This window comes from Deinococcus cellulosilyticus NBRC 106333 = KACC 11606 (assembly GCF_007990775.1).
GTDB lineage: Bacteria > Deinococcota > Deinococci > Deinococcales > Deinococcaceae > Deinococcus_C > Deinococcus_C cellulosilyticus.
The window spans coordinates 1-101,700 of the sequence record NZ_BJXB01000021.1 but is presented as its reverse complement, the minus strand read 5'-3'; the positions used below and the strand labels follow the sequence as shown (position 1 = coordinate 101,700).

The window sequence follows — 101,700 nt, the reverse complement described above, 5'->3', positions numbered from 1 at the left end:
TCGCAATTTCACCTGATCTGCACGGTCTTGTTCTTGCGAATCACACCCAGTGCGTACTGCCTGAGCAACCAGTAGGCCAGTCCGGTGAGCAGGAGCAGCCAGAGCAAGCTCCAGAGGCCTGATCCTCCGAGTGTTCTGAGGGCAGCGAGGATCAGGCTGACTGCGCCGCACAGGGCAAGCATGATCACGATGCTGACCCACATCCAGGCTCCGCCTTTTTGCAGGCCACCGAACAGGTTGCTGACATCGGCCTCGGTGGGGGCAGGAAGCTGGCTGGTGCCCTGCTGTTTGAGGTTCTCAAAGGCCTGGGAGCCCGTGGTGGCGGCGTCGGACAGGTAGATCATCATCTGGCCGGGGTTTTTGAACATTTCCGGGATGTTTTCGCTGGCAAAGAAGGCTGTGGCGGTGGTCCAGTACTGCTGGGCAATTTCTTTGCCTTCTCCGATGAGTCTGGGAAGCTGGGAAACGCCTGTGAGGGGAATGTCGAGCTGGCTCATGGCGTTGATGATGGTGAACCGTTTGTGGTCGAGGTCGGCCTCCTCACGCATCAGGTCGAGGATGGCGTCACCGGAGTAATCGAAGCTGCGCATCAGGATGGAGATGGCGTTGTCGGTGGCGCGGGGGTCAGGCAGGCGGTAGCCCAGGTTGGTCAGGGAGATCCCGAGCACATCCTGGCAGTTCCCGAGGGCCTGGTGGATCGCGACACTGACTGCGAAGTTGCTGGTGACCCCACCATCCACAAAAGGATCAAGGGCGGTCTGGCCTTTTTCGAGGGTTTTCTGAATCCACTGGGGTTCAAACACCCCGGGGATGCTCATGCTGGCCCGGATGGCCACCGAGAGGGGCAACTGCTCCCCGTACAGGCTGCGGTCAAATTCCCAGTACACCCGGTGCTCGAAGCGGCGCAGGTGCAGGTGCTCGGGTTCGTCTGGCTGGGCAGAGACCTTCATGGCCTGCAGGTTCACGGCGGTCTGGATGCTGCTGCTGGGATTGATGTAGTCGGTGGGAAAGCACAGGCGGTTTTCCCTTTTCAATTCCTCTTCGCGGGTGCCCACTTTTGTGAACACCACATTCTGTCCGGTGTAGGCGTTGGTGCTGACCACATAGAGGTCTTTTGGGATCTCTCCAAAGTTCAGCTGCTGGGCGTAATACGCTGCATTGCGCTCAGCTTTGAGGTTCAGCTCGTAGCGCTCCACCAGCAGGGATTTTGCAGGAGCAAAGTCTGAGTCAGATTGCAGGGTCTGCTGGAGTTTCTGGGCGGTTTCGCGGTGCAGGAAAGCTTCAAACAGGGACAGCAGGTTCCAGCCCCGCACTGCTCCTTTGACATAATTCAGATCGTATTTGAGGAAAGCGGCTGCGAAACTTCCTGGATCTGCATCGAAGAGGGTATCTCCGAAAGGGGGCTGGGAGAGGATGGTGCTGAGCAGACTGACCTGCTTTGGAGTGTAGCCTGCCGCAAGCAGTCCTCCATAAATCGAGCCAGCGGAAGTTCCCACAATGACCTGAAAGGAGGACAGACCTGCGGGGTCCTTGCTGTACAGTTCTTCCATCACGCCTGCGTGTGTGGCGAAGTGGATTCCGCCTCCGCTGAAAACCAGACCGTTCATGAGTGCCTCCAAAAGGGTTGTTTAATTTCTCTCTCATATTCTAGGACAAAAGCAGCAGAGGAGAAATCAGGGATTTCATCCTCTGGTATAACTCAGAGGTGGATTTCAGCGCTGTGCCCCTTTTTCAGGCCATCCCCCAGTTGACAGACCAGCTTTCCCGGAGCTCCAGCGTGACTTTCCGTGTGCTGGACCCAGACCCTTATCTGGGACACTACGCTGGAGAGGAATTGGAGATCGGAGGGCAGACTTTTCTCTTCCATCCCCTCAGGGTCTGGATGGACCTCGCAGACCGGCTGGACTGTCACATGCGTGTGCCAGAGCGGGACGGACCTTTCCTGAAGATCACCTTCCAGAAGAAAGAGACACGCCAGAGGGACCGCACCCTTTCCAGCAACACCGAAAAATATGGCGCTCAGAGCGAGTTTCAGCGCATCCACAAACTGGAGGAACCGTATTTTCTGCTGGATGCAATTCAGGCCCTGCGAAGCCTGGATCTTCCTGCAGAGGCCCGCATTCTGGACCTCGGGGTGAACAGTGGGGAAGAGCTCAGGTTGCTGGATCTTGCTTATCCCGGAAACCATTTTGAAGTGCTGGGCCTCGACCACAGCGAGAGTGCCCTGAACATCGCCAGAGGGCGTTTCCCACAGCACCGGTTTCAGGTTGCAGACATCAACGCACTTCCAGAGGACCTTGGAACGTTTGACCTGATCCTCAGCATCGGAACCCTGCAAAGCGCGAACATTGAGGTGGAACCGGTGTTCCGGCGTTTGCTCAAACACATCAAACTCGGAGGCCACTGGCTGCTCGCCTTCCCGAACAGCCGTTACTCCGGGGGAGAAATCAGCTATGGGGCAAGGATGGTGAATTACCGTGAGCCAGAACTGTCTCTGCTCTTCAAAGATGTGGCTTTTTTCCGGCGGTATTTCCAGAAACACCGCTACAGCGTGAATGTCACGGGCAAATACTATATTCTGGTCACTGCCCGTTCCCTGTCCAGGGTGTAAGATAAAGTGCATTCCCGACAACCCACCCAGAAGGAGCATCCAAATGGAAGATTTCATGTTGCCCACTGCAAAAGGCCGCCTGTTCTGCGCCACCTATACCCCTGAAATGGACGTTCGTTTTTACATCACACAGGAAAGCAAAGTGCTCCTCGAAACCGATGAGGAAAGCACCTTCGAGACCATTGAAGACGCGCTTGAGGCCCTGAGGGATCTGGTGTCTCCACAGGCCTACCGCATGGTGATGCTGGACATCCGCAAGCGCCGCATGCTGGCGTAAGGGTTCACTGTAAACTGTGAACGGTTCACAGTAAAAAGAAAAACCCAGCAAAACGTCAAAAATTTAAAAGGACAGGATTTTTTCCTGTCCTGGTTGTTTGGGATAGAAATTCATCAGCACCCATCTCGCCGTGAACTGTCTACTTTGAACTGTAAACTGAAATTCAATCCACCTGCACCCGGATGGCCGAGTAGCCATAATGTTTCATGTAATCGAAGGGGATGTAAATGTAGCCGCCATCTTTCCAGCAGGCTCCCCAGGAGTTCTTGACAATGAAGTAGCCTCCACCGTCACCGGGGGTGGCGTTGGGCAGTTTGCTCTGCAGTTTCTCGTTGGTGATGAAACCGGTGATGTTCACGGCGTGCCCACCACGGCTGCCCTTCCCACTGTCGAGGTCGTAGGCCCTGGACTGTGCGAAACCGTTGCTGTTGGCGTTGTCCCAGCTTGGCATGACTTCCAGGCTGGCCACCACCGTGTTCCCGAACGCCAGGGTCAGGACCATGTAGGCAATGGAGAGGTCCTTTTTCTCATGGTTCCACAGTTCCAGCTGACCTTTGGGCACGATGCTGGGGGTGGCAGGATTGACGATTTTGGGCAGGTACATGCAGTAATTCTGTCCCAGCAGGGGAAGGCACCAGAATTTGCTCTGTGCAGCCGTGTTGGAGCAGTAGCTGTCTGCGTATCCGGTGCAGGAGTTGCTGTACCCGATCAATTCATCGGCGGCATTTTTGATGTTGGTGCGGCTCAGGGAGGGGTTGTAGCCCCACTCTTTTTCGTAGGCGAATTTGTACTGCTCTGCTGCGGAGGTGTTGTAGATGTAGGTGGTGTCTGCCCCATCCCCATAGGTTCTGGGTTGCCAGTGCCCGGCGATGCGGTTGTAGAAGGATTGCTCTGAGAGGTTGGCCCATTCACTGTTTTTCTTCGCATGCTGCAGCTCGGTGGCTGAGGTGATGGCAAAGGCCACGCAACTGCCCCGCCGCCCCTGGTTTTTCACGGAGGTGGCGTAATACTTGAGGGGCCACTCAAAGTTCTTGTAGATGCCAGTGTCCTTGAAAGCCGAGCAACTGGCGTCCGAGTTGGTGCGGTCGCTGCCATCCAGGTAGCCTTCTTCATCTTCGGGTTTTTCCACCCACCCAATGGGTTTGGTGGGATCAGGAATCTTGAACACCAGATCGGCATAGATGTCTCCAATTTTGAGGTTCAGGCTGGAGATGGTCTGGGCATTTGCGTTTTTCAGGCTTTCCGGGGTGGGCAGCTCAAGGCGTTTGCGGTAGGCTTCGGGGACATTGGGGTAGAACATCTCGTACATGCCCAGCTGGTTGCTTTGCCTGGGGAAGTTTTCGAGGCTGCGGGCCACTTCGGCGTACTTGAATTTTTTGCCCAGAGTGATGACCTTCAGGTCATTTTTGCTGTTGTCCGGGGTGCTGAGTTCAAAGTTGCCATCTGGCAGCTTCTGAACTTCGGTGTCCGTGGGTTTGGGGGAAAGGCCAATCAGGATTTTCAGGTCGGCCAGTTCCGGGTGGGCAGCCATGAAATCCTCGACTGCTTTCTGATTTGCCGCGTCCTGTTTTGCTGCGGCTTCTTTTTCTTTCTGTTCCTGTTCGGGCGTGAACACTTTCGCGCCGGGATCATTGATGTGGGAGCGAAATTCACTTTCCGTCACGGTCTCTGCGCCTCTGGGGAGGTCTCCCGAGAAACCACCAGGCAGGGGGGCCGGTCCACCAGGGGTTTGCGAACAGGCAGTGAGGATCAGCAGTGCAGTCAGGCCAGTCAGTCTTTTCATGGGGGTCTCCTGCAAAACAAAAATCTAGACTCACTGGACAAGAGCATTCCAGTGTGCAGCAAGGGTGTTCCAATGAATCTGAGGCCATGATAAGCGTTACAGTTTCTGAACCTTCTGTGGCGGTCACAAGAGGGGGTTCATTAAACCTTCAATTCCGGCTCAGGTTTTAGAAAGGTGTATTGTAAGCTGCTCTACCATCAAAACCACCGTCTGATAGGGCAGAAAACTGGACGTGGTAGCATGAACGCACAGGAACTGGGGGATGGAGCCTTGGATTACGACGTGATCATTGTGGGTGCGGGACACAACGCTCTGGTGACGGCTGCCTACGCTGCCCGTGCAGGTTACAAGGTGGCGGTTTTCGAGAAGCGGCACCTGGTGGGTGGGGCCGTGTCCACCGAGGAACTGGTCAGTGGTTACCGCTTCGATTATGGGGGGAGTGCCCACATCCTGATCCGCATGACGCCCATTGTGCAGGAACTGGAACTCGAAAAGTTTGGCCTGCACTACCTGGAGCTTGATCCGCTGTTTCACTGCTCAGATGGCGAAACACCGTGGTTTGTGTGGCGCGATCTGGACCGCACTGCACAGGAACTGGACCGGATCTTCCCTGGCCAGGGTGAAGCCTACCAGCGTTTCGTGCAGGACTGGACCCCTTTTGCAAAAAGCGTGAATGAGGCCTTTCTCAGCGCACCCAATCCTCTGGACCTCGGGAGGCATCTGGTGTGGGGCTCGGGCATGCAGAAAGACTGGCAGAAGAAACTCACCCACATCATGCGGCCTTATGGAGATGTGGCAAGAGAGTACTTCTCAGAGGAACGGGTGCGTGCGCCCCTCACCTGGATGGCGGCGCAATCTGGACCTCCACCCACCGAGGTCATGAGTGCCCCTTTCCTGCTCTGGCACCCGCTCTACCATGTGGGAGGGGTGGCTCGCCCGAGAGGGGGCAGCGGAGGCCTGACGAAGGCCCTCAAGCGCGCCATTGAAGCTTACGGGGGGCACATCTTCCTGAGTGCACCCGTGAAAGACATCCTGACCGAGGGAGATCGGGCGGTCGGGGTGCGTCTGGAAGATGGGGACGTGTACACCGCCAAAGCTGTGGTCAGCGGCACCCATGTGCTGCAGACCGTAGACGCCCTCCCTGAAGACAAAGTTCCAGAGCTTGCCCGAAAAGTGAGGGTGGGAAACGGTTTCGGCATGATCCTGCGTCTGGCCCTCAAAGGAAAAGTGAAGTACCTGAACCATGTGGAACCAGAATCCAGAATCGGTCTTGGGCTCCTGATCAAAAATGAGCAGCAACTCCTGAAGGCCTACGGAGAATATCTTGCTGGAGAACCCACCAGAGACCCACCCATCATTGCCATGAGTTTCAGCAGCATTGACGATTCGCTGGCCCCACCGGACGGTGAGGTGTTGTGGCTCTGGGCGCAGTACTACCCCTTTGAACTGTCCTCAGGAAGCTGGGCAGAGCGCACCAAAGAGGCGCGGGATTACATTCTGAACGCCTTTGAACATTACGCTCCGGGCACCAGAGAGCAGATTGTGGGTGAGCTCGTACAATCGCCAGCCTGGCTTCAGGATAACTTGAGCCTGAGGCGAGGCAACGTGATGCATCTGGAGATGGGCACCGACCAGATGTTCGCCCTGCGGCCTTTTCTGGGCGCGAGTGAGTACCGCTGGCCCACCCTGAAGAACCTGTACATGACAGGTGCAAGCACCCACCCCGGCGGGGGAATCATGGGAGCAAGTGGTCGCAACACCGCCCGGACCCTGCTGAAAGACCTGTCACGGAGCTCCAAGTTGCGCTGGTAGGGAAGATTTTCCCTGCGGAATGGAAAAGCATGACGTACTGGGAATACCACTTCATTTTCACCCTGCCCCTGCTGGCCCTGCTCTTGCTGGTGACCCTCAGGGAAACCCGCAAACAGCCCCTGGCAGGACATTATCGCCCCGAGAACGGCTGGGCACTCCGTTTCTATTTCCTGCTGCCCCTGCTGGCCCTGGTTTACACCACCCCCTGGGACAACTTCCTGATCTACAAGGGGGTGTGGCAGTACCCACCCGAGCGGGTCAGCATGGTGATCGGATACGTGCCCATTGAGGAGTACTTTTTCTTTCTGGTGCAGCCCCTGATCGCAGGACTGTGGGTGTTTTTTCTGCTCAGACGCTGGGGAAGCCCCAAACTGGGGTTCCAGTCTGCACGCATCTGGGGGACCCTCTTCTGGGGAGCGCTCAGCTTTCTGGGGGCAGGTCTGCTGTTCACAGAGGCCGGGTACTACATGGGCCTGATTCTGGCATGGGCCTGCCCGGTGATTGCCTTCCAGTGGGCCTTTGGAGGAGACCTGATTTTAAGCAACAGGAAGGTGTTCTGGGTGGGATTGATGGTGCCCACCGTGTACCTGTGGATCACAGATGCCCTGGCGATCAACACTTTTGGCATCTGGGACATCAGCACAAAATACTCTTTTGCCTTCAAACCTTTTGGGCTGCCCATTGAAGAGGCCACTTTTTTTCTGATCACCAACCTGCTGGTGGTGCAGGGCCTGCTGCTTTTCCTGCATCCAGAAGCCCTGAAACGCTGGTTCAGGCTGGCAAGGTCCGTGCGCCCCTGGACCCTGTTTGTGGCCCTCTATGCGCTGCTGAAGATTCCGGTGCCTCTGTGGCCAGATGGTTTTCCGCTGCTGGCCACCCTTTCCACAGGTGCTCTGGCGGTGGCGGCCCTGCTGTGGGCTTTTGAAAACGTCGGGAAAAAAGCTTTCCTGCTCTTTGCCCTGACTTTTGGAATTGGGCTGGGTGTAGAGGTGCTTGGCAGCCGGACAGGTTTTCCCTTTGGTCACTACACCTATGATCCTCCGGGCCTGACCCTCTTTGGAGTGCCCCTGATTGTGCCTCTGGGATGGTGGGCCATGACCCTCTCTGCGTACTTGCTGGCGAAAGGCAATCCCTGGATCACCGGGCTCCTGCTGGTGGCCTGGGACCTCGGCCTGGAACCCCTGATGGTCCGGGAAGGGTACTGGTCCTGGCAGGAGGGGCAACTCTGGAGTGGCTACTACGGGGTTCCCGTGCAGAACTTCATGGCATGGTATGGGGTGGGGGTGGCCCTGGCCTTTTTGCTGAAAAGACTCGCTCCTGAAATGAAAACCTCTGATTTTGCATGGGCTTACCGCATTGAAGCGCTTTTCCTGCCGACAGGACTGCTGCTGCTGGGCATTTATCCTGCGGGATTCGTCACTCTTGCCCTGATGGGAGGGCTGGCTTGGGTTCACTCCTGGAAATCTTCTTCAAAACCGTCATCCGTCACACCTTACGAAAAGGCCTGAGGGGCGTGTACCTGAGGGGCACCCTGCAAACCGCTTCTGTGCTGCTGGTGCCCAACCACCACTCCTGGTGGGATGGCTACGTGATGGGAGAACTCTGCTGGCATGCCTCCAGAAAGCCAGCTTTGCTCATGCTGGATCGACAGTTGCAGAAGTACCCTTTTTTAAAGTCTGTTGGGGCGATTTCCCACCTGAACCTGCGGGAAGCCCTGCAGGCATTAAAAAGTGGACGCCCACTGATTCTTTTTCCAGAAGGGGCCATGCGTCCTGCAGGCCCTGTGAAAGACCTGCGCCCAGGTGTGAAGTGGTTTGCGCGGCATTCGGGTTGTGAGGTGGTCCCTGTTGCCCTGAGGGTGGTCCTGCGCGGCCACCAGCATCCCGAAGCCTACATTTCTCTGGGTGTGCCCTGTGCTCCAGCGGAAGTGGGGGAGGCCATCAACCGTCTGCTTGCAGAACTGGATGGGGCGCTCCTTGTGTGTGATCCAGAAACGCCCCTTGCGGGTTACCAGCAGATCATGCGCGGGGTGGGCAGCGACTCTGAACGCCTGAACCTGGCCAGTCTGCTGCTGAAAAAACTGTTGAGGTTGGGGTGAAAAGGTTCCTCACCGCTTTTCTGCTGACCAAACTGGCCATTGCCCTGATCAATGCCCTGATCTTTCCCAGGTTGAAACGTGCAGCACCTGTGGCAAAACCCAGGGTCTCTGTGCTGATTCCGGCCCGCAACGAAGCAGAAAACCTCTCAAAAACCCTGCCTCTGCTGCTCTCCCAGCAGGCCACAGAGGTCTTGGTGCTTGATGACCAGTCTGAAGATGAAACCGCTGAAGTGGTGCGCGGGCTGCAAAAAGACCATCCGCAACTGAAATTGATTGCGGGTTCCCCCCTTCCTGCAGGCTGGGTGGGAAAAAACTGGGCCTGCCATCAGCTTTCTCTGGCTGCCCGAGGAGACCTGCTGGTCTTCACCGACGCAGATGTGTTCTGGCACGCAGGTTCCCTGAAGGCGGTGCTGACCCGAATGCAGGAATCCCACGCCGACCTGCTGAGCGTATACCCCAGGCAGGAAACCCACACCCTTTCAGAACGTGCGCTTGTTCCTCTGATTGATGACGTTCTGCTGTGTTTCTTCCCTTATCTTTTCATCAGGCTTCCTTTTGCGGCAGCCAGTGCAGGCAACGGTCAGGTGATGGTGTTCAGGAGAGAGAGCTACCAGCGCATCTCCGGACATGCAGGGGTCAGAAAAAGCGTGCTGGAAGATGTGGATCTGGCCCGGCGCATCAAAAAGCACGGAGGGAAACTCTCTCTCGCCCTCGGGCAGGACCTGATCAGCGTGCGGATGTACCACGGGTACCAGGAGGTGCTCGAAGGTTTCGGCAAGAACCTGCGGGCTTTTCATGGAAACAAGGTGTTCTTCCTGCTGCTTTCGGGATTTCTGCACCTCAGTGCCTACACCCTGCCCCTGCTGGTGCCTGCTTTCAGGCCCCTGTTGTGGATGGGGCTTGCAGAGCGTCTGGTGGTCAACCTCACCTCGGGAAGGAACACAAGAGCAGACCTGCTTGAGGTGTTCACGGTACCCATCAGTCCACTGCTTTCCTTACCCATTTATTGGCGTGCCTTACAGAAAAAATACAATTGGAAAGGGCGACATTACTCACGTTAATGTTTGCTAAATTCATGAAGGGCAAGGGCAGATCAAACTTGGTCAGGGCTCAGGTACGCTGACCTGAGAGACTGTCCAGAAAAGAAAACACCGACGGTTTTCCGACCAAAGGAAAACGCACAGGCAGAGCAGTTTCTGAGGAGCAACAAAATGAAATGCGTGGTGATCGGAGCAGGATTCTCAGGGCTGGCAGCAGCCACCCGGCTCCTCCTCGAAGGACATCAAGTCACAATTCTGGAACAGAAAACCCAGGTCGGAGGCAAGGCCGAAGGCTGGCATGGCATTCCCACCGGACCCACCGTGGTCACCATGCCCGAGGTGATCCGGGAACTCTTCAACCGCCTGCATGCCGTTCCGCCCACCTTCAAAGAGATCAACCCGACCACCACCTACCAGTACGCAGATGGGCGCATCTTCCGGCCTTACCGCAACATGGAGCGCACCTTTCAGGAACTCAACTACAGCGAGGCGGACACCTACCAGGACCTGCTCTTCCTGGCCCGCGACATGTACAACGGGGCAAAGGACACCTTCCTGTTCGGGCCTCCACCGGGCATGCCTGCCCTGATGCAGTACGGCCTGAAGCATGGTCTGAAAGCCCGACCCAACATGACCCTGGAACAGCTTCTGGAGCCCGCAGGGAAATACCTCAAGACGTTCTTCCTGCGGTTCGCCACATACATGGGAGCAAACCCTTACCGGGCCCCTGCGGTGCTGCACAACATTGCCTGGGTGGAACTCGGTCTTGGGGTGTGGCATGTGCAGGGTGGTTTTGCTGCAGTGGCCCAGAGCCTTGAGAAAACCCTCAAACTCAGGGGGGTGGAATTCGTGTACGGCACGAAAGTGCAGGGCATGGAAGTGCAGGGGGGCCGTGTCACCCGCATTCAGACCGACAAAGGAGACTTTCAGGCCGACTGGGTGGTCAGCAGCATGGACCGCAACTTCACCCTCAGGGCACTGGGCAAGGAGCTTCCGCAGGAAGAACTGACCATCAGTGGTTTCACCCTGCAGGCCCACCTGTTCGAGGACCGTCCGCTGGGCCATCAGGTGATCTTCCCGCAGAATTACCGCCAGGAATGGGCAGACATCGAGGCCGACCGCATGCCCAGAGATCCCACCATCTACGTGCACACCGAAGGCAAAAAAGCCTTCATCATGGTGAACAGTCCCCCTTTGGAGACCCCCAACAAGGAAGGGTACGCCGAGCAGATCCTCAAACTGCTGGAACAGCGTTACCCCCTGAGCATCCGGGAGTACAACGTGATGGCCCCCCAGGACTATGCAAAAGCGGCCTACTCGGGAGCACTGTATGGCCGCGCTCCCCATGGCCTGAAGGGGGCACTCAGGTACGGCTGGAGCATCGAAGGGGTGAAAAACCTCCGTCAGGTGGGCGGAACCGTGCACCCTGGAGGGGGTGTTCCCCTGAGCATCCTGTCGGGGTATTCAGGTGCCCTGCCAGAGTACCGGTCACTGGTGAAAAAGAGCCGAGACGAGGGGTGATCATCCCCCTGCAGTTCTGATCGGTTTCAGGGATTTGAAAAGCCCTTCCTTCTCAGCAAGATCAAGGGCTTTCAGGATCTCTGGAAGGGCAACTTCTTTCAAGACGATCAGCCCGGAGAAGATCAGGCAGTTGCCCATGGATTCCAGATCCTGGCCCAGCCGAACAGGATCATAAAACTCAATTTCATAGATGTGCTCAAGGTGCCTGACTTCAAAGGTTGCCCATCCCTTATGGCTTAGGTTGAACCAGTCCTGCTCTGTGAAGTCCTCAGGAATCAGCAGAACAGGCATTCCATTCTTCCTGATTTGAAGGTCACAGCCAGATCACCTCTGCAAGGCCTCCTGCCTCCACCGCCTGTCCTGGCTCCACCACCACGAGGGCGTTGGCGTGGGCCAGACCTCTGAGCATGTTGGAGAGAGGAGCATTCAGGTCCTGCACGACCAGTTCGCCGTTTTGAGCATTCAGTTGTGCCCTCCAGTAAGCGGTCTTTCTGGGAACAGCTTTGAAGGCATTCAGGGCACGCGCCCGCACTTTGCGGTGAGGGGCATCGGTGCGACCCAGCAGGGCAAAAATGGCAGGTTTGAACAGCACCTCGAAGACCACCAGGGCAGAGACAGGATTTCCTGGCAGCCCCAGTACAGGAATGCCCTGCCAGAGCCCACACAGGGCAGGTCCTCCCGGGCGCAGGTTGATCTTCCAGAATTTGACTTCCCCTTCGCCAAAGAGCAGGTCCCGCACGATGTCGTAATTCCCCATGCTGACCCCTCCAGAGGTGAGGAGCACATCCAGGTCGGCATTTTGCAGGTTCTTTTTGACCTCATCGATGTGGTCTGTGGCGTGGGGAAGCAGCACAGGCTCCAGCCCCATTTCTAGAAGCAGGGCGTAAATGCCGTAGCGGTTGGAATCGTAGACCTGCCCGGGCTGCAAGGGCTGACCTGCCTCGATCACCTCATCTCCGGTGGAGAGGATGCCCACCCGGAGTTTCCGGTACACGGGCACTTCGCTGTACCCCATACTGGCGGCAAGGGCGAGTCGGGCAGGGGAGAGAACATCTCCTTTTTGCAGGCCTTCCTGACCCACCTGAAAATCAGACCCTCTGTGCCGGATGTCCTGGCTGCGGGCAGGGTGCAGCAGGGTCACCTGATCTCCTTCGATCTGCAGGTCTTCCACTTTGCAGATGGCATTTGCCCCTGCGGGAACAGGAGCTCCTGTGTAGATGCGTACGCATTCCCCTGCTCCAACCCCACCAGAGAAACCCTCTCCTGCTCTGGATTCTCCGATAAGTTTCAGGGTGACCGGGGTGCTCTGGCTGTCCTCAAGCCTGCAGGCGATGCCGTCCATTGCGCTGTCGTCCACGCTGGGATGGTCCACTTTTGCAGAGAGGGAAGCACTGAGCACCCGTCCTGCAGCCTGTGTGAGGGGAAGGGTTTCAGAGGCTGGCCTGGGCAGGGTCTCTTTCAGGATGTCAATGGCTTCTGCAAGATCAATCTGCTGACGGTGCATGACCTGAGCATAAGGGGTGCAGGGAGCAGACAAAAGGGTCAACCCTCCTGCATAAGGCTGATGGTGTCTCCACTCCGGGAACATGTGGGGTGTTCTGGACAGCCATTCAAACTTGTTCTGGGTTCAAGCCATACAGATCTCCAGGTGATTTGAGGGATGAATCTCTCTGAAAAACCTCCTCAAATGTGAGCGCTCACTCCTGTTTGTGGCACTGCATTTGACCCCCTTAGTGTACAGAAAACACCAAATTAAAAGTGGCTTTTTGTGTCCTGTCTACGCAATTTGTGAATTTGCCCCCGGTTGTTTGTGTGTTAATGACACAATTTGAACGCGGATGGTTTTAGAATAGAAACCATGAGCCTCGAAACTTTATCCATCAACACCATCCGCACACTGGCGATGGACGCTGTTCAAAAAGCAAACTCCGGTCACCCCGGTGCCCCCATGGGCATGGCCCCCATGGCCTACACCCTGTGGCAGAACTTCCTGCGCCACAACCCCAAGAACCCCAAATGGCTGGGCCGCGACCGTTTCATTCTCAGTGCAGGTCACGCCAGCATGCTGATTTACAGCCTGCTGCACCTGACCGGATATGACCTCTCTCTCGACGACATCAAAAACTTCCGTCAATTGCACAGCAAAACCCCCGGCCACCCCGAGTATGGTTACACCGCAGGGGTGGAAATGTCCACCGGACCTCTGGGCCAGGGTTTCGCCACTGGCGTGGGTTTCGCCCTCGCAGAAGCCCACCTTGCTGCCCGCTACAACAGAGAAGGCTTTGAGCTGTTCAACAACTACACCTACGCCATCGTCTCCGACGGGGACCTGATGGAAGGCATCTCCCACGAAGCTGCAGGTCTCGCCGGAAACCTGGGCCTCGGCAAGATGATCTACCTGTACGACGACAACGGCATCTCCATCGAGGGCCACACCGACATTGCCTTCACCGATGACAGCATGAAGCGCTTCGAAGCCTACGGCTGGCACGTGCAGAAAGTTGCAGACGGCACCGACACTGCTGCAATTGCAGAAGCCATCAAGGCTGCCCAGGCCGTCACCGACAAGCCCTCCATCATCGCTGTGCGCACGGTGATCGGACACGGTAGCCCCAACAAAGCCGACAGCCACGACGCCCACGGTGCACCCCTGGGTGCAGAAGAAATCAAACTGACCAAGAGCAACCTGGGCTGGGAGTTCACCGAAGACTTCTACATCCCCGAAGAAGTCAAAGCCCACATGAACGCCACCGAGCAGGGTGCAAAACTCGAGAGCGAGTGGAATGACCTGTTTGCCCGTTACGCTGAGCAGTACCCCCAGGAAGCCGCAGAACTGAAACTCGTGCTGGAAGGCAACCTGCCTGCCGATGTGGAAAGCCTCCTGCCCACCTTCGACAAGCCCCTCGCCACCCGTGCAGCTTCTGGACAGGCCCTCAACGCCCTGGCCAAAGTGTTCCCTGGCCTGATCGGCGGAAGTGCCGACCTGGCCCCCTCCAACAACACCGAACTGAAAGGTGTGAACTGGATCAAGAAGGGCGACTACAGTGGCCGCAACATCCACTTCGGGGTGCGCGAACACGGCATGGCCGCAGCCCTCAACGGCATCACTCTGTACGGCATCCGCGCGTACGGCGGCACCTTCCTGATCTTCAGCGACTACCTGAAACCCAGCCTGCGTCTGGCCGCCCTGATGGGCATTGGCAGTATCTTCGTGCTGACCCACGACTCCATCGGCCTCGGAGAAGACGGCCCCACCCACCAGCCTGTCGAGCAGCTTGCTGCCCTGCGCGCCACCCCCAACGTGCTGGTGTTCCGTCCTGCAGACGCCAACGAAACCGCCGCAACCTGGATCGTGGCCCTGGAAAACAGAACCCGTCCCAGCGCACTGGCCCTCAGTCGCCAGAACCTCCCCATCCTGCCCCGCAACATCGAAGGGGTCCGCAAAGGGGCCTACCCCGTGCGCGACGTGGAGAATCCCGATGTCATCCTGATTGCCAGCGGCTCTGAAGTGGCCGTGGCCCTCAAGAGCGCCGAGGCCCTGGAATCCGAAGGCGTGAAAGCCAAAGTGGTCTCCATGCCCAGCATGGAACTCTTCCGCGAGCAGGACGCCAGCTACAAAAACAGCGTGCTGAACCCCGGCGTGAAGCGCGTCGCCATCGAAGCCGCCAGCCCCCTCGGATGGCACGAGTTTGTGGGTCTGGACGGAGCCATCATCGCCATGCAGGGCTTCGGGGCCAGCGGTCCTGCCGACCAGCTGTTCAAAGAGTACGGCTTCACCACCGAAAATGTGGTGAACACCGTCAAGGGCATCCTGCCTGTGAAGGCGTAACCCCGCCCCTCCTTGCTGCGCTATCCTCCCCTGACCTGGGGAGGATTTTTGTTTTCCGAAGTTCACAGCATACAGTTCACAGTTGACAGCGAGAAGGTGCAGGACAGGCCTGTCCTGACTTGCCTGAAAGGGCCTGAAGGCAAAAGCTTTTCCGGTTTGCCTTGAACTGTCTACTGTAAACTGTTTGCTTCTCTGGTGTTCCAGTTTCCGCATCCGTCTGGGAAACGTTTTAGAATGCCTGCATGTACCGTCTGTTTTACGGAGACCTCGAAATCGGCACCATCACCCGCACAGGCGGAGATTTTCCCTGGAACTGGGGCAAGTTTGAGCAGGTCTTTGACCCGGAGGCGTCCGACCTGACCCGGCAGATTGAGGCCTACAGGCGCATGACGGCCCAGAAATACCCGCTGATTGAGGCAGAGGAATTTGAGCGACTTCATGAAATTGAGGAAAAGCTCTTTCAGGACTTCTCTGACCTGATCGAATCGGACCAGTGGCGTCTGGTGGATGGTGAGGACTCCTGGGGCATCATGGCTCCTGAGTTCCCAGAAGAAAACATTGTGGCCTGGAGGTAGTTTTCACTGCTTCCAGAGGGCTGCAAGAGCCAGATTGACCGCCACCACCACTGCAAACCCGGTTCCCAGTTGCACTTTCCCTGAAAAGATCAGGGCCAGGGCGGCAAGTCCAAACAGCACAACCTGCATGAACAGGTGCATGCCATCTGGGAGAGGATAAAGGGCTTTTGGGGCCATGAACATGCCCCAGAACACTGCGACCAGCAAAGGCAACCCGATGCCCAGCAGCCATTTCAGCAGGGGAGTGCTGCCCATCTGAAATCCCCAGAGGCCCATCGCCCACAGCATCACCAGTTCGATCAGGAAGCTTAAAGCGAGGTTCAGCACTTTGAAGTCCATGTGTGATCAGCCTCCTGTGCGTCTCAGGCCAGCATCGAAGGTGTCGAGCATCACCTGAAACGTTTCATCGATTTTTAGGGGCATGCCGAATCCTCCTCCGAGTTCCAGGTCAATGAAGCCTTTGAGGAGGGCACGGAGGATGCGCACGGCATGCAAGGCCTGTTCTTCTTCAAGGTGGTAGCCCTGCAGCACCGACAGGATCACCTGCAGGTAGACGCCTGCCAGTTCCTGGGCTTCTGGCCCGAATTTCTGCACACTGACCTGGGTGGCTGTGTACAGGCCTGGACGGGTTCTGGCGGCATTTCTGTGAACGTGGGCCACTGCGCACAGGGCGTCTTTGCAGGATTTTCCTGCCGCAGCGTCGCGGGTCAGGTCGATCATCATGCGCATGCCCCGCACGGTCAGGCCATCAATCAGTTGATCCAGGCTTTCGATGTGGTTGTACAGAGAGGGGGGTTTGATGTTCAGGGCTGCTGCGAGGCGGGCAATGGTCAAAGCCTGCAGGCCTTCCTGATTGGCAATCTGCTCTGCAGCGTCCAGCACCTGTTCCCGATCCAGTCCTTTGCGGGGCATCACTTCACCTGCTTCAGGAAGTCCAGAATTCTGGGAGACACCTCTTCCGGGCGTTCGGTGTGGGGGTAGTGTCCTGCACCGTCAACCAGCATCAGGTCTGCGTGAAGTTTCTCTGCGATGGTCTTTGCTTCCTGGGTTGCGTCTTTGAAGTCAGGGTCTTTTGTGCCCATCACCACCAGGGCAGGGGTTTTCAGGGTGCCCAGCAGGGCTTCTGCATCTGTCTTTGAGGGCTGCATGTAGGCTTTCAGGGCGTCCATCTGGCCTTTCTGTGCAATGTTTCTGCGCAGGTTTGCCATGTAGGCCTGATGGTCTGCGGGTTTTCTGGACGTAAAAAGGCTGTTCCAGTACATCATCCAGAAGGAGGTGTTCCAGGGTCCGGCGAAGGCCACTTTGATGATCAGGTCCATGTACCAGGGCATGGGCAGGTTGCGCACCACCGGGCACAGCAGAACGATGCTCTGGATGCGTTCAGGTTGCTGGGATGCCGCGTAAATGGCAGAGCGTGCAGCAAAGGAATTGCCCAGAATGCTGGCCTGCTCGATCTTCAGGTGGTCGAGCAGTGCAAAAACATCACGGGTGACGGCTTCTGCAGTGTATTCGGACCATCCTGTGCTGCTTTCACCGTGTCCTCGAATGTCCAGGGTGATGACCCGGTGTCCAGCACGGACCAGATCTGCGGCAAGGTAACGGTACTGTCTGCGCAGGTCTCCCATGCCAGGGATGCAGAGCACCACTTTGCCGTGGCCTCCGGTGTCATCGAAAGCCAGGGTGCCTTCGTCTGTTTTCAGGAATTGGGTGTTCATGGGTGCCTCCAGGGGGGCAGTGAGTGTATTAACTAACATAATTAGTTTATAAACTATGAGTATTAGTTTTGTCAAGCTGTGACCATTTCTCCTGTACGGTAAGGTTCCTTGCCACAGACCTGCAAAGCAAAATCCCCCTGCCTGAGGCAGAGGGACTGAAGGGGCCAGGTGGTTTTAAGCCCGAACCACCTGTTGCTCGCGTTTCCGCAGGCCATCGAGTGCAAAAGCACCTGCACCACCCAGAGCAAGGGCAACGGTGGAAGCCATCAGAGAGAGGGGCAGTTCAATGCCGTTGGGGGCAAAGAACCCACCTTTGAGGTGCACCAGCACCATGGCACCCAGCATGTTGAGGGCCAGCAGACCAGCGGTGATGCGGGTCAGGAATCCGGTCACCAGGGCCAGTCCCCCCACCAGTTCAAGGGTGGCCACCACAGGTGCGATCACACCTGCCAGAGGCACACCCATCTGCCCAAAAGCACCGGTGGTTCCGGGGATGGTGTACTCGAAGAACTTCTGGTACCCGTGGGCCATGAAGATGATGCCGATCAGGACACGCAGGACGGTGAGGGCCAGTTGAAACCGCTGGAGGTTTTGCTCGTTCATGTGCTGTCTCCTTTGTTGAGAGGAAATTCGTTTTAACGAATATTTGCTGTGGGTTGAATGGGGTGGGAAAAGTCACTGGCCTGGGTGCAACTCCTGCAGCAAGTCATAAAGCTGTTGCAATTTATCCTGCCCCAGATGCTGGAACTGTTGCTGGTGCAGGTCCAGCAGAGGCTGATCGAGTTGTGCCAGAAGGTCGAGCCCTTTTTTGGTGATGCTGGAGAGCACCACCCGGCGGTCCTGCTGGCTGCGGGACCTGTGGATCAGGCCCTGCTTTTCCAGATTGTCCAGCAGACGGGTGACATCCGGGTCCTTGCTGGTGTCCAGCAGTTGCTGGATGATTTCACCACAGGTGGCCCCATCAGGGCCTGCACCCCGCAGGATGCGCAGCACATTGAACTGTGGACCACTGAGGCCCTTTTCTTTGAAGAGCAGGGCGGTTTGCTGGTGCAGGTGTTGCAGGGTGCGGACCAGTGCCAGATAGGTCTGATGCTCAAGAGAGGTTTTTGCTGTTTCAGGCATGGTCGTTTCTCCAGAAGCAGGGACTGCTCCTGGGAATCAGGATATTCGTTAAAACGAATATTGTCAATACAGATGGTTTTTGTGTGATCCTTGACTTACACCACAACAGGCTTCATCCACACTGGAAAGGACATTTCCGCCGGGTCTTGCACAGAGATGCTGCACCCGGACACAGGAGGACGACACCATGACCGCTGTCAATCAACTCACACTGAAATACCTCGATGAACAGAACATCTTCACCCAGGACAACCGCTTCAACATCGACATCCAGGCCACCCAGGAGAAGTTCCAGGAACTTGTGGCCCGCAAGATTGAAGAGAAAAAAGGTCTCTCTGCCAACTCTGTGAAATTCGCCTGCTACTTCAGGGGCGACCAGGGCGGAGAAGACAGATTCAAGCAGGACCAGGGCCAGGACGTGGGCCAGCAGGGAAGCCAGGTCAGCCAGGATGAACTGCGCCAGATCATGGATGAAGTCAAGGAAGAAAAACAGTTCTGGGTGGTTGCCGAGTAAACCCCGGCAAGCTCAACGGACCTTACTTTTTCAGCACCCGGGCCCACAGCCTGAGGTGCTGTTTTGATGTGGAGCATCTAGGCCTTATGGCTTAATCCTTTTTCATCCTGAAGAAGGACTTCTTTCGGACGGAATCTGAATACACTCTTGATCGAGGTTATTCAAGATGCGTCCTTTACTCCTGCTGGTCCCCACCCTGTTCCTGACATCCTACGCCGCCGCCCAGAATTGTGGTTTTGCGGGCAGCCTGCAAAAAGACCTGAACCGTGAACTTCAGAGCAAAAACATCACCGAAGTTCGCATTGATTCCAAATCTGGCGACCTTCGCGTCAATGGGGGCACCACCAGAAGCATTGCCATTCAGGGACTGGCCTGCACCAACAACAAGGCCCTGCTCAACCAGATCAAGTTCACCACCCGCGTGCTTGGAAACGTGCTGTACATCGACGCCCAGGTGCCCAGGGTTTCCCTGTTCCAGCAGGCGGCCCTGCACCTGAACATCGATGTGCCTTCCAGCATGAAGGTCAGCATCCGGGACGACAGTGGAGACATCTTCGTACAGAAGGTGAGCAACCTGAAGATTCAGGATGACTCTGGAGACATGGACCTTTCCGACATCGCAGGCACAGTGCGCATTGAAGAAGACGGTTCTGGTGACATGGCCATCCGCAACGTCAAAAAAGAAGTGAAAATTGACCGTGATGATTCCGGAGACATTCTCATTGAGCAGGTTTCAGGTCCCGTCACCATTGGGCGGGATGGCAGTGGAGACATCATCATCCGCAATGCAGGAAGCACCACCATCACCAGCGATGACTCGGGAGAGATCCAGATTGAGCACATCCAGGGGAATGTCCTGATCCGTGAAGACGATTCGGGGGACATCGGTGCCCATGACATCTCAGGCAACTTCACTGTGGGTCAGGACGGCTCTGGTGACATCAACTTTGATCAGGTGAAAGGACAGGTTCAGCTTCCCCGCAAGCGCTGATCCGCTCAAGCAGACCAGTCGGAACCAGCCTTTCACCCCTGTGGAAGTCCTTCAGGGGCTTCCACAGGGCTGTGATGGAATCGTCCAGCACTGGAAAATGGTTGTCACTGTAAAATTGGGGGTCCAGCAGTCGAATTCTGTACAGGAAAAAGACCTGGTGGGCCAGTTCTCCATTCCACAGGAAAACCTCCTCGATCACACCGAGGTTCTCCAGCACTTCAATTTCGGTGCCCAGTTCCTCCAGAAACTCACGCTTGAGGGCCTGATCAGCGTATTCTCCATGTTCAATGCCCCCACCCAGCGGACGGCAGAATGAAACACCCGTGTCGGGACTGGTGCTCTGGTAGACAAGTATTTTTCCATGGTGTTCTACAATGCCCAGGACAATGTTTCGCATGGGTTTCATTTTGCCTGCTGAAAGGCTTCTCGCCATGCGCCTGACAGCTTAATCCGTAAATCTTCGCCCGTAATTGAGGAAATGCCCTGTGGTTTTGAAACCCAGTGATTCATAAAGCTGTACGGCTGGGGTGTTGCTTTCACGGGTGGAAACCGTGATGCGGGTGGCACTCCTGTCCTGCAAAGCCCTGAGCCCAGACAGCATCACCGCCTTCCCCAGTCCTTTTCGCTGGTGAAGGGGATGCACCCCGACAGGTTCAAAAGTGGCTGTGCCATGAACGCTTTCCATCCAGATCAGGGCATAAGCTGCGAGGCTGCCGTCTGGAGCCACCACCACCTGATCCAGCCCGGCGTCGTACAGGGGGTGGCTCTGGATGTTTTTCAATGCTTGCAGGGTAAAGCGTCTGGAATTCCACACCTCCTGATGGACTTTCACCCTTGCTGGAAGATCCTGAAGCCCCTGCATGTTGGAAAGGCAGTAACCCTCTGGAAGCACAGGAGCAGGCACCTGCGGTAAAGGAACAAACTCCATCAGAGCACTTTTGTGAGGTGAAGGCACATACCCCCGTTTGAGCAGCAGCTCTTCAAAATCAGGCTGGCCGGAACCTGTGCGAAGGGTCAGTTCTTGACGTCCATGCTGTCTGGCATGATCTTCAGCAGCCTCAATCGCTGCTGTCGGGTTTTGCAGGTCAGGATGCACGGTGAGAGAGGCCCACTCTGGAGGATCAGAGAACACCACAGCCTGAATGTCCTGCTGGTTGTTCCTGATCAACTGAATGGATGTTTCTGGTTTGAAAAGAGGGCTCTGGTACATCCACCACACCAGATCTCCAGGGTGGGGAACAGGGCCGTGGGCTGTCTGCTGCAGGTCGGTCAGAAAGCGCAGCAGGGAAACTTCATCGTCCTGAAAGGAACTCGGGCCCATCAGAAAGGCAGGTCTTTCCAGGGCCGAATTTCTGCAAGACGGTTCCTGAAGCGCTCGATGGCCCTCCAGACATCCCCCATGCTTTCGGTGTGAAGCAGGTCATCCAGATAGAGGTTGCGCTCTGCGACACCCATCAGGTCGAAGGTCCAGTACAGGCCCATCAGCGGATTGATCATCAGTTCACTGCCCCGGGTGCGCTCAGTGTAGTGCCTGTCTCCAAAATCTCCCTGAATGCCGCCCAGAACAGAGGAATTCACAATGCTGATCCGGTCAGGCATGGATGCGTGGGTGAAATCGAGGGCTTGCTGATAGAACTGGACTTCGGGTGTGTCTGGTAGCAGGTTGAAGGTCCCCAGGTGGTGGCCCCTGCGGGTGAGGGCAGCCACACTTTCCAGAAAGTGGGCATGGCACACCCCATGGAAGGTGTCCACCCCGAAGCCAATGCAGGCCAGCAGTTTCTGCTCCACATGCTCCACATCCCGCACGACGACCAGGCTGAGGGCGTCCTCTTCAGGGGTGCCCAGACCGTCCTCATCCCCCCGCATCAGAGAGTCTGTGCCCCCGTCTACAAGTACGATGGTGTCCACTTCCAGGGCGTCTGCCAGATGTTGATAGCCTGCATGCAACTGGCGATAACCGCGCTTTTCAAAAGCGTAAATGGTGCTGTCATGCCCCTGCTCATGCAAAAACTGGCTCAGGTGAGCTTCTGGAAAATACCCCACAGTGACAGGTGTGCGGTGGCTGACCACAAAAAGACCTTCTTCAATTTCGCGGGCTCTGGTCGCTCTGAGGGCCGTAAAAGAGAGGTTGGCCAGATGCACCTGTTTTCCCTGTGCTTTGAGGGCGTGGTACAGCGGCAAGGCACAAAAGACATCGAATCCGCCTCCCATTCCTGCCAGGAGAATCTTTTTTGCAAACTGCAATTTCTCAATAAATGGAGGAGTAAACATCACGTCTCATTGTGCCGGAGGCTTTTTAAAGGTGCATCCGCCAATCGGCCTTACAGCAAAGTTCCAGATCAGCGTTTGCTCTCGATGGCTTTCAGGTAGGCCTTTGCCCTTTTCTGCAACTGGGCAATGGTCTTGCGGTGCTCCTGCAGGTACGAAGGGGGCAGCAGGTCAATGTAGAGCCTGCCGTTCAGGTGGTCAAATTCGTGTTGCAACACGCGGGCCCAGTGCCCTTCTGCTTCCTCGATTTTTTGTTCTCCGTCCTGATCGGTGTAGGTCAGACGGATGGCGGTGGGACGCTGCACGTCGTCAGACCACATGCCCGGCATGGACAGGCACCCATCGGTGTGTGAAGCCCTCAGGGTGGGGTCCAGAATTTCCAATGTGGGATTGATGGCCACGATGTGGCGTTTCACCTGGGCACTGAGGGGGATGTCCCCTTCGGGCCCATCTTTGTGGTATTCGGCAGCCACAAACATGCGGATGGGCAAACCGATCTGGGGCGCAGCAAGCCCCACCCCGTAAGCATCGAACATGGTTTCCATCATGTTCTCAGCGAGGTCTTTGATGGAAACAGCACCAAAACCAGGGACAGTCTGGACACGCTGCAGGTCAGCAATGGGGGTGCAGTGTTTCCTGAGGATGGGATCTCCGTAATACCTCAGGGGATACACCCGGGTCACGAGGCCTGCCTTTTGGCCCTGGGCCGAATCACGAGTTCAAGGTCGAGTTCATCGAGAATGTCCTGCCAGAGTTCAGGCACTTTGCCTCCCCTTATGGGATCTTTGAGGGCACGGCTGATTTCCTGTGGGGTTTTGTCCAGCCTGCGTGCGAGGTCTGCCTGGGAGATGCGCTTCTGGTACAGCACCTCCTGGATGGCTTTGCGGATTTCCTCGTTCATGCAGAGATATTAGCATAAAATGCTGATAAAATAAGCAGATTTTGCTGATAATCTGATGGCCAGAAGGACACAAAGCTCTGGCTTTCACCAGAATCAACTCAGAGGGTGTTGCTGGAACTCTCATGGCCTTCTGCTCTTTCATTCCGTGTGATCTGGTATACACTTCCGCCCGAAACCTGTTAAACTTGCTGGAAGTCCCCTGAAAGGGAAGAAAAAGCCATGGCACAGAAACGCGGATTACTGCTGGTGATGACTGGCGCGAGTGGGGTCGGCAAAGGCACCATCCGCCAGGAACTGGAAAAAATCGAAGACTACCACTACTCCATCTCCTGGACCACCCGCGAATCCCGCCCCGGAGAGGAACACGGGGTCCATTACTTCTTCAAGACCCGTGATGAATTTGAATCTGAGATTCACTCGGGACTGGGCTTCCTTGAGCACGCTGAGTTTGTGGGGAATTACTACGGCACCCCCAGAGCCGCCGTTGAAGAACAGCTCCAGATGGGCCGAAATGTGCTGCTGGAAATCGAAGTGCAGGGGGCCATGCAGGTCAAACAGGCCATGCCCGAAGCCATTCTGATCTTCATCATGCCCCCAAGCCTCACCGAACTGAAAAACCGTCTGGTGGGCCGCGCAACGGAATCTCTGGAGAAGATCGAAAAACGTCTGGCCAAAGCCAGAAGCGAAATCCTGATGGCCCACGAGTTCAAGTACTGCGTCCTGAACGACGATGTTTCCAGGGCTGTGGAAGACATCCGGGCAATCATCCGGGCAGAGCGCCTCAGTGCGTTGCGCCTGACCGAGGAAGAGCTTGAAGTGATTGTGCAGCAGTGAAAGAAAGCCGAGGGCAAAAGACAGAGGATCACTGGTGGGTCCTCTGTTTTGTTGTTATCCTGACTCATGCAAGAAGGTTTTCTGGAAGTGCTTTTTCCCACAGGTCCTGATTTTGACCTTGATGCCAGGGACGACTTTGAAGGCTGGATCTCTGGCATGCTTTACCGTTCTGAACTGGGCGAAGTCACGGGTGCAGGCATGGGGGATGGGGTTGCTGTGCTGGACATTGAGATTGCCCATGCTGAGCTGACCCCCCAGGCGGTGCAACTCTTGCTGGAATTGTTGCGCCGCAAGGGTGCTCCTGCAGGAACCCTCATTCACGAAAGACAGCCTGTGGATCAGGTCCACCGACTCATTTGATCCTTGCAACAAGAAGGCCAGATGGGTGTCTTTTGCCTTCTGCTTTCTGCCTTCTGCCACCCCATCACCGCCCCCTGCCTTTAGCCTTCGGCCCTCGGCTCTCGGCCCTCGGCAAAAAGACCACCAACCTCCCAGTGCCCTTAAATCCCCCTCTGCTGTGACCCGAAGGTACCCAACCTCACAGTCTCTCTGCTAGGCTGAAAGAACAGATTTTCAGCAGAGGAGAGGCCCATGCGTACACCGTTTTTACGTGAGTTGAAGAGACTTTATGCCCGCAGCAAGCAGGAAGCCCAGGAACCCTCGGAAAGCACCATCAGCCGCCGTGATTTCCTGAAAGCGGCAACCGTGACGGTGGCAGCGACTGCTGCGCCTGTGGCTTTTGCGAAACCCCGCAAGGTCAAGGAGCGCGTGGTGATTGTGGGAGGGGGAACCGCTGGTCTGACCTGCGCCTACCGCCTTCTGCAACAGGGCATTCACGCCGACATTTACGAGGCTTCGAGCCGCATGGGAGGGCGCATGTTCAGCGCCTACAACACTTTCGGCATGAACGAGGTCATTGAACTCGGGGGTGAACTGGTGGACTCCGGGCACGAGGAACTGATCACCCTGACGAAAGAACTGGGCCTGCACCTCACCGACCTGAAAGCTGCCGAGAAAGGCCTGAAGTCCGAAGACTGGTTTTTTGGCGGAAAACGCTACACCGAGAAAGACCTGCTGCGGATGTTCCGACCCATTGCCAGGAGAATCGATGCAGATCTGGAAAACGTTGATCTGGATGTGGTGAGTTACAAAAATCCTGGTGGTGCAGAGAAACTGGACTGGATTTCCATTCCTGACTACCTGGAGAAAATCGAGGCCGATCAGGTCATGAAGGACATGCTGAGTCTGGCCTACACCACCGAATATGGTCTGGATGCCGCAGAACAGAGCGCCACCAACCTGCTGTACCTGATCGGCACGGACCCCGGAGAGTGGCAGATCTATGGGGAGAGTGACGAGGCCTACCACATCACCGAGGGCAGTGGGGCCGTGCCAAAACGCCTCTCCCAGAAGGTGAACAGCCAGATCCACGTGAGCCGCGTGCTCGAAAGGGTCAGCAAGACCGCATCTGGCCGTTACCAGCTGGATTTCAAAGAGGGACCCAGCGTGTATGCCGACCATGTGGTGTTCACCATTCCCTTCAGTGTGATGCGGCACCTGGACATCAAAATTGATCTCCCTGAGGCCAAGCGTCAGGCCATTCAGGAACTTGGATATGGCACCAACAGCAAACTGATGGTGGGCCTGACCCAGCCCATCTGGAAAACGAAGTATGGTTACAGTGGCAGCACCTATACGGATCTGCCTTTCCAGACAAGCTGGGAAACCACCAAAGGCCAGAAGGTGAAGGGGGCCGTTCTGACCCGCTTCACCGGAGGAACCATCGGTCTGCAATCCGGGGAAGGCACTCCCCAGGAGCAGGCGTATGACTTCATCCAGCAGATGGAAACCCTTTACCCGGGGGTGCAGCAGGCCTACACCGGAAATGCCGTGCGGATGCACTGGCCCACCAAGCCCCACCAGCTCGGGTCATATTCCTGCTACAAAATCGGTCAGTTCACCAGCATCCGGGGTGCAGAGGGAGAGCGTCTGGGACGCCTGTACTTCGCAGGAGAGCACACCTCCCCATTTGCCCAGGGCTACATGGAAGGGGCCGTGGAGAGCGGGAACCGGGTGGCGCGGGAAGTCCTGAAGTTCATCAAATAAGAAGCAGTTCACAACCTGCCGGGTCATCCATGTTCGGATGACCCGTTTTCCATGAATGCGAAATTTGATGCAAAAATTCTTGCACCCGGTTCAAGGGGTTTCTGCTGTCTGTGACGAAGACCAGCCTGCCATAACCTGAACGGCTTACCTCCCTCTAGGTGCATCACTTTAGCTGCCCATACGCCAGTTTCGGCTGTTGGCAGGACATCTTTCACTGGATAATAAGAGACAAGAAGCGAGGAGAGAACATGAACGAGTACCTGATGAACAACCAGGCCCACCAGAAACTGAACGCCATGTGGCAAGAAGCCAGTGAAGCCCGCAAACTCCCCAGACGCTCCCTGAGACAGCAACTCGCCCGGATGCTGCGCAATGTCGCCCGCGTTCTGGATGCCGAGCAGGACCAGAAGGGGGTTCTTGCCTAACGTGGAAGCCTTTTGCAACTGAAGAGCGCCGAGTGAAGACCATCACCCGGCGCTGATTTTTTTGTCTTGAGGCCCCTCAGATGGCAAACTTTCTGGGGCTGAAAGAGGAGCGTTCCCACAGCCTGTAGGCCTGTTCGGTGGCCAGCGGACGGTTTCCGGGAATGGCCCAGTGGTACACCCCGTGCTGGAGCACCATGTCTCTGATCAGGAATTCGGTGTGCTGGCGGTTGGTCTGGAAGAGGGCAGTGCCTGTATTGGCCTGCAGGGCAGACAGTGCATCTGTGCGTTCCAGACGCTGGGCACGGTGACTGCTTTGCTCAGGATTGAGGACCACAAGCTGGTGCAGGATCACAGAAACGATGCGGGAAGGTGAAGCGGGGTCAAACCCGTAGATTCTGCCATCGCGGGGAGAATACCAGCAGAGCCCTTCGCAGAGCAGGTCGTACCCCTGAAAAACCATGCGGTCCATGCTGCCCAGTTGCAGGTACCCCAGACCGTTTCGGGTGATGACGGTGCCGCGCAGGGGCACAAAACCACTGAAGCGCAGCAGTTCCAGCATCAGGACATGCAAGGGAGCTTCCAGTCCACGCAAGGTGCCCCACATCTGCACGGCAATGCGTTTTTTGCTGTGTTCCAGGCTCAGGCCACTGTGCACATTCCCCAGCCACAGTTTGCCGTGACGGTCCAGCCCGGCCACGGTTCCAGCAGGGGTCTGGAACTGGAAAGACAGGCCTTTTTCAGGGAACACAGGGGCCTCTTGCAGGTAAACCATGTCCAGTTTTCCCTCCACCGCAGAGCGCACTTCTTCACCCTGCCACAGTTTGCCGAGGTGACTGCTCAGCCACTCGGGAAGGTGTTTTCCGTTGAGGTTCCAGCCTGAAATTCGGATCTGTTGGGTGTTCATGGTTGCCTGCTTTCTTCGGGTGTGGAGTGGGGGATCTGGGGTCCGCTTTCGTTTCTTGATCTGATTTCACACCAGAGGTGTTAACAAGTTGTTAACAGCCGTTTTCTATGCTGGGTTCAGCAAGAAGGTGTTTTCTCGGTGTTTTGATCCGGTGCAGATCTCCTTCTTGAGGTGGACAGAAGCAGTACCCTGTAGGAAAACCCACCAGAAGGCAGGCGGTAAGCAATGAAGACGATTCTGATTGTGGATGACAAACTCAGCCTGGTGCGCATGCTGCAGGATTACCTTTCCTCGGAGGGGTACCGCACCGTGGTGGCAGACAATGGCCGCACTGCGCTTTTCACGGCCCGCCATGCCAAACCCGATCTGGTCCTTTTGGACCTGATGATGCCCGAACTTGATGGTTACGGCTTCATGGAGATCTACCGCAAAGAAGCCCAGATTCCGATCATCGTGCTGACCTCCAAACTGGAAAAAGACAGTGCCATTCGCAGCCTGGAACTCGGGGCAGATGATTACATCGTGAAGCCTTTCGACCTGGATGAAGTGAACGCCCGAATCCGCGCTGTGCTGCGCAGGTACGACAAGGGGCACACCGTTGTGCGCATGATTCGCGTGTCGGATCTGGAAATGGACCCCGAACAGCAGGTGATCAGCAAGGCCGGACGCACCCTGGCCCTCACCCGTTCGGAGTATGGCCTGCTCAGCCACTTCATGCAGCACCCTGGCAAAACCTTTTCCAGGGCAGAACTGCTGGATCACATCGATGGTGGAGGGGCAGAAAGCCTGGAACGCACTGTGGACGTGCACATCCGCAAACTGCGGGTGAAACTCGGGGACGATTCTGGCACCCCGAAATACATTGAAACCGTCTTCGGGGCAGGGTATCGCCTCAGCCAGAGAACCCTGCAACCATGAAACTGCTGACCCGTTCCCTCAGGCTCAATCTGGTGTTCGGGTTTGCCCTTTCATGTCTGGTGGGCCTGCTGGTCTTCGGGATTCTGGCCCACAACGTGGCCATCGATTCCTACCACAAAACGGTGCACCAGAACCTGGTGAACACCTATGCAGACAACGCCCAGCGGTTCTACCAGGAGCATGGCACCTGGGAGGGCATGGACCCTGGCCCTCCTCCAGCGAGAGAAGGACAGCCTGGAGCAGGAGGACCACCGCCAGGACCTCAGGGTGCAGGCAGACCCCGTGAGGACCTGCAACGTGGCATGCGGCCCGACAAACGCCTGGGCGTCTTTGACCCTCAGGGAAATGTGGTGTCCAAAACCGAAAAATACCAGCGTGGACAGCAGGTGAACCCAGAAGATTTCCTTTTCACCAGAGAGATTGTTGTGAATGGGCAGGTGGTGGGTACAGCCTTCGAAGAGCCCGGAGCAGGGGTGAATTCTCCCGACCAGCAGGCGATGGTGAACGCCATCAACCTCACCATCCTGATGGCTGGAGCCATTGGACTCGCCCTTGCGATCCTGCTTGGGGCAGCCATGGCTGGACAGCTGACCCGGCCCCTGGAACGCCTGACCCTCGCTGTGCGGAGCCTCAGGTACGGCAAGGCCCAGGAGCCTGTCCAGGAACAGGGCACAGATGAGGTTGCTGTCCTCACCCGCGCCTTCAACCAGATGAGCGACCAGCTGGTGAAAGCGGAGCAGCAACGCCGCCAGATGATCGCGGACATTGCCCACGACCTGGGCACCCCCCTCACTGTCGCTTCCGGATACGTGCAATCCATGCAACAGGGCAAACTTGGGGCCACCAAAGAGCGCCTGGAAGTCGTCTACGACGAACTCCTGCTGCTGCAGAATCTGGTCGATGACCTGCGCCTGCTTTCTCTGGCAGATGCGGGCATGCTCACCCTCAGCAGAGACGCCACCGCTCCAGAAGTGCTGCTCAGAAGCATCCAGAAGGCGTTTTCCTTCCGTGCTGAGAAACAAAAAATCAAACTGACCCTGCAGGTCGACGAAAACCTGCCAGAAGTGAGCCTGGATGTGGAACGCATGCGTCAGGTGCTGGGCAATCTGGTGAACAACGCCCTGCACTACACCCCTGAAGGGGGCGAGATCCGCCTGATCGCCAGAAAAGTGGAAGGTGGAGTGATGCTGCAGGTGCAGGACACCGGAGTGGGGATTCCTGCGGAGAAACTGCCTTTTATCTTTGAGCGGTTTTACCGGGTGGACGAGACCCGCAGCCCAGAAAATGGTGGAGGCTCAGGTCTGGGTCTGGCCATTGCCCGTTCGATTGTGGAATTGCATGGGGGCAAAATCTCCGCCCACAGTGTCCTCAGGCAGGGCACCACCATCAGCATTCTGGCCCCTGTGTAGTCCCTGACACCACCCACGGAGTTACGCATTTGATTGCACGGGCTGTGCAATCAATGCAATCAAAGCACGCAAAACTTCCCAGCGGGACCGATGTCCCGTATGCTCTTCTCATCCAAAAAAAGAACGCATGCGGCTGCAGCCCCTGCAGCCCGGTGGAGGTTTTATGCAGAAATTCGTGTGCATCACGCTGGCCCTTGCTGTTGCTGCTCCTGCTTTTGCTCAGGTTCCCAAAGGTTATCCTGCTTCCTACCAGAAGGTCATTGATGAGGCGAAAAAAGAAAAGAAGCTGGTGATCTACTCCTCCACCGATCAGGCCAGTGCCCAGTTCCTGATCGATGACTTCAAGGCCCTCTATCCCTTCGTTGAGGTCGAGTACAACGACATTGGAACCACCCAGCTCTACAGCCGTTTCATCAGTGAGGCTGCTGCAGGAGGGAAAAGTGCGGATTTCCTGTGGAGCAGTGGCATGGAGTTGCAGGTGAAACTGGCTGCCGATGGGTATGCCCTGGCTTACACCTCCCCGGAAGCAAAAAACTATCCTGCCTCCTCCAAAATGGACAACCTGCTTTACGGCACCACCCTGGAGCCCGGCGTTCTGGTGTACAACAAGCGTTTCATCAAAAAACCCCCCACCACACACGGCGAATTTGCAAAAATGCTTGCAGACAGCAAAATGAACGGCAAGGTCGCCACCTGGGACCCTGAAAAGAGCGGCATCGGGTTCACCTTCCTGCATCAGGACACCGTGGCCGTTCCCGGTTATCTGGACCTCTTCAAAGCCCTGGGGAAATCCGGTGCTGGGCAGTACTCCTCTTCCGGGGTGATGATGGAGAAAGTCATTTCCGGAGAGCATTACTTCGGGTACAACGTGATTGGCTCTTACGCCCTGCTGCGTGCAGAAAAGGTGCCAGACATCGGGGTGGCGTACTTCCGGGACAGGACCGTGGCCTTCCAGCGTCCTGCGTTCATCAGCAAACTGGCCGAGCATCCCAATACTGCGAAACTGTTTCTGGATTACCTTCTGAGCGCACGGGGCCAGAATGTCATGGCGAACAAGTCCCTGATCTTTGCCCTGCGCCCTGGCACCGAGGGTCCTGCTGTGCCCAAAAACGTGTACAGCAAGATCGGCGGCAAGAAGAATCTGGTGGTGATCCCGGTGTCCAGAGACCTCTTGAAGAACCTGGAGCCTGGCGTTCGCACCCCCTTCCTGAATGAGTGGCGTTCTGCCCTGAAAGGCCAGTGATGACCGGTCAGAGCAGAGAACTGAAAGGGAGTGAGGACCTGTCCATGAAACAGGTCCGTCTGAAACCCGCCTACTGGGGGATTCTGCTGACTGTGGTGGTGGCCCTGCTGGTGCTGTCCCCCCTGGGGCTCCTGGCCTACCAGAGCCTGCTCAGTGCCCCTTTCTTTGCTCCCATCAAGCAGGTGTCGCTGGATGCCTACCGGTATGTCCTGACCGATCCGGCGTTCTACCGGGCGCTTTTCAACTCGTTCATCATTGCGCTGGGAATGGTGGTGATTGCCGTGCCTGCAGGGACGGCGCTCGCCTTCCTGGTCAACAAGACCGACCTGCCTTTCAGAAAAGCCTTTGAATTGCTTTTGCTGACCCCTGTGTTCGTCTCCCCGATCATTCTGGGGATTGGCTTCACCATTGTGTTCGGTCCGGTGGGTCTGGTCAGCAATGCCTTCAGTGGCCTGTTTGGAGGGGTGCCCTGGAGCATCTACACCCTGCCTTCCATTGCCATCATTGCAGGGCTCCTGCACGTTCCCTATGTTTACCTGTACGTGTCGAGCACCATCCGCAACCTGGATGCTTCTCTGGAAGAGGCCGCCAGGGTCAGTGGGGCAGGCATCTGGACGGTCGCCATGAATGTCACCATCCCCCTGGTGCGCCCTGCCGTGGTGTACAGCGCCATGCTGATGCTGCTGCTGGGCTTCGAGATCTTCGGTCTGCCCCTGGTGCTCGGAGACTCCAAAGGGATTGATGTCATCACCACCTACCTTTACCGCCTCACTGGCGTAACCGGGGTGCCTGCTTACGGCCCGATGGCTGTGGTCGCGGTGATGCTGATCATCCTCGCCCTCATCATCGTGGGCATCCAGCGCAAGGTGCTCGGTGAAACAGGCAGCAAGTACACCTCTGTAGGGGCCAAAGGCTACCGCTCTGCCCGTCTGAAACTGGGCAAGGCAAAATGGTGGATTGTCCTGATCACTGCCATTTACCTGCTGGTCACGGTGATCCTGCCTGTGTTCGGGGTGGTGCTCAGAAGCTTCGTGACAAGCTGGGGGGCAGGGGTCAACCTGCTGGATGTGCTGACCCTCAAGAATTACACTGCTGTCTTCACCCTCCCCGACCTGAGTCGGGGTGTGGTCAACACCTTCCTGGTGGCTGCAGTGGGTGGATTCATCGCCGTGGGGGTCTACCTGACCATCGCTTCTGGCATCCTGCGCAGCACCCCTGGCCTGAAACGCACCCTGGATTACCTCGCCGGGTTGCCCCGCTCGGTGCCTGGACTGATCATGGGTCTGGCCTTCCTGTGGCTGTTTCTGTTTTTCAAACCCGTGGGTTTCCTCAGAACCACCCTGGTCAGCCTGATCATTGCCTACACCATCGTCTGGATGCCTTACGGGGTGCGCCTCCTGACCGCCACCCTGATGCAGATCAGCAAGGACCTCGAAGAAGCGGCCCGCATGGTCGGAGCCAGCCCCCTGAAGGCCTTCCAGAAGATCACCCTGCCCCTCTTGCAAGGCGGTCTGCTCTCTGCGTGGCTGCTCCTCTTCATGCAGTTTGTGCGTGAGTACTCCACTGGCGTGTACCTGCTGACCCCAGGCACCGAAGTGCTCGGCTCCCTGATTGTGTCTCTGTGGGCCACCGGGGCAGTGGATTCCATCGCGGCCCTTTCAACCATCCAGATCGTGATCATCAGCATCGTGTACCTGATCGCCAACAAGCTTGGTGTGAAAGCAGGAGAGTGATTTATGGCCACTTTGAGCATCAAGAACCTCAGCAAGAAACTCGGTCAGAACCAGATTTTGAAAGACCTCAGCATCGACGTGCAGGAAGGGGAGATCATCGCCCTGCTCGGTCCCTCTGGAAGTGGGAAAACCACCCTGCTTCGTTGCCTCTCCGGTCTGGAGACCCCTGACACGGGCAGCATCACCCTGGGCGGCAAGGACATCTTCAACTCCCAGACGGACACCATTGTCCCACCGGAAAAACGCAACATCGGTCTGGTGTTCCAGTCCTACGCCCTGTGGCCCCACAAAACCGTTGCCCAGAACGTGGCTTTCGGGCTGGAACTCCGCAAAACCCCCAGAGATCAGGCCCGTGCAAAAGTCGAGCAGACCCTGAACCGCATCGGTCTGGAAGGTCTGTCTGAACGCTTCCCCGGGCAGCTTTCCGGAGGGCAGCAACAACGGGTCTCCCTGGCCCGTGCCTTCGTGACCGACCCTGTGCTGTTGCTGCTGGACGAACCCCTCTCCAACCTGGACGCCAAACTCCGCGAGTATGCCCGGGTCTGGCTGCGAGAAGCCCTCAAAGCCGCAAAAATGACCGCCGTCTTCGTGACCCACGATCAGGCAGAAGCCATGGCCATCGCAGACCGCATTGCTGTGCTGCATGGTGGGCAACTCGCCCAGATTGCCACCCCCCAGGAACTCTACGAGAACCCCAATTCGCTGTTTATTGCAGACTTCATGGGAAGCCCCAACATCCTCAGCGGTCAGATTCTGCAGGTCGAACAGCAGGAAGCCACCGTGCAGGTCGGCAGCAGCGTGGTCAAAGCCCGCGTGAATGCCAATGTGCGCAAAGGGGAAAAATGCAAGGTGGTGCTGCGTCCCGAGCGCCTCACCCTCGGAGAACGCACCGGAAACAGCCTGCAGGGGGACAAGGAACACTCCCTGTACCTTGGGTCCCACTACGAGCACTGGTTCCAGGTCGGAGACGAACGCCTGAGGGTCCACACCCCATCCCCTGTGGGATTCGGACAGGTCAGCATCAATTTCACGCCGCAGAGTGCGCTGGTGTTTCCGGCGTAGAGGCTGTAGGGATGGGCCACTGGCTCATCCCGGAAATTCTGCCAATCAGGGGCGGGCCAGCGGCCCGCCCCTACCCCCATCAACCCCCTAAAATAAGGACACGACCATGCAAAGTGCCACCCCACAGACCCGGGATTACATCCCCACTTTGAACAGTGGGCGGATGCCCGGCATCCGGTGGCGCTTTTTTCGTTTGCTGTTTGTGCTGTTCAGCCTGGGGTTTCTGATGCTCGGTGGGGCAGAGGTGCAATTGCTGTACCGCCAGGCCCTGGATGATTACGGCGAGAAGGCCCTGGCGATTTCGCGGATGGTGGCGACCCTGCCGCAGGTCAAGGAGCACCTGACCCGCAAAGATGCCGTGCAGGTGATCAATCCACTGGTGAATGCCCTGCAGAAGCAGGTGGGGGCAGATTTCATTGTGGTGGGGAACCGTCAGGGCATCCGGGTGGCCCATCCGCTGCCGGACCGCATTGGTCAGCCAATGGTGGGGGGGGACAATGACGCACCTTTCGCTGGGAAGGAGATCATCAACACCGCAACTGGCAGTCTGGGAGACAGCATTCGTGGGAAGGTCCCGGTGTACAGCAGTGCAGGAACGGTCATCGGGGTGGTGTCCACGGGGTATCTGCTGCCGAACCTGCGCAGTCTGGCTTTGCAGGTGGCCCTGAGCCTGCTTCCCTGGTTTGGCCTGTCCCTCCTGATGGGCCTGCTGGGAAGCCTGTGGGTGGGTGGGCGCATCAAGGCGGCCATGCACCATCTGGAACCCGAGCAGATCGCTGCCCTGGTGGACCAGCACCGCACCGTACTGGATGCCATCGAGGACGCTGTGCTGGTGGTGCAGGGTGGGGTGGATGTGGTCCTGATGAACCCGAAAGCTGCAGGGTACTTTGCAGACGCTGTGCAGTTGCCCTTTTCGCTGGCCCAGGTCTGGCCGGAGGTGCTGGAGTTGCTGCAAGGTGAAAGGGTGCAGAATGCTCCGGTGAACCTTGTGGGGGTGCCTGTGCTGGTCACGGTCTATCCCATGAATGGGCAGCAGGTGGTCACTTTCCGGGACCAGAGGGCCATCATGCAGGTGGCAGAGGAACTCACCAGTGTCAGGCGCTACACCAACCTGCTGCGCGCCCAGACCCATGAGTTCCAGAACCTGCTGCACATTCTTGCGGGCCTGATCCGCCTGAAAGACTACGACGAGGCCCTGCAGCTCATCCAGCAGCAGAACACCGAACACACCGAGATTCAGGATGCCCTCGGAGACATCCAGTTTCCCAAATTGAAGGCCCTGCTCCTTGGAAAATACGCCTATGCCCGGGAGAAGAACGTGAATTTCGTGCTGGAACCAGGAAGTGTCCTCACGCCGGGCTGGGAGCAGACCCACAGCGATGAAATCCTGCTCATCACCGGAAACCTGATCGAAAATGCCCTGGAGGCCGTGGTCGGGCAGGAGCATGCAGAAGTGCGGGTGTTCATTGGAGAGGACCCCGAGGGCCTGCAGATCGAGGTGACAGACAATGGACCAGGGGTTCCTTCAGAGCTTGCAGACAGCATCTTCCAGCGGGGATTTTCCACCAAAGGGGAACACCGGGGTCTGGGGCTTTCGCTGGTCCAGCAGTACCTGACGGCCAGGGGCGGCAGCCTCCGGCACCACCGCAAGGAGGGCCGCACCCATTTCCTGGTGGGTTTCCCACGCGTGCAGAGGTCTGACCATGCAGTATAAAGTGATCCTGATTGAAGACGATTATCTGGTGGCCAAGGTCAACCGGGAGACCATCGAGAAACACCCCAGTTTTCATGTGATCGGGCACGCCGATGGGTTCCAGACCGGCCTGAAACTGATCCGCAGTCTGGAACCGGACCTGATCGTGATTGACACCTACCTTCCAGATGGAACGGGCCTGGATCTTCTGAAGACCATCCGGCAGGAGAACATCTCCACGGATGCCATCATGCTGACGGCTGCCTCTGATCTGGACAGTGTGCAGCAGGCCCTGAGGGACGGCATTCTGGATTACCTGATCAAACCTGTGCAGGACAGCAGATTGCTGCAGACCCTGGAGCGATTTGTCGAAAGGCACAGGCTTTCTGTCCAGAAGCTCACCCAGGCCAAGCTGGACCGGATGCTGGGCCTCCGTCAGGAGGGACACCTTCCCAAGGGCATCCACGCCCACACCCTGCGGGAAATCAAAGGCCTGCTGGAAGCCATTCCCGAGGGCCTCACTGCAGATGAGGTCAGCGAAAGGCTCTCCATCAATCGGGTGACCGCCTGGCGGTACCTGGAGTACCTGCTTGAACTTGGAGAGCTCGGGGTGGGATTGCAGTATGGGGCGGTGGGCAGGCCCACCAAGCGGTACAGACGGGCATGACACGGATGATCAGCCATATGGATCGGAAATGGTTGTCTGAAGGAGTTTACAGTCTACAGTTCACAGTTTACAGCGAGCTTTTTTCAGGCAGTTCCATCCTCCGCTGCCCTCAAAACAAAAAGGGACGCCACAGGCGTCCCAGAGAGCTTTTGAGAACAGTGACTGGCAGTTGCTGATGCTTGCTGTGAACTGTCCACTGTCTCCTGTGAACTTTTACTGCAAGGTCACCTGATCCACATAGATGGAGGACTGCCCGGAACTGCCCACGGGTGAACTGAACTGCACCCCCATTTCCCGCACATCCGCAAGGCTGCTGACGCCCGAGAGGTTGAAGGTCAGGGTGGTGGCACTGCTGCTGCCAATGGTCTGGAAGGGACTGGAGAACCATGTCCAGGAGGAGCCCGTTTTCACAAAAAGCCGCGCGGTGATGCCACTGCCCGGATTTCCCCAGGAGGCATGTTTGACCCTCGCCCGCAGGGTGGTTTTGCCACTCAGGTTGCGGGTCTGGGTGATGCGCAGGTCGTAGCCCCGGTTGCCAAAATCCACATCGGCTTTCAGGGAAGCAGTGCCTGCTGTTGCCCACTCCGTCACTGACCAGGGACCAGATCTGGTGCCGTTGCCCGTCCAGCCTTCGGTGCTCCCTTCAAAGCTGTAAAGCAGGGTTTCGGTGCTGATGGTGCCCACGGTGATGTTGCGTGTGGCACTGCTTGAAGCTCCACTGTTGTCTGTGGCTGTGGCTTTCAGGGTGTGGGGTCCACTGGTCAGGCCACTGACCGAGAAGGTGTAAGGGGCCGTGGTGTCGGTGCCTTTCAGGACCCCATCCACATACAGGTCCACCTTGCTGACGGTGCCATTGCTGTCGCTTGCGTTCACGGCCACACCAACCGTGCTGCCTGCTGCAAAATTCTGGCCTTCTGCAGGACTGCTGAAACTGACAGTGGGGGCAGGATTGGTATTGAACACTGTTGCAATGTTTGAGCTGGCCAGATCCCCGAAGATCAGGTTGCCCCAGGAGGTGGGGGAGGAGGCATTGAAGCTGTTCACCATGTCGAGGGCTTCAAGACCGGAGCCGTTCCCGGACCAGGACCAGCCCATGTACCCGTTCACCTTGCTCTTGCTGGAGGCCATGATGGTGGCAGCGTCCACGTAGGCCCCTTTGTGGGTGTTTGCAAATTCTCCGACCACCAGCGGGAGTTTTGCATTTGAAAAAGCATCAATGTAGTCGTTCACCTTCTGGGCGGTGTTGTACACCTCGTACATGTGCACGCTGAAGATCACATTCCGGTCGGTGTCACTGTTGAAGATGGAGAGGGCTTCGGACCGCATGGTGCCTGTCCAGTCCTGGCCCCAGTTGGGGGCATCCACCATCAGGGTGTTTTTGATCCCGGCCCCGCGCAGTTTCTGGATGGCAGATTTGATGGCAGGGGACCATCCGCTGACGTTGTTGTTCCCCCAGGGTTCATTGCCGATGTTGACGATGGCGTAGGCTTCATTGCCCACCAGGGCATCTTTGACCTCCAGCCAGTAATTGGCGGCATTGTCCAGGGTGCAGGCACTGCTGTCCTCTCCGTATCCAGTGGTGTCGTGCACCTCCACCACGGCGATCATGTTGTTGTTCCTGGCCTGCTGGATCAGGTTTTTGACTTCGGTGGCGTTGCTCTTGTGCCACCCCCTGCATCCACTGCTCAGCACAATGCGGATGCTGTTGGCCTTCTTGCCCCGGATGGCAGGAATGGCTGTGCTGGTGGTGCTGTTGTACCACGCATGCGGATGGTTGATGCCCTGGAAAATGAAAGGCACGCCGTTGGCATCCACAAGTTTGCCGTTTGAGATGTAAAATCCACTGGCTGCATTTTTGTGGGGAGAGGGGGCTTCAGGGGCGACTTTGCTGCAGGCAGACAGCAGGGCAAGGGTGAGCAGCAGTGTGGGACAGCGCAGGGACTGGGGCATCGTTTCCTCCATGACAGGTGAAATCACGAAGCAGTCACCACTGCCTGACCAGAAATGTCAGGTCAAGGATCAGGCGGGATGCAGGATTCAGGTCCGTGGAAAGAACCTCAGGCAATGGTTTGTTTCGCGGTAAAATTACTGTTACATAAACAAAATGATTTTTCAACACCTGTATATACAAATATGAATGGAAAAAATAACGGATGCAGAAAGAAATTCTCGAGACAAAAAGGCTCAAATATGAAGATTTGAAAAGAAGCCGAGTGCGTTTACGTAACAACAAACATTCAAAGCTTGCTGTGATCTTGCGAGACAACAAAAGCAGAAGACCAGAGCTGCATTTGCAGCTCTGGTCTTCTGCTCTCGGTTCCCTCAATCAATCCGTTTTTCCAGCCGCCTTTTCACCTCTGGCCATTCGGTGTCCAGAATCGAATACATTACGCTGTGGCGGTAGCTGCCGTCTGGCATGATGATGTGGTTTCTCAGAACGCCTTCTTTCTGCGCCCCGAGTTTTTCGATGGCCCGCTGGCTCTGGGTGTTCAGGTGGTGGGTTTTCAGGCTCACCCGGATGGCTCCGAGGGTTTCGAAAGCGTGTTTCAGCATCAGGTACTTGGCTTCTGGGTTGATTCGGGTGCTCTGTTCTTCTTTTCTGATCCAGGTTCCGCCAATTTCGAGCCCTCTGTGTGCGGGTTCAATGGTCAGGTAGGAGGTGTTGCCCACGATTTCTCCAGTGTCCTTGCGGCAGGTGGCAAAAATCACCCGCTGTTTCATCTGCTGCTGGTATACAGCATGAAAATCCTTGAAGGAGATCATTCCCTCGGCATTGAGGCCAGGAATGGCGAACCACTTCAAAAGGCCAGGGGTGATGGTCTGGTGCAGGGCGAACAGGTCTTCATCTTCGAGGGGTCTGAGGAGCACGTGGTCTCCGGTCAGGGTGACAGGTTGAATCCAGGTTTGCATAAGGCCTCCTGTGGCACTCGGGACAGGATGACTGGGTTTCAGGTCAGACGCTTAAACAAAGCCTGCACACCCCATCCGGATAGGTTCTAGGATACGGGCATGGTGGTCTTGCTTTAAGAGCCACTTTTTGTTTTTTGAGGAGTACCAATGTTGCCCCCCAGTGTTCTTGCCCACCTGAACCGCACGCTGGACGTCCCCCTGCACCTGCAGGTCTATGAGGGACTCAGGGAAGCCATTTTGCAGGGCACCCTGAAGCCCTCCCACCGCCTGCCTTCCACCCGTGCCATGGCCCAGCATCTGGGGGTGTCCAGAAACACGGTGCTGCTGGCCTTTGAGCAGCTTCTGCTGGAAGGGTATCTGGAAAGTCGGGTGGGAGACGGCACCTATGTCACCCACACCCTGCCAGACACCTCCCTGCAGAAACCCGAGGTGAAGCCAGAGCAGCAGGGAAGACAGCCTGCCCTCTCCAGGCGGGCACAGAAACTTCTGCAGGTGCAGGTGACCCAGTACCTGAGTCAGCCGGAATACCGGGCGTTCCGTTCTGGCATGCCAGCTTTGAAGGATTTTCCTTTCGAGGAGTGGCGCAAACTTCATGCGAGGCACTGGAAGACGCCTCCGGTGCAACTGCTGGCCTACGGGGACCCGAGGGGTTACCTGCCCCTCAGGGAAGCCATCAGCGAGTACCTGAATGCCTCAAGGGGGGTGCGGTGCACCCCGGATCAGGTGCTGATCACGTCCGGTTCACAGCAAGGGCTGGAACTGGCTGCCCGTCTGCTGCTCGACGATGGAGACAGCCTGTGGATGGAAGACCCCGGATACCTGGGGGCCAGGGCGGCTTTTCAGGCTTCAGGGCTGAACGTGTGCCCGATTCCCATCGATCAGGAGGGCATGCAGGTGCAGCACGGGGCCGAGCATCACCCCCATGCCCGCATGGTCTATGTGACCCCCTCCCACCAGTATCCGCTGGGGATCACCCTCAGCCTGACCCGCAGGCTTGAACTCCTGAAGTGGGCCAGACAGAGCGGGGCCTGGATTCTGGAGGACGATTACAACAGCGAATACCGTTACGAGGGCCGCCCCCTCAATGCCCTGCAGGGGCTCGACCAGGATGGCCGGGTGATCTACATCGGGACCTTCTCCAAGGTGCTCCTTCCTGCGGTGCGTCTGGGGTATCTGGTGCTGCCTGAGAGCCTCATTGACCTGTTCATCCATGCCCGTTCACTGGTGGACCGCATGCCTCCCGGGGTGTCGCAGGCGGTGCTGGCAGAGTTCATGGAAAATGGGGGGTTCGAGCGCCACATCCGCCGGATGCGGGGCCTTTATGCCGAGCGGCAGGCTTTTTTCATTGAACTGGCCCAGAAGCATTTCCCGGAGTGGTTGCAGGTGCAGCCCTCTCCAGCCGGAATGCATCTGGTCTCCCACCTTGCAGAACCTTTCTCTGACGTGCAACTGGTGGAGGAGGCAAGCCGGGCAGGGGTCACGGTGCGGGCCCTGTCCCCGTCCTACCTGCACTCTCCAGAGCAGGGGTTGCTCTTTGGTTATGCAGGTTATCCCGAAGATGAAACGATTCTGGCCGCCAGAGATCTGGGACGGGCTTTTTCAAGGATCAGAATTTCTGACCCATGATCGGTGTGTGTTCAGGACACACGGCTCTGCAAGAATCTCGACGTTTTCTCAGTCCCCATCCTTTTAAGATGTGACCATGACGACTTCTGTGCATCGTGAACGGTGGGACATCCAGAGCATTTTTGCTGATTTCGAGGCCTGGGATGAAGAATTCCAGCAGGTCAGCAGTGAGATCCAGACCCTGGTGGCCTTCAGAGGGACCCTGACCCGTGACCCCGGACAGCTCTCGGCGTTCCTGAACGCATGGAATGAACTTTCTGTGCGGGTGAACCGTCTGGGCATCTACACCACCATGAAGATCAGTGTGGACACCACAGACACCGAATCCCGCAGGAAGCAGAGCGAGAGCCAGGCCCTCAGTGCGGCTTTTCAGAGTGAGCTGGCTTTTGTGGAGCCTGAACTCCTCACCCTTCCTGAAGAAACCGCCCGCAACTGGTTGGAGAAGCACCCTGACCTGAAGGTGTACCAGACCTACTTTGAGCGGCTGTGGACCCAGAAGCAGGCCCTGCGTTCTGCAGAGGTCGAAGCACTTCTGGGCTCGGTTTCGGAAGCGTTTCAGAGTGCAAAAGGCATCCACCCGACCCTGGTGAACGAACTGGATTTTGGCAGCATCGAAACCCCACAGGGCACGGTGAAACTCGCCCACAACACCCTGCAGACGCTGGTGAGCCACCCGGACCGCCATGTGCGCAAAGCGGCCTGGGAGCAGTATGCCCGCAAGCATCTGGAGGTGCAGCAGACCATGGCTGCCGCCGTGACCACCGGGGTGAAGCAGAATGTGTTCCTGGCCCGCATCCGGGGGTTCAGCAGCAGTCTGGCCGCAGCCCTGTACCCCAACCGCCTTCCTGAAGCGGTGTACCACAACTTCATGCAGGTTTTTGAGCGCCATCGTTCCCTGTGGCACCGCTACTGGCGCATCCGCAAGAAAGCCCTGAACCTGCCCGACTTTGCCGAATACGACATCCGGGCTCCCCTCACAGAGCGTTCTCCGGTGGTCACCTATGAGCAGGTGGTGGATTTCATCACGGCTGGAATGCGCCCTCTGGGGCAGGACTACGTGAAGGTGATGCGTTCAGGTTTGCTGGAGCAGCGCTGGGTGGATTACGCCCTCACCCCCCACCGCAGACAGGGGGCCTTCAGCATCGGGAACAGCCTGACCAAACCGTTCATCTTCATGTCGTTTCAGGAGAGCCTCTATGGGATGTCCACCCTGGCCCATGAGGTCGGGCACAGCATGCACAAATACCTCAGCAACCAGGCACAGCCCATCGTGTACGAGAAGTACACCCTGTTTGCAGCGGAGGTGGCCAGCAACTTCAATCAGGCCATGACCCGCGCTTACCTGCTGAAGACTGTGCAGGAAAGAGAATTCAGGATCGCTGTGCTGGAGGAGGCCTTCTACAACTTCCACAGGTACTTCCTGGTGATGCCTGTGCTCTCCCAGTTTGAACTGACCCTGCACCAGCAGGCCGAGCAGGGCAAGACCTTCGGGGCCGCCCAGATGAACCGCCTGATGTGTGAGCTGCTCGCAGAGGTCTACGGAGGTGAGGTTCAGCTGGATGAATCCCTGAACGGCATCATGTGGTCCCAGTTCTCCACCCACCTGTACGCCAACTTCTACACCTGGCAATATGGCACCGGAATCGCAGCAGCCAATGCCCTCGCAGACCGGGTGCTCTCCGGGGAAGAGGGCGCTGTTGAGAACTACCTGGAGTTCCTCTCCCTGGGTGGAAAACTTCCCCCTCTTGAAGCTCTGAAAATTGCAGGGGTGGACATGAGCACCCCAGAGCCCATCGAGGCAGGGTTCCGGACCCTGGAACGCCTGATCGATGACCTGGAAAGCCTGCTTTAAGCAAACCAGCAACAAAACCCGAGGTGCCTGCCTCGGGTTTTGTTGCTGGGGGAAAAGGTGATGGGTGAAGTTCAGGGATAGAGAGATTTGATGCCTGCAATGTCCCCACTGCTGAGGGTCTTGGCGGCCCCCAGACGGCTCAGGGGAATGCTGCTGTTCTTGGGCACGATGGTGGCCTTCCCGTTGGTGCTGAAGGCGTAAGCCGGGTAGTGCATGATGGAATCAAAGTCGTAAGCCCCGACTGCACGGCTGTTGCTTTCGATCTGGAAGTTGTGCTCGGTACCACTCTTGATGTTGGCCCACACGATGGTCACGTACTGGTCGCGGTCCTTGCGGCTCTGTTCGTGCCACAGGCCCAGGGCATGCCCGAACTCGTGGATGGCTCCGGCCACTCCACATCCTCCTGTGGACAGCGAGAGGGACTGAGCCCCACCGATGCGACCCACGTAGGAGTAACAGCCGTTGTCCACAATCACCCGCACGTAATTGCGTTCGCTTGCGCGGGGAACAATTCGCACTTTGGTGTAGGTGTTGTAGGTGTTGATGGCGCTCTGCACGTGACTGCGCACCGTCGAGGAAACGTTGGAGGCGAACACGTAGGGGATGCGGGCACTGGGCCACAGGCCGCCTGTGTTGGCAATGACAGTGGAGTTCTTCTGGATCTGCTCATTGGAGAGCTCGGCAAGCAGGATGTCCCCTTCAAAGAGCACCTTGTTGCCCCGCAGTTCTGCGGTGACGGGTTCACTGTACTGGGGGAGTTTGACCTGCACGGTGCCCTCAGGCTGGCCTGAGGGCTGGAAGAGGGCCGTTTCCGAGAGCGAGGGCATCTCGGGGGCATTTGATGTGGGGGTGGTGCTGCATGCCTGAAGCAGAACAGCAGTCAGGCCAAGACCGAGTACAGCTGCGGTGCGTTTCATGGTCCCTCCAGATTGTGGAAATTGGACCAACTATAAGTGGATACAGCCATCAGCGTCAAGGAGGGGGAATGCCTTATATGCGGTTGAGGGGTCACCCGATATACTCTGAAAATGCTTTACAATCCAGCCTTTCTGGTCCTGTCCAGAAACAGATCTCGTCGTGTGCGCCTACACAAATGGCTGCTGCTGGGCTGTCTGCTGGGCGTTGCACAGGTGCAGGGGCATGGGATCAACAATCCGGAGATGTTCGACAGTGTGCTGCACTACCAGACCGCTGAAACAACTTTGCCCCATCACCTGCAGGTGCAGCCAGCCTCCAGCATCCGTTTCCTGAATAGCCAGGATGCCAACCATGTGATCTACGACGTGTGGGGCGGCAGCCCGGACTCCAGCATCATTGGCATGCTCCTGCCCCGGAACCTCAGCCCGGTCTCTGAAGGGGGATGGGGCCTCAGCCTGCAGCATCTGGACACCGGGTACGTGGATGCGAGACGCTGGAAGAACATTGATGCAAAACAACTTCTGAAGACCCTGCAAAAGAACAGCCAGGCCGAAGTGCTGAACTGGGCCTTGCCCCCAACTTTCAATCCCCAAACGGGTGTGTTGATGTTTGCCACGGAAGTGAAACTGCCCGGTGCCCAGGACACCGCCATCTTCCCGAAAGTGCTGCTGCTGGGCAGAGAAGGCCTGCTGCTGATGAAAGGCATCATCGAGAAAAAGCACTGGGAGGGCATGAAAGCCACCTTGCAGGACCTTGCTTTCTCCGTGACCTTTCAGGATGGTTACCGCTACACCGACGTGCAGGCCGGAGACCGCCTTTATGATTACGGCATGACCGCCCTGATCACCGAAACACCCGTGCAGGACCCGGAGCGCAAAACCTCCTCTGCACCGCTGCTTTTTCCCTGGATTGCGGTGCTGCTGGGCCTGGGCCTCATGGGGACCCTGATGGGCAAAAGGGTGCGCTCTGCAAGCCTCACGGTGCGGCCAGATTGAGGGTTCAAGTGATCAGTCGTCCTGTGATTGGCCGGTTCTGCCCTTCATCACCAGATGAATCATGCCTCCAGTGAAGAGGACCAGCAGACCCACAAAAAGAAGTCCCATCCAGATGTTCATTGGGGCCATCATAAAAAACTGCTGTGGGAAAAGCCACAGCAGTTCAGGAAGTTGTCTTTATTTCAGGGATTTCAGGTAGGAGAGCAGGTCGGCAAATTCCTGATCCGAAAAGTTGAATTTCATCATGGGGGGCTTCAGGGTTCTTCTGTCCGGGGTGACGTTCTCTTTGAGGGTCTTTTTGAATCCTGCAAAAGTCCACTTCTGGAGCTTCCCGGCCAGCTTTGGTCCAATGCCTCCTGCTGCCGCCTCACCGTGGCATCCCGAGCAATTGGCCTCAAAGAAGGTTTTTCCCTTTGCTGCGTCCCCTTTTGGGGGGGCGGCCTGGACCAGCGGAATGCACAAAGCACACACCAGCAGAGCAAGTTTTTTCATGGTGCTTCCTCCTGAAGGCCAGTGTGCCTCTTTCACCGTGAAGAAAACGTCAAAAGCTCAGGTGGCCAGTTCCAGAATCCGCTCCGCTTCAATGGCGTGCAGTTCCTCGATCAGCATCCCATCGAGTACTGTTACCCCCTGATCGGGGTCCTTGGCCTGCCATGCAGCAATCACCCTGCGTGCCCACTCGATCTCCTCAGGGCTCGGGGAAAAAATGCGGTTGGCCACCTCCAGTTGCGCCGGGTGAATCAGGGTCTTGCCATCAAAGCCCAGGTTTTTCCCCTGAATGCACACCTCCTCCAGGGTCTGCAGGTTCCTGAAATCCAGATGCACCCCGTCCAGAGCGTACTTGCCATAAGCCCTGGCATGGGTCACCACCTGAGACAGGGCGTACATCAGGTTTTCTCTTCCCGGGAGGGGACGGGCCTGCAGGGCCTTCACCAGATCGGTGGTCCCCATCACCAGGGCCTCCACATCCCCATGCTCTGCAATCTCACGGCTGTGCACCACACCCAGAGGGGTTTCAATCATTGCCCACAGGGGAATCCCCACACTGGGCAGGTTCTGGATGCTTTCCACCTTGGGAAGGACCAGCAAATCGGGTTTCACGTCCTCCATCAGGGCAAGGTCCGCCTCACCCCAGATGGTGTGAATGGGATTGATGCGCACCGCCACCTCCATCGGGAAACCGTCCCGGATGGCTGTGGCCGCCTGGTCTCTGGCAAGGGCCTTCTGCTCAGGAGAGACGGCATCCTCAAGGTCCAGAATCACCACATCGGCAGGCAGGGTGCGGGCTTTTTCAATGGCTCTGGCGTTGCTGGCAGGCAGAAAAAGGGCGCTGCGGCGGCGTTTGTAAATGGGCATGCCTCATTTTACCGTTCAGCGTGAAAAGAAAACCGCGCAGCAGATGCCACACGGTTCGAAAGGACCTGGGAGGGATCAAAAGTAGAAGTTCACTCCAAATTTCAGGCTGGGCAGCACCTTCCACTGGCGTTCAGCATTTTTCCAGTAGGAGACGGTGGCTCCACCTTCCAGGTTGAGGGCAAGAGCATCTGAGAGTTTCCAGCGCTCACCAACATGCAACTGCACATTGGCCACCAGGGTGGAACCCTTGAAATCGGTCAGGGTGTTGTCGGTGGAGGTCAGCCACTGCCCGTTCAGGTACATGGCCCCGAAAAGTCCTGAGAGGCCTGGATCAGCAAAGTATTTGATCCCCACACCTCCAGAAAAACCATCATAGGGCAGCACATGGGGGAGGTAGGAAGCCTGAATGCTGGCCGCCCATGGTCCAGAAATCCCCTGTTCATACTCGACGCCGATGCCCTGAAGACCATTGATTTGGGCAGCGAAGTTGCTTTGTGCCTGTGCGGAAGAAACGATTAAACCAGCCATAAACAGAAACATTTTCAATTTCATGCCTCCATTATTGAATTTCCCTTTCTGCAGGTCGTGACGGGCATCACAGCAAAAAGTGTTTTATTTCTGTAATATTTCCAGCGCACTTCTCACACAATCAAGATCCCGCTGAACTTTTGGATTTCCTGTGCCCTCCAGCTGGGTCAATCTTTTTTGCTGTTGCAAAACATGGTCCAGCAGCAAAGGTTCTTTGCGTTTCAGCAGGTGAGGTCCGAACCTGAAAGCCACATCCAGAGGTAAACCTGCATAGCTGGGGTCCTCTCCTGTCTTTCTTTCAAAGTGCAGCACAGGATAATGCCAGAAGCCCAGCGTGAGGGTTTCCTGTTTCACATGAAAACCCCTCTCCCATGCCCAGCGTCTCATGGGCTCTGCAGAGTCGTTGGGCTGCGTGATCACCTGATCTGGAACCCGCTCTGGATGGGCCTGCAGGATCTTCACCATGAGCCCTGCACCCATGCCACAGATGCTGATGCTGTCCACCTCTCCAGCAGCAAGAGGTCCCAGGCCATCTCCCAGTCGGGCCTCTGCACGGCTCCCAAATTTCTCCAGGTTTTTGCAGGCCAGTTCGAAAGGTTCCTGATTTTTCTCTACAGCAATGCCTCTCAAAATGCGGTTCTGGCCCAGCAGGTTCCCGAGCAGGTAGGCATGGTCTGCCCCAATGTCTGCATGGACGCCGTTCGGAACCCACTCCAGCACCGTCTGAAGTCTGGGCTCTAAGCTCTTGAGGTTCACAAAAGGTCCTTCAGGATGCTGGCCCCCAGCAGCTCTTTCTTCCAGTTGTCACTGGTTTCCGAGTACCCCCAGACGGCAGACAGCACAAAAATGTAGTACCCCCACTTCAGGATGCGTTCGCGGGAAAGGCCGAGATGCTGTGCAAACTGCTCCACCCGCTTGCGTTGCACTTCTCTCAGTTCTTCCGGGGTGTAGGTCTCATACAGTGCAGGCCAGGGATTGCGCAGGAAAGCCCCGATTTCATAGGTTCTCTCCCCGGTGATGCCCTTGGGGTCAATGGCCAGCCAGCCCTCTCCAGCACTCAGAACATTGAAATGGTGAAGATCCCCATGCAGAACCACCGGGGCCTCTGCAGTCTCCTGCATCTCCTGATAAAAGCTTTCTGCCAGATCCAGCACCTCTGCGGGAATCCCTGTCCCGCTGCGAGGAAATTCAGCCAGACCCTCATGCCAGTCGGCAACGCTGGGAAAGCTGCTGTTCTCAGGCACAGGGTGCCAGATCTTCTGCATCACCTCACACATGACCCTGACGGTCTGGTCCTCAGGAAGGATGCTGAGCATCTGGCCCGGGAAGAGGCGCTCGATGAGCAGTGCCCCCTGATCTGCATCTGCCTCCAGCAGACGGACAGACCCCACCCCACCATAGAGCCTCAGGGCTGCAATCTCACTGCGCAGTTCATCTCTGGGGACCCCCAGTTTCAGAACCACATCCTGCCCATTGCGCTTTGCACGGGTCACATAATTGAAAGACAGGTTCTCGAAAGGTTCGCCGAGCTCAAGGTTCCACTCCGCAGCGAAATGTTCAAGCAGGGTGGGCAGCGTCTGCAGCCAGGTTTCGCCTTCCTCAAAATACAGTTTGATGTTTGCCAGAAACTCAGGATTCACCCTTGAAATTCTAACGGAGTCTCCAGCCGAACCACATCTGCCAGATGCAGGATTCCTCCCTCCAGCACCCGTGCGGTGATCCCACCATGCCCGCGCATGGCGTTGTAGCCTCCTGGGCCCAGAACCTCCTCCATGCGGCTGCAGGGATGACAGTCCCCGGTGCCCTCAAAAAGCACCTCCCCGATGCGAAAACGGGCTTTTTTCAGGGCATGCAAATTGATGCCGCGCACCACCAGATTGCGCCTCAGCAGCTCAGGTTCGATCTCGGCCTTCTCCAGAAGCCTTGCCACCACATCCAGATGCTCCGCCTGAATGAGCGTCACCTGTCTTTTGCTGGGATTTTTCCCCTTCGACTGGATGTTTTTCAGGCCCTGCGCTCCAGTGTGGTCCCCCACCAGACCGGCATCGGTGATGGCCTCCACTTCTTCCACCACCGAAAGGTCCTGACGGTAGGCAGGCCTCAGGCCGATCCAGATGAGTTCTCCGGTGAAAGGCTGGCTGGCAAACAGATCTTTGAGCATGTTTGATTTTACAGGGTTTTGCCTAGAGCCGAGGGCAGCAGAAGGCAGAAGGCAGAAGGCAGAAGTTCAGTCGTTCTCCAGCACCAGCAGGAGCCTTGCGCGTTTCTGGTCGAGCAGGAGCAAACCATTTTCAGCCTTCTGCCCTTATAGCCCACGCCCTTGAGATTCCAGAACTTAGCCTTTAGACTGTTCCCATGTTCGAGAAGCGATATTATTCTGCTGCAGCGCCCAAAAGGATTGGCGTTTAAGCGGACTGTTGCTTTTCAACCAACCCCCCAAGGCGTGCCCGAGAAACGGCACGGTTTTTTTTTGAAGGAGAAGAGAATGATTCCTGCACAGCAGCAAATCGAGATTCTGAAACGCGGCGCGGTGGACCTGATCAGCGAAGAGGACCTGAAAAGGAAAATCGAAACCGGCAAGCAACTGCGCGTCAAACTTGGGGCCGACCCCACCCGCCCGGACCTTCACCTCGGGCATGCGGTGATCCTCAAGAAGATGCGGCAATTTCAGGAGCTCGGGCACAAGGTGATCATGCTGATCGGGGATTTCACCGCCATGATCGGGGACCCCAGTGGCAAGAGCAAAACCCGTCCCCCCCTCACCCTGGAGGAAACCCGCCAGAACGCCCACAGTTACCTGGAGCAGTGCAAATTGATCCTCAAGGACGACCCTGAGGTGCTGGAACTGCGCTACAACAGCGAGTGGCTCGAACCCCTCGGGTATGCTGACGTGATCCGTCTGGCCTCCCGTTACACCGTGGCCCGCATTCTGGAGCGGGACGACTTCACCAAGAGGTTGCAGAGCGGCACCCCCATCAGCCTGCACGAACTGCTGTACCCCCTGACCCAGGGTTACGATTCCGTGGCCCTCGAAGCGGATGTGGAGCTGGGTGGAACCGATCAGCTGTTCAACAACCTCGTGGGCCGCACCCTGCAAGGCCAGTACGAGCAGGAGCCCCAGGTGGTCCTCACCCTGCCCTTGCTGGTGGGTCTGGATGGGGTTGAGAAGATGTCCAAGAGCCTGAACAATTACATCGGCCTGACTGACACTCCAGATGTGATGTTCGCCAAGCTGATGAAGGTACCGGATAACCTGCTGGAGAACTACTTCACACTGCTTACCGATCTTTCTATTAACACTATTGAAAACATTCTGACTCTCCACCCTATAAGGTCACATAGGATTTTGGCGACATTAGTGGTTGCTTGGATTCATGGAAAATATGACATAACAGATGAATCTACGCTGGTCACCCTTCTTAGGTATGATGACTTTACTGCTATTTTTGATATAGCTAAAGCGGGTAACACCGGCAAATTTCTGAAAGGACTACGAGATTTATATGAACTTTTACCTGGTCTTAGATTTATTTTAACCCATAATACAAATAACTTGCCTTCTCAGACGGTACAGTCAATAAAGAACCTCTGTGATCAAATACAGGAGCTTCCTAACCTTATTGATGAATTGTCACGAATGGAATTTACGGATATAAATGAAAAGCAGAGATATCATAACATTATTATTAAATTTCATAACAATTTTGATATTTTCCGAGAAATGTTAATCAAAGAGACTAATAGTATAATAGAATTAGCATTAAAAAATAAAGATACTGCTATTTTTAAAGACTGGCTAGAAATTCAAAGTAAATTTGAAGTTGCAAAAGAGCGGTATGAACAAATTGCCAAGGGGGGCATCCCGGACGATCTGCAGACCACCACTGTCCCTGAAGCAGACTTCAACGAGGCAGGCAAAGTGGGCATCCTGAAATTGATCGTGCTCGGAGGTCTGGCCACCAGCAACAAGGAAGCCCGCCGTTTCGTGGAGCAGAAGGGCATCAAGCTGAACGGTGAAACCTTCACGGACCCTCAGGCATTCCTGGACCTGTCTGAGCCTGTGGTGCTTCAAAGGGGCAAGGACAGGTTTGCTCGACTGAGCAGGTAAAAGATCCCCCCATCACCTCCAGTTCCTTAAAGTGACCCCCACCGTGCGAACCAGGCGCGTGGGGGTGAATTCCCATCCCAGGGTGGTGTGCATCAGGCCCGAGTGCTGCATGGCTTCGGTGTAACCCCGGTGGATGAACCACTGTCCGACTTTGCGTCTGGCCACCTGTTCATCCGGGAAGAGGACAGAGGCAGGGACTTGCACGGCGATGCTGTTTTGCTGCATCACAAGCGTGATGGGGGATTTGCGGGGCAGGGTGCGGGTGGGGTGCCCGCTCAGGAAGCGCAGGTCGTTCCAGAAGGCAGGGAGGTGGGGGCTGTGCTGGTCTTGCAGCAGCATCTCCAGGCTCTGTGGGGTGGGCTCCTGATGCAGGTAGTGGGTTTCTGTGGCAGGTGCCACCTGATGAAAACCAGAAAGCACAGGCACGCAATCTTCCAGGTAGAGGGGGTCAGGGTCGTTCCAGTTGTGGAGTTTCAGAAGCTGGTGGCGGGTGTGGCTTCCGGTTTTCTGGATGTGTACCCAGCAGTAGGTCAACCCTGGCATCAGGGGTCTGAGGTGTTCCGGGATCTGTCTGGCATGCAGGTCCAGGGTGTAGCGCAACGTCTCGGGGTGTGAGGCAAAAGTCCACTCGATGGGGCAACCGCTGGGGGTCAGGGTGCTCTGGGGGTTGAAATCCCCGAGGTTGGGTGGGGAGATGAGCAGGTCTGTCACGGTTTCCAGCATGTGGGGCCTCCAGGGTGGGTCTTGGGGGGTGGGCCAGAAGTCCATTTCGGGGGGCATCATGCGCCCTGCATGCTTGTGGAGGCCGCCAGCATCACAGGGGGCAGGGTGATGACCTCGGTCAGGTGGGTGGTGGTGCTCTGGCTTTGCAGGGCAAACTCACTGACCTTCTGCCATGCTGGACTTGCAGACAGCAGGGAGTGCAGCAGTTTGATGGTCTGCACCCGAATTTGTGGCTGGGTCAGCGTGTCGAGCAGGGCATCCAGAAGTTTGCTGTTGATGGTCCACAGGTAAGCCTGGGCTGCCTGATGCTCATCGGCGCGTCGAACGGTCTTGAGGAGGCCTTTCACGAAATCTCTGGCCCCGTGGGCCACCACCAGCAGTTGCTGCTCAAGGTGCAGGTGCTGCATGCCAGAATTCAGCAGGTCCAGGTCCCTTTGCAGTTCGGGGGTCAGAAGCTGGCTTCCAAGAGCCACCCCCAGGCAGGAGACCGTGACCCCGAGCTGTCCCACAGGGGCTTCCTCCTGGTATTGCTGGAAACGCAGGCGCAGGGTCAGGCCATGCACCGGGGTCCCAAAGGTGATGGAGGAGGGGGTGGCTTCTGCCGCGTCCCGCCCGAGTTTCTGCACCAGAAGCTGAAGCTGGGATTGCAGGTGTTCGATGGTGTGCTGCTCCTCCCCTTCGGCACTCAGGCGGTCTTCGAGGAGGGTGCTGAGGTCCATGAAGTGCTGCCTGAGGGGGGTGAGGAGCTGGTTCAGTTGTTTTCTCAGTTCGATGTGGCGCAGGTGCTGCTGTTCCGAAGCTTTTTTGAGGCGCAGGATTTCATGGATGAGGTGCTGTTTTTGTTCTTCGGAGGGCACCCCGGCCTGATGGGCCACCACATGCTGCATGATGGGGCGCAGCTGTTTGAGGGAGCGCTCAAGCTGCACGGTGTACTCCATGTAGCTGCGTGGGGTGAGCAGGGAGAATTCAGGAAGGAGTTTCAGTCCGGCGTTCAGGACGTCATGTTTCACGCTGTGCAGGATGCTCTGGGAGAGGTCATGCTGGCCCTGCAGGTTGAGGGTGGTGAGGGCATGCAGTTTCAATTTCAACTGGTGGTGCAGGTTGAGGTGTTCGGTCAGTGCCTCTTGAATCAGGGTGTGGTCGGGCGCGAGCATGGTGATCCTCCTGGCATCAGTGTGCCCATTCAGGTGTTAACAGGGCGTTAACGGCCAATCAGGAAATGTGCACAACTGCAATAAGGGTTTTCCCTGAGCACCTCACTGGGCAAGACACCCTACCCTGAAGGCATGCACGTACAGACGCTGGGCGCACTCGAAGCAGGCATCAAACCGATCAAACCCAAGAACCTGCTTCTGCTCTGCTATCTGGCCCTGGAAGGCAAACAGGACCGCAAACACCTGCAGATGCTCTTCTGGCCCGAAGCTGCCGACCCGGCAACCAGTCTGCGTGTGGCCCTCAGTTATCTGCAGGGTCTGGGCAAGGACCTCTTCAGATCGGTGCAAAATCAGGTGGAGTCCCTGATCCACACCGACGCCCAGGAATTGACCCAGTTCTACCAGCAACAACAGTACAGCGAGGTGATCAAGCTGTACTCAGGGGCTTTCCTGAAGGGACTTGACCTGAAGAACTCCAGCACCGAACTTGAAGACTGGATTTTCGAGACCCGCGAAAAACTGGCCTCTCTGGTGCAGTGGTCTGTTCTGTACGAGGCGCAGAAGGTGCGTTATTCCATGCCAGACCAGTTTCAGGCCCTGGCAGAGCAGTTTTTCCAGATTGATGGTGCCCCTCCACCCACACTGGAGATGCTGCGTTTTTTATACACGCTGGGACTGGAAGGGTACCTGGAACACCGGGTCCTCAAAGAAGCTGCAGAACTGGGTGTGGACCTGACCACCTTGCAGGTGCCCCAGAAGACCAACCTGCAGACCGCCATCCGTCCCGTGCAGGTCTTTGTGGGGCGGGATCAGGAACTTCAACTCCTGCATGAGCGCCTTCAGCAGATCCCTCCAGCGATTGTGACCATCACAGGTCTGGGTGGGGTGGGAAAGAGCACCCTGGTGCGGGCTTATTGTGCTGAGCATCATCCTGAGGACACCCTCTGGCTCAAGGCAGATGGCCTGAAAGACGCCAGTGGCCTGCTGCACCAGCTGGGTCTGAATGTGCAGCAGGCAGATCCCTGGGTGGGCCTCACCGACACCCTGAGATACCACAAGGGCATCGTGGTGATTGATGGGGCAGACCAGCTTTCTGGACTGGACCACCTGCAGAACTGGCTGCGTTTCCCTGACCTGCGGGTGATTGTGACCTGCAGGCAACCCTTGCAGCTTCCAGAGGAGAGCCTTTTGAAGCTGGAGCCTTTCAGCATTCAGGAGTACCGTGGCATGGGCCTCAGCGAGGTCATGAATCACCCGGCAGTGCAGTGTTTTGAGAAGCACGCAAAACGAAACCATGCAGCTTTCAAAATTCGGCCTGAAGATGCGCAGGATGTGGTGCATCTGTGCGCTGCCCTCAGTGGCCTTCCTCTGGCGCTGGAAATGGCTTCCAGCTGGACCCAGATTCTTTCTTTGAAAGAGATTCGCGAGGAAGTACAGCAGGTGGTGGACCCCGAAGGGGACCCTCAGAGTTTAAAACCCATTTTTGAGGCCAGCTGGAATCTGCTTTCAGAACAGGAAAAGCAGGCCCTGACCAATCTGAATTGTTTTCTGGGCAGTTTCACCAGAGAGGCTGCGGTGATCGTCAGTGGGGTGCAGCTCAGGACTTTGCAGCAACTTGTGCGGAAATCCATGCTGCAGATGGAGCCCGGACAGCGTTTTCGGGTACCTCCGGTATTGCGTGGATTTATTCCAGATGCACCAGCAGAGGTTGGCCAGAAGTACCAGGAATACCATCTGCATTTGCTGGATACAATGGATGCAACGCCTGGTCAACAACTGATGGAGTTTGCAGGAGCCATTCCGGATCTCATGGAAATCATCAGAAGAATTTTGCATTCCTCGACAGTAAAAACCTTACCACTTTTGAAAATGTTTGACACTTCTGGTTTTTATCATATCGGCTTGCAATTTTACTCAGATATCATCAGATCAATTAAAATAATAGAGTTTCCTGATATCTTTATAGAATACGCATGGTTATGCTTCAGGATCGGAATAAATAGTGAGGCAATTAGGATCTGTGAAATGCTAGATGATCATGATATGGATAGAGAGGTTTTAATGAAAGTTTATAATATTAAAGCGTCTGTTGCTATGGCGGTATGTAATTATCGGGTCTCTGAAGAATACTATATGAAGGCTTTTAGTTTGGCTATCTTGGTAGGTGATAAGGGTAGAGTGTTTTTATATGGTATAAATTACTGTCTGATTCTAAGTGAGAATGATAAAAACAATTTGGCTAAAGATATAATGGAAAAACTTGAAAAAAGATTAGATAAATTAAACCTGTATCAAGATTTATATATAAATTATGTTAAAAATATAATTTTATTTAGAATTGATGATGATCGGAGGTATATATTGTATATGGATCAAATATCAGAGGAGGCAAGAAATAACGAATTTATGGATATATATTTGCACGCTGTTTGCAAAAAATATGAGTTTATGTTCGATATATCTTCATTTGCAGATGATAGTAATGATCTGCTATATGCTATGGGAATAGCGCAAATCAATAACAATATTAGTATGTATAACAGCTTGAAAGTTGTCCAAGTAATAAATAATCTAGATCAAAATTATGATTTGTTCGAATTAATATATAGAATGAGATCATCGAGAGACAGATACAGTTTAGCTCTATTATTGTGTTTTATCGCCTCGTTTAAAGAGATGGTCCATCATGACTTTTTGAAAAAGGTGATTGACTATCCCTTCATGAGCACATATAGGTGGGAAAGGTTGAAAAAAAGATTGGCTGACTCGGAGGGGAGTGCCCCTGAGAATCAGCTTTTTGAGAAGAGCTACATGAAGGTTTTACTGGAAGCAGTGGAATGGATGGTCTTCAAGGACCACCAACAAGAATGGGTGGGGGACCGCCAACATCATCCTCATCCAGAGGCAACAGAGGTTCTACATCTGCTGGAACCACATCCCACAAGCCCGGAACGATCCCTCTGACTTCTCCAGCACGGTCTTCTGTGAAAATGTACAGCCACCAGCCATTGTAAGTGACCTGTTTGTATCCGTATTTTCCATCGGTGCGTTCAAAATCCTCAATGGCTCCGGTGACACCAGGGCCTGCAGTGGCAGGGGCAGGCAGAGGAACATACTGGAAAATCAAGGGCTGAATGAGGGCAGGCCACTCATCGCCCCAGGTCAGCTGGGCTTTGGTGATCTGGCCCAGATTGTTTTTCTGCATGTAAAGGGGCAGAAAGCGATAAAGGGTGTAACCCTCGGAGGTGATCAGGTACCCTGACCCCGAGACGGTGAGTTTGATGCCCGGAGTTGGGCCGTTTGTGTTTTCGCTCATGACATCACCTGTGATCCTGACAATGAAGGGGGCTGAAGGCCGGGTCTGAAGATTGAAAACGTACCAGTCTTACTCTCAGGGAAAATGGTGCACAAACCTACTGGGGTTTTTCCTCATGGCAAAACATTGCTGGAATCCCTACAATTAAAATTTACTGTTTAAAAATTCACCTCGGGTCAGGCCACTGTCAAAAAGGCCATCAAACCCTCTGAGCATCTTTGACGTTTCTTTCACACCCCGGAATGCACACTGTCTCTCAAGAGGTCAGGGCATGTCCGAGGCGAACCGCAGCATCTTCCAGCACTTTCTGGACGAGGTGGTGGAACGGGGGAACCTGAGCGTCATCGAAGACGTGATCAGCCCGCAGTTTCTCAACCACGACCCGAGGCTCCCCCACCTTCCTCCAGACCTGGAGGGAGAGAAACGCTTCTTCGCAGAACTCCACGCTTCCTTTGAAAGTTTAGAAGTCCAGGTGCAGGAATTCCGGGCTTTTCAGGAGTTGGTGGTGTGCCGCAGCACCTGGTCGGGCATGCACGTTGGCACTTTTGCTGGCCTGCCGTGCACCAGACGCAGGGTTTCTCTGGAGGTGGTGGACATCCTGAAATTCAGGGATGGCTTTCTGATGGAACGCTGGGGCCTTCTGGACCACTGGCATCTCTTAAACCAGTTGAAGGGTGATCCAACATGAAAAGACTTTTGATTCTGGCAGCAGCTCTGGGCAGCGTTTCCTTCGCCTCCGACATGATGATGGGCAAGATGTCCGTCATGACCGTGCCCCTGATGGGGATGGGGCAGATGATGGGCTCTGCCGTGGTGGTCGCATGGCCCAGTGGAGAGCATGAAGTCTTTGTGCATGTGGAAGGCCTGACCCCGGGGTCTGGCTTGTACGCCAACCACATCCACTTCAATGAAACAAACGATGCGATGTGTTCCATGCAAAACGGCAACAAGATCATCGGCCTGAACAACCTGATGGCCGATGACAAAGGGATGGCCACCGCCTACACCAAACTCCCTGCCAGCGTGAAATTCATGATGACCCCCATGTACCTGAACATTCACGCCAACACCCCCGATGCTGTGGGACCCAGCATCATCTGCGGGGATTTCTAAGGCCTTTTCCTCCCCTGCACATGCAGGGGAGAACCCCAGAGGAAAAACATGAAAAAACTGCTTTTGTGCGCAACACTGCTGCTTGGTCTGGCCGTGGCCCAGGATCACTCTGGCATGGACCATTCCAGCATGGGGCAGGCCCCTGGCATGCCCACTTTCACCGATGAACAGAAGGCCGAGATGGCAAAAGTTGCCCGTAGGTGGGGGCTTCCCGAAGACACCGTCAAAGTCTCGGATTGCGTTCCGACCATGGGTGAGCACTGGGTCAGGCTGCAGGACTTCCCGCTGGGACCCATTTATGGCTTCATGAATGGCAAAATGGTCTTTGTGGAGATCATGCCTTCACAGGCTGATTTCGCTGCCGGAAAGTCCTGGCTGGAAACCCTGAAAACCCCAAAGGGTTACCTGAAGATTGATCATGTGGACTTTGAATTCCAGCCGATGGGTCATGAAGGTTATCCCATCCCGCACTATGACATCCATGCCTACTTCGTGCCGCACGAAGAGCACATGCAGTACTGCCTGCCTCCCCAGTGAGTCAGGCCAGAGGTGAACCCATGACGGAAAGCACCAACAGTTACCACTTCGTGACCCACTGGCGCGTGAAAAGCACCTGCCAGGAAATCAGCGACATTCTGGCAGATGCTGAAAGCCTGCCCCGCTGGTGGCCCAGTGTCTACCTGGAGGTCAAAGTCCTGAACCCCGGAAATGCCAGTGGGGTCGGCAGGGTGGTGGACCTGTACACCAAAGGCTGGTTGCCTTACACCCTGCGCTGGTCTTTCACAGTCACCGAGGTGAGGGCCCCGTATGGATTCAGCCTGGAGGCAAAAGGGGATTTTGTGGGGAGGGGCATCTGGACGTTCAGGCAGGATGGGGACTGCGTGAACATCACCTATGACTGGTCCATCGTTGCAGAAAAGCCACTGCTGAAATATCTGTCTTTTTTGATGAAGCCCATTTTTCGCTGGAACCACGAGTGGGCCATGCGCAAGGGCTTTGAAAGCCTGGAACTGGAGTTGCAGCGCAGGCATGCCCGCACCCCGGAGGAAGCCACCAGCATTCCTGCCCCTCCCATGCCCACCTTTGTCCGCTGAAGAATCATGTGACAGCCGTCCAGAATTCAACTGGACGGCTTTTTGTTTGAAGAAAGTTTATTGCGGGTCAGTCCCTTCTGCAGGATTGCAGTAACTTCCATGTTCCAGCCAGTGTTTCATGCGTCCGGTGGTGCGTTCCAGAAACCTGGGAATGTACTTGCGCACATCCGGGTTCAGGTTTTTCAGCACGTCATTGGCCAGCAGGATTGCCCGTCCAGCTTTCAGGGCTTCGATCTCTGCATCATCGAAAGTCCAGGGGAGCACCTCTGCATAGCCTTCCTGAAAAGCTGCATGGTACGCTTCCCGTTCAGGGAAGCCAATCTGGTAGTACAGGGCGTTGGCGATGTCCTGAATCGGGTGTCCCATTGCACAATCGTCAAAATCAAAGATCTGCAGGGTCTTTTTCCAGACTTTGATGTTGTGGCTGTGCAGGTCGGTGTGAAGGGGGAAGGTCTGACCCCCTCTGGCATAAATGCCATCCAGTGCAGTTTGTGCCCGGTCTGCCACAGTGCTGAACAGTTGAAGTTGCTCATCGTTCAGGTTGTCCTGACCTTCCTGGTCAAAAAGCACCACTTTGTCCCCCAGGTATATGCTGGTGGTGCCTGGAAGGGCACAGCCTTCGGGCAGCTGCCAGGAGCTTGCATGCTGGTGCAGTTTTGCGGTCACCTGACCGAGCTGCCGGAACAGCGCTGTTGATTTGCGGTCTCCCAGCAGTGGTCCTGGAATCCAGTCAAACAGGGCAGATGGAACAGGCTCTTCCATGCCAGGGACCTGCACCATCTGCAGGATTTCCCCGTCTCTGGTGCGCAGGGGTTTCACCACGGGAATGTCGGTCTCCCGGGCCAGGGCATCCAGCCAGGCCACTTCTGCATTCACATTTTCGATGCTGCGTCTGCTGTTCACATTGATGCGCAGGGCGTATTTGTTGCCCTCAGTGTCATCCACCCGGAAGGTGGTGTTGAATCCGTGGTTCAGCACGGTGAGGCGTTTGACCTCGAAAGGATAGGCTTTCAGGGCCTGAAATGCAGCCTGCCTGAGACGGTAGATCTGGGCTTTTGCCGTGAGCTGGGAGAATTCGGTCATGGAGGTCCTTTCATGAAGTGCGCTGGTTTCACTTGCTGAATATTGCATATCGTGCTATACTGTTTTTATCAGTCGCCTTAAGGGCGAATTTTTTGTTTTATCCCCTCACTCCAGCTTTGATCTGCATCACCAGCGTCCGGTACCAGCCTTCTTTCATGGCAGGAAGCTGAACCATTTCACGCACAAGGTGCTGTTTTTCAGTTTTGCTGCTGCCCGTCAGGTGAAGGGTGCGGGCAAATCCCAGTGCCTGCAGGTGCCAGAATTCTCTGGGAGGTTCCTGCATTGCGGTTTCTGTCCAGCAGAAAGGTGGGTTCCAGCGGGCCACTTTGTGTTGCTGGTCGCCCAGGTAAAACCAGAAACGGTACGGCACCGAGACATTCTTGACCTCGGGGATGGGTGCATTTCCCCACTTTGCCTTCTGATGCCACCTCCAGGTGTTGGGACTGGTTTTGAGGGCTTCCACGATCCCGATGAACCGAAGTTTGTTGCACAACACGCGGGCAGGAACGCCGTCTCTGGCAGCCCAGTGCAGCAGCAGGAGGTACAGGGACAGAAAAGTGGAGCCCCCACACACCAGATCCACAAAAGCCACCGGATGAGGGCGAGCCAGGATCTGCAGAGGGGTCAGACCCAGGGCCAGAAATTGCTGTTCAATGGCCTTTAAAGCTCCAGGGTTTTCCTTTTCAATGGAGGTCACCTCCCAGCCACCGATGGAAATGTTGAGCATCTGCAGGCGGTCTTGCCAGTGGGTGTCTTGCAGTGCACCCTGCAGGTGATCGTAAAGACTTTCAGGAGAACGCCCCACAAAAACCAGATCACAATTGTCGCTGAAGGCCAGCACTTTCGCAGCGCAGCTTCTGAGGTCCTGCAAAAATTCAGGGTAAGCTTCTGTACCTTCCTGGGGCAGGGTTCCAAGCTGTTCTGCTTTTTGCAGGTTCCATCGGAAGGGGGGTCTGCTCTGGATCGGATTCATGGGGGCACCTGATGCCCAGCGTATGGAAAACCGCAGGTCCACACATGCCTGAACTGGCGTATGCCAAAGCACTTACTGGGCGGTGCGTTTCAGGATCTTTTCCTGAGCCACAGGTCAGCATTGAGGTTCCCAATGCGTCTGGCAAGAGATTCTCTTTTGATCTTGCAAATGGACATGAATAGATTTGACAAAAAGTGCATATCAGGGTACACTGTTTTTATCAGTCGGCCAAGTGCCGACTTTTTTATTGTCTTTGTCTGTTGCTTCTCCTGCACCTCCCTCCTTCTGAAAGGCGCGTCATGCATTCCCTTCTCTCCAGCCTCAACCTTTCCGCTGCCGACCTGAAACCTCTGGGACAGGCAGAGAATTTCACCTTCCAGATTTACTTGCAGGGCAGGCCCCACCTGCTCAGGCTCAGCCCACAGGCCAGATACACCCCGGAACAACGCCAGACCGAAAGGGAACTGGTGGGTTCACTCAGACCAGACCTGCTGTTCACAGTGCAACGGCCCCTGCCCTTTCCAGATGGCAAATGGAGCCAGCAGGTTCAATTTCAGGACAGAGCATATGTGGCCAGCCTGTGGGAATTCCTGGAAGGCACATTTCTGGAGCACCCCACACTGGCACAGATGCAGGCCCTCGGTGCAGCCACAGCCCACTTTCACCGGAGGGCTCTGGCTTTTGTGAAACACCATCCTGCTCCAAGACCTCAATTTCAGGTTCCAGTGCTGGTGAAGGATCTGCTGATCCAGGAACATGATGTCTTTCACCTGCATGACCTGCTGCTGACCTTTTCGCAGCACATGGAACAGGGAAAACTGCAGATGGCCCTGATCCATGGAGACCTGCACCAGAGCAATTACCTGTTTCAGGAAGACAGGCCTGGTTTCATCGATTTCGATGACTGTCAGCACGCTCCACTGGTGATGGAATGGGCCGCCACCCTTGCCCACCAGAGTCACAGGGAAGATTTTGATGATGTGCAGCAGGCGTATTTCGCAGGCTACTTCCTGATGTTTCCAGAAATGCGGGATCAACTTGCCTTTCTGCCTCTTGCGGTGGTGGTGCGCAGGTTGTGGCTCATGGAGTGGGCCTGGGTGCGCAAAGACACCTCTTACCTCAAAGACTTTGTGCAGGACTACCTGCAGCATCATCTTCAGCAACTTCACCATGACCTGAAGCACCTGAACAACTGACAATTCCATGACCAACACCTGAAACAATACAGACACAGGAAAAGGCGTCCAGTAAGCGAAAATTCATATTTGCTCTCTGAAGTGTCAGGAGGAAATCATGGACGTGATGATGTTTTTGATCTTGATTGTCATTCTGGTGTTTTTTGTCAGCCTGATGGCGCTCGGAACCCCCAGGCGCTACCGGTCTGGAGACCCTGGAGGTGGAGCAGACATCTCTGGTGGGGACTCTTGCTGGGGTGACTCCGGTGGGGACTGTGGAGGTGGAGATGGTGGAGGAGGGGGTGGTGAGTGACCCGCTAGAAGCTGCTGCAGCCCATGCCGAACATTCTTCCTGGTCGCCGTCAAGGCGAATTTTTTGTTTTGTGCTCCAGAAAAGAAGCCCTCTTCAAAGAGGGCTTCCTGGAAAGATGTTTTACCTGAAGGTGTTGCACTTGTTGGGGTCACCTGTGCGAACACCCGTGCTGAACCACTGGTCTCGCTGGGCACTGGTCCCGTGGGTGAAGGTTTCAGGGTCAGAGTAGCCTCTGGAGCGTTCCTGCAGGGCGTCATCCCCGACCGACTGGGCAGCGACACGTCCCTCATTGATGTCCTGAGCGGTCACGATGGGGTTGCTGGTGTTTGCAAGAGAATTGGCCCACACCCCGGCAAAGCAGTCGGCCTGAAGTTCAAGACGCACTGCAGCAGAGTTGGCCCCCTGGCGGTCCCCACTGGCCTGCACCTGATCCAGAATGTTCAGTTCGTTCTGCACGTGGTGTCCCACCTCGTGGGCAATCACGTAAGCTGCAGCAAAATCCCCTTTTGCATCAAAACGACTTGCCAGAGTATCAAAGAAACTGGGGTCCACGTAGATCTTCTGGTCGTTCGGGCAGTAGAAGGGACCTGTTGCAGAGGTGGCATTGCCACACGCTGTCTGGGTTCCTGCAGTGAAGAGGGCCAGGGTCGGTTCACGGTAGGTGCGTCCAGATTTCTGGAAGACCGCCCCCCAGTACTCATCGGTGCTCCCCAGAACGGCTTTGGTGAATTGAAAGATTTCATCGTTCTTGGGTTGTGCGGTTTGCTGGGAGTTTCCATTCAGTTGATTGAGGATCTGCCCGGGATTGCCTCCGAACAGCAAACTGACAATCAGAATGATGAGGCCCGCCCCACCCCCGATGGCCAGTCCACCGCCCGGAATCCCACGACGGTCCTCCACATTTCCACTCTGTCCTAATCTTTTCCAGTCCATGGTGCCAATATAGGAAGCAGCAGGGCAGAATCCGGTAACAAACACAGAAATATTGTGATTTTTTAAGCCTTGTTTTAAGGATCGCTCTAGGAAGCAGGGCTCTCTTTGAGGGCTGTGAGCCACACCTGAAACCAGACTGCAGCATGAAAAGATGCAAAAAAAGAGGCCCATTGGGCCTCCTGTTTCTTGAACCGACTGCTGACAGCTGAGGGCTGATTGCTTTTCTCAGTCGTCTGCGGCCACCAGATTGCTGCGCACTTCTCTGGCCTGAATCATCCGCACGGCCCCCATGAAGATCGCCATGCTGATCACACTGAACCCCAGGAGCCACACGAACGCACTGGGAGCGTAGGCCTTCGCGGTGCTGGCGAACAGCAGGGGCAGGAAGAACCCACCCAGGCCGCCCAGCAGACCCACCAGGCCACCCACCACACCCATGTCTGCGCCATACCAGTTGGCGATCAGCTTGTAGGTGGAGGCTTTGCCCACACCCATCCCCACACCGAGCAGCAAAGTGGCCGTGAGGAACAGGGGCAGCGGCATGATGGAGGTGTTCAGGCTGAGCAGCAGACTGGCCACCACGCACACCACGAAGGAGTACAGGGTCACGATGCGAGGACCGAATTTGTCACTGAGGAAACCCCCCAGAGGACGCAGCAGGCTGGCAGGGAAGATGAAGAGGGCAGTCAGCAGTCCAGCGACAGCAAGGTCCATCCCATACACGGTTTTGTAATATTTGGGAAGCCAGCTGGACAGGGCCACGTAAGCACCGAAGAAGATCACGTAGTACAGACCGAATCTCCAGACCTGAATGTGCTTCAGGGGTGAGAGCCACTGGGAGAGGGTTTTGGGGGTGCTGTTCTTGCGATCTTCAGGGGCGTAGAAGTGGATGAAAGCAGCGGTCAGCAGCAGCAACACTCCGTACAGCAGGGGCACAAAGCGCCATCCGCCGGGGATCAGTGCTCCCGTGGCAGGAATCAGGGTGATCAGGGTGGGGGCAAGCAGTTTGGTGATGCTGGCACCCACATTCCCTGCACCAAAGGTCCCAAGGGCCAGGCCCTGACGCTCTCTGGGCACCCAGAACGCAATCCAGCTGTTGCCGATGGCGAAAGACACCCCGGCCAGACCCACGAAGAACGCAAGGGTGAGGATGACGTTGTAACTGCTGGCAAAGGGCAGGATGAACAGCGGAATGCTGGTGAGCAGTGTCAGGATGGTGAAGACGTTTTTTCCACCAAACTTGTCGGCCAGGATGCCCACAGGCAGACGCAGCAGAGAGCCGGTCAGCACAGGCACAGCGGTGAGCAGGGCAAACTGGGCGTCACTGAGGTTCAGCTCTTTTTGCAGCGGAATGCCGATGATGGCGAACATCACCCACACAGCGAACAGGATGGTGAATCCTGACGTGGAGGCGATCACAACTTTGTTGGCTTCGTTCTTGGGCATTTTGATTCTCCTTGCTGGGAATTGGGACAGGGATGGGAATTTCCAGAGGGCGCAGCACGCTGCGCCCCTGCAGGTTCAGGCGGGATGCGCCAGCACCACGCTCAGCAGCGAAAGCAGGTGGCTCTTGATCTTCAGGTAGGTGGGGTCTTCGATCAGTTCGGCCTTGCTGCGAGGGCGGGCCAGAGGGACTTCGATGATTTCGTGGATGCGGGCGCGGGGTCCGTTGCTCATCACCACGATGCGGTCGGCGAGGTAGATGGCCTCGTCGATGTCGTGGGTGACCATCACCACGTTCTTCTGGGTGCCGTCGGTGTTCTCTAAGGACCACATTTTCAGGAGTTCCTCGTGGAGGTTGCTCTTGGTGATGGCGTCCAGGGCTCCGAAAGGCTCGTCGAGCAGCAGTACGGAAGGATGAATGGCGAAGGCTCTGGCGATGGCCACACGCTGTTTCATGCCGCCGGAGAGTTCGCTGGGCTTCTTGTCTTTGTGGGGCATCAGGCCCACGACCGACAGGAACTCCTCCACGCGGGCTTTGCGTTCTGCGGCCCCGAGTTCAGGCTGGGCAGCTTTGACAGCTTCCAGCACGTTCTGGAACACGCTGAGCCAGGGCAAGAGCGAATAGTTCTGGAACACCATCGCGCGGTCTGGACCGGGGCCTTCGACAGAGCGACCTTTCAGGCGGATGTGCCCCTCGGAGGGTTTTTCGAGGCCGGAGATCATGTTCAGCAGGGTGCTCTTGCCGCATCCAGAGTGGCCGATCAGGGCGATGAATTCACCGGGCCAGATCTTCAGGTCCACATTCTCGACGGCGACGTAGCTTCCGAAAGCCTTGTGCACGCCTTCGATGTCCAGGGTGGGGGTGCCTTTATTCATATTTCACCTTCCGCTCGAGAAATCCGAAGAACCGGTCAAAGAGGAGTCCTGTGAACCCGATGATGAAGATCGCAGAGATCACATTCGAGAGGTTCAGGGCGTTCCAGGCGTCCCAGACGTAAAACCCGATGCCGGATTTGCCGGAGAGCATTTCTGCAGCCACGATGACCATCCAGGCAATCCCGAAGGAGATGCGCAGACCGGTGATGATGTGGGGCAGGGCAAAGGGAATCAGCACTTTGGTGATGTACTGTCCAGGGGTGAATTTGAAGACCCTGGCGACGTTCTTGAAGTCTTTTGGCAGGTTTGCGACCCCGAAGGCGGTGTTGATCACGGTGGGCCACAGGGCAGTGATGAAGATGATGAACACTGTGGCAGGCTCTGCGCTCTGGAACACGGTCAGACCGATGGGGAACCAGGCCAGAGGGCTCACGGGGCGCAGCAGTTGCACGATGGGATCGATCAGTCTCTTGGCAAAAGGGACGCTGCCCATCAGTACACCGAGGGGGATGGCCACCAGGGCACCGAGCAGGAAGCCTCCGGCCACCCGGCTGAGGGAACTCAGCAGCAGGTTCAGGATGCCCCGGTCGTTTGGACCGCGCTCGTAGTAAGGATCGGAGAGCAGGGTTTTCAGGGCCTGAAAGACATCGATAGGGGTGGGGAGGTCCTTGATGTTCTGTCCGACGATCCACCACCCGACCAGCAGGAGGGAGATGCCCGCAACAAAGAAACCGAACTGGCTTGCCGCATCTTTGAAGCCTTTGAGGACCACGCCGCTTCTTTTGACCGTGATGGGGTTGGATTGAACGTTCTGCATCTCACACCTCCTTAAATGCTGTGCTCTTTGAGGTAGGCTTCGGGTTTGCTGGGATCGAATCTGGCCTTGTCCAGGGTCATGGTCCAGGGCTTCATGTCGTCGTCAGGGAGTTTCAGACCGGCTTCTTTGGCGACCTGCTTGTAAAGGTCGTCCATGATCAGCTTCTCGGCGATTTTGTCCACATCGGGAAGTTTTTTCAGGTACCCGAAGCGCACGTACTGGGTCATGAACCAGACCGCGTGGCCGTGGCGGGGCATGCTGGTGGCCCCTTTGCGGGAGAACAGCATCATGTCGTCCAGGAATTGCCTGGTGCCGATGCCTTCACCCATGTCATAGCGGCCTTCAAGTCGGGCCTGAATGATCTCTGGAGAGGCATTGACATATTTCGATGCGCCAATCACTGAGGCGGCCTTGCGGCGGTTGGGCAGGTTGTCGAGCCAGGCGGAGGCGTCCAGAATGGCCCGCATGACGGCCATCACATCGTCTTTGCGCTCGGAGAACTGTTTGTTTAAAACCAGTGCTTTCTCAGGGTGGTGCTTCCAGATCTGCTGGGTGGTGATGTGGGTGAAACCGATGCCCTGCTGTGCAGCAACGCCGCCCCAGGGTTCACCGACGCAGTAGCCGTCCATGTTGCCGACTTTCATGTTGGCAACCATCTGGGGCGGAGGAATGGTGATGATCCCGACCTTGCTCTGGTCGATGTTGGCGGCAGCCAGCCAGTAACGCAGCCAGATGTCGTGTGTACCACCAGGGAAGGTCATGGCGAAGGTGGGGGCTTTTCCTGATTTGATCAGGCTGTCCACCCTGTCTTTGACTTTTTTGAGATCTGTGCCCACACCTTTGAAGCTGCTCTCCAGGGTGATGGCCTGGCCATTGTTGTTCAGCATCATGGCGATGGGGAGCTCTTTCCCGGCCTGTCCACCGATTCCGGTGTACACGCTGAAGGGCATCCCGAACAGGCAGTGTGCCCCCTGAATGTCTCCGGTCAAGAGGGCGTCGCGGGTGGCGGCCCAGGAGGCCATCTTCACGATGTCGACATCCACCCCGTATTTTTCGAAGTAGCCGAGCTCTTTGGCCATGACCAGGCTGGCGCAGTCCGTCAGGGCAATGAAGCCCAGCTGGATCTTCTTGCTCTGGGCTTTCACGAAGTTCACGGCGGGCACTGCACTGGCGGCCGTGACGGTGGCCGCTTTGATGAATTGACGACGGTTGAGTTTGGTCATGGGTTCTCCTTGGTTAAAGGGTGTCGTCAGAGGGGCGTCACTTCGAAAGCTGGGGGTGGAGGGCTCTGGTCGGACAGGTCTGGGAAGGACCTGTGTGGCTTTTCAACAGTTCCCCGCAGGGATGCAGTCACTATGCGGAACCCCTCACGGGTTTGTCAATAGCAAATTTGCAGAATGTGCAAAAAAAAGTGAACACTCTGCACAAATGAAGGATTGAACTAGACTTTTTTCCTGAAAAATTTGCCCAGTGTTCAATTTGTTGTTGACATCGTGCATGATTCTGGTCAAAAATGATTCACAAGCAGGACGGAAGCCCCCCGGACGTGCCGCAAAAGCGGAACAAGCTGCAAAGGAGTGAAGCCCATGTCAACACAAAACACCCACCGCCTTCTGGTGATCGGCAACGGAATGGTTGGACACAAATTTTTGGAAAGCCTGCAAAATAAGACACACAATATGGAGGTGACGGTCCTGTGCGAGGAACCCCGCCTGGCCTATGACCGTGTCCACCTCACCAGCTATTTTGATCAGCCCAAACCGGACCTCGCCATGGGGCGCATCGAGGACTACCAGGCCTGGGGCATCCGTGTGGTGATGGAGAAAGCCACCCACATCGATCGCGAACAGAAAACCGTGCACACCTCAACCCGTGCACTGAAATACGACACCCTGGTCCTCGCAACCGGCTCTTACCCCTTTGTTCCCCCCATCCAGGGCAAGGATGCCGAGGGCTGCTTTGTTTACAGAACCATCGAGGACATGGATGCCATCTATGCCTACGCCCAGTCTTCCAAAGAAGGTGTGGTCATCGGTGGGGGTCTGCTCGGTCTGGAAGCCGCAGGGGCCCTGAAAGCCCTCGGGATCAAGACCCACGTTGTGGAATTTGCCCCCCGCCTGATGCCCGTGCAGGTGGACGAGCAGGGCGGCAAGCTTCTGAAGAAAAAAATCGAGAACATGGGCATCACCGTGCACACCAGCACCGCCACCCAGAGCATCGATCTGGAAAATGGCAAGGTGAAGGGCCTGACCTTCTCGGACGGCAAGAGCATCGAAGCCCAGATGGTGATTTTCAGTGCAGGCATCCGTCCCAGAGACGAACTCGCCCGTGCGAGTGGTTTAGAGGTCGGGGAGCGCGGCGGCATCACCATCAATGAGGCGTGCCAGACCAGCGATCCCAGCATTTACGCCATCGGGGAATGTGCACTATATAAAGGTCGAATCTACGGCCTCGTGGCCCCTGGTTACACCATGGCCCGCGTGGTGGCAGACCAGCTGACCGGAGGAAAAAGCGAGTTCACAGGGGCAGACATGAGCACCAAACTCAAACTGCTGGGTGTGGATGTGGGCTCCTTCGGAGACGCCTTCGCCCAGACCCCTGGCAGTGAAGAGATGTTCTTCACCGATCCTCTGAAAGGCACCTACAAGAAACTCGTGCTCTCTGCAGACGGCAAGAAAGTGCTCGGTGGGGTGCTGGTCGGGGACTGCTCCGATTACAGCAACCTGCACAGCCTGTTCTCCAATGCCATGGACATCCCTGGCGGCCCTGAGCACCTGCTCGTTCCTGCCCCTGCTGGAGGCGGAACCCAGGTCAAGGCCACCCTCCCCATGACCGCCACGGTCTGCTCCTGCGAGAACGTCTCCAAGGGCAGCATCTGTGAAGCCGTGATGGGCGGAGCCCAGGACATCCCCAGCATCAAGAAGTGCACCAAGGCAGGTACTGGATGCGGCGGATGTGTCCCCATGGTCACCGACATCCTCAAAGAACAACTCCTCCTGATGGGTCAGGAAGTCTCCAACAGCATCTGTGAGCACTTTGATTACTCCAGACAGGAACTGTTCGACCTGATCCGCATCAAGGAATACCGCACCTTCGGTGAAGTGCTCGAAAACCACGGGCACGGGCTGGGTTGCGAAGTGTGCAAACCCGCCGTTGCCAGCATCCTTGCCTCCCTGTACAACGAGTACATCCTCAAGCAGGAACACGCTCCCCTGCAGGACACCAACGACCGCTTCCTGGCCAACATGCAGAAAGACGGAACCTACAGCGTGGTGCCCCGCGTGGCAGGCGGCGAAATCACCCCCGAGAAACTGATCGTGCTCGGAGAGGTTGCCAAAAAGTACAACCTGTACTGCAAGATCACCGGTGGACAGCGCATCGACCTGTTCGGTGCCCGCCAGGAAGAACTGCCCCTGATCTGGGCCGACCTGATCGCTGCTGGCTTCGAGTCCGGACATGCCTACGGCAAGTCCCTCAGAACTGTGAAAACCTGCGTCGGGGAAACCTGGTGCCGCTACGGGGTGCAGGACTCCACCACCCTGGGCATCAAACTCGAAGAGCGTTACAAGGGCCTGCGCTCCCCCCACAAACTCAAAGGAGGCGTCTCCGGATGCACCCGCGAGTGTGCAGAAGCCCAGGGCAAGGACTTCGGAATCATCGCCACCGAGAAGGGCTGGAACCTGTATGTGGCCGGAAACGGCGGCATGAAACCCAAGCACGCCCAGCTGCTCGCCGCCGACCTCGATGAAGAAACCCTGGTCCGTTACCTCGACCGTTTCCTGATGTACTACATCCGCACCGCAGACCGCCTGCAGCGCACCAGCGTCTGGCTGGAAAAACTTGAGGGTGGCATGGACTATCTCAGGAAAGTGATCGTGGAAGATTCCCTCGGCATTGGCGCAGAACTTGAAGCTGCCATGGTGAAGCACGTGGGCACCTACCACTGTGAGTGGAAGGAAACCCTTGCCAACCCCGAGAAGATGAAGCACTTCAGGCACTTCATCAACACCGACGAAGGTGATGACAACGTGGTGATGGTGGAAGAACGCGGCCAGATCCGCCCTGCGTTCGACTTCGAAAAAGCCGACCTCCTCCCCATGATTTCAGGAGACTGACCATGACACAGACACTGACCAGAGAAGCCGTTTGGGTTCAAGTTTGCGAATTGAACGACATTCTCCTCCATGCTGGCGTGGCCGCCAAGGTGAACGGCAAACAGATTGCGATCTTCCGGGTGGAAGAAAACCTGCTCTACGCCACCAGCAACTTTGATCCCTTCACCAAGGCGAATGTGCTTTCCAGAGGCATCATCGGGACCAAAGGCGACGTGTACAAGGTGGCCTCACCCCTGCTGAAGCACAGCTTCAACCTGAAGACCGGTGAGTACCTCGATGACCCCACCATCACCATCCCCACCTATGAAGTGCGTGTGGAAGACGGAAAAGTATGGGTCAAGGCCTGAACGACCTGCACAGAAAGCCCGGGGACGCTTCGGCGTCCCATGTGGCTTTTCTGCCTCCTGCCTTCTGCCCTTTTCCCCGAGGAGCACTCTAATGACTTCACCCACCAAAACCGTCAAAACCGTCTGCCCCTACTGCGGGGTGGGCTGCGGGATGCTTCTGACCGTGGAAAACAACACCGTCACAAAGGTGGCGGGAGATCCAGAGCATCCTGCCAATGCCGGGCGACTTTGCACCAAGGGACTCACCTCCTTTCAGGTGCTCAATCACCCTGGCCGCCTTACAGAAGCCCTGATTCGCAGAAGCCGTTACGCCGAGCGGGAAAGCACCCCGATGGGGGAGGCCCTCCAGAAGACGGCAAAACGCATTCGCCAGATCATTGACACCCACGGCCCGGACGCTTTTTCTTTTTACCTGTCCGGCCAGATTTCCACCGAAGCCCAGTACCTCGCCAACAAGCTCGCCAAGGGATTCATCCGCACCAACAACGTGGAAACCAACTCCAGACTTTGCATGTCCAGTGCAGCTGCAGGGTACAAGATGTCGCTGGGATCGGATGCCCCTCCGGGTTCCTATGAGGACATCGAAAACAGTGACCTTTTCGTGGTGATCGGTTCCAACATGGCGGACTGTCACCCGATTCTGTTCCTGAGGGTGCTTGATCAGGTCAAGGCCCGTGGTGCGAAGCTGATTGTCATTGATCCCAAGAAGACCGCCACGGCAGACAAGGCAGACCTGTTCCTGCCCATCAAGCCCGGCACCGATCTGGCCTTCCTGAATGGCCTCCTGTACCTCCTGATCGAGAACCACCGCATTGATCGCAGCTTCATCCGTGAGTACACCGAGGGATTTCAGGAACTCGCTGCTTTTGTGCAGGACTACACCCCCGAGAAGGTCAGCCAGATCACCGGAATACCCGAGAAGGTGCTGCGCCACACCGCAAAACTGATCGGGGAAGCCCGTGAATTCATGACCTTCTGGACCATGGGCCTCAACCAGAGCACCCACGGCACCTGGCACACCAATGCCATCATCAACCTGCATCTGGCGACGGGCAAAATCTGCCGCACCGGAAGCGGGCCTTTTTCCCTGACCGGTCAACCCAATGCCATGGGAGGCCGCGAAGTCGGTTACATGTCCCATGCCCTTCCGGGCCAGCGGGCCATTGCCAGTGCAGAAGACCGCGCTTTTGTCGAGAAAGTCTGGGGTGTGCCTGAAGGAACCATCCCTCCAAAACCCGGTCTGGACGCTGTACCGATGTTCGAGGCCATGAAAGACGGCAAGATCAAAGGGGTGTGGGTGATTGGCAGCAACCCGGTCGCCAGCATGCCCAACCGCCAGAAGGTCATCGACGGTCTGGAAGAGTCCGAACTGGTCATTGTGCAGGACACCTTTCTGGAAAGTGAAACCGGGAACTTCGCAGACATCCTGCTCCCCGGTGCCCTGTGGGCCGAGGCGGAAGGGGTGATGGTCAACAGTGAGCGCAACGTGGCCCTGACCCAGAAGGCCGTGGACGCTCCGGGGGATGCTCTCCCCGACTGGCAGATCATTGCAGAAGTGGCCCGTGAGATGGGTTATGGGGAGCACTTCAATTACAGCAGTGCCAGCGATGTCTTTGAGGAGATCAAGAAAACCTGGAACCCCAGAACCGGGTATGACCTGCGCGGCATCACCCATGACAGGCTGCGTGAAAGCACCGTGCAGTGGCCCTGCGCTCCCGAAGGTGAAAAACGCAATCCCATCCGCTACCTGAACGATGGGGTGAGCCAGTCTCTGCTCACCCTGAAAGACGGCACCCAGCCTGAATTTGCTTTCCCCACCGACACTGGAAAGGCCAAATTCCTGGCCCGTCCTTACCTCCCTCCCCAGGAGCTCCCGGATGAGGAGTACAGCTTCGTGCTGAACACGGGTCGGTTGCCCCACCAGTGGCACACCATGACCAAGACGGGCAAGATTCCCACCCTGAACAAGCTCAACCCAGAGCCTTTTGTGGAGATCCACCCGGATGATGCAAAAACCCTGGGCGTCAAAGCAGGAGATCAACTGGAGATCCGCTCCAGACGCGGGAAAGCCGTGCTCCCTGCCCAGATCACCAACCGGGTGCAGCCTGGAAACCTGTTTGCTCCCATCCACTGGAATGATTTGTTTGGAGAGGACCTGTGCATCAATGCGGTCACCAATGACGCGAAAGATCCCATCTCCCTGCAGCCAGAATTGAAATTCTGCGCTGTGGCGCTCATAAAAGTGGAGGCCGAGCAGCGCGAACTGGTCCCTGTGACAGCAGGCAAGGCAGAAGCCGTTCCTGCACAGGCTTTTGCAACTCCCGTAGACGCCCTGCGCTCTGCTCTGGGGCTGCGTGAAGTGGTCACGGTCAACTTTGAATCCCATGAGGAAAGTTACCTCTCCGGGTTTCTGGTCGGTCTGGGACGCTCCTACTCCCCCCAGATGCCCTCGGTGCCCACCCTGCCCACCAATGCCCCCCTGACCCCCACCAAACGGGACTGGGTGAATGGACTGCTGGCCGGAATGTTCTCCAGAGGTGCACCAGGCACCCTGCCCGAACCTTCCTATTCCACGGCCCAGAGCATCCTGATTCTGTACGGATCTCAGACTGGAAATGCAGAAGGCATTGCCCAGACCCTCTCCGACAGTCTGGAAAGTCAGGCCGTTTCCACCAAGGTGCTCAGCATGTCCGACTTCAAGGTTGAGGGTCTGCAGAACGAGCATACCGTGATCCTGATCTCCAGCACCTACGGAGACGGCGATCCACCAGACAACGCAAAAGCCTTCTGGGACGAACTGACTCAATACCAGGGCAACCTGAGCCACCTGAAATATGCAGTTCTTGCCCTCGGGGACAGCAATTACGATTCTTTCTGCCAATTTGGGAAGAACCTCGAAGCCCGCATGGCAGCCCTCTCTGCCGTGGCCCTGCACCCCAGGGTGGATTGCGATGCCGATTATTCTGGCACCTCCTCCACCTGGACCAAACAGCTCACCCGCATTCTCTCGGGCCAGAAAGCTCCAGAACCCAAAGCAGGCAGTAAACCTGCATCCAGCAAGTACTCCAAGGCCAGTCCCTTCCCTGCCAAACTGGTGGTCAACCGCAGAATCACTGCCCCCGGCTCCGAAAAAGACGTGCGGCACTTCGAGTTTGACCTTTCCGGTTCTGGCCTGACCTACGAGGCCGGAGACGCACTGGGCATCATCCCCACCAATGATCCCGAACTGGTGCAGGAAATTCTGCTGAGTCTGGAACTGACGGGCAAGGAGAGTGTCAGTGTCAAAGATGGAGAACAGCGCCTGTTTGAGGCCCTGTTCCGGCACTATGACATCGCCAGACCCGGCACCGACTTCATCCAGGCCCTCGCAGAGCGCACCGGAGACGGCAAACTCCGTGCCCTTCTGGACCCCGAGCGCAAAGCCGAACTCAGGGATTTCCTGTGGGGCAAACAGATTGCCGATCTGCTGGGCATGTACCGGGTGAAGTTCAGCGCTGCCGAGTTTGCCTCCCTCCTGAAACCCCTGCAGTCTCGCCTGTACAGCATTTCTTCCAGCCCCAGACTGGACCCCAACCGCGTCTCACTCACGGTTTCGGTGGTGCGTTATCAGGGGAATGGCAAGATCCGCAAAGGGGTGTCCTCTGGATTCCTGGCCGACCGTGCCCAGGTCAGTCCGGTGCCTCTCTTCGTGCAGAAGAATGCCACTTTCAAACTGCCCAAAGACCAGACGGCTCCGGTCATCATGATTGGTCCAGGCACCGGGATTGCCCCTTTCCGTGCGTTCCTGCATGACCGTCAGGCCAGCGGAGCCACTGGAAGAAACTGGCTCTTTTTTGGAGAGCAGCGCCAGAACACCGACTTCCTGTATCAGGAGGAACTGCTTGCCCTGCAGCAGAGGGGCATCCTCCACAAACTGGACACCGCCTTCTCCCGCGACCAGAAAGAAAAAGTCTACGTGCAGCACCGCATGCTCGAAAAAGCAAAAGAACTCTACGGCTGGATGCAAGACGGTGCACACATCTACATCTGCGGAGACGCAAGCCGCATGGCAAAAGATGTCGACCAGACCCTGCAGCGCATCCTGATGCAGCAAGGCAGCATGTCTGAAGACAGTGCCAGAGAGTACCTGGGGACCCTTGGGCAGCAGAAACGTTACCTCAGAGATGTGTATTAAGGAGAAAATATGGCCTGGTTTGATGGACTGAAAGTGCTCTCTCTGGAAACCCGCAGACGCGAAGAGATGCTGACCCTGATCGAAAAATACGAGGGGGTGCCCACCGTGGTCCCCAGCCTGCGAGAAGTGGCCCTCGACACCAACACCGAACTGATGCGCTTTGTGGAGCGTTTAGAGGCTGGAAATGTGGACTATCTGGTCTGCATGACCGGCGTCGGCACCCGCATGTTCCTGCGCGATGTGGTCAAATGCTACCCCGAGGCTTTAAAAGCCCTCAGAAATGTCAACATCGTGATCCGGGGAAACAAGCCCCTCAAAGCCCTCAAGGAATTTGGCCTTTCTGGAATCATGGTGAAAAAACCCCACACCTGGAGGGAGGTGCAGGACTTCCTGCTCTCCATCAGCCTGCAGGATGCTTTTGTCAGCATTCTGGAGTTCGGGGAACCCACCCCAATCGTCCTGATGGACAGCCTGAAAGAGCAGGGGGCCACCGTGCAGAGCATTCCGGTGTACCGCTGTGTCCTGCCCGAAGATCCCACCCCACTGCAAGAGGCCGTCAGAGGTTGCATCAGGGGTGAATTTGATGTGCTGTTGCTCTCCAGTGGCACCCAGATCGTGCACTTTTTAAAGTGTGCCCGCGACATGGGACTGGAATTTGACCTCCGGCAGTCTTTGAAGCGCATGGTGATCTGCTCCATCGGTCCGGCCTGCAGTGAAGCTGTGGGAGACCTGGATCTCAGCATGGATGTGGAAGCCAGCCCACACAAGATGGGCATTCTGGTCCGTCAGGCCTCTGAGAACGCCGCAGGCATTTTGCAGCAGAAAAGGCCCGTGACCAGCTGGTTTTAAGAAGTTGACTGTTTACTGTAAACAGTTCACAGCGGGCTGATGATGCTCTGGTTTGGACACCTGAAAAAGAGAACCTCTTTCTGTTCAAAAGGGGTTCTCTCTGGGGTTGGTTTGCTGTCTCGCTTTTCTGACGTGGAAAAGCTTGAACTGTGGACTGTTTACTGACGAAAAATCCAGCTCCTCATTCCCTTCACCAGTCTGGGCATGATCAGCAAACTGATGGTGGGCACGGCAATCAGGGTGATGATCAGGGTCAGGACAGGCAAAGCCACATGCCCGAAAAGCACAGGCAGCAGCAGGTAAAGCAGCACAGTGATGGTGGGGTAGGTACCGAGCCAGAGGGCAAAAGCCATCCTGTGGTTGGGTTTGCCTTTCAGAGCAGGCACAGTGACCCAGTTTCTGAAGAGGGTTCTGAACAGAGGCATCAGCAGGTAGTGGACGGTGGGCACGACCATCAGGGTGGCGATGAGGGCCACTTCGAAGGTCGGGAGTTTGCCAAACACAAAAGGTCCAATCAGGGTCAAAACCAGGGTGATGGTGGGGTAAATGGCAAGCCAGCGCAGGAAAGTCAGGCGAATTTGTGTGGTGTTTGCAGCAGTGGGTTGGTTCAGGATCTGTGTCATCGTGTCCTCCTTGATCTGAGGACAGTATGGCGATTTTGATTGATAAAATCCAATACTTTAGAATGGCATTTTTGATAAGCTGGACTTATGAGTCAACCTCTGGAGATGCGTCACCTGCGGTACTTCGTGGCCGTGGCCGAAGAACTGAATTTCACCCGTGCAGCAGAGCGGGTGTTCCTGACCCAGCCCGCCCTGAGCCAGCAGATCAAAAGCCTGGAAGAAATTCTGGGGGTCACGTTGCTGGACCGCAATCAGCGCAAAGTCCGACTGACCGACGCTGGACAGGCTTTCCTGGAAGGGGCCAGACGCACCCTCCATGAAGCAGACCGTGCCATCCGGGAGGCCCGCAGAGCCGATGGCATCCCCAGAGTCACGCTGGGTTATGTGGAATATGCTTTTCAGTCGGTTGCAGGTCCCATCATCCGCACACTTCTGAAAGAACACCCGGAAATTCGTCTGGAGCGTCGTGAAGTGCCCCATTACCATGTGGCAGAAGCCCTGGAAGACCGCCTGATTGATGTGGGCTTTGGGGTGCTCCCCATGGAAGGCCCGAACATTGAAAATCAGGTGATGGGTCAGGCCCACTGGCAACTGGTGGTCCCAGCAAAACACCCTCTGGCAAAACTCAAAACCCTCCCTCTTTCCGCACTGGAAGGCCAGAACCTGATCATGTTCTCCCGACAGATGAACCCGGTTCTGTACGAGCAGGTGACTGGACGCATTCGCAAGGCAGGCATTGAACCGAGTGTGGTTTATGAAACCGCACAGCTGGAAGCTGGACAGAACATGGTGGAAATCGGGGTGGGGTTCTGGGTGGTCACCACCTACATCATCGCAGATGGATTGCCTCCCACACTTGTTGCCCGTGATCTGGAAGGTTTTGAACCCCTGCAGATGGGGATGGCCTGGAGAAAAGGGGAAGAGGGGGGACCGCTTGGGACGATTTTGAAAAGGTGCAGGGGGGAGAAGGCTGGGTGGGGTTTTTGAGTGGGTGGGCGTTTGGGAGCACTGAGGCCAGATCCCCCTGCCTGTCACTGCGTTCCAGGCTGTCCCCCTTAACGAAGGGGGATTGGTGTGCGTCTGGGATGATGTCCAGCTCAGTAGACCAACAACCCCCCTTTGTTAAGGGGGGACCACAGAGCGAAGCGATGTGCGGGGGGATCTGGCCTCAGCAACCTCAAACGCCATTGCAGGGATAAATTTAAGCGTTCAACACCAGCAACTCAGGTGTTTCCAGCAACCTGATCACTTCCTTGCAGAACCTGGCGGCCTCTGCACCATCCACCAGACGGTGATCGAAGCTCAGGGACAGGTACATCATGTGGGCCACCACGATTTCATCGTTGGCATTCACGATGGGGCGTTTTTGGATGCTGTGAATGCCCATGATCGCTGCGTCTGGCACGTTGATGATCGGGAAGCTGAAGAGGGCTCCGATGGACCCGATGTTCGTAATGGAAAAGGTGCTGCCACTCATGCGCTCGGGGGTCAGTTTGCCCGTGCGGGCAAGTTCGGCCACCTCCTGGATTTCCTGGGCCAGATCCAGAATGGTCTTTTTGTCGGCATCGCGGATCACAGGGACCACCAGTCCGGCTTCGGTGGCCACAGCCATGCCCATGTTGTAATAGGCTTTCTGCACGATTTCCTGTTTTGCCTCATCGAAGGAGGTGTTCAGGGCAGGGAACTTTTTCAGGGCCATGATGATGGCCTTGAAGATGAAAGGCAGGTAGCTGAGTTTCACGCCCTCTTTTTCAAGGTGGGGTTTAAGTTTTTCACGCAAAGCCACCAGTGCAGTCAGGTTCGCCTCGTCGACTGTCAGGGTGCGCACGGTGTACAGGTGGGAGGCCTGCATCTGCTGGCTGATGGCACGGCGAAGACCCCTGAGTGGGACGCGGGTTTCGCGGTCCTCGTAACCTTTGGGGGTGCGGTACTGCACAGGGGAGGGGAAGTTGGAAGGGGCTCCGCCTCCAGTGGCAGGCTTCAGGCTTTCGGCGTGTTTGTGCACGTCGATCACCCGGATGCGGCCATTGGGTCCACTGCCCTTTACCTCATTGATGTCGATTTCGAGTTCGCGGGCAAGCTGTCTGGCCGCAGGAACCGCCAGTGCACGGCCATGCACTGAACCCTGGGGCACGTTGATCTGTGCAGCATTCTCCTTGAGGGCGGCAGAAGGCTGACGGATCGAATCGGGCATCTTGACCTGCTCGGCCTCACCGAAGGCTTTGAACAGGCTCAGTTCATCGCCAGAGTCTTCTTTCTGCTCCTGCAGGGCATCCACCTGTGCTGGTGTGGCGACAGGCTGGGCAGAAGTGTCTTCCCCAACTTCCGCAATGATGGCGATGGGGGCGTGCACCGGGACGATGTCTCCCACCTTGACCAGTTGCGCTTGCAGCACACCCGAAATCGGGCTGGGCAGTTCAACGGTGACCTTGTCGGTCATGACTTCGATGTAAGGCTGGTCCTTTTCGATCTTTTGGCCGACCTCGACCATCCAGCGGAGGACTTCCCCTTCCACCACCGATTCGGCCAGTTCGGGCAGACGGATTTCTTTTGGCATGGTTTCCCCTTTTGTGTCTCAGGTGAAGGCGAGCACCAGTCGGACCAGTGCCCAGATTCCTATGGCGATGGCAACACCGCGAATGAATTTGTCTTCTTTTGCATAAATCCAGCAGCCCACAGCGAGCAGGCCGTAGAAGGCCGCTGCCCCGACCTCATCCCAGGGGGCAGGCAGGCGGCTGGAGAGGTTGAAGACGAACAGTCCAAGGAGCAGACCGGAAATGCTGATCACAAAGCGAGGCAGGTTTTGCACGTTTACAGCTTCCAACACTTTGAGGTCGGCATGCAACGTCTGCTCCCCATCTCAGTACCCCAGCGATTTGGCTGCAGCCCGCAGGATGCGGTTTGGACCGGGCAAATACACCTTGTCCAGCGCGTAAGGATAGGGGGTGTCAAACCCTGCCACCTGCACCACCGGAGCCAGCATCTGGTCAAACAGTTCTTCCTGAATCACGTAGGCGACCTCTCCCATGAAGTTGGAGGTTCTGGGGGCTTCGGAGATCAGGACCACGCGGCCCGTTTTGGCAACGCTGGCAAGCACCGCTTCACGGTCCCAGGGGATCAGGGTGCGCAGGTCGATGACTTCAGGCTGGATGCCTTCGGCCTTGAGGGCCTCTGCGGCCTTGATCACGTCGGGCATCACGCCACCGTACCCGATCAATGTGATGTCGCTGCCTTCCATGCGAATCGCAGCTTTTCCGAAAGGAATGGTGTAATCCTCGGTGGGCACGTCTTCCTTGAAGGAGCGGTACAGGCGCTTGGGCTCGAAGAACATCACGGGGTCATCCAGACGGATGGCCTCTTTGAGGAGTCCCTTGGCGTCGTAAGGGGTGGAGGGCATCACGACCTTCAGACCGGGTGTGTGGGTGAAGTACGCTTCAGGGCTCTGGGAGTGGTGGTTTCCGCCCCGCACGCCTCCGCCGGATGGGGTGCGGATCACCATCGGGCAGTAGAAGCCGCCCCCGCTGCGGTAACGGATTTTCGCTGCCTGGGAGACGATCTGGTCAAAGCCAGGATACAGGTAGTCTGCAAACTGGATCTCAGCCACGGGACGCAGACCCCGGATGCACATCCCCACAGCAGCCCCCACGATGGAAGCTTCTGAAAGGGGGGTGTCAAAAACCCGTTTGTTGCCGAACTCGGCCTGCAGACCTTCGGTGGCCAGGAACACCCCACCCCTCTTGCCCACGTCCTCCCCGAAGACCAGCACGTTGGGGTCCCTCAGGAGTTCCTCACGCATGGCCTCGTTGATGGCCTGGATCAGGTTGAGGGGTTTGCGGACCGGAGCAGCAGAGGGTTTTTCAGGACTTTGCATGGTCATAGGTTCTCCTCCCTGAGGTAGAGGGCCTGCTGAGCGAGGTGGTCCGGAAGGTCGCTGTACACGTCATCGAACAGGATCTCCCAGGTCGGATAACCCGAAGCATCGGACTTCTGCAGGGCCTCTTCGAACTCTGCGAGTACACTCCCATAGTAAGCCTCGATTTCTTCTCTGGCTGGAAGAATGCCCTCTTTTTCAAGGAAGCGTTCAAAGCGCACCAGGGGGTCCTGCGCCCTCCAGGACTCCACTTCATCCTTGCTGCGGTAACGGGAATCGTCGTCAGAACTGGAGTGGGTCCCGATGCGGTAGGTCAGGCATTCGATCAGCACAGAGCCGTTTCCGGCCCGGATGTATTCTGCAGCCTGTTTGACCACTGCACGCACGGCGAGCACATCCTGCCCATCCACATAAAAGCCAGGGATGCCGTAAGCATGACCTTTGACCGCAATGTTCTTGCTGTTGGTCTGGTCCTTGACATTCAGGCTGATGGCGTACTGGTTGTTCTCGCAGATGAACAGGCACGGGGCCTTGTTTGCGGAGGCCATGTTCACACCTGCGTGCCAGTCCCCCTCGCTGGTGGCACCCTCACCGAAGGTGCAGACGGTGATTTCATCGGTTCCAAGGTATTTCTGGGCAATGGCGGTTCCTGCAGCGGGGGCAATGTGGCTGCCGATGGCGCTGCAGATGGACGCAATGTGGTTCTCGGGGTCCGAGAAGTGCTGGGGCATCTGGCGGCCCTTGCACACGTCCTCATTGCTGCCCAGAAGCTGGGCGATCCAGCGGCCCATCGGCATCCCCAGGGTCAGGAGCAGGCCATTGTCCCGGTAATAAGGCCAGAACCAGTCGTGTTTCTTTTTGACGCCCCAGGCAATGCCAATCTGGGTGGCTTCCATGCCGGTGCTCTGGGCGTAAAAACTGGTTTTCCCCTGCCTTAAAATGGGGATGAGGCGTTCATCACACACGCGGGCGCGGATCATGTCCCGGTGGATTTGTAAAAGTTCATCCACACTTAAATCCAGCTCGAACGGCTGGGTGCGGGAACCATCCTCGCCAATCAGGCGGATCGGCTGGTTGGTGAATGCTTCAAACATGCAAACCTCCAGAAAGGAACGACCTGTCCCTTACCATCTTAGGGCTTCTTGCGTGCAGGATGTGAGTTATAACAGTATGATACCCTCAGAACCACCCTTTCCAACAAGTCAGAATTTAAGCCAAAATGGACATTTTTACTTATAAAACCCGCGATATGGCACTTTTTGAGGATATAAACTTTGTCGTTTCGCAAAATGTTTGCAAATCCTACTTTCGAGCATTGGTTCTCAGGTGCAGGTCCTGGGAACACCACCTCTGGAAGGAGCAGGTCTTAGAGGCTCCAGGCATCCCGGAAGATGCCCTTTTGCCAGACTGACCAGAAAAACCTGATCTGGCAGAGAAAGAAGGGTTGAGTCAGGGGTCTGAAGAATAAGGGATTGTTATAATCTTAGGCTATCGCCATTCTTTAGACTTTGCAGATACCATTGGCCCCAGCATGGACCTATTGTGGTAGGTCTTATTGCTGGGAGCCTATCTGGGTGGAGAACTGATCCTGATTGAAGCCAGTGCCAATATTATCTCTGCACACTTGACCAACCTTTAGAGGTAAAAGCTTACTTCTCTGAGTTTATAAAATGTGTTTCTTCGGTGGCTATTGTGATGGTAAAAACAGCAGTTTTGCAATTTTAAATAAAGTATTTTATTTAATCATGTTTCAAATTGAATCGTATCCTACGATTTAGATTGTATAAAATCCGTTTTGAGTTCTCCCTTGTAACTAAGATCTTTTTGATAATCTTTCTTTTTACAATAGTATTTAAATTCCATGACATTATTTTATATAGGCTTAATCCCATGAATTTATTATGTATATCCTCATCAAGAATCTGAATACTGTTTATAAAGTTTTCATGGGAGTATTTTAAGGTTTTGATAGGACCGATATCTAGAGTTGCAAGAACCATGCTACGATCAGCACCCTTAAATACTCCTCTTAGCTTTCGATACCTTTCTGCTAAAATTCCGGTTGCGATTGCGCAGGAGTAAGAAGTGCCAGCATCAATTTCCTGAAACCAGTTTGATAGATGTCCAAGAGTAGATATAACTCGTTTGTAGTTAGGATACCTTGTCAATGGGACATTACTAAAATGTGATATGTTTCCCTTTGCATCATTCGAGCAAACTGTTATTATTCCTCTGGCAGATGATGGGGAATTAAGTGGTTGTTTTTTGTCTACTGCACTATCATTACCGGATGCACATAAAATTAATATTCGAGGATTTTGATCATACAACTCTTCTATTAATGAATCGAGAGCCCTAGACAAATTGGAATCTCTGTAATCTGGATATAAAGACTGTTTTCTTTCTAATAGGGAATCGGCGCTTTCTGAAAGGCTAATATTCACTAAATCTGATTCCCTTACGGATCTTAGATTCAAAATATTTAATAACGAGTGTGTATCGAGAATCTGTTGATCCTTAAAAATTATTTGCCCTATTCTTTCGAGATATCTAGTTGTGCCTCTAATCACTGTTATTTCGCTATCTTTAGCTATTTCTCTGATAATATAATAAATGCGAGAACCATGCCCAGTATCGTCCTTAGGGAGTCTCGATTTTGTGTGGTAACAATAAAATTTTGGATCAGCTCTTCTGAGCCAATAACGAGAAGAATCTATATAGCTTTCGCAATAACCAGTGTCTATTATTGCAATTTTGATTGGATTTTTGTGTTTTCTTTGTAAAATACGTCTGTCTGTAAGAGATAATAAATTAGGATCACCGTATATATTATATTCATTATTTTTGATTTTTACGGAATTTGACGTATAATGCTTATTGCCTTCTATTTCAAAATATAGAATTGCTGAATTTTGTAGTGAATAGGAAAAATATATCTCTAATTGCAAAGATAATGCTTCCTTATCGTAGTCCTGATAATCATTTTTACGTATAGACATAGCAATTTTTTCATTATATTCATCTAGGGCAACGCTGAATGTTACATTGACATCTCTGATATGGCAAAAAGTATCAAACATAGGATTTGTACTGAAATTATGATTTAGCGTAAAGAGACTACTTGAAACTATGCAATCGCTAATAAGCTTTGATGAGATTAGGGGATATGCAAAAGAATGAGCGAGATTAAGTGATTGTATTTCGTGTAATCCTTTATTTATTAATATTCCCAACAATTCATCAGGTAAACCATAAATCTTTTTGAGTGCATCGTATTGTTTTACCAACTTGCCTTGCAGTAAATCAAAATCGTTTTTGTAGTTTTCCGATATTTTAAGCATGCTAATTAATTCATTAAACACATGGAAACAATCTGATAAATGTAGAACTGGTGACCTATCTTCAAATCCTTGTTTTTTCATGAGAATATAATAATAGTGGAGGGAAGTTTGCCAAAACTTGGATATTTTATTTCGTCTATCTCTATTTTCTGCATCTTCGTCTAATATTGGAATTTTAGTGTTGGAATTTATATAAATTACAATATTTTTTATGCTACTAATAAAATCAAGAAGAAGGAGTGACAAATTAGAATCAAGTTTCGATCTAATTAAGTCTGGTAGGAAATGTCTTAAAACATATAAGTTTCTTAGTAAGTATGTATCCACCCTTATATCAATTGCCTCAAAAATAGATCTTTGAATATTGTTTATTTGGTTAAGAATCTCTTTTGGAGTAAATCCTGTTATTTTAAAATAATCATAAGGAGTAACGGTTTGATAAATATCGCTATTAAAATTTTGTGATAATCTATTGAGATCATGATAATATTCAAGAATATTTGTGTTTGCCATATTTTGAAAAGGGATATATTTATTTGAAAAATTGTACTCTGGTACGTTTAAGAGCATTAACGTACGTTGTGTTTGAAGATCTTTAGGATTAAACGTTATTAGAAACGCTTCCTCATTAGGATCGTGCCTATAGGGCCTATTTTTTAACATCATTCCTCCATGATATACTCGTTAAATATGATTTAATTCTTTCAAAAAAATCATTTGACCCTTTTTCTGATTCTGTGAGCCAGTAACTGGAGTGAGAATCGGGAAATGAGAATTTTGTATTTAATTCAAACTCAATTTTATTAATTACACCAAGTTCCTCCATTAAAGAATCATGTCTAAAACTAAGAAAATCACTTGGATCGTAGCCGTTGATCCAAGGAATGGATTTTGGCCATAATTGCGAAGACTCTTTTCTGAGATACTCCATGGAATTTGTTTTATAAAGTAAAGAAATCTGTGTACCTGCGGTAACAATTAATTTTATCTTGTCTAAAATACTTTTATTGTCTGTGGCGATTTTAGCTATTGCATCTGCACAAATGATTCCTCCCAAACTATGCCCAATAAGGACTATTGGTGTTTCGGTATTTTGGAAAAGGAGAGTCAGATTATTAATTAACCGATCCTTATGGGTTTTGTAATAAAATATGTCTCCCAGAAACTTTGCAGAAGCTTTGGTGGCACTTGCCCTATAAAAAAATAAAATCCTTGTTAATAACTTTAGAGTTGTGTCCTTAAGAAGCTTTTTTGTGAAAGATTTGGGAGAGTCTTGATAAGATGTCATTCTGGATTTATATCCTTCGGCAATAATATACATTTCAACTAAAAATTTGACCTCATTAATATTGCTATTTTGTATCGATAAAATAGATCTTATGTAAAGAAGATTTACAAATGATAAATCTGAGATTTCAAAATTTTGCAAAAATTCAATAGCTGTACTTTCTGAGCAAGTGATATTATTACTAAATGTATTATCGATTAAATACTCGCGAATCATATAGGAGGGGTCTTTTATTATAATATAGAGTAATTCAGATAATTCTGGGCTTAGTTCTTTTAAATTTAAATCATATTTTTTTGAAAGATCTCTGAGAATATCTGTGTCATCATTAAATCTTCTATAGGAGTATACTTCAGGTAATATGGATTTGAGTTGTGAGGTGGAAACAGAATAGTTAAGAAACCAAGGTACGGAAATCACATTTCCGGTTTTGAAGTCATCTCTTGAAGAGAATAATAACCTCTCAAGTGATGAGGCGGTACTATTGAACCCCTTTTGTCTTACGTTAGTTCCATGAACGAAAATATAGGTGACTTCTCCCATTCCTACCCCCTATCAGTAGAATTATATAAAATACTACAGTGTTTTAAAAGGCCAAAATTTCAAAGATTACAGAAAATCTGTCAATAGGTGTTTGTCCTATTGACTTAGAGATATTTGGCAGCTTAAGAATGCTAATTCTGGAATCTACACACCAGATCTACCATTTACCAGGGCTCTTATGCCCAACTTGCCGCAAACCGCCGTCTGGTGGTGGAGGTGGATGATCCGCAGCGTGCCCGTGACGTGCTGGGCATGCATGGCCTGAGCGTTGAGGCTGCCAGAGACAGCCGTGCTGTGGTGGTGGACGTGCATGTCAAAGAATCCCGGCAGGTGCAGAGCATTCTGGAGAAACAGAGTGTTTCTGTGCTGAGCAGCCGTCCTGAAGACCTTGAAGAACTGTACTGGAGGATCAAAGATGCTGGCAGCCGAGTTGCTTAAACTGAAAAGAAACCCGATGGGCATGGGACTCGCCATTGCAGGTCTGGCCCTCCCAGTGCTGGTTTTCGCCGCCAACCAGATGAACCCGAACATGCAGGTCAAAGCCAATGGAGAAGCCTACCTCCTTCCTGCGCACGCTGTGCTGGCCCTCGTGACCCCTTACTTGCTTGCACTGGAAACCCAGCAGGCCACCGCCAAATGGATTCTGACCACCCCCACCTCCTCTTTAAAGGTGCTTTTTGAGAAGATCTCGGTGATTCTGCTGCTGGTGGTCCTGAGTCTTGGGGTGTCTTTCGCACTGGGGAACCTGCCAGAGAACGCTGCAGCTTTCGGGGCAGGCATGGCCGGACTGGTCAGCAGTCTTGGAACACTGGTTCTGCTGACGGCAATCACCCGCAATTTTGCACTGGTGCTGGTGGTGGGCTTCGCCTGGATGCAGATCATTCCCCGCATCGTCACTGCGCTCCCAGAGCAGGCTCAGCCCTGGCTTGCTGCAGGTCTTCCTGGCATGGGCATCACCCACTTTGCAGGGGATGGGGAGCACCAGACCGTACGCATTGCCATGACCGCCGTGATCTGGATTCTGGCCCTCTTGATCTGGAAGAAACGGGGCATCACGTTATGAGGCTCCTGATTGTTCTGGGTGCAGCCCTGGTTCTGGGGAGTGGTGTTGCAGCGTCCTGCAAAGACCTGGAGGCCGCTCAGCAGAAACTCCGCACGGCCCCTTTCACCCTGTACAGGGATGCCACCCTCTACGTGGACAACGAGGTGGCCTACCACGAGGAAGCCCGCATCGACTTCAAAAATGGCAAGTTCAACATCAAAACACTGGTCAAACAGCAGAGCAAGACCGCCAGTGTGGAGTACAAAGGGGACGATCAACTTCCAGAGTTTTCCTGCAAAACCTTCGCTGCAGAAGGAAAACGCATCCTGACCCGCGAGGAGATCAAGGAGATGGACTCCGGCACCCGTGAAGCCGAATTTGTGCTCAGAGATGGACGGCTGTTTCCGACCCAGGTGATCGAAAGTGGAGCCGTGGGCATCCTGTTCTTCAAGAAGAAGATCCGCTTTGAAGTGAAGTACCGCCAGGACTGAATTCCATCCAAATCTGAAATCCACTCCCCGCTTGAAAGCGGGGAATGGTCGTTGTGTGGGATTCCCTGTGGCCTGCAAAGGCTATGCTGAAAGACATGCGCGTGATCCGTAACCGTATTCCTGTCACTGTCATCGGGGGTTTTCTGGGGGCGGGTAAGACCACCCTGGTCAACCACCTGATTCGCCAGAACCCCTACAAGCTGGGCGTCATCGTCAATGAATTTGGGTCTCTGGGGGTGGATGGTGCCCTGATCGAGAACCTCCCGGATGAGGACATCACCGAACTGACCGCCGGGTGCCTGTGCTGCTCGGGCCGCAACGACCTGATCGAGGCGCTGGTCAAACTGGTGGCCCGTCCCCAGCGTCCCGAGTATGTGCTGATCGAGCTTTCTGGTCTTGCTGATCCTGTGCCAGTGATGCAGACCCTGCTGGACCCCCAGGTGCGTGCCCTGTTTGAACTCGATGGTCTGGTGACCGTGCTGGACGCCCGCAACTTTTACACCACCCTGGAACAGAATCCCGAGATGGCCCTGCAACTGGCCTACGCCAGCAGCATCGTGATCAACAAGTCTGACCTTGCTGACCAGGAACTGCTGGACCTCGTGCAGGACACCTCCAGCAAACTGGCTCCACTGGCCAAAGTCATCCGCACCCACCACAGCGAGGTGGCTTCCGATCAGGTCCTCAACCAGAAGCATTTTTCTGCAGACCTGACCGAAGACGTGCTGGAAACCACCCACCAGCACACAGCAGGAGTGAGGAGCTTTGTGCTCAAACACGATGAGCCTCTGGACATGATCCGCTGGCATTACTTCCTGCAAAAATTCATTCTGGAACGTCCAGGGCATGTGCTCAGGGTCAAGGGGTACCTCGCCTTCAAGGACATTCCCGAAGAGGTGCTCTTTCAGGCGGTTCGGGACATCTTCAGTGCAGAGGCGCTCACCGACCCTCATGACAACACCTCGCAACTCGTGGTGATCGGGCGGGATCTGGACCGTGAAATGTACCAGGCGGCGTTCAGGGAGTGCTCTGGAGACCCCATCACCGCCTGAGGGACTGGAAATTTGTTTTCTGAAGGTTCGGCATTCTGGACCTCTTTTGCTGAGGGCTGAATGCTGACAGCTGCCGGTTCTAAATTGTCACAAAAGTTCAGAAAGCTGTCAGGTGGAGCGTTTTAGAATGCTACCACCAAGCCCCTGCTGTCTGAACCATCCAGCGTGATGTGAGGGCAGTGATGGTGGAGGCTGCAGGCACCCCAGGTTCCGAATCTCCACCCGGGACCATCATCCCCACTTTCTGCAAGGAGTGAAGCCCGTGTTTCCTACCCTCATCGAAGTCGTTGCCGAAACCCCCATGGATGTGCGTGCTGCCCAGACCAGTGGGGCAACCCAGGTGCTGCTGGTCCGTCAGCTTCTGGAAGGCAGCACCAGCACCGACACCAAAACCATCGAGGCCTGCATGGATCAGGCCAGCATTCCTGTGTCCGTGCTGGTCAAACCCGACCTCGGCGATTACTTTTACGAAGAAGCCCGCCGCACCCGCACCCTGAAAATTCTGGAAGTCTACTGGAAGAGGGGCGTTCGCAACATCACTTTCGGGGCCGAACACGATGGCATTTTTGACTGGGACCTGCTGGAAGAAGCCATCCACTGCGGGTTCACGGTCAACATCAATCAGGCTTTTGACCTCCTGAGAAACCCCATCACTGCGTATCAGAAGCTGGTGCAGTACCCCAAAGTCCTGCAGGTGGTCACCTCCGGCAAACCCTGGCCGACCGCCGAGGGTGAAGTGCGTCTGGACCAGTTGCTGCAGGAGACCACCCCACAGCTTCCTGTTCTGCTGGACACCTTTGGTTACACGCCCGAGCAGGTCACCACCCTGCTGAAAATTGGGGTGCATGGGGTTCAGCTGGGCAAGAGCATCCGTGATCCCCAGGGCAAGCTCAATTACGGCATGCTGGACCGCTGGGTGGAAGTGTGTCAGAGCCTCAACAAGCGTCCCAGAAGCTTCTGAGGCCCAAAACAGGAAGCCCGGAACCCCGGGCTTTTTTCATTGTTCTGGAAGATCAATGGCCCAGCACACCCCACACCTGTGAAAAATCATGGCGTTTGAGGTCCGCTTCGCGGATGCCCACAATCAATTTGAAATCCATCCAGTCGGTGCCTGCCAGTTGGAACCAGGTGAGCAGGGGACGCCACTCGCTCACATCACCCTCTGGAGGGCATGTTGGAGTGGAGTTGAAAGAGGACAGGCCCAGCAGCCTGTCCTGATGGGGGTGTTCATGGTCTGCCAGGGCGTAATAGGCATCCATCACGTCGTCATCTTCATTGCTGGCTTCTGAGAGGTCCTCAGGCATGCCTTTACCCGGACTGGGGAGGGTGTAAGTGAGACCAAAGTGCAGGGATGTGAATGGAAGGACCTCCAGATCCTCATTGGGAGGGGTCAGGGTTTCAAGCGGCCCCGCTGGGGTGTAAAGCACCTGCACGGACCCTGCATCGGAAGCATCGTGTCCAAAGATGGGGCCACTGTGGTCTGCAAAGAAACTCAGCAACCCAGATGGGGGAAGGACATTTTCCAGATCAAAAGGTTTCAGGTCAGGCAGATTGAACTGTGCCAGGAAGACCAGGGGGATGTCCTGATGGGTGGGCCAGGGGGTGCCAGAAGGCAGATCGGGCCATCCTCCTGCATGGGTGCTTCCTGGGTCTGTGGGTGTTTCTTCATGCGTGGCCTCTATGAAAATGGCGGGTTGGACATGAGGCATCAGAATTTCGACATAAGATTCAAGGGGGGTTTCTTTGACAGAAGACACCAGAACATCTTTCAATTGTGGATTCATAAGAAGAGTGTATCAAAAACCATCTGCCTGTTTTGCTCAACCCGGTACATGATTGATGGAAATGAAAAGGCTCTGTTGTTATATCAATGTCCACCTTTCATCAAAAGCTGCGCCTCTTCACCAGGGTCTGGAGCATGGCTCAGCACCCAGCATGCAGCTTCCTTCTGGTCGTAATTCACCCGTCTGAAGTCGGTCAGCCAGCGTCCACGTTGCTTCTCCAACAGGACCCAGCGGGCTCTGGGATCGCCATCCACCTGATGGCTCACCGCACCTGCATTGATCACCAGATGGTCGTCAATGGCGGTCATGCCCTCTCTGTGGGTGTGTCCACTCAGGATCACCCGTGCGGTGACGCCACAGAGGTGCTCCCTCAGGTCCTGAAAGCCACGGGTCAGATAAGGACCACGCTGCCAGGACCACAGGAGGTGTCCGCTGGAAGAGTGCAGGTCCCCATGACAGAGCAGGATTTCGCCATCCAGCACTGTGGTGGTCAGAGGCAGGTTCAAGAGGTGTTGAATGGACTCTGCCGAAAGCTGGGTCTTCAGCCATTCCGCCAGAGGGTCATTCCCTATGAGCAGGGGTTCAGCGCTCCCCAGAACTTCTGTGGCTCCAAGTTCCTGCTGCAATTCAAAGGCTTTTCGGGGGTTGGCTTTCCCATGCACCTGATCGCCCAGGTTCACGATCAGGTCTGGGGACTGGGCTTTCAGGTCTCTCAATACGGCTTCAAGGGCAAAGGCATTTCCATGCACATCACTGATCACAGCAATTCGCATGGTTCATTTTAGGAAGCTGGGCAGCACAAAAAGAAGAGGTGGGCGAAAGCCCACCCCTCAGTTTGCAGGTCTGAATCAGACGCCGAAGTGGGCTTTGGCCTTGTCGATGAAGGACTCTTCACCGCCGGGCACGTCTTCTTCAGGGAAAATGGCGTTGACGGGGCACGCAGGAACGCAGGCACCGCAGTCGATGCACTCGTCGGGGTGAATCAGGAACTGGTCACCGGCGTCATAGATGCACTCCACAGGGCACACTTCGGTGCAGGCCTGGTCTTTGGTTCCGATGCAGGGGCTAACGATGATGTGAGGCATTCTTCCACTCCTTCCTTAGGGCTGCCTAAGGTCAATATGCACACATTATGGGGATAAAGGGTCAGGGTTGCAAGTGTAAAGGTAGACAAATTTTCGCTACCAGAGGGATAAAACCGAGTTATCCGCTCGGATTTATTCTTACGATTTTTATGCATCCACCCCGATGGCATCCTCAAGTCGGACAAAACCATCGGCCTTCAGACGCTCCAGAATACCACGGTTCAGGTTTGCTGCCAGTTGCGGACCCTCATAAATGAAGGAGGTGTAAACCTGGAGCAGAGATGCACCAGCACGCAATCTCCAGTACGCCTCATCTGCTGTGAAAATGCCGCCCACTGAGACCAGAGGCAATGTTTTCCCCACTGCACTCCGCACGTATTTCAGCACCTCAAAAGAACGGGCAGTCAGGGGTTTCCCAGAAAGGCCCCCTGTCTGCTGCGGATCATTCGTGAGTCCTTCACGGGAAATGGTGGTGTTGGTGAGGATCAGGCCTGCAAGAGGGAAACTGCGGGTGAGTTCGATCACCTCATCGATCTGGGTGTCGGTCAGGTCCGGGGCAATTTTCAGCAGCACAGGCTTTCCAGTGCACACGGCAGGATCGGTGGCCACAGCAAGCAACTCTGCCAGTTTGTCTTTGTCCTGCAATTGCCTCAGGCCCGGAGTGTTGGGGCTCGAAACATTGACCACGAAGTAATCCGCAAAAGGACTGAGTTTCGTCATGCTGGTGCGGTAATCCTCCGGAGCCTCTTCCAGTTCGGTCACCTTGGACTTGCCCACATTGATGCCCAGAGGAATCTTCAGGGGCTGCTGGGCAAGGTTCAGGCCCTGAAGGCGCGCTGCCACCACATCCGCCCCATCGTTGTTGAACCCCATGCGGTTGATCAGGGCCAGGTCCTCGGGCAGCCGGAACAGACGGGGCTTCTCGTTTCCGGGCTGTGCCAGAGCCGTGATGGTGCCCACTTCCAGAAAACCAAACCCCAGCGCAGGCCACGCCCGCACTGCCAGTGCATTTTTATCAAACCCCGCTGCCAGACCGATGGGATTGGGGAACTTCAGTCCAAAACGCTCGATTTTCAGGCGCGGATCTTCAAAGACCGTGAAAGGCTCCAGGGCCGTCTGCAGTGCAGGCACCTTCGAGACCGCAATCAGGCCCTTCATCACCTGCTCGTGAATGTGTTCGGGGTCCTGGGAGAAGAAAAAAGGTTTCACCAGTTGGTACAACATGCTAAGAGTCTAACGCAGGGGAATGGGGAGGGAGGGGATTGGACTAAGGTGCAGAGGGCAAGAGCCATCAGCTTTCAGCAGTCAGCGCTCAGCACTTGACACAAAGCCTTTGCTCAGGCATTTTGCGCTCTCGGCTCTGTCTTGACCCCAAGATGTGCTTGCGAGACGGCCCGCGTCGCACGGGGTCGCTCGGCTCTCGGCCTATTTCTCCTGCCCCAGCGCAAACCCCCTGCTGAACTGCTCTTGCAACAGCGTGAAAATCAGAAGGGGTGGAAGGATGCTGATCATGGCTCCGGCCATCACGGCCCCCCAGTCGGTGGCTCCACCCACGTCGATCAGCTTTTTGAGACCCACCTGCACCACCTGACGGTCTTCGCTCTGCATGACGACCAGGGGCCACAGGTACTGGTCCCACACGTAAACGAACTGGATCACAGCCAGTGCCCCGATGGTGTTCCAGCTCATGGGAATCAGGATGTGCCACAGGAAACGCAGGGGGCCGCAGCCATCGAGCCTTGCGGCTTCTGCAAGGCTGGCAGGGATGTTCATGAAGTGCTGCCGGAACAGGAAAACCCCTGTGGCAGAGGCCAGAAACGGCACGATGATGGCCGCATGGGTGTTGGTCCAGCGCAGATCGGTGATCAGGTTGAAGAGGGACACGATCAGCAGTTCGGTGGGCAGCATCAGGGTGAAGAGCACCAGAGCGAACACCGCGTTCTTCAGGGGAAAACGGAAGTACACGAAAGCCAGTGCAGCCAGCAGGGACAGCAGGGTTTTCCCGACGGTGACAGCCACAGTGACCACGAAGGAATTCATCATGTACTGGCCCAGTCGGGCGGTTTCCCAGGCGGTTTTGATGTTCTGCAGCAGTGAAGTGCCGAAGTTCATGTGTGAGGAGATGACCTGCGAGGAGTCCTGGGTGGCCTTGATGGCAGCAAAGAGCAGGGGAAAGGCCACCAGCAGCACAGCCAGGCTCAGGGCAATGTGGGTGAGGGCATCTTTCCAGGCATCACGCACCATGGTGCACCTGCTTTCCTCCGGTGCGAAACTGCAGCACGGTGATGGCCCCGACCAGAATCAGCATCAGGACCGCCTGTGCCGCTGCAAATCCGGTTTTGGCATTCGAAAATCCATCCAAATACAGCTGGTAGATCAGGAAGCTGGTGATCCCGGTCTGACCATAAACAGGCCCTCCTCTGGTGAGGATGTCCACCAGACCGAAACTGTCAAAGAGTGCCTGCACGATGTTGGTGAAGACCAGAAAGAAGGTCATCGGGCTCAGCATGGGCAAGAGGATGTACCGGATGCGCTGCCAGCTTCCGGCCCCGTCAATCTGTGCAGCCTCAAGAATGTCTCCGGGAATGTTCTGCAAGGCGGCCAGGTAAAACACCACGTTGTACCCCAGGCTTTTCCAGATGGCCGCGCCACACACCAGCGCAAAAGCCAGGAATGGCGTGTCCAGCCAGCGGGGTTTGATGTGAAACCAGCTGTCCAGCAGGGCATTGACCAGACCGATTTCAGGATTGAACAGAAACAGCCACAACGTTCCTGCAATGGCAGGGGAGAGGGCATAAGGATAAATCAGCAGCAGGCGGTAAACTTTTGCGCCACGGATCGGGCGGTTCGCCAGCAGGGCCAGCACAAAAGCCAGGGCAATCCCCAGAGTCACGGTAATGACCATGAAAACCAGCGTCTGCAGGATGCTCTGGTGGTACACCGGACTGGACAGGAGTTCCACAAAATTCTCCAGCCCCACAAAACGCTCGGTGCCCAGAAACACACTGCTCTGGTAGAGGCTGAGCCTTAACGTCTCGATGGCCGGGTAATACAGAAACACCGCCAGAATCAGCAGGGAGGGCAGCAGAAACAGCCAGGGCAACAGACGGCTTTTAAAAATGCCCTGCTCTGGCGTGTCTGCCTTGTTTTTCTTTTTCGGTCGAGGTGGATGTTCGGTGGTGGTTGGGGTCATGGGGTGCCTCAGGGAAAATCCTCCCCGAGAAGGGGAGGAAAGCGAGTGAAACGAGCGAGGTGGGGAAGGTTTACTGGAAATTCTTGTTGTAGTCCTGAATGGCCTTATCAGCTCTGGCTTTGGCTTCCTGCAGGGTGGCGTCCACGCTGCTTCCAGAGAGCACCTTCTGGATGCCTTCCTCGATGATCTTGCGCACCTCGATGAAGCTGCCGAGCAGGGCCCCTCCGGTGGCGACGTTGGACTGGGTTTTCAAGAGCTGGTTGAAGGCCACGGTCTGCACGGGAGCCTGGGTGAACCAGCCTTCTTTGCGGAGCAGGTCCACGCTGCTGTTGCGCACAGGGTAGTACCCGGTCAGTTTGTGCCATGCGGCCATGTTTTTGGGGTTGGTGAGGTACAGGGCGAAATCCAGGGCAGCATCGGCCTGCTTTTCGCTGATGCCTTTGGCAACCCACAGGGAGGCCCCACCGATCACCACGCCATTGCGTTTGGCTCCGTCTGCGATGGGCAGCACACCCACACCCATCTTGAAGCCTGCTTTTCTGGCGGCGTCCCCGATGTTGCCGATGTCGGCGGTGGAGGTGATGTGGAAGACCACTTTCTGGTTGGTGAAGATGGCATCGCTGCCGTCCCAGTCTTCAAGTTTGCCGCTGGAGGTGTAGTAGCCCTTATCGCTCAGGGTCTTGATCCAGTTGAAGATTTTCTTCGCAGCAGGGCTGGTCAGGTTGGCTTCGGTGGCACGGCCCTTGCGTCCGTTGTCGTTGTTGACCAGCGCGGCACCCTGCTGGGCCATCCACTGCTCCACAAACCAGGAGTGGATGTTGAACCCGATGCACTTGATGTCGCTGCTCTGCATTTTGATCTTCTCGCAGGCTTTCAGCACGGCCCCGTAGGTGGTGGGGGGACGGCTGGGGTCCAGGCCCATCTTCTCCATCAGGTCCTTGTTGTAGTACAGCACGGGAGAAGAGGAGTTGAAGGGGAGGCTGTTCACCTTGCCCTGAATGGTGTAGTAGTTCAGCACGGGTTTGATGTAATCGCTGAAATCCACCTTGCCGATGCCGCCCACAGGCTGGAAGATGCCACTGTCCCAGGCGAGCTGGCTGCCCACCTCCACCACCTGCACCAGGGCAGGGGCCTTGCCCTGGCGGGAAGCCAGGATGGCGGCCTGCAGGGTGTCGTTGTAGGAGCCTTTGTAGGTGGGGACCACTTTCACGTCGGTGTGGGTTTTGTTGTATTCCTCGGCACGGGCCTGAATGAACGCGCTGCGTTTGGCATCCCCGAAGGTGTACCAGAAGTCGACGGTGAGGGGTTCGGCCTGGGCCACCCCGAAGGAGGAGGCAAGCAGCAAAGTCATCATCCAGTGTTGTTTCATGTGGGGCTGTTTCATGTGAGAGACCTCCGGTGTGCTTTTCAATTCAGCAGCAACACACCAGCAGGACTGGACACCCGTTCTGTATCCAATCCCGCAATGCCTCTATTACTAGGGGGGCCGTGTCAAAAGAACGTCAGTGTTCTGTGGCCGGAAAGTCAGCACCGTTGCGCTTGACGATTTGGTTACACTTTCGCTCCATTTGTGCAGTGCATCAGGTATGATAAGAATCGTGAAGCCCGGTGCCCTCAACGTGTCATACCTCACCGACCAGGGAAGAATCAGAAACCTGAACGAGGACGCCATTCTCACCCTGACCCTCCCCTACGGAGGGCTGTATGCCGTTGCAGACGGCATGGGTGGGCACCGCTCGGGCGATTATGCAAGCCAGCTGGCCCTCAAAGAGCTCCAGCAGAATTACGCCAAAGACAAATCCTCCAACCCACACCGTTTGCTGCAGGCCATCGAAGCGGCCAACCAGGCGGTGTATCAGGCCTCCAGGGCGCCAGACAAACGTGGAATGGGGACCACCCTCACCACCGTGCTCATCGAGCACAACTACGCCTGGATTGCCAACATCGGCGACTCCCGTGCCTACCTCTTCAGGGATGGCCACATGACCCAGATCACCCGTGACCACTCCTGGGTCGCCGAACAGGTCAGGGCAGGCATCATCACCGAAGAAGAGGCCCTGAAGCACACCATGCGCAATGTGCTGATCAACGCCATGGGCAGCTCCAGAGACGTGAAACTTGACCTGTACATGCAGGAACTTGAGTACGGAGACCTGCTCTTGATTTGCACCGACGGCATCCACGGCATGCTGATGGACACCCAGATCGAACAGGTCCTCAAGACCTCCCAGTTCACCGAGGATCGGGTCAAAAACCTCGTGCACGAGGCCAACGAAGCAGGTGGCATCGACAACATCTCCGCCATCGTGATTGAGGTGCAGAAACTGCGCCCCCAGAAGCCTCCAGTCAAGGCCTACACGGTTCCGCAGAACCCACAGGGCATCCAGTACTACTACGACCTCTTTGGCACCAGACAGCAAGGCAACCTGCTCTGGCTCTGGGTGATGCTGGTCGGACTGGTGCTGCTCTTCATCGAAGTGATGGTCCTGACCCGCCAGATGCCGGGCACCTGAGCCCTGACCACAAAGCACATCTGATCCGGGTTCAGACAACTCCGGTTCAGCTCAGTATGATGGAGGGCATGAAAGAACGCATCAACACTTCAGAAGCCCCTGCAGCACTCGGTCCCTATTCACAGGCCATCCGTTACGGCAACCTGGTTTTCCTCAGCGGCCAGATTCCCCTGAACAACAACAACGAAGTCGTGGGCGACAATGTCACCGACCAGACCCACCAGGTCTTCAAGAACATCATTGCCGTGCTGACCGCCGCTGGCACCGACCTCAGCAAAGTCGTGAAGGTCACGGTGTTCCTCAAAGACATGAACACCTTCACCGAGATGAACACGGTTTTTGCCCAGTACATGCCTGAACCCTACCCTGCCCGCAGCACCATCGAGGTGGCCCGCCTGCCCAAAGACTCGCTGGTCGAGATTGAGTGCATTGCGCTGGTGGAGTAAATCCCCCTGTGCTCGTTTCACTTGTGCGGTCCCCCTTCAGAGGGGGACTCTTTATTGTCAGAAAGCACCAAGGCCAGATCCCCCCTGCTTCTCGCGTTGCTCGAAGCTGTCCCCCTTCTTACCTCTTAAAACGTGCCTCCGGGACGGCCCGGTCGGCACTGAGGCGCTTAACGAAAGGGGGTTGATGTGCCACCAATATTGAAGCCATCTCAGACAAACAAAAATCCCCCTCTGAAGGGGGACCGTTCGAGCGGAGCGAAGAACAGGGGGATCTTATCCCCAGAAACCTTTTACTCGTACCCGAGTTGCCTCAGGGCTTCAGGATCTTCACGCCAGTTGGGCATGACCTTCACGTGCAGCTTCAGGAAGATTTTGGTGTTCAGGAAGACTTCCAGTTGTTTGCGTGCTCCCTGGCCGATCTCCTTGAGTTTGCTGGCCCCCTTGCCGATCACGATGGCTTTGTGGCCAGGGCGCTCCACGATCACATCGCAATAAATCTCGATGATGCCATCCGGGCGGTCTTCCCAGTCGGTGACGCGGGTGGCCACAGCGTAGGGGAGTTCTTCTTCCAGACGCTTCATGGCTTCTTCGCGGATGATTTCAGCAGCCCAGTTCTCACGGGACTGGTCGCTGCGGCTCTTCTCATCAAAGAAGAAGGGGTTTTCAGGAAGCAGGCTGAACAGTTGCAGCTTCAGGTCCAGCAGGGACTCGGGGTGCTCCTGTGCGCTGAGGGTGCGGGTCCCGAATTCCCGCTCACCGAGCAGGTTGGTGTACAGGCGCAGGGCTTCCTCGGGGTACTTGGCAGCGTCCAGTTTGTTGCCCACCACAATCAGGGGTTTGTCGATGTCCTTGATGGTGCGGGACACCATCACATCCTCTTCGGTGGGAGGGTGGCGCAGGTCCACAATCCACAGAATGGCGTCCACGTCCGAGAGGGCAGCCTGAATTTCCTCATTCATGTATTTGCCCAGGGCATCTTTGGCCTTGTGCATGCCGGGGGTGTCCACAAAGACAATCTGGGAATTGTCCTCGGTGAGGATCCCACGGATGCCCCGACGGGTGGTCTGCGGGCGATTGGTGATCGGGGCGACTTTGACCCCGAGCATGTTGTTGAGCAGGGTGGATTTACCCACGTTCGGTTTGCCGACAATGGCAATGAAGCCGGAATGGGTGGAGGTGTTTTGAGCGTCAGTCACTTTTACAGTCTAGCACCCGAGGATGAGGGATCGGGGGCAGAAAGCAGAAGGCAGAAGGCAGAAGGCAGAAGGGTTTGTGATGCTCCGAGAGTTTAGGGTCATTAAAATCTGGGATCATTCGCCTGAAGGCAAGATCGCTGTTTGTTAAAGCCTTTGCTTTTGCTGTTTTGCCTTGGCCTTCTGCTTTCTGCCTTCCGCAAACTTTCTGCCAGACAACAAAAATGCTTTTGACCCAATTGTGCATTAGAATGCTCTCCATGAGTATTCTTCCTGACTGGCGAATCAGAGAGCTGGCCCAACAGGGCATGATTGAACCCTTCGAGGAGCGCCTCGTGAGAAATGCCCAGAATGCCGGAGTGATCAGCTATGGTCTTTCGAGCTTCGGGTACGACCTGCGTTGCGCTCCCGAGTGGAAGGTGTTTGTGAATGCCTTCAACACCGTGGTGGACCCCAAGGAGTTTGACCCCAAGGGTTTTGTGGACATTGTTTCAGATGAGATCATCATTCCACCCAACAGCTTCGTGCTGGCCCGCAGTGTGGAATACCTGAAAATTCCTGACACAGTGATGGTGGTGGCACTTGGAAAAAGCACGTATGCACGTTGCTTCAGCGCAAACACCCGTGTTGCCCTGGCCGATGGGACTTCCCCCACCCTGAAGGAAATGGCTGAGCGTGCTGCCGGGGGTGAGGCCTTTTTTGGGTACTCCCTGAACGAGCATGGCAGAATCACGGTGACCCTGCTGGAATCTCCCCGCCTGATCGGTCAGGACAGGCTGCTGGAAATCGAACTGGACAACGGAGAGGTCATTGAGGCCACACCAGACCACGAGTTCATCACCAGAGATGGCCGCAGTGTGCAGGCTGGAAACCTCAGGGCCGGAGATTCCCTGATGCCCCTGTACCGCAAGGCCTACAGGGGTTATGAGATGGTGTACCAGCCCCTGTCCGGTCACATGTACCCCACACACAGGCTGGCAGACGAGTGGAACCTGCAAAACGGGATTTATGAAGATGCGCCAGGAACACACCGCCACCACCTGGACCACAACCGCCGCAACAACAATCCCTGGAACATCACCCGTGTGGATGCCAGTGAGCACATCCACATGCACAATGCCATCACCTACCTGAACCAGGACCAGGGCGGTGAATTTGATCCTCAGGAACACAGCCTGAGCATCAAAGACGCTCTGGCGGAACTGCGTCAGAACGACAGCTGGTACAGAACATACCGCGCTGCCCAGAGTGTCCGGGCCAGCAATTTCTGGAAGGATGAGCGTTATGCGGAGGCCAGGGGCAAACTGCTCCTCAAGCACCTGACCCGCTGGACCGCAGAAGAGCGGGAAAAGCAACAGGAACGCATCAGGGCGGCCTACCAGAATCCCGAGCTCCGCGAAAAAATCGGCCAGCTGTCCCGCGCAGCCTGGAACAAAGCTTCTGAAGAGCGCATTGCACGCCAGAAGGAGATTGCCCGAAACATTCGCCTGAGACCTGAAATCAATGAACAGACGGTGCGCCAGGCCCTGGATGAAACAGGCTCCATCCGGGGTGCAGCCAGACTGCTGGGATGTGACCGCAGTGTCTTCCGACGCTTCCGTCATGTGGTGCAGGCTTTTAAAGGCACAGAAGTGGTCAACCACAAAGTGGTCGCCATCCGTGAACTTGAAGGGACCCACGATGTGTACTGCCTGACCGTTCCCGAAGCGGGCAACTTTGCTCTGGAAGCCGGGGTTTTCGTTCACAACTGCGGTATCGTCGCAAATGTAACGCCCCTGGAGCCCGGCTGGGAGGGACATGTGACGCTGGAGTTCTCCAACACCACCCCTCTGCCTGCCAAGATGTACGCCAATGAGGGGTGCGTTCAGCTGCTGTTCTTTGAAGGTGAACGCCCAGAGGTCACCTACCGTGACCGTGGCGGCAAGTACCAGGGCCAGACGGGCGTGACCCTGCCCAAGTTGTAAAGGGTTCAGCCATCAGCTGTCTGCTTTTCAGCCGGTTGCTGGTGATTGTTTTTCGGTTCAGGGACATCAAGGGATTGCCTTCTGATGTCCCTGAATTCGTTTTTTTGCGCTCGGCTCTGGGCCCTCGGCCCTTGGCCTTACTTCAACTGCACATCCCCCAGAATCTGTGTCGGGGCGTCACTGCCACTTTGGGGTTCCAGGGAGACCAGAACGGCGTCCAGGCCTGTGGTGTCCATCTGCAGGGTGCGCAGGCCCACCACGCCCAGGGAGGTGATGTCATCCCCTTTGACTTTCCAGGCCTGATAAGCTTTCCCGTCTTCTGCCTGCTGGTTGAGGACCAGCAGGGCCTGACCATCTGCTTTTTTGAGCAGGGAGGCAAACTGGGCTCCTTCGGCGTTTTCCAGGGGGAGCATGGTGGCACTCGCGGCCAGCCAGCTTTCGATGGTGCGGGTTTCTTTCTGCTCAGGGTTGCCTACGGTGTTCATGATGTAGGGCACACCGAACCAGGCTCCGGTGCCCAGCAGCAGAATGCCGCCAATGATCCAGGGGAGAACCGCTGTTGATTTGCGTCTTGTCAGTACCGTCATCAATCACCCATCCCATCCACAATGTCGTCTCTATTTTATGGCGCTGAGCGCAGGAACAGGCCATTTTGCTCACAGCAGTTTGAGTGATTTCAGGCTCCAGATGCAAGGGGTGTGTGGAGGGTTACAGCCTGCTGCTCTGAGAGTACAGTTCCGTACCCGAATTTACTGATGCAGCTGAAAAAGAAGCGAATAATGCCCTGCAGCAAGCCCTGTGTTTCAAGCTGTCATTGACTGAGCTTTGCCACAACTAGAGGAAGACCATGAGCGACCAGAACAGGAAAGATCCGGTCATCAACCCCCAATCCCAGGACCAGACCCTGACCACACGCCAGGGGCATCCGGTGTCCGACAACCAGAACCTGCGCACGGTGGGCGACAGAGGCCCCACCACGCTGGAGAACTACCACTTTCTGGAGAAGATCACGCACTTTGACCGGGAGCGCATTCCCGAGCGTGTGGTGCATGCCAGAGGGGCAGGTGCACACGGTTACTTCGAGGCCTACGGCAAGGTGGGAGATGAACCTGTCTCGAAGTACACCCGTGCGAAGCTCTTTCAGGAGCCCGGAAAGCGCACCCCTGTCTTTGTGCGTTTCTCAACAGTGATTCACGGGAACCACTCCCCTGAGACCCTGCGTGACCCCCGTGGTTTTGCGGTGAAGTTCTACACCGAGGATGGCAACTGGGACCTGGTGGGGAACAACCTCAAGATCTTCTTCATCCGGGATGCCATGAAGTTCCCTGATCTGGTGCATGCCTTCAAGCCTGATCCCATCACCAACATCCAGGACCCTGAGCGCATTTTCGATTTCATCTCCCAGACCCCCGAGGCCACCCACATGATCACCTTCCTGTTTTCGCCGTGGGGCATTCCTGCCAACTACCGGGAAATGCAGGGCAGTGGTGTGAACACCTACAAGTGGGTCAACAAGGACGGTCAGGCGGTGCTGGTCAAATACCACTGGGAGCCAAAGCAGGGCATCCGCAACCTGACGGCAGATGAAGCCTCCCAGATTCAGGGCAAGAACTTCAGCCATGCCACCCAGGACCTGTACGAGGCCATCGAGCGCGGCGAATTCCCCGAGTGGGAACTGTGCGTGCAGATCATGAGCGACGATGACCACCCAGAGCTGGATTTCGATCCCCTCGACCCGACCAAACTCTGGCCCCAGGAGCAGTTCCCCTTCCTGCCTGTGGGCCGCATGGTGCTGGACCGCAACCCTGTGGATTACCACGCAGAGGTGGAACAGGTGGCTTTCGGAACAGGGGTGCTGGTGGACGGTCTGGATTTCTCGGATGACAAGCTGCTGCAGGGGCGCACCTTCTCCTACTCGGACACGCAGCGTTACCGGGTGGGCAGCAATTACCTGCAACTCCCTGTGAATGCCGCGAAAACCCATGTGGCGACCAACCAGAGGGGTGGACAGATGGCCTACCATGTGGACCTCCCAGAAGGCCAGAACCCCCATGTGAATTACGAGCCTTCCACTCTGGGTGGATTGAAAGAAGCGCAACCTGCAGGCAAACCCTACACCCCTCGCATTGAGGGAAATCTGGTGCAACAGAAAATTGCCCGCACCAACGATTTTGCCCAGGCCGGAGAGACCTACCGCCGACACAACGATGTGGAACGCAACGACCTGATCTCCAATCTGGTCAGTGCCCTCAAAGACTGTGCTCCCCAGATCCAGCAGCAGATGGTCAAGCATTTCACCCTCGCAGATGAAGACTATGGTCGCCGCGTTGCCGAAGGTCTGGAAATGGACTTCATGAGCTTCAAGGAAAGTCTGGCCCAGGGGGTCAGGCAGGCTGAGGAGAAAAGCGTGGAAGGGGAAGTGTACTGAC

Annotated in this window: 97 protein-coding genes and 1 pseudogene; 48 read left to right on the top strand and 50 right to left on the bottom strand. The window is 55.6% G+C overall.

From position 1 onward, the window contains the following. Nucleotides 1–8 precede the first annotated feature (8 nt). Nucleotides 9–1,607, bottom strand: coding sequence for a patatin-like phospholipase family protein (locus tag DC3_RS20415; RefSeq protein ID WP_146887651.1), 1,599 nt, complete (start codon nt 1,605–1,607; stop codon nt 9–11). Nucleotides 1,608–1,705: 98 nt separating this feature from the next. Between DC3_RS20415 and DC3_RS20410 the strand changes: the two genes are divergently transcribed. Both DC3_RS20410 and DC3_RS20405 read left to right on the top strand, forming a co-directional pair. Beyond that, a complete protein-coding gene (locus DC3_RS20410; RefSeq protein ID WP_146887649.1) occupies nt 1,706–2,611 on the top strand; it encodes a class I SAM-dependent methyltransferase in 906 nt (301 codons plus the stop codon). Nucleotides 2,612–2,654: 43 nt separating this feature from the next. After that, complete coding sequence (locus tag DC3_RS20405) at nt 2,655–2,888, top strand: hypothetical protein (protein ID WP_146887647.1); 234 nt, start codon at nt 2,655–2,657, stop codon at nt 2,886–2,888. Between the two features lie 163 nt (nt 2,889–3,051). On the opposite strand, the gene DC3_RS20400 is transcribed toward DC3_RS20405, so the two are convergent. After that, a complete protein-coding gene (locus DC3_RS20400) occupies nt 3,052–4,671 on the bottom strand; it encodes a C1 family peptidase (RefSeq protein ID WP_146887645.1) in 1,620 nt (539 codons plus the stop codon). 240 nt (nt 4,672–4,911) lie between these two features. On the opposite strand from DC3_RS20400, the gene DC3_RS20395 reads away from it, so the two are divergent. The 5 genes from DC3_RS20395 to DC3_RS20375 all read left to right on the top strand — a co-directional run bounded on the left by DC3_RS20395 (nt 4,912) and on the right by DC3_RS20375 (nt 11,142). After that, nucleotides 4,912–6,483: a phytoene desaturase family protein gene (locus tag DC3_RS20395; RefSeq protein ID WP_146887643.1), complete on the top strand. Its 1,572-nt coding sequence runs from the start codon at nt 4,912–4,914 to the stop codon at nt 6,481–6,483. A gap of 29 nt (nt 6,484–6,512) precedes the next feature. Then, on the top strand, nt 6,513–7,991 hold the full coding sequence (locus DC3_RS20390) for a carotenoid biosynthesis protein (RefSeq protein WP_146887641.1): 1,479 nt from the start codon (nt 6,513–6,515) through the stop codon (nt 7,989–7,991). Next, nucleotides 7,928–8,581, top strand: a complete 654-nt coding sequence (locus tag DC3_RS20385) for a lysophospholipid acyltransferase family protein (protein ID WP_186816157.1) — start codon at nt 7,928–7,930, stop codon at nt 8,579–8,581. Before DC3_RS20390 ends, DC3_RS20385 begins: the two co-directional genes overlap by 64 nt. Continuing rightward, nucleotides 8,578–9,642, top strand: coding sequence for a glycosyltransferase family 2 protein (locus DC3_RS20380; RefSeq protein ID WP_146887637.1), 1,065 nt, complete (start codon nt 8,578–8,580; stop codon nt 9,640–9,642). Before DC3_RS20385 ends, DC3_RS20380 begins: the two co-directional genes overlap by 4 nt. A 150-nt stretch (nt 9,643–9,792) precedes the next feature. After that, nucleotides 9,793–11,142: a phytoene desaturase family protein gene (locus DC3_RS20375; RefSeq protein ID WP_146887635.1), complete on the top strand. Its 1,350-nt coding sequence runs from the start codon at nt 9,793–9,795 to the stop codon at nt 11,140–11,142. Here the strand turns inward: DC3_RS20375 and DC3_RS20370 are convergent, their stop codons facing one another. Both DC3_RS20370 and DC3_RS20365 read right to left on the bottom strand, forming a co-directional pair. Next, a complete protein-coding gene (locus tag DC3_RS20370) occupies nt 11,143–11,433 on the bottom strand; it encodes a hypothetical protein (protein WP_146887633.1) in 291 nt (96 codons plus the stop codon). A gap of 22 nt (nt 11,434–11,455) precedes the next feature. After that, a complete protein-coding gene (locus DC3_RS20365; RefSeq protein ID WP_146887631.1) occupies nt 11,456–12,646 on the bottom strand; it encodes a molybdopterin molybdotransferase MoeA in 1,191 nt (396 codons plus the stop codon). Between the two features lie 354 nt (nt 12,647–13,000). Here DC3_RS20365 and tkt point away from each other — a divergent pair, with 354 nt between their 5' ends. Together tkt and DC3_RS20355 are read left to right on the top strand one after the other, a co-directional pair. After that, the gene (gene tkt / locus DC3_RS20360) at nt 13,001–14,971 is read left to right on the top strand and encodes a transketolase (protein ID WP_146887629.1); all 1,971 of its coding nucleotides are present in this window, start codon (nt 13,001–13,003) and stop codon (nt 14,969–14,971) included. Between the two features lie 242 nt (nt 14,972–15,213). Then, nucleotides 15,214–15,546 carry a hypothetical protein gene (locus DC3_RS20355; protein WP_146887627.1) on the top strand — a complete coding sequence of 111 codons (333 nt, stop codon included), beginning with the start codon at nt 15,214–15,216 and terminating at the stop codon, nt 15,544–15,546. 3 nt (nt 15,547–15,549) lie between these two features. Here DC3_RS20355 and DC3_RS20350 read toward each other — a convergent pair whose 3' ends face one another. The 5 genes from DC3_RS20350 to DC3_RS20330 form a co-directional block, all read right to left on the bottom strand. Next, nucleotides 15,550–15,885, bottom strand: a complete 336-nt coding sequence (locus DC3_RS20350) for a YrdB family protein (protein ID WP_146887625.1) — start codon at nt 15,883–15,885, stop codon at nt 15,550–15,552. A 6-nt stretch (nt 15,886–15,891) separates the two neighbouring features. Next, nucleotides 15,892–16,458 (bottom strand): TetR/AcrR family transcriptional regulator, encoded by a 567-nt coding sequence (locus DC3_RS20345; RefSeq protein ID WP_146887623.1) that lies wholly within the window; start codon nt 16,456–16,458, stop codon nt 15,892–15,894. After that, nucleotides 16,458–17,261, bottom strand: coding sequence for an alpha/beta fold hydrolase (locus tag DC3_RS20340; protein ID WP_186816156.1), 804 nt, complete (start codon nt 17,259–17,261; stop codon nt 16,458–16,460). Before DC3_RS20340 ends, DC3_RS20345 begins: the two co-directional genes overlap by 1 nt. A 174-nt stretch (nt 17,262–17,435) precedes the next feature. After that, complete coding sequence (locus DC3_RS20335) at nt 17,436–17,864, bottom strand: DoxX family protein (protein ID WP_146887619.1); 429 nt, start codon at nt 17,862–17,864, stop codon at nt 17,436–17,438. 72 nt (nt 17,865–17,936) lie between these two features. Continuing rightward, nucleotides 17,937–18,383 carry a MarR family winged helix-turn-helix transcriptional regulator gene (locus tag DC3_RS20330; protein WP_146887617.1) on the bottom strand — a complete coding sequence of 149 codons (447 nt, stop codon included), beginning with the start codon at nt 18,381–18,383 and terminating at the stop codon, nt 17,937–17,939. A 187-nt stretch (nt 18,384–18,570) separates the two neighbouring features. Between DC3_RS20330 and DC3_RS20325 the strand changes: the two genes are divergently transcribed. Together DC3_RS20325 and DC3_RS20320 are read left to right on the top strand one after the other, a co-directional pair. Beyond that, nucleotides 18,571–18,897: a hypothetical protein gene (locus DC3_RS20325; protein ID WP_146887615.1), complete on the top strand. Its 327-nt coding sequence runs from the start codon at nt 18,571–18,573 to the stop codon at nt 18,895–18,897. Between the two features lie 166 nt (nt 18,898–19,063). After that, on the top strand, nt 19,064–19,888 hold the full coding sequence (locus tag DC3_RS20320; protein WP_146887613.1) for a DUF4097 family beta strand repeat-containing protein: 825 nt from the start codon (nt 19,064–19,066) through the stop codon (nt 19,886–19,888). Here DC3_RS20320 and DC3_RS20315 read toward each other — a convergent pair. The 5 genes from DC3_RS20315 to DC3_RS20295 all read right to left on the bottom strand — a co-directional run bounded on the left by DC3_RS20315 (nt 19,839) and on the right by DC3_RS20295 (nt 23,057). Beyond that, nucleotides 19,839–20,285 carry an NUDIX domain-containing protein gene (locus tag DC3_RS20315; RefSeq protein ID WP_186816155.1) on the bottom strand — a complete coding sequence of 149 codons (447 nt, stop codon included), beginning with the start codon at nt 20,283–20,285 and terminating at the stop codon, nt 19,839–19,841. The genes DC3_RS20320 and DC3_RS20315 overlap by 50 nt on opposite strands. Before the next feature lie 48 nt (nt 20,286–20,333). After that, entirely contained in the window at nt 20,334–21,209 is an 876-nt protein-coding gene (locus DC3_RS20310) for a GNAT family N-acetyltransferase (RefSeq protein ID WP_146887609.1), read from the bottom strand. Next, complete coding sequence (locus DC3_RS20305) at nt 21,209–22,159, bottom strand: DUF1152 domain-containing protein (RefSeq protein WP_146887607.1); 951 nt, start codon at nt 22,157–22,159, stop codon at nt 21,209–21,211. Before DC3_RS20305 ends, DC3_RS20310 begins: the two co-directional genes overlap by 1 nt. Nucleotides 22,160–22,227: 68 nt before the next feature. Further along, nucleotides 22,228–22,839: a peptide deformylase gene (def, locus tag DC3_RS20300; protein ID WP_146887605.1), complete on the bottom strand. Its 612-nt coding sequence runs from the start codon at nt 22,837–22,839 to the stop codon at nt 22,228–22,230. After that, a complete protein-coding gene (locus tag DC3_RS20295) occupies nt 22,836–23,057 on the bottom strand; it encodes an XRE family transcriptional regulator (RefSeq protein ID WP_146887603.1) in 222 nt (73 codons plus the stop codon). The genes def and DC3_RS20295 overlap by 4 nt, the downstream gene beginning before the upstream one ends. A gap of 219 nt (nt 23,058–23,276) precedes the next feature. Here DC3_RS20295 and gmk point away from each other — a divergent pair, with 219 nt between their 5' ends. From gmk to DC3_RS29290, 4 genes are all read left to right on the top strand, one after another. Next, complete coding sequence (gene gmk / locus DC3_RS20290; RefSeq protein WP_146887601.1) at nt 23,277–23,891, top strand: guanylate kinase; 615 nt, start codon at nt 23,277–23,279, stop codon at nt 23,889–23,891. A gap of 66 nt (nt 23,892–23,957) precedes the next feature. Continuing rightward, nucleotides 23,958–24,251, top strand: coding sequence for a hypothetical protein (locus tag DC3_RS20285; protein WP_146887599.1), 294 nt, complete (start codon nt 23,958–23,960; stop codon nt 24,249–24,251). Nucleotides 24,252–24,482: 231 nt separating this feature from the next. Continuing rightward, nucleotides 24,483–25,997, top strand: a complete 1,515-nt coding sequence (locus DC3_RS20280; protein ID WP_146887597.1) for a flavin monoamine oxidase family protein — start codon at nt 24,483–24,485, stop codon at nt 25,995–25,997. Nucleotides 25,998–26,245: 248 nt separating this feature from the next. Further along, complete coding sequence (locus tag DC3_RS29290; protein ID WP_186816154.1) at nt 26,246–26,422, top strand: hypothetical protein; 177 nt, start codon at nt 26,246–26,248, stop codon at nt 26,420–26,422. Nucleotides 26,423–26,498: 76 nt separating this feature from the next. On the opposite strand, the gene DC3_RS20275 is transcribed toward DC3_RS29290, so the two are convergent. Continuing rightward, nucleotides 26,499–27,326 carry a hypothetical protein gene (locus tag DC3_RS20275; protein WP_146887596.1) on the bottom strand — a complete coding sequence of 276 codons (828 nt, stop codon included), beginning with the start codon at nt 27,324–27,326 and terminating at the stop codon, nt 26,499–26,501. A gap of 225 nt (nt 27,327–27,551) precedes the next feature. Between DC3_RS20275 and DC3_RS20270 the strand changes: the two genes are divergently transcribed. From DC3_RS20270 to DC3_RS20240, 7 genes are all read left to right on the top strand, one after another. Next, nucleotides 27,552–28,244 carry a response regulator transcription factor gene (locus DC3_RS20270; protein ID WP_146887594.1) on the top strand — a complete coding sequence of 231 codons (693 nt, stop codon included), beginning with the start codon at nt 27,552–27,554 and terminating at the stop codon, nt 28,242–28,244. After that, nucleotides 28,241–29,653, top strand: coding sequence for a sensor histidine kinase (locus DC3_RS20265; RefSeq protein WP_146887592.1), 1,413 nt, complete (start codon nt 28,241–28,243; stop codon nt 29,651–29,653). Before DC3_RS20270 ends, DC3_RS20265 begins: the two co-directional genes overlap by 4 nt. A 163-nt stretch (nt 29,654–29,816) precedes the next feature. Continuing rightward, complete coding sequence (locus DC3_RS20260; protein ID WP_146887590.1) at nt 29,817–30,896, top strand: ABC transporter substrate-binding protein; 1,080 nt, start codon at nt 29,817–29,819, stop codon at nt 30,894–30,896. Between the two features lie 44 nt (nt 30,897–30,940). Continuing rightward, nucleotides 30,941–32,629 (top strand): ABC transporter permease, encoded by a 1,689-nt coding sequence (locus tag DC3_RS20255; RefSeq protein WP_146887588.1) that lies wholly within the window; start codon nt 30,941–30,943, stop codon nt 32,627–32,629. Nucleotides 32,630–32,632: 3 nt separating this feature from the next. Continuing rightward, nucleotides 32,633–33,691, top strand: a complete 1,059-nt coding sequence (locus tag DC3_RS20250; protein WP_146887586.1) for an ABC transporter ATP-binding protein — start codon at nt 32,633–32,635, stop codon at nt 33,689–33,691. 106 nt (nt 33,692–33,797) lie between these two features. Then, nucleotides 33,798–35,405, top strand: a complete 1,608-nt coding sequence (locus DC3_RS20245; protein WP_146887584.1) for an ATP-binding protein — start codon at nt 33,798–33,800, stop codon at nt 35,403–35,405. Continuing rightward, a complete protein-coding gene (locus DC3_RS20240) occupies nt 35,395–36,051 on the top strand; it encodes a response regulator (RefSeq protein WP_146887582.1) in 657 nt (218 codons plus the stop codon). Before DC3_RS20245 ends, DC3_RS20240 begins: the two co-directional genes overlap by 11 nt. 213 nt (nt 36,052–36,264) lie before the next feature. Here DC3_RS20240 and DC3_RS20235 read toward each other — a convergent pair whose 3' ends face one another. Both DC3_RS20235 and DC3_RS20230 read right to left on the bottom strand, forming a co-directional pair. Further along, nucleotides 36,265–38,001, bottom strand: a complete 1,737-nt coding sequence (locus DC3_RS20235) for a cellulase family glycosylhydrolase (protein WP_186816153.1) — start codon at nt 37,999–38,001, stop codon at nt 36,265–36,267. A 372-nt stretch (nt 38,002–38,373) separates the two neighbouring features. Continuing rightward, nucleotides 38,374–38,961, bottom strand: coding sequence for a GNAT family N-acetyltransferase (locus DC3_RS20230; RefSeq protein WP_146887579.1), 588 nt, complete (start codon nt 38,959–38,961; stop codon nt 38,374–38,376). 147 nt (nt 38,962–39,108) lie between these two features. On the opposite strand from DC3_RS20230, the gene pdxR reads away from it, so the two are divergent. Together pdxR and pepF are read left to right on the top strand one after the other, a co-directional pair. After that, nucleotides 39,109–40,587, top strand: coding sequence for a MocR-like pyridoxine biosynthesis transcription factor PdxR (pdxR, locus tag DC3_RS20225; RefSeq protein WP_146887578.1), 1,479 nt, complete (start codon nt 39,109–39,111; stop codon nt 40,585–40,587). 76 nt (nt 40,588–40,663) lie between these two features. Beyond that, nucleotides 40,664–42,439, top strand: coding sequence for an oligoendopeptidase F (gene pepF / locus DC3_RS20220; RefSeq protein ID WP_146887576.1), 1,776 nt, complete (start codon nt 40,664–40,666; stop codon nt 42,437–42,439). A 71-nt stretch (nt 42,440–42,510) separates the two neighbouring features. On the opposite strand, the gene DC3_RS20215 is transcribed toward pepF, so the two are convergent. Next, complete coding sequence (locus tag DC3_RS20215) at nt 42,511–43,356, bottom strand: M12 family metallopeptidase (RefSeq protein ID WP_146887574.1); 846 nt, start codon at nt 43,354–43,356, stop codon at nt 42,511–42,513. A gap of 111 nt (nt 43,357–43,467) precedes the next feature. On the opposite strand from DC3_RS20215, the gene DC3_RS20210 reads away from it, so the two are divergent. After that, nucleotides 43,468–44,352 carry a DUF2167 domain-containing protein gene (locus tag DC3_RS20210; protein WP_146887572.1) on the top strand — a complete coding sequence of 295 codons (885 nt, stop codon included), beginning with the start codon at nt 43,468–43,470 and terminating at the stop codon, nt 44,350–44,352. A gap of 177 nt (nt 44,353–44,529) precedes the next feature. Here the strand turns inward: DC3_RS20210 and DC3_RS20205 are convergent, their stop codons facing one another. The 6 genes from DC3_RS20205 to DC3_RS20180 form a co-directional block, all read right to left on the bottom strand. Beyond that, nucleotides 44,530–44,844, bottom strand: coding sequence for a c-type cytochrome (locus tag DC3_RS20205; protein ID WP_146887571.1), 315 nt, complete (start codon nt 44,842–44,844; stop codon nt 44,530–44,532). Nucleotides 44,845–44,901: 57 nt separating this feature from the next. After that, on the bottom strand, nt 44,902–45,708 hold the full coding sequence (locus DC3_RS20200; protein ID WP_146887569.1) for an HpcH/HpaI aldolase/citrate lyase family protein: 807 nt from the start codon (nt 45,706–45,708) through the stop codon (nt 44,902–44,904). A gap of 75 nt (nt 45,709–45,783) precedes the next feature. Beyond that, a complete protein-coding gene (locus DC3_RS20195) occupies nt 45,784–46,260 on the bottom strand; it encodes a hypothetical protein (protein ID WP_146887567.1) in 477 nt (158 codons plus the stop codon). 60 nt (nt 46,261–46,320) lie between these two features. Beyond that, nucleotides 46,321–46,992: a tRNA (adenine(22)-N(1))-methyltransferase gene (locus DC3_RS20190; RefSeq protein ID WP_186816152.1), complete on the bottom strand. Its 672-nt coding sequence runs from the start codon at nt 46,990–46,992 to the stop codon at nt 46,321–46,323. Next, complete coding sequence (locus DC3_RS20185; protein WP_186816151.1) at nt 46,989–47,876, bottom strand: aminoglycoside phosphotransferase family protein; 888 nt, start codon at nt 47,874–47,876, stop codon at nt 46,989–46,991. The genes DC3_RS20190 and DC3_RS20185 overlap by 4 nt, the downstream gene beginning before the upstream one ends. Next, nucleotides 47,873–48,397 carry an MOSC domain-containing protein gene (locus tag DC3_RS20180; protein WP_146887562.1) on the bottom strand — a complete coding sequence of 175 codons (525 nt, stop codon included), beginning with the start codon at nt 48,395–48,397 and terminating at the stop codon, nt 47,873–47,875. Before DC3_RS20180 ends, DC3_RS20185 begins: the two co-directional genes overlap by 4 nt. 324 nt (nt 48,398–48,721) lie before the next feature. Here DC3_RS20180 and tyrS point away from each other — a divergent pair. Together tyrS and DC3_RS30165 are read left to right on the top strand one after the other, a co-directional pair. Continuing rightward, nucleotides 48,722–49,627: pseudogene (gene tyrS, locus DC3_RS29615) on the top strand (tyrosine--tRNA ligase); the annotation flags it as partial. A gap of 246 nt (nt 49,628–49,873) precedes the next feature. Then, nucleotides 49,874–50,344, top strand: coding sequence for a hypothetical protein (locus tag DC3_RS30165; RefSeq protein ID WP_371863442.1), 471 nt, complete (start codon nt 49,874–49,876; stop codon nt 50,342–50,344). Nucleotides 50,345–50,356: 12 nt separating this feature from the next. On the opposite strand, the gene DC3_RS20170 is transcribed toward DC3_RS30165, so the two are convergent. Beyond that, nucleotides 50,357–51,127: a hypothetical protein gene (locus tag DC3_RS20170; RefSeq protein ID WP_146887558.1), complete on the bottom strand. Its 771-nt coding sequence runs from the start codon at nt 51,125–51,127 to the stop codon at nt 50,357–50,359. Then, on the bottom strand, nt 51,124–52,221 hold the full coding sequence (locus tag DC3_RS20165) for a hypothetical protein (protein WP_146887556.1): 1,098 nt from the start codon (nt 52,219–52,221) through the stop codon (nt 51,124–51,126). The genes DC3_RS20170 and DC3_RS20165 overlap by 4 nt, the downstream gene beginning before the upstream one ends. A 132-nt stretch (nt 52,222–52,353) precedes the next feature. On the opposite strand from DC3_RS20165, the gene DC3_RS20160 reads away from it, so the two are divergent. Then, nucleotides 52,354–55,185: an ATP-binding protein gene (locus DC3_RS20160; protein ID WP_146887554.1), complete on the top strand. Its 2,832-nt coding sequence runs from the start codon at nt 52,354–52,356 to the stop codon at nt 55,183–55,185. On the opposite strand, the gene DC3_RS20155 is transcribed toward DC3_RS20160, so the two are convergent. Further along, a complete protein-coding gene (locus DC3_RS20155) occupies nt 55,070–55,537 on the bottom strand; it encodes a COG4315 family predicted lipoprotein (RefSeq protein WP_146887552.1) in 468 nt (155 codons plus the stop codon). The two genes, DC3_RS20160 and DC3_RS20155, sit on opposite strands and share 116 nt — an antisense overlap. A 271-nt stretch (nt 55,538–55,808) precedes the next feature. Here DC3_RS20155 and DC3_RS20150 point away from each other — a divergent pair, with 271 nt between their 5' ends. Genes DC3_RS20150 through DC3_RS20135 form a run of 4 tightly spaced genes read left to right on the top strand, consistent with a single transcriptional unit; the run spans nt 55,809 to nt 57,744 of the window. Continuing rightward, nucleotides 55,809–56,225 (top strand): ester cyclase, encoded by a 417-nt coding sequence (locus DC3_RS20150; RefSeq protein ID WP_146887550.1) that lies wholly within the window; start codon nt 55,809–55,811, stop codon nt 56,223–56,225. Then, nucleotides 56,222–56,650, top strand: coding sequence for a hypothetical protein (locus DC3_RS20145; RefSeq protein WP_146887549.1), 429 nt, complete (start codon nt 56,222–56,224; stop codon nt 56,648–56,650). Before DC3_RS20150 ends, DC3_RS20145 begins: the two co-directional genes overlap by 4 nt. A gap of 48 nt (nt 56,651–56,698) precedes the next feature. Next, the gene (locus DC3_RS20140) at nt 56,699–57,187 is read left to right on the top strand and encodes a hypothetical protein (RefSeq protein WP_222594808.1); all 489 of its coding nucleotides are present in this window, start codon (nt 56,699–56,701) and stop codon (nt 57,185–57,187) included. Between the two features lie 20 nt (nt 57,188–57,207). Beyond that, a complete protein-coding gene (locus DC3_RS20135; RefSeq protein WP_146887547.1) occupies nt 57,208–57,744 on the top strand; it encodes an SRPBCC family protein in 537 nt (178 codons plus the stop codon). A 57-nt stretch (nt 57,745–57,801) separates the two neighbouring features. On the opposite strand, the gene DC3_RS20130 is transcribed toward DC3_RS20135, so the two are convergent. Together DC3_RS20130 and DC3_RS20125 are read right to left on the bottom strand one after the other, a co-directional pair. Then, nucleotides 57,802–58,827 (bottom strand): phosphotransferase enzyme family protein, encoded by a 1,026-nt coding sequence (locus tag DC3_RS20130; protein WP_186816150.1) that lies wholly within the window; start codon nt 58,825–58,827, stop codon nt 57,802–57,804. 97 nt (nt 58,828–58,924) lie between these two features. Beyond that, on the bottom strand, nt 58,925–59,800 hold the full coding sequence (locus DC3_RS20125) for a hypothetical protein (protein ID WP_146887543.1): 876 nt from the start codon (nt 59,798–59,800) through the stop codon (nt 58,925–58,927). Between the two features lie 299 nt (nt 59,801–60,099). On the opposite strand from DC3_RS20125, the gene DC3_RS20120 reads away from it, so the two are divergent. Together DC3_RS20120 and DC3_RS29285 are read left to right on the top strand one after the other, a co-directional pair. Then, entirely contained in the window at nt 60,100–60,996 is an 897-nt protein-coding gene (locus tag DC3_RS20120) for a phosphotransferase enzyme family protein (RefSeq protein ID WP_146887542.1), read from the top strand. Nucleotides 60,997–61,093: 97 nt separating this feature from the next. Next, the gene (locus DC3_RS29285; RefSeq protein WP_186816149.1) at nt 61,094–61,288 is read left to right on the top strand and encodes a hypothetical protein; all 195 of its coding nucleotides are present in this window, start codon (nt 61,094–61,096) and stop codon (nt 61,286–61,288) included. A 120-nt stretch (nt 61,289–61,408) separates the two neighbouring features. Here the strand turns inward: DC3_RS29285 and ypfJ are convergent, their stop codons facing one another. The 5 genes from ypfJ to DC3_RS20095 all read right to left on the bottom strand — a co-directional run bounded on the left by ypfJ (nt 61,409) and on the right by DC3_RS20095 (nt 66,580). Further along, on the bottom strand, nt 61,409–62,221 hold the full coding sequence (ypfJ, locus tag DC3_RS20115; protein ID WP_146887540.1) for a KPN_02809 family neutral zinc metallopeptidase: 813 nt from the start codon (nt 62,219–62,221) through the stop codon (nt 61,409–61,411). A gap of 225 nt (nt 62,222–62,446) precedes the next feature. Then, entirely contained in the window at nt 62,447–63,667 is a 1,221-nt protein-coding gene (locus DC3_RS20110; RefSeq protein ID WP_146887538.1) for an MFS transporter, read from the bottom strand. 75 nt (nt 63,668–63,742) lie between these two features. Beyond that, entirely contained in the window at nt 63,743–64,540 is a 798-nt protein-coding gene (locus DC3_RS20105) for an ABC transporter ATP-binding protein (protein WP_146887536.1), read from the bottom strand. Beyond that, on the bottom strand, nt 64,533–65,357 hold the full coding sequence (gene ntrB, locus DC3_RS20100) for a nitrate ABC transporter permease (RefSeq protein WP_146887534.1): 825 nt from the start codon (nt 65,355–65,357) through the stop codon (nt 64,533–64,535). The genes DC3_RS20105 and ntrB overlap by 8 nt, the downstream gene beginning before the upstream one ends. An 11-nt stretch (nt 65,358–65,368) precedes the next feature. Then, nucleotides 65,369–66,580 (bottom strand): CmpA/NrtA family ABC transporter substrate-binding protein, encoded by a 1,212-nt coding sequence (locus DC3_RS20095; protein ID WP_146887532.1) that lies wholly within the window; start codon nt 66,578–66,580, stop codon nt 65,369–65,371. Between the two features lie 363 nt (nt 66,581–66,943). Between DC3_RS20095 and nirB the strand changes: the two genes are divergently transcribed. The 4 genes from nirB (at nt 66,944) to DC3_RS20075 (ending at nt 74,842) form a co-directional block, all read left to right on the top strand. After that, complete coding sequence (nirB, locus tag DC3_RS20090) at nt 66,944–69,472, top strand: nitrite reductase large subunit NirB (protein WP_146887530.1); 2,529 nt, start codon at nt 66,944–66,946, stop codon at nt 69,470–69,472. Nucleotides 69,473–69,474: 2 nt separating this feature from the next. Next, a complete protein-coding gene (nirD, locus tag DC3_RS20085) occupies nt 69,475–69,819 on the top strand; it encodes a nitrite reductase small subunit NirD (RefSeq protein ID WP_146887528.1) in 345 nt (114 codons plus the stop codon). A gap of 91 nt (nt 69,820–69,910) precedes the next feature. Continuing rightward, complete coding sequence (locus DC3_RS20080; RefSeq protein WP_146887527.1) at nt 69,911–73,993, top strand: bifunctional nitrate reductase/sulfite reductase flavoprotein subunit alpha; 4,083 nt, start codon at nt 69,911–69,913, stop codon at nt 73,991–73,993. Between the two features lie 9 nt (nt 73,994–74,002). Continuing rightward, nucleotides 74,003–74,842, top strand: a complete 840-nt coding sequence (locus DC3_RS20075; protein WP_146887525.1) for a uroporphyrinogen-III synthase — start codon at nt 74,003–74,005, stop codon at nt 74,840–74,842. A 158-nt stretch (nt 74,843–75,000) separates the two neighbouring features. Here DC3_RS20075 and DC3_RS20070 read toward each other — a convergent pair whose 3' ends face one another. Next, nucleotides 75,001–75,465 carry a putative antibiotic biosynthesis monooxygenase gene (locus DC3_RS20070; RefSeq protein WP_146887523.1) on the bottom strand — a complete coding sequence of 155 codons (465 nt, stop codon included), beginning with the start codon at nt 75,463–75,465 and terminating at the stop codon, nt 75,001–75,003. A gap of 87 nt (nt 75,466–75,552) precedes the next feature. Here DC3_RS20070 and DC3_RS20065 point away from each other — a divergent pair, with 87 nt between their 5' ends. Next, nucleotides 75,553–76,452: a LysR substrate-binding domain-containing protein gene (locus tag DC3_RS20065; RefSeq protein WP_146887522.1), complete on the top strand. Its 900-nt coding sequence runs from the start codon at nt 75,553–75,555 to the stop codon at nt 76,450–76,452. A gap of 214 nt (nt 76,453–76,666) precedes the next feature. Here the strand turns inward: DC3_RS20065 and DC3_RS20060 are convergent, their stop codons facing one another. The 6 genes from DC3_RS20060 to DC3_RS20035 all read right to left on the bottom strand — a co-directional run bounded on the left by DC3_RS20060 (nt 76,667) and on the right by DC3_RS20035 (nt 84,508). Continuing rightward, nucleotides 76,667–78,022 carry a dihydrolipoamide acetyltransferase family protein gene (locus tag DC3_RS20060; protein ID WP_146887521.1) on the bottom strand — a complete coding sequence of 452 codons (1,356 nt, stop codon included), beginning with the start codon at nt 78,020–78,022 and terminating at the stop codon, nt 76,667–76,669. A gap of 18 nt (nt 78,023–78,040) precedes the next feature. Next, nucleotides 78,041–78,274, bottom strand: coding sequence for a hypothetical protein (locus DC3_RS20055; RefSeq protein WP_146887520.1), 234 nt, complete (start codon nt 78,272–78,274; stop codon nt 78,041–78,043). 51 nt (nt 78,275–78,325) lie between these two features. Beyond that, nucleotides 78,326–79,342, bottom strand: coding sequence for an alpha-ketoacid dehydrogenase subunit beta (locus DC3_RS20050; RefSeq protein ID WP_146887519.1), 1,017 nt, complete (start codon nt 79,340–79,342; stop codon nt 78,326–78,328). Continuing rightward, entirely contained in the window at nt 79,339–80,430 is a 1,092-nt protein-coding gene (locus DC3_RS20045; RefSeq protein WP_146887518.1) for a thiamine pyrophosphate-dependent dehydrogenase E1 component subunit alpha, read from the bottom strand. Before DC3_RS20045 ends, DC3_RS20050 begins: the two co-directional genes overlap by 4 nt. Before the next feature lie 645 nt (nt 80,431–81,075). Continuing rightward, a complete protein-coding gene (locus DC3_RS20040) occupies nt 81,076–83,343 on the bottom strand; it encodes a S8/S53 family peptidase (RefSeq protein WP_146887517.1) in 2,268 nt (755 codons plus the stop codon). Continuing rightward, nucleotides 83,327–84,508 (bottom strand): hypothetical protein, encoded by a 1,182-nt coding sequence (locus DC3_RS20035; protein WP_146887516.1) that lies wholly within the window; start codon nt 84,506–84,508, stop codon nt 83,327–83,329. The genes DC3_RS20040 and DC3_RS20035 overlap by 17 nt, the downstream gene beginning before the upstream one ends. Before the next feature lie 216 nt (nt 84,509–84,724). Between DC3_RS20035 and DC3_RS20030 the strand changes: the two genes are divergently transcribed. The 5 genes from DC3_RS20030 to DC3_RS20010 all read left to right on the top strand — a co-directional run bounded on the left by DC3_RS20030 (nt 84,725) and on the right by DC3_RS20010 (nt 88,054). After that, nucleotides 84,725–84,946 carry a hypothetical protein gene (locus tag DC3_RS20030; protein WP_146887515.1) on the top strand — a complete coding sequence of 74 codons (222 nt, stop codon included), beginning with the start codon at nt 84,725–84,727 and terminating at the stop codon, nt 84,944–84,946. After that, nucleotides 84,924–85,571 carry an ABC transporter permease gene (locus tag DC3_RS20025; protein WP_146887514.1) on the top strand — a complete coding sequence of 216 codons (648 nt, stop codon included), beginning with the start codon at nt 84,924–84,926 and terminating at the stop codon, nt 85,569–85,571. Before DC3_RS20030 ends, DC3_RS20025 begins: the two co-directional genes overlap by 23 nt. Next, nucleotides 85,568–86,041, top strand: coding sequence for a hypothetical protein (locus DC3_RS20020; RefSeq protein WP_146887513.1), 474 nt, complete (start codon nt 85,568–85,570; stop codon nt 86,039–86,041). Before DC3_RS20025 ends, DC3_RS20020 begins: the two co-directional genes overlap by 4 nt. 95 nt (nt 86,042–86,136) lie before the next feature. Beyond that, nucleotides 86,137–87,093, top strand: a complete 957-nt coding sequence (locus DC3_RS20015) for a CobW family GTP-binding protein (protein WP_146887512.1) — start codon at nt 86,137–86,139, stop codon at nt 87,091–87,093. A gap of 262 nt (nt 87,094–87,355) precedes the next feature. After that, entirely contained in the window at nt 87,356–88,054 is a 699-nt protein-coding gene (locus DC3_RS20010; protein WP_146887511.1) for a copper homeostasis protein CutC, read from the top strand. Between the two features lie 52 nt (nt 88,055–88,106). On the opposite strand, the gene DC3_RS20005 is transcribed toward DC3_RS20010, so the two are convergent. The 7 genes from DC3_RS20005 to DC3_RS19975 all read right to left on the bottom strand — a co-directional run bounded on the left by DC3_RS20005 (nt 88,107) and on the right by DC3_RS19975 (nt 94,539). Next, complete coding sequence (locus tag DC3_RS20005) at nt 88,107–88,877, bottom strand: DUF1963 domain-containing protein (RefSeq protein WP_146887509.1); 771 nt, start codon at nt 88,875–88,877, stop codon at nt 88,107–88,109. An 83-nt stretch (nt 88,878–88,960) separates the two neighbouring features. Next, nucleotides 88,961–89,650, bottom strand: coding sequence for a metallophosphoesterase family protein (locus tag DC3_RS20000; protein WP_146887507.1), 690 nt, complete (start codon nt 89,648–89,650; stop codon nt 88,961–88,963). 75 nt (nt 89,651–89,725) lie between these two features. Beyond that, the gene (locus DC3_RS19995; RefSeq protein ID WP_034343209.1) at nt 89,726–89,962 is read right to left on the bottom strand and encodes a ferredoxin; all 237 of its coding nucleotides are present in this window, start codon (nt 89,960–89,962) and stop codon (nt 89,726–89,728) included. A 147-nt stretch (nt 89,963–90,109) separates the two neighbouring features. Then, nucleotides 90,110–91,186, bottom strand: coding sequence for a quinone-dependent dihydroorotate dehydrogenase (locus DC3_RS19990; protein WP_222594807.1), 1,077 nt, complete (start codon nt 91,184–91,186; stop codon nt 90,110–90,112). 201 nt (nt 91,187–91,387) lie between these two features. Then, the gene (locus DC3_RS19985) at nt 91,388–92,206 is read right to left on the bottom strand and encodes a carbohydrate ABC transporter permease (RefSeq protein WP_146887505.1); all 819 of its coding nucleotides are present in this window, start codon (nt 92,204–92,206) and stop codon (nt 91,388–91,390) included. Beyond that, nucleotides 92,196–93,155, bottom strand: coding sequence for a carbohydrate ABC transporter permease (locus DC3_RS19980; protein ID WP_146887503.1), 960 nt, complete (start codon nt 93,153–93,155; stop codon nt 92,196–92,198). The genes DC3_RS19985 and DC3_RS19980 overlap by 11 nt, the downstream gene beginning before the upstream one ends. Nucleotides 93,156–93,225: 70 nt before the next feature. Next, on the bottom strand, nt 93,226–94,539 hold the full coding sequence (locus DC3_RS19975; RefSeq protein WP_246130755.1) for an ABC transporter substrate-binding protein: 1,314 nt from the start codon (nt 94,537–94,539) through the stop codon (nt 93,226–93,228). A 214-nt stretch (nt 94,540–94,753) separates the two neighbouring features. Between DC3_RS19975 and DC3_RS19970 the strand changes: the two genes are divergently transcribed. Both DC3_RS19970 and DC3_RS19965 read left to right on the top strand, forming a co-directional pair. Continuing rightward, entirely contained in the window at nt 94,754–95,668 is a 915-nt protein-coding gene (locus DC3_RS19970; protein WP_186816148.1) for a Stp1/IreP family PP2C-type Ser/Thr phosphatase, read from the top strand. 68 nt (nt 95,669–95,736) lie between these two features. After that, nucleotides 95,737–96,114 (top strand): RidA family protein, encoded by a 378-nt coding sequence (locus DC3_RS19965; protein ID WP_146887501.1) that lies wholly within the window; start codon nt 95,737–95,739, stop codon nt 96,112–96,114. Between the two features lie 290 nt (nt 96,115–96,404). On the opposite strand, the gene era is transcribed toward DC3_RS19965, so the two are convergent. Then, complete coding sequence (era, locus tag DC3_RS19960) at nt 96,405–97,310, bottom strand: GTPase Era (RefSeq protein WP_146887499.1); 906 nt, start codon at nt 97,308–97,310, stop codon at nt 96,405–96,407. A 257-nt stretch (nt 97,311–97,567) separates the two neighbouring features. On the opposite strand from era, the gene DC3_RS30155 reads away from it, so the two are divergent. Then, nucleotides 97,568–99,271 (top strand): dCTP deaminase domain-containing protein, encoded by a 1,704-nt coding sequence (locus DC3_RS30155; RefSeq protein ID WP_146887497.1) that lies wholly within the window; start codon nt 97,568–97,570, stop codon nt 99,269–99,271. A 137-nt stretch (nt 99,272–99,408) separates the two neighbouring features. Here the strand turns inward: DC3_RS30155 and DC3_RS19950 are convergent, their stop codons facing one another. After that, entirely contained in the window at nt 99,409–99,858 is a 450-nt protein-coding gene (locus DC3_RS19950) for an anti-sigma factor domain-containing protein (RefSeq protein ID WP_146887495.1), read from the bottom strand. Between the two features lie 260 nt (nt 99,859–100,118). Between DC3_RS19950 and DC3_RS19945 the strand changes: the two genes are divergently transcribed. Then, nucleotides 100,119–101,699, top strand: coding sequence for a catalase (locus tag DC3_RS19945; protein ID WP_146887493.1), 1,581 nt, complete (start codon nt 100,119–100,121; stop codon nt 101,697–101,699). The last annotated feature ends 1 nt before the right edge of the window (nt 101,700 follow it).

Excerpts from the sequence above, each read along its gene's own strand:
- DC3_RS20415 (WP_146887651.1), bottom strand. The coding sequence starts at position 1,607 with ATGAACGGTCTGGTTTTCAGCGGAGGCGGAATCCACTTCGCCACACAC.
- DC3_RS20405 (WP_146887647.1), top strand. The coding sequence starts at position 2,655 with ATGGAAGATTTCATGTTGCCCACTGCAAAAGGCCGCCTGTTCTGCGCC.
- DC3_RS20400 (WP_146887645.1), bottom strand. The coding sequence starts at position 4,671 with ATGAAAAGACTGACTGGCCTGACTGCACTGCTGATCCTCACTGCCTGT.
- DC3_RS20395 (WP_146887643.1), top strand. The coding sequence starts at position 4,912 with ATGAACGCACAGGAACTGGGGGATGGAGCCTTGGATTACGACGTGATC.
- DC3_RS20390 (WP_146887641.1), top strand. The coding sequence starts at position 6,513 with ATGACGTACTGGGAATACCACTTCATTTTCACCCTGCCCCTGCTGGCC.
- DC3_RS20375 (WP_146887635.1), top strand. The coding sequence starts at position 9,793 with ATGAAATGCGTGGTGATCGGAGCAGGATTCTCAGGGCTGGCAGCAGCC.
- DC3_RS20370 (WP_146887633.1), bottom strand. The coding sequence starts at position 11,433 with ATGCCTGTTCTGCTGATTCCTGAGGACTTCACAGAGCAGGACTGGTTC.
- DC3_RS20365 (WP_146887631.1), bottom strand. The coding sequence starts at position 12,646 with ATGCACCGTCAGCAGATTGATCTTGCAGAAGCCATTGACATCCTGAAA.
- tkt (WP_146887629.1), top strand. The coding sequence starts at position 13,001 with ATGAGCCTCGAAACTTTATCCATCAACACCATCCGCACACTGGCGATG.
- DC3_RS20355 (WP_146887627.1), top strand. The coding sequence starts at position 15,214 with ATGTACCGTCTGTTTTACGGAGACCTCGAAATCGGCACCATCACCCGC.
- DC3_RS20350 (WP_146887625.1), bottom strand. The coding sequence starts at position 15,885 with ATGGACTTCAAAGTGCTGAACCTCGCTTTAAGCTTCCTGATCGAACTG.
- DC3_RS20345 (WP_146887623.1), bottom strand. The coding sequence starts at position 16,458 with ATGCCCCGCAAAGGACTGGATCGGGAACAGGTGCTGGACGCTGCAGAG.
- DC3_RS20340 (WP_186816156.1), bottom strand. The coding sequence starts at position 17,261 with ATGAACACCCAATTCCTGAAAACAGACGAAGGCACCCTGGCTTTCGAT.
- DC3_RS20335 (WP_146887619.1), bottom strand. The coding sequence starts at position 17,864 with ATGAACGAGCAAAACCTCCAGCGGTTTCAACTGGCCCTCACCGTCCTG.
- DC3_RS20330 (WP_146887617.1), bottom strand. The coding sequence starts at position 18,383 with ATGCCTGAAACAGCAAAAACCTCTCTTGAGCATCAGACCTATCTGGCA.
- DC3_RS20325 (WP_146887615.1), top strand. The coding sequence starts at position 18,571 with ATGACCGCTGTCAATCAACTCACACTGAAATACCTCGATGAACAGAAC.
- DC3_RS20320 (WP_146887613.1), top strand. The coding sequence starts at position 19,064 with ATGCGTCCTTTACTCCTGCTGGTCCCCACCCTGTTCCTGACATCCTAC.
- DC3_RS20315 (WP_186816155.1), bottom strand. The coding sequence starts at position 20,285 with ATGCGAAACATTGTCCTGGGCATTGTAGAACACCATGGAAAAATACTT.
- DC3_RS20310 (WP_146887609.1), bottom strand. The coding sequence starts at position 21,209 with ATGGGCCCGAGTTCCTTTCAGGACGATGAAGTTTCCCTGCTGCGCTTT.
- DC3_RS20305 (WP_146887607.1), bottom strand. The coding sequence starts at position 22,159 with ATGTTTACTCCTCCATTTATTGAGAAATTGCAGTTTGCAAAAAAGATT.
- DC3_RS20295 (WP_146887603.1), bottom strand. The coding sequence starts at position 23,057 with ATGAACGAGGAAATCCGCAAAGCCATCCAGGAGGTGCTGTACCAGAAG.
- gmk (WP_146887601.1), top strand. The coding sequence starts at position 23,277 with ATGGCACAGAAACGCGGATTACTGCTGGTGATGACTGGCGCGAGTGGG.
- DC3_RS20285 (WP_146887599.1), top strand. The coding sequence starts at position 23,958 with ATGCAAGAAGGTTTTCTGGAAGTGCTTTTTCCCACAGGTCCTGATTTT.
- DC3_RS20280 (WP_146887597.1), top strand. The coding sequence starts at position 24,483 with ATGCGTACACCGTTTTTACGTGAGTTGAAGAGACTTTATGCCCGCAGC.
- DC3_RS29290 (WP_186816154.1), top strand. The coding sequence starts at position 26,246 with ATGAACGAGTACCTGATGAACAACCAGGCCCACCAGAAACTGAACGCC.
- DC3_RS20275 (WP_146887596.1), bottom strand. The coding sequence starts at position 27,326 with ATGAACACCCAACAGATCCGAATTTCAGGCTGGAACCTCAACGGAAAA.
- DC3_RS20270 (WP_146887594.1), top strand. The coding sequence starts at position 27,552 with ATGAAGACGATTCTGATTGTGGATGACAAACTCAGCCTGGTGCGCATG.
- DC3_RS20265 (WP_146887592.1), top strand. The coding sequence starts at position 28,241 with ATGAAACTGCTGACCCGTTCCCTCAGGCTCAATCTGGTGTTCGGGTTT.
- DC3_RS20260 (WP_146887590.1), top strand. The coding sequence starts at position 29,817 with ATGCAGAAATTCGTGTGCATCACGCTGGCCCTTGCTGTTGCTGCTCCT.
- DC3_RS20255 (WP_146887588.1), top strand. The coding sequence starts at position 30,941 with ATGAAACAGGTCCGTCTGAAACCCGCCTACTGGGGGATTCTGCTGACT.
- DC3_RS20250 (WP_146887586.1), top strand. The coding sequence starts at position 32,633 with ATGGCCACTTTGAGCATCAAGAACCTCAGCAAGAAACTCGGTCAGAAC.
- DC3_RS20245 (WP_146887584.1), top strand. The coding sequence starts at position 33,798 with ATGCAAAGTGCCACCCCACAGACCCGGGATTACATCCCCACTTTGAAC.
- DC3_RS20240 (WP_146887582.1), top strand. The coding sequence starts at position 35,395 with ATGCAGTATAAAGTGATCCTGATTGAAGACGATTATCTGGTGGCCAAG.
- DC3_RS20235 (WP_186816153.1), bottom strand. The coding sequence starts at position 38,001 with ATGCCCCAGTCCCTGCGCTGTCCCACACTGCTGCTCACCCTTGCCCTG.
- DC3_RS20230 (WP_146887579.1), bottom strand. The coding sequence starts at position 38,961 with ATGCAAACCTGGATTCAACCTGTCACCCTGACCGGAGACCACGTGCTC.
- pdxR (WP_146887578.1), top strand. The coding sequence starts at position 39,109 with ATGTTGCCCCCCAGTGTTCTTGCCCACCTGAACCGCACGCTGGACGTC.
- pepF (WP_146887576.1), top strand. The coding sequence starts at position 40,664 with ATGACGACTTCTGTGCATCGTGAACGGTGGGACATCCAGAGCATTTTT.
- DC3_RS20215 (WP_146887574.1), bottom strand. The coding sequence starts at position 43,356 with ATGAAACGCACCGCAGCTGTACTCGGTCTTGGCCTGACTGCTGTTCTG.
- DC3_RS20210 (WP_146887572.1), top strand. The coding sequence starts at position 43,468 with ATGCTTTACAATCCAGCCTTTCTGGTCCTGTCCAGAAACAGATCTCGT.
- DC3_RS20205 (WP_146887571.1), bottom strand. The coding sequence starts at position 44,844 with ATGAAAAAACTTGCTCTGCTGGTGTGTGCTTTGTGCATTCCGCTGGTC.
- DC3_RS20200 (WP_146887569.1), bottom strand. The coding sequence starts at position 45,708 with ATGCCCATTTACAAACGCCGCCGCAGCGCCCTTTTTCTGCCTGCCAGC.
- DC3_RS20195 (WP_146887567.1), bottom strand. The coding sequence starts at position 46,260 with ATGAAATTGAAAATGTTTCTGTTTATGGCTGGTTTAATCGTTTCTTCC.
- DC3_RS20180 (WP_146887562.1), bottom strand. The coding sequence starts at position 48,397 with ATGCTCAAAGATCTGTTTGCCAGCCAGCCTTTCACCGGAGAACTCATC.
- DC3_RS30165 (WP_371863442.1), top strand. The coding sequence starts at position 49,874 with ATGGAATTTACGGATATAAATGAAAAGCAGAGATATCATAACATTATT.
- DC3_RS20170 (WP_146887558.1), bottom strand. The coding sequence starts at position 51,127 with ATGATGCCCCCCGAAATGGACTTCTGGCCCACCCCCCAAGACCCACCC.
- DC3_RS20165 (WP_146887556.1), bottom strand. The coding sequence starts at position 52,221 with ATGCTCGCGCCCGACCACACCCTGATTCAAGAGGCACTGACCGAACAC.
- DC3_RS20160 (WP_146887554.1), top strand. The coding sequence starts at position 52,354 with ATGCACGTACAGACGCTGGGCGCACTCGAAGCAGGCATCAAACCGATC.
- DC3_RS20155 (WP_146887552.1), bottom strand. The coding sequence starts at position 55,537 with ATGAGCGAAAACACAAACGGCCCAACTCCGGGCATCAAACTCACCGTC.
- DC3_RS20150 (WP_146887550.1), top strand. The coding sequence starts at position 55,809 with ATGTCCGAGGCGAACCGCAGCATCTTCCAGCACTTTCTGGACGAGGTG.
- DC3_RS20145 (WP_146887549.1), top strand. The coding sequence starts at position 56,222 with ATGAAAAGACTTTTGATTCTGGCAGCAGCTCTGGGCAGCGTTTCCTTC.
- DC3_RS20140 (WP_222594808.1), top strand. The coding sequence starts at position 56,699 with ATGAAAAAACTGCTTTTGTGCGCAACACTGCTGCTTGGTCTGGCCGTG.
- DC3_RS20135 (WP_146887547.1), top strand. The coding sequence starts at position 57,208 with ATGACGGAAAGCACCAACAGTTACCACTTCGTGACCCACTGGCGCGTG.
- DC3_RS20130 (WP_186816150.1), bottom strand. The coding sequence starts at position 58,827 with ATGACCGAATTCTCCCAGCTCACGGCAAAAGCCCAGATCTACCGTCTC.
- DC3_RS20125 (WP_146887543.1), bottom strand. The coding sequence starts at position 59,800 with ATGAATCCGATCCAGAGCAGACCCCCCTTCCGATGGAACCTGCAAAAA.
- DC3_RS20120 (WP_146887542.1), top strand. The coding sequence starts at position 60,100 with ATGCATTCCCTTCTCTCCAGCCTCAACCTTTCCGCTGCCGACCTGAAA.
- DC3_RS29285 (WP_186816149.1), top strand. The coding sequence starts at position 61,094 with ATGGACGTGATGATGTTTTTGATCTTGATTGTCATTCTGGTGTTTTTT.
- ypfJ (WP_146887540.1), bottom strand. The coding sequence starts at position 62,221 with ATGGACTGGAAAAGATTAGGACAGAGTGGAAATGTGGAGGACCGTCGT.
- DC3_RS20110 (WP_146887538.1), bottom strand. The coding sequence starts at position 63,667 with ATGCCCAAGAACGAAGCCAACAAAGTTGTGATCGCCTCCACGTCAGGA.
- DC3_RS20105 (WP_146887536.1), bottom strand. The coding sequence starts at position 64,540 with ATGAATAAAGGCACCCCCACCCTGGACATCGAAGGCGTGCACAAGGCT.
- ntrB (WP_146887534.1), bottom strand. The coding sequence starts at position 65,357 with ATGCAGAACGTTCAATCCAACCCCATCACGGTCAAAAGAAGCGGCGTG.
- DC3_RS20095 (WP_146887532.1), bottom strand. The coding sequence starts at position 66,580 with ATGACCAAACTCAACCGTCGTCAATTCATCAAAGCGGCCACCGTCACG.
- nirB (WP_146887530.1), top strand. The coding sequence starts at position 66,944 with ATGTCAACACAAAACACCCACCGCCTTCTGGTGATCGGCAACGGAATG.
- nirD (WP_146887528.1), top strand. The coding sequence starts at position 69,475 with ATGACACAGACACTGACCAGAGAAGCCGTTTGGGTTCAAGTTTGCGAA.
- DC3_RS20080 (WP_146887527.1), top strand. The coding sequence starts at position 69,911 with ATGACTTCACCCACCAAAACCGTCAAAACCGTCTGCCCCTACTGCGGG.
- DC3_RS20075 (WP_146887525.1), top strand. The coding sequence starts at position 74,003 with ATGGCCTGGTTTGATGGACTGAAAGTGCTCTCTCTGGAAACCCGCAGA.
- DC3_RS20070 (WP_146887523.1), bottom strand. The coding sequence starts at position 75,465 with ATGACACAGATCCTGAACCAACCCACTGCTGCAAACACCACACAAATT.
- DC3_RS20065 (WP_146887522.1), top strand. The coding sequence starts at position 75,553 with ATGAGTCAACCTCTGGAGATGCGTCACCTGCGGTACTTCGTGGCCGTG.
- DC3_RS20060 (WP_146887521.1), bottom strand. The coding sequence starts at position 78,022 with ATGCCAAAAGAAATCCGTCTGCCCGAACTGGCCGAATCGGTGGTGGAA.
- DC3_RS20050 (WP_146887519.1), bottom strand. The coding sequence starts at position 79,342 with ATGACCATGCAAAGTCCTGAAAAACCCTCTGCTGCTCCGGTCCGCAAA.
- DC3_RS20045 (WP_146887518.1), bottom strand. The coding sequence starts at position 80,430 with ATGTTTGAAGCATTCACCAACCAGCCGATCCGCCTGATTGGCGAGGAT.
- DC3_RS20040 (WP_146887517.1), bottom strand. The coding sequence starts at position 83,343 with ATGATGTTAAAAAATAGGCCCTATAGGCACGATCCTAATGAGGAAGCG.
- DC3_RS20035 (WP_146887516.1), bottom strand. The coding sequence starts at position 84,508 with ATGGGAGAAGTCACCTATATTTTCGTTCATGGAACTAACGTAAGACAA.
- DC3_RS20025 (WP_146887514.1), top strand. The coding sequence starts at position 84,924 with ATGCTGGCAGCCGAGTTGCTTAAACTGAAAAGAAACCCGATGGGCATG.
- DC3_RS20020 (WP_146887513.1), top strand. The coding sequence starts at position 85,568 with ATGAGGCTCCTGATTGTTCTGGGTGCAGCCCTGGTTCTGGGGAGTGGT.
- DC3_RS20015 (WP_146887512.1), top strand. The coding sequence starts at position 86,137 with ATGCGCGTGATCCGTAACCGTATTCCTGTCACTGTCATCGGGGGTTTT.
- DC3_RS20005 (WP_146887509.1), bottom strand. The coding sequence starts at position 88,877 with ATGAATCCACAATTGAAAGATGTTCTGGTGTCTTCTGTCAAAGAAACC.
- DC3_RS20000 (WP_146887507.1), bottom strand. The coding sequence starts at position 89,650 with ATGCGAATTGCTGTGATCAGTGATGTGCATGGAAATGCCTTTGCCCTT.
- DC3_RS19995 (WP_034343209.1), bottom strand. The coding sequence starts at position 89,962 with ATGCCTCACATCATCGTTAGCCCCTGCATCGGAACCAAAGACCAGGCC.
- DC3_RS19990 (WP_222594807.1), bottom strand. The coding sequence starts at position 91,186 with ATGTTGTACCAACTGGTGAAACCTTTTTTCTTCTCCCAGGACCCCGAA.
- DC3_RS19985 (WP_146887505.1), bottom strand. The coding sequence starts at position 92,206 with ATGGTGCGTGATGCCTGGAAAGATGCCCTCACCCACATTGCCCTGAGC.
- DC3_RS19980 (WP_146887503.1), bottom strand. The coding sequence starts at position 93,155 with ATGACCCCAACCACCACCGAACATCCACCTCGACCGAAAAAGAAAAAC.
- DC3_RS19975 (WP_246130755.1), bottom strand. The coding sequence starts at position 94,539 with ATGAAACAGCCCCACATGAAACAACACTGGATGATGACTTTGCTGCTT.
- DC3_RS19965 (WP_146887501.1), top strand. The coding sequence starts at position 95,737 with ATGAAAGAACGCATCAACACTTCAGAAGCCCCTGCAGCACTCGGTCCC.
- DC3_RS30155 (WP_146887497.1), top strand. The coding sequence starts at position 97,568 with ATGAGTATTCTTCCTGACTGGCGAATCAGAGAGCTGGCCCAACAGGGC.
- DC3_RS19950 (WP_146887495.1), bottom strand. The coding sequence starts at position 99,858 with ATGACGGTACTGACAAGACGCAAATCAACAGCGGTTCTCCCCTGGATC.
- DC3_RS19945 (WP_146887493.1), top strand. The coding sequence starts at position 100,119 with ATGAGCGACCAGAACAGGAAAGATCCGGTCATCAACCCCCAATCCCAG.